Source organism: Gordonia sp. GN26 (assembly GCF_054823965.1).
On sequence record NZ_JSYC01000007.1, the window covers coordinates 113827 to 229169 of the forward strand.

General features: G+C 68.4%; 110 protein-coding genes and 2 pseudogenes (2 of these 112 only partly in view). 29 read left to right on the top strand and 83 right to left on the bottom strand.

All coding sequences use genetic code 11. The features are described 5' to 3' along the window. The 3 genes in view from truB to OK17_RS02020 are tightly spaced (at most 1 nt apart) and all read right to left on the bottom strand, a layout consistent with a single transcriptional unit that may run on beyond the window. A protein-coding gene (gene truB / locus OK17_RS02010) for a tRNA pseudouridine(55) synthase TruB (RefSeq protein WP_461416519.1) crosses the window boundary here: on the bottom strand, positions 1-668 show its 5' portion. The gene continues 253 nt to the left of window position 1, outside the view; the window shows 668 of its 921 coding nt (coding positions 1-668); the start codon lies at positions 666-668; its stop codon lies off the left edge, out of view. A gap of 1 nt (position 669) precedes the next feature. Further along, on the bottom strand, positions 670-1326 hold the full coding sequence (locus OK17_RS02015) for a 4'-phosphopantetheinyl transferase family protein (protein WP_005199041.1): 657 nt from the start codon (positions 1324-1326) through the stop codon (positions 670-672). Further along, positions 1323-2312 (bottom strand): metallophosphoesterase family protein, encoded by a 990-nt coding sequence (locus OK17_RS02020; protein ID WP_174718282.1) that lies wholly within the window; start codon positions 2310-2312, stop codon positions 1323-1325. Before OK17_RS02020 ends, OK17_RS02015 begins: the two co-directional genes overlap by 4 nt. A 144-nt stretch (positions 2313-2456) precedes the next feature. Between OK17_RS02020 and OK17_RS02025 the strand changes: the two genes are divergently transcribed. Then, complete coding sequence (locus OK17_RS02025) at positions 2457-3227, top strand: hypothetical protein (protein WP_461416520.1); 771 nt, start codon at positions 2457-2459, stop codon at positions 3225-3227. 6 nt (positions 3228-3233) lie between these two features. On the opposite strand, the gene OK17_RS02030 is transcribed toward OK17_RS02025, so the two are convergent. The 7 genes from OK17_RS02030 to rimP form a co-directional block, all read right to left on the bottom strand. After that, entirely contained in the window at positions 3234-4610 is a 1377-nt protein-coding gene (locus tag OK17_RS02030) for an MATE family efflux transporter (RefSeq protein WP_461416608.1), read from the bottom strand. Beyond that, positions 4607-5563, bottom strand: coding sequence for a DHH family phosphoesterase (locus OK17_RS02035; RefSeq protein WP_461416521.1), 957 nt, complete (start codon positions 5561-5563; stop codon positions 4607-4609). Before OK17_RS02035 ends, OK17_RS02030 begins: the two co-directional genes overlap by 4 nt. Further along, positions 5560-6009, bottom strand: coding sequence for a 30S ribosome-binding factor RbfA (gene rbfA, locus OK17_RS02040; protein ID WP_006866500.1), 450 nt, complete (start codon positions 6007-6009; stop codon positions 5560-5562). The genes OK17_RS02035 and rbfA overlap by 4 nt, the downstream gene beginning before the upstream one ends. Positions 6010-6104: 95 nt before the next feature. After that, on the bottom strand, positions 6105-8993 hold the full coding sequence (infB, locus tag OK17_RS02045; protein ID WP_461416522.1) for a translation initiation factor IF-2: 2889 nt from the start codon (positions 8991-8993) through the stop codon (positions 6105-6107). A 131-nt stretch (positions 8994-9124) separates the two neighbouring features. Continuing rightward, on the bottom strand, positions 9125-9430 hold the full coding sequence (locus OK17_RS02050; protein ID WP_307827302.1) for a YlxR family protein: 306 nt from the start codon (positions 9428-9430) through the stop codon (positions 9125-9127). Positions 9431-9482: 52 nt separating this feature from the next. Continuing rightward, on the bottom strand, positions 9483-10493 hold the full coding sequence (gene nusA / locus OK17_RS02055; protein WP_461416523.1) for a transcription termination factor NusA: 1011 nt from the start codon (positions 10491-10493) through the stop codon (positions 9483-9485). Positions 10494-10559: 66 nt separating this feature from the next. After that, on the bottom strand, positions 10560-11129 hold the full coding sequence (gene rimP / locus OK17_RS02060; RefSeq protein WP_461416524.1) for a ribosome maturation factor RimP: 570 nt from the start codon (positions 11127-11129) through the stop codon (positions 10560-10562). Positions 11130-11245: 116 nt separating this feature from the next. Between rimP and OK17_RS02065 the strand changes: the two genes are divergently transcribed. Beyond that, positions 11246-11749 carry a hypothetical protein gene (locus tag OK17_RS02065; protein ID WP_461416525.1) on the top strand — a complete coding sequence of 168 codons (504 nt, stop codon included), beginning with the start codon at positions 11246-11248 and terminating at the stop codon, positions 11747-11749. After that, entirely contained in the window at positions 11746-12210 is a 465-nt protein-coding gene (locus OK17_RS02070; protein ID WP_461416526.1) for a ferritin-like domain-containing protein, read from the top strand. Before OK17_RS02065 ends, OK17_RS02070 begins: the two co-directional genes overlap by 4 nt. Positions 12211-12231: 21 nt before the next feature. Here the strand turns inward: OK17_RS02070 and OK17_RS02075 are convergent, their stop codons facing one another. Then, the gene (locus tag OK17_RS02075) at positions 12232-13962 is read right to left on the bottom strand and encodes a proline--tRNA ligase (RefSeq protein WP_461416609.1); all 1731 of its coding nucleotides are present in this window, start codon (positions 13960-13962) and stop codon (positions 12232-12234) included. On the opposite strand from OK17_RS02075, the gene yaaA reads away from it, so the two are divergent. Next, positions 13961-14743: a peroxide stress protein YaaA gene (yaaA, locus tag OK17_RS02080; protein WP_461416527.1), complete on the top strand. Its 783-nt coding sequence runs from the start codon at positions 13961-13963 to the stop codon at positions 14741-14743. The genes OK17_RS02075 and yaaA overlap by 2 nt on opposite strands. Here yaaA and OK17_RS02085 read toward each other — a convergent pair whose 3' ends face one another. The 4 genes from OK17_RS02085 to OK17_RS02100 all read right to left on the bottom strand — a co-directional run bounded on the left by OK17_RS02085 (position 14744) and on the right by OK17_RS02100 (position 18837). Beyond that, positions 14744-16243, bottom strand: coding sequence for a DHA2 family efflux MFS transporter permease subunit (locus OK17_RS02085; RefSeq protein ID WP_461416528.1), 1500 nt, complete (start codon positions 16241-16243; stop codon positions 14744-14746). A 71-nt stretch (positions 16244-16314) separates the two neighbouring features. Then, positions 16315-17514: a uroporphyrinogen-III C-methyltransferase gene (gene cobA / locus OK17_RS02090; protein WP_461416529.1), complete on the bottom strand. Its 1200-nt coding sequence runs from the start codon at positions 17512-17514 to the stop codon at positions 16315-16317. 76 nt (positions 17515-17590) lie between these two features. Beyond that, on the bottom strand, positions 17591-17845 hold the full coding sequence (locus OK17_RS02095) for a hypothetical protein (RefSeq protein WP_461416530.1): 255 nt from the start codon (positions 17843-17845) through the stop codon (positions 17591-17593). Further along, positions 17842-18837 carry an acyl-ACP desaturase gene (locus tag OK17_RS02100; RefSeq protein ID WP_461416531.1) on the bottom strand — a complete coding sequence of 332 codons (996 nt, stop codon included), beginning with the start codon at positions 18835-18837 and terminating at the stop codon, positions 17842-17844. The genes OK17_RS02095 and OK17_RS02100 overlap by 4 nt, the downstream gene beginning before the upstream one ends. A gap of 208 nt (positions 18838-19045) precedes the next feature. On the opposite strand from OK17_RS02100, the gene OK17_RS02105 reads away from it, so the two are divergent. After that, positions 19046-19711 (top strand): response regulator, encoded by a 666-nt coding sequence (locus OK17_RS02105; RefSeq protein ID WP_461416532.1) that lies wholly within the window; start codon positions 19046-19048, stop codon positions 19709-19711. Here OK17_RS02105 and OK17_RS02110 read toward each other — a convergent pair. From OK17_RS02110 to mqo, 6 genes are read right to left on the bottom strand one after another with little or no spacing between them, the layout of a single operon-like run. Beyond that, positions 19708-21339, bottom strand: coding sequence for a GAF domain-containing sensor histidine kinase (locus tag OK17_RS02110; protein WP_461416610.1), 1632 nt, complete (start codon positions 21337-21339; stop codon positions 19708-19710). The genes OK17_RS02105 and OK17_RS02110 overlap by 4 nt on opposite strands. Then, positions 21336-22793: a cobyrinate a,c-diamide synthase gene (locus OK17_RS02115; RefSeq protein WP_461416533.1), complete on the bottom strand. Its 1458-nt coding sequence runs from the start codon at positions 22791-22793 to the stop codon at positions 21336-21338. Before OK17_RS02115 ends, OK17_RS02110 begins: the two co-directional genes overlap by 4 nt. Then, positions 22787-23404, bottom strand: a complete 618-nt coding sequence (gene cobO / locus OK17_RS02120) for a cob(I)yrinic acid a,c-diamide adenosyltransferase (RefSeq protein ID WP_461416534.1) — start codon at positions 23402-23404, stop codon at positions 22787-22789. The genes OK17_RS02115 and cobO overlap by 7 nt, the downstream gene beginning before the upstream one ends. Before the next feature lie 24 nt (positions 23405-23428). Beyond that, positions 23429-25333, bottom strand: a complete 1905-nt coding sequence (locus OK17_RS02125; protein WP_461416535.1) for a VWA domain-containing protein — start codon at positions 25331-25333, stop codon at positions 23429-23431. Next, a complete protein-coding gene (locus OK17_RS02130; RefSeq protein WP_461416536.1) occupies positions 25330-25827 on the bottom strand; it encodes a GNAT family N-acetyltransferase in 498 nt (165 codons plus the stop codon). Before OK17_RS02130 ends, OK17_RS02125 begins: the two co-directional genes overlap by 4 nt. Before the next feature lie 32 nt (positions 25828-25859). Further along, complete coding sequence (gene mqo, locus OK17_RS02135; protein WP_461416537.1) at positions 25860-27386, bottom strand: malate dehydrogenase (quinone); 1527 nt, start codon at positions 27384-27386, stop codon at positions 25860-25862. Positions 27387-27538: 152 nt separating this feature from the next. Between mqo and OK17_RS02140 the strand changes: the two genes are divergently transcribed. Together OK17_RS02140 and mtr are read left to right on the top strand one after the other, a co-directional pair. After that, a complete protein-coding gene (locus OK17_RS02140) occupies positions 27539-28600 on the top strand; it encodes an alpha/beta hydrolase (protein ID WP_461416538.1) in 1062 nt (353 codons plus the stop codon). After that, positions 28597-29994, top strand: coding sequence for a mycothione reductase (mtr, locus tag OK17_RS02145; protein ID WP_461416539.1), 1398 nt, complete (start codon positions 28597-28599; stop codon positions 29992-29994). The genes OK17_RS02140 and mtr overlap by 4 nt, the downstream gene beginning before the upstream one ends. Before the next feature lie 7 nt (positions 29995-30001). Here mtr and OK17_RS02150 read toward each other — a convergent pair whose 3' ends face one another. Together OK17_RS02150 and OK17_RS02155 are read right to left on the bottom strand one after the other, a co-directional pair. Then, positions 30002-30805, bottom strand: a complete 804-nt coding sequence (locus tag OK17_RS02150; RefSeq protein WP_461416611.1) for an alpha/beta fold hydrolase — start codon at positions 30803-30805, stop codon at positions 30002-30004. Positions 30806-30818: 13 nt separating this feature from the next. Beyond that, positions 30819-32399 carry a cobyric acid synthase gene (locus OK17_RS02155; protein ID WP_461416540.1) on the bottom strand — a complete coding sequence of 527 codons (1581 nt, stop codon included), beginning with the start codon at positions 32397-32399 and terminating at the stop codon, positions 30819-30821. Between the two features lie 141 nt (positions 32400-32540). Here OK17_RS02155 and OK17_RS02160 point away from each other — a divergent pair, with 141 nt between their 5' ends. Then, entirely contained in the window at positions 32541-34706 is a 2166-nt protein-coding gene (locus OK17_RS02160) for a protein kinase domain-containing protein (protein ID WP_461416541.1), read from the top strand. Positions 34707-34731: 25 nt separating this feature from the next. Here OK17_RS02160 and map read toward each other — a convergent pair whose 3' ends face one another. Further along, positions 34732-35595, bottom strand: coding sequence for a type I methionyl aminopeptidase (gene map / locus OK17_RS02165; RefSeq protein WP_461416542.1), 864 nt, complete (start codon positions 35593-35595; stop codon positions 34732-34734). 144 nt (positions 35596-35739) lie between these two features. Here map and OK17_RS02170 point away from each other — a divergent pair, with 144 nt between their 5' ends. Genes OK17_RS02170 through OK17_RS02180 form a run of 3 tightly spaced genes read left to right on the top strand, consistent with a single transcriptional unit; the run spans position 35740 to position 38644 of the window. Next, positions 35740-36747: a heme/hemin ABC transporter substrate-binding protein gene (locus tag OK17_RS02170; RefSeq protein ID WP_461416612.1), complete on the top strand. Its 1008-nt coding sequence runs from the start codon at positions 35740-35742 to the stop codon at positions 36745-36747. Continuing rightward, positions 36744-37853 carry a FecCD family ABC transporter permease gene (locus OK17_RS02175; protein ID WP_461416543.1) on the top strand — a complete coding sequence of 370 codons (1110 nt, stop codon included), beginning with the start codon at positions 36744-36746 and terminating at the stop codon, positions 37851-37853. Before OK17_RS02170 ends, OK17_RS02175 begins: the two co-directional genes overlap by 4 nt. Then, positions 37850-38644: a heme ABC transporter ATP-binding protein gene (locus OK17_RS02180; RefSeq protein ID WP_461416544.1), complete on the top strand. Its 795-nt coding sequence runs from the start codon at positions 37850-37852 to the stop codon at positions 38642-38644. Before OK17_RS02175 ends, OK17_RS02180 begins: the two co-directional genes overlap by 4 nt. 6 nt (positions 38645-38650) lie before the next feature. On the opposite strand, the gene OK17_RS02185 is transcribed toward OK17_RS02180, so the two are convergent. The 6 genes from OK17_RS02185 to puuE form a co-directional block, all read right to left on the bottom strand. Further along, the gene (locus tag OK17_RS02185) at positions 38651-40483 is read right to left on the bottom strand and encodes a penicillin-binding transpeptidase domain-containing protein (protein WP_461416545.1); all 1833 of its coding nucleotides are present in this window, start codon (positions 40481-40483) and stop codon (positions 38651-38653) included. 82 nt (positions 40484-40565) lie between these two features. Beyond that, on the bottom strand, positions 40566-41402 hold the full coding sequence (locus OK17_RS02190; protein ID WP_461416546.1) for a GNAT family N-acetyltransferase: 837 nt from the start codon (positions 41400-41402) through the stop codon (positions 40566-40568). Positions 41403-41464: 62 nt separating this feature from the next. Then, positions 41465-42652 carry a flavodoxin-dependent (E)-4-hydroxy-3-methylbut-2-enyl-diphosphate synthase gene (gene ispG / locus OK17_RS02195; protein ID WP_006866855.1) on the bottom strand — a complete coding sequence of 396 codons (1188 nt, stop codon included), beginning with the start codon at positions 42650-42652 and terminating at the stop codon, positions 41465-41467. Between the two features lie 66 nt (positions 42653-42718). Then, a complete protein-coding gene (locus tag OK17_RS02200) occupies positions 42719-43945 on the bottom strand; it encodes a M50 family metallopeptidase (protein WP_006866854.1) in 1227 nt (408 codons plus the stop codon). A 34-nt stretch (positions 43946-43979) separates the two neighbouring features. Further along, positions 43980-45152, bottom strand: a complete 1173-nt coding sequence (gene dxr, locus OK17_RS02205) for a 1-deoxy-D-xylulose-5-phosphate reductoisomerase (RefSeq protein WP_461416547.1) — start codon at positions 45150-45152, stop codon at positions 43980-43982. Positions 45153-45164: 12 nt separating this feature from the next. Beyond that, complete coding sequence (puuE, locus tag OK17_RS02210) at positions 45165-46151, bottom strand: allantoinase PuuE (RefSeq protein WP_461416548.1); 987 nt, start codon at positions 46149-46151, stop codon at positions 45165-45167. A gap of 114 nt (positions 46152-46265) precedes the next feature. On the opposite strand from puuE, the gene OK17_RS02215 reads away from it, so the two are divergent. Then, on the top strand, positions 46266-46547 hold the full coding sequence (locus OK17_RS02215; RefSeq protein WP_005199001.1) for a DUF2631 domain-containing protein: 282 nt from the start codon (positions 46266-46268) through the stop codon (positions 46545-46547). 86 nt (positions 46548-46633) lie between these two features. Here OK17_RS02215 and rlmN read toward each other — a convergent pair whose 3' ends face one another. Beyond that, positions 46634-47740: a dual-specificity RNA methyltransferase RlmN gene (gene rlmN, locus OK17_RS02220; protein ID WP_461416549.1), complete on the bottom strand. Its 1107-nt coding sequence runs from the start codon at positions 47738-47740 to the stop codon at positions 46634-46636. 30 nt (positions 47741-47770) lie between these two features. On the opposite strand from rlmN, the gene OK17_RS02225 reads away from it, so the two are divergent. After that, complete coding sequence (locus OK17_RS02225) at positions 47771-48229, top strand: LapA family protein (RefSeq protein ID WP_461416550.1); 459 nt, start codon at positions 47771-47773, stop codon at positions 48227-48229. Between the two features lie 9 nt (positions 48230-48238). Here the strand turns inward: OK17_RS02225 and OK17_RS02230 are convergent, their stop codons facing one another. The 5 genes from OK17_RS02230 to OK17_RS02250 form a co-directional block, all read right to left on the bottom strand. Next, the gene (locus OK17_RS02230; protein ID WP_006866849.1) at positions 48239-49105 is read right to left on the bottom strand and encodes a phosphatidate cytidylyltransferase; all 867 of its coding nucleotides are present in this window, start codon (positions 49103-49105) and stop codon (positions 48239-48241) included. Next, positions 49102-49659: a ribosome recycling factor gene (gene frr / locus OK17_RS02235; protein ID WP_232718991.1), complete on the bottom strand. Its 558-nt coding sequence runs from the start codon at positions 49657-49659 to the stop codon at positions 49102-49104. Before frr ends, OK17_RS02230 begins: the two co-directional genes overlap by 4 nt. A gap of 83 nt (positions 49660-49742) precedes the next feature. Next, the gene (pyrH, locus tag OK17_RS02240) at positions 49743-50498 is read right to left on the bottom strand and encodes a UMP kinase (RefSeq protein ID WP_232718993.1); all 756 of its coding nucleotides are present in this window, start codon (positions 50496-50498) and stop codon (positions 49743-49745) included. A 41-nt stretch (positions 50499-50539) separates the two neighbouring features. Then, complete coding sequence (locus OK17_RS02245) at positions 50540-51301, bottom strand: glycosyltransferase family protein (RefSeq protein ID WP_461416551.1); 762 nt, start codon at positions 51299-51301, stop codon at positions 50540-50542. After that, a complete protein-coding gene (locus OK17_RS02250) occupies positions 51298-52323 on the bottom strand; it encodes an alpha/beta hydrolase (protein WP_461416552.1) in 1026 nt (341 codons plus the stop codon). Before OK17_RS02250 ends, OK17_RS02245 begins: the two co-directional genes overlap by 4 nt. A 284-nt stretch (positions 52324-52607) precedes the next feature. Here OK17_RS02250 and OK17_RS02255 point away from each other — a divergent pair, with 284 nt between their 5' ends. Together OK17_RS02255 and OK17_RS02260 are read left to right on the top strand one after the other, a co-directional pair. Then, positions 52608-54029 carry a condensation domain-containing protein gene (locus tag OK17_RS02255; RefSeq protein ID WP_461416553.1) on the top strand — a complete coding sequence of 474 codons (1422 nt, stop codon included), beginning with the start codon at positions 52608-52610 and terminating at the stop codon, positions 54027-54029. Beyond that, a complete protein-coding gene (locus OK17_RS02260) occupies positions 54026-55753 on the top strand; it encodes an MFS transporter (protein ID WP_461416554.1) in 1728 nt (575 codons plus the stop codon). Before OK17_RS02255 ends, OK17_RS02260 begins: the two co-directional genes overlap by 4 nt. Here OK17_RS02260 and tsf read toward each other — a convergent pair. Then, positions 55725-56549, bottom strand: coding sequence for a translation elongation factor Ts (tsf, locus tag OK17_RS02265; protein WP_232719000.1), 825 nt, complete (start codon positions 56547-56549; stop codon positions 55725-55727). The genes OK17_RS02260 and tsf overlap by 29 nt on opposite strands. 55 nt (positions 56550-56604) lie before the next feature. Then, positions 56605-57426, bottom strand: coding sequence for a 30S ribosomal protein S2 (rpsB, locus tag OK17_RS02270; protein ID WP_005198990.1), 822 nt, complete (start codon positions 57424-57426; stop codon positions 56605-56607). A 250-nt stretch (positions 57427-57676) separates the two neighbouring features. On the opposite strand from rpsB, the gene OK17_RS02275 reads away from it, so the two are divergent. Beyond that, the gene (locus OK17_RS02275) at positions 57677-58222 is read left to right on the top strand and encodes a M23 family metallopeptidase (protein ID WP_406567069.1); all 546 of its coding nucleotides are present in this window, start codon (positions 57677-57679) and stop codon (positions 58220-58222) included. On the opposite strand, the gene OK17_RS02280 is transcribed toward OK17_RS02275, so the two are convergent. Continuing rightward, a complete protein-coding gene (locus OK17_RS02280) occupies positions 58223-59107 on the bottom strand; it encodes a tyrosine recombinase XerC (RefSeq protein ID WP_461416613.1) in 885 nt (294 codons plus the stop codon). Positions 59108-59186: 79 nt separating this feature from the next. Next, positions 59187-60053 carry a siderophore-interacting protein gene (locus OK17_RS02285; protein ID WP_461416555.1) on the bottom strand — a complete coding sequence of 289 codons (867 nt, stop codon included), beginning with the start codon at positions 60051-60053 and terminating at the stop codon, positions 59187-59189. 182 nt (positions 60054-60235) lie between these two features. Here OK17_RS02285 and OK17_RS02290 point away from each other — a divergent pair, with 182 nt between their 5' ends. Beyond that, the gene (locus tag OK17_RS02290; protein ID WP_232719003.1) at positions 60236-60829 is read left to right on the top strand and encodes a TetR/AcrR family transcriptional regulator; all 594 of its coding nucleotides are present in this window, start codon (positions 60236-60238) and stop codon (positions 60827-60829) included. Position 60830: 1 nt separating this feature from the next. On the opposite strand, the gene dprA is transcribed toward OK17_RS02290, so the two are convergent. Beyond that, positions 60831-61943, bottom strand: a complete 1113-nt coding sequence (gene dprA, locus OK17_RS02295; protein WP_232719161.1) for a DNA-processing protein DprA — start codon at positions 61941-61943, stop codon at positions 60831-60833. A 20-nt stretch (positions 61944-61963) separates the two neighbouring features. Next, on the bottom strand, positions 61964-63472 hold the full coding sequence (locus tag OK17_RS02300) for a YifB family Mg chelatase-like AAA ATPase (RefSeq protein ID WP_232719005.1): 1509 nt from the start codon (positions 63470-63472) through the stop codon (positions 61964-61966). A gap of 370 nt (positions 63473-63842) precedes the next feature. Here OK17_RS02300 and OK17_RS02305 point away from each other — a divergent pair, with 370 nt between their 5' ends. The 5 genes and pseudogenes from OK17_RS02305 (at position 63843) to OK17_RS02325 (ending at position 68798) form a co-directional block, all read left to right on the top strand. Then, a complete protein-coding gene (locus tag OK17_RS02305; RefSeq protein WP_461416556.1) occupies positions 63843-65453 on the top strand; it encodes an HNH endonuclease signature motif containing protein in 1611 nt (536 codons plus the stop codon). Positions 65454-65499: 46 nt separating this feature from the next. Continuing rightward, positions 65500-66309, top strand: a complete 810-nt coding sequence (locus tag OK17_RS02310; protein ID WP_232719007.1) for a hypothetical protein — start codon at positions 65500-65502, stop codon at positions 66307-66309. A gap of 240 nt (positions 66310-66549) precedes the next feature. Then, positions 66550-66729 (top strand): annotated as a pseudogene (locus tag OK17_RS02315) (HNH endonuclease); the annotation flags it as partial. Positions 66730-66758: 29 nt separating this feature from the next. Next, positions 66759-67397 (top strand): 5,6-dimethylbenzimidazole synthase, encoded by a 639-nt coding sequence (gene bluB, locus OK17_RS02320; protein ID WP_461416557.1) that lies wholly within the window; start codon positions 66759-66761, stop codon positions 67395-67397. A gap of 99 nt (positions 67398-67496) precedes the next feature. Next, a complete protein-coding gene (locus OK17_RS02325; protein WP_232719009.1) occupies positions 67497-68798 on the top strand; it encodes a DUF4185 domain-containing protein in 1302 nt (433 codons plus the stop codon). 19 nt (positions 68799-68817) lie between these two features. Here OK17_RS02325 and OK17_RS02330 read toward each other — a convergent pair whose 3' ends face one another. The 28 genes and pseudogenes from OK17_RS02330 to rsmD form a co-directional block, all read right to left on the bottom strand. Next, positions 68818-69210 carry a YraN family protein gene (locus OK17_RS02330; protein WP_232719011.1) on the bottom strand — a complete coding sequence of 131 codons (393 nt, stop codon included), beginning with the start codon at positions 69208-69210 and terminating at the stop codon, positions 68818-68820. Between the two features lie 130 nt (positions 69211-69340). Then, positions 69341-69652: a DUF2469 domain-containing protein gene (locus OK17_RS02335; protein WP_005198978.1), complete on the bottom strand. Its 312-nt coding sequence runs from the start codon at positions 69650-69652 to the stop codon at positions 69341-69343. Beyond that, on the bottom strand, positions 69649-70335 hold the full coding sequence (locus OK17_RS02340; RefSeq protein WP_006866820.1) for a ribonuclease HII: 687 nt from the start codon (positions 70333-70335) through the stop codon (positions 69649-69651). The genes OK17_RS02335 and OK17_RS02340 overlap by 4 nt, the downstream gene beginning before the upstream one ends. Positions 70336-70357: 22 nt before the next feature. Further along, positions 70358-71209 (bottom strand): signal peptidase I, encoded by an 852-nt coding sequence (lepB, locus tag OK17_RS02345; protein ID WP_232719014.1) that lies wholly within the window; start codon positions 71207-71209, stop codon positions 70358-70360. 18 nt (positions 71210-71227) lie between these two features. Beyond that, the gene (gene rplS / locus OK17_RS02350; protein WP_005198975.1) at positions 71228-71569 is read right to left on the bottom strand and encodes a 50S ribosomal protein L19; all 342 of its coding nucleotides are present in this window, start codon (positions 71567-71569) and stop codon (positions 71228-71230) included. A 162-nt stretch (positions 71570-71731) separates the two neighbouring features. After that, complete coding sequence (locus OK17_RS02355; RefSeq protein ID WP_461416558.1) at positions 71732-72724, bottom strand: hypothetical protein; 993 nt, start codon at positions 72722-72724, stop codon at positions 71732-71734. Next, on the bottom strand, positions 72721-73056 hold the full coding sequence (locus tag OK17_RS02360; protein WP_232719018.1) for a hypothetical protein: 336 nt from the start codon (positions 73054-73056) through the stop codon (positions 72721-72723). Before OK17_RS02360 ends, OK17_RS02355 begins: the two co-directional genes overlap by 4 nt. Beyond that, positions 73053-73421 (bottom strand): YbaB/EbfC family nucleoid-associated protein, encoded by a 369-nt coding sequence (locus OK17_RS02365; RefSeq protein ID WP_461416559.1) that lies wholly within the window; start codon positions 73419-73421, stop codon positions 73053-73055. The genes OK17_RS02360 and OK17_RS02365 overlap by 4 nt, the downstream gene beginning before the upstream one ends. 33 nt (positions 73422-73454) lie before the next feature. Continuing rightward, entirely contained in the window at positions 73455-74174 is a 720-nt protein-coding gene (trmD, locus tag OK17_RS02370; RefSeq protein WP_461416560.1) for a tRNA (guanosine(37)-N1)-methyltransferase TrmD, read from the bottom strand. Next, positions 74174-74707 (bottom strand): ribosome maturation factor RimM, encoded by a 534-nt coding sequence (gene rimM / locus OK17_RS02375; protein ID WP_232719025.1) that lies wholly within the window; start codon positions 74705-74707, stop codon positions 74174-74176. Before rimM ends, trmD begins: the two co-directional genes overlap by 1 nt. A gap of 26 nt (positions 74708-74733) precedes the next feature. Then, the gene (locus tag OK17_RS02380; RefSeq protein ID WP_004572301.1) at positions 74734-74976 is read right to left on the bottom strand and encodes an RNA-binding protein; all 243 of its coding nucleotides are present in this window, start codon (positions 74974-74976) and stop codon (positions 74734-74736) included. Further along, entirely contained in the window at positions 74973-75422 is a 450-nt protein-coding gene (rpsP, locus tag OK17_RS02385; RefSeq protein ID WP_232719027.1) for a 30S ribosomal protein S16, read from the bottom strand. Before rpsP ends, OK17_RS02380 begins: the two co-directional genes overlap by 4 nt. A gap of 425 nt (positions 75423-75847) precedes the next feature. Then, positions 75848-76957 carry an amidohydrolase family protein gene (locus OK17_RS02390; RefSeq protein WP_461416561.1) on the bottom strand — a complete coding sequence of 370 codons (1110 nt, stop codon included), beginning with the start codon at positions 76955-76957 and terminating at the stop codon, positions 75848-75850. A 2-nt stretch (positions 76958-76959) separates the two neighbouring features. Continuing rightward, positions 76960-78519 (bottom strand): signal recognition particle protein, encoded by a 1560-nt coding sequence (gene ffh / locus OK17_RS02395; protein ID WP_154881893.1) that lies wholly within the window; start codon positions 78517-78519, stop codon positions 76960-76962. A 37-nt stretch (positions 78520-78556) separates the two neighbouring features. Continuing rightward, a complete protein-coding gene (locus OK17_RS02400; protein WP_461416614.1) occupies positions 78557-81082 on the bottom strand; it encodes a [protein-PII] uridylyltransferase in 2526 nt (841 codons plus the stop codon). Between the two features lie 115 nt (positions 81083-81197). Continuing rightward, a complete protein-coding gene (locus tag OK17_RS02405) occupies positions 81198-81536 on the bottom strand; it encodes a P-II family nitrogen regulator (protein ID WP_005198965.1) in 339 nt (112 codons plus the stop codon). A 50-nt stretch (positions 81537-81586) separates the two neighbouring features. Beyond that, positions 81587-82921: an ammonium transporter gene (locus tag OK17_RS02410; RefSeq protein ID WP_232719031.1), complete on the bottom strand. Its 1335-nt coding sequence runs from the start codon at positions 82919-82921 to the stop codon at positions 81587-81589. 255 nt (positions 82922-83176) lie between these two features. After that, positions 83177-84754 carry a signal recognition particle-docking protein FtsY gene (gene ftsY, locus OK17_RS02415; RefSeq protein ID WP_461416562.1) on the bottom strand — a complete coding sequence of 526 codons (1578 nt, stop codon included), beginning with the start codon at positions 84752-84754 and terminating at the stop codon, positions 83177-83179. Next, positions 84751-88359, bottom strand: coding sequence for a chromosome segregation protein SMC (gene smc / locus OK17_RS02420; RefSeq protein ID WP_461416563.1), 3609 nt, complete (start codon positions 88357-88359; stop codon positions 84751-84753). Before smc ends, ftsY begins: the two co-directional genes overlap by 4 nt. A gap of 58 nt (positions 88360-88417) precedes the next feature. Further along, entirely contained in the window at positions 88418-88699 is a 282-nt protein-coding gene (locus OK17_RS02425) for an acylphosphatase (protein WP_461416564.1), read from the bottom strand. A 4-nt stretch (positions 88700-88703) separates the two neighbouring features. After that, the gene (locus OK17_RS02430; RefSeq protein WP_461416565.1) at positions 88704-89162 is read right to left on the bottom strand and encodes an OsmC family protein; all 459 of its coding nucleotides are present in this window, start codon (positions 89160-89162) and stop codon (positions 88704-88706) included. A 101-nt stretch (positions 89163-89263) separates the two neighbouring features. Next, a pseudogene (locus OK17_RS02435) lies at positions 89264-89971 on the bottom strand (HNH endonuclease); the annotation flags it as partial. Next, positions 89941-90825, bottom strand: a complete 885-nt coding sequence (gene mutM, locus OK17_RS02440) for a bifunctional DNA-formamidopyrimidine glycosylase/DNA-(apurinic or apyrimidinic site) lyase (RefSeq protein ID WP_232719037.1) — start codon at positions 90823-90825, stop codon at positions 89941-89943. The gene mutM and the pseudogene OK17_RS02435, both read right to left, overlap by 31 nt. A 29-nt stretch (positions 90826-90854) precedes the next feature. Continuing rightward, positions 90855-91583, bottom strand: coding sequence for a ribonuclease III (gene rnc / locus OK17_RS02445; protein ID WP_232719039.1), 729 nt, complete (start codon positions 91581-91583; stop codon positions 90855-90857). Then, a complete protein-coding gene (locus OK17_RS02450) occupies positions 91576-92268 on the bottom strand; it encodes a YceD family protein (RefSeq protein ID WP_232719041.1) in 693 nt (230 codons plus the stop codon). Before OK17_RS02450 ends, rnc begins: the two co-directional genes overlap by 8 nt. Before the next feature lie 42 nt (positions 92269-92310). Further along, on the bottom strand, positions 92311-93159 hold the full coding sequence (locus tag OK17_RS02455; protein ID WP_232719042.1) for a DivIVA domain-containing protein: 849 nt from the start codon (positions 93157-93159) through the stop codon (positions 92311-92313). 123 nt (positions 93160-93282) lie between these two features. Further along, positions 93283-93771 carry a pantetheine-phosphate adenylyltransferase gene (coaD, locus tag OK17_RS02460; RefSeq protein ID WP_232719044.1) on the bottom strand — a complete coding sequence of 163 codons (489 nt, stop codon included), beginning with the start codon at positions 93769-93771 and terminating at the stop codon, positions 93283-93285. A 51-nt stretch (positions 93772-93822) separates the two neighbouring features. Then, positions 93823-94383: a 16S rRNA (guanine(966)-N(2))-methyltransferase RsmD gene (gene rsmD, locus OK17_RS02465; protein ID WP_232719045.1), complete on the bottom strand. Its 561-nt coding sequence runs from the start codon at positions 94381-94383 to the stop codon at positions 93823-93825. 164 nt (positions 94384-94547) lie between these two features. Between rsmD and ectA the strand changes: the two genes are divergently transcribed. The 3 genes from ectA to OK17_RS02480 all read left to right on the top strand — a co-directional run bounded on the left by ectA (position 94548) and on the right by OK17_RS02480 (position 96970). After that, a complete protein-coding gene (gene ectA, locus OK17_RS02470; protein ID WP_461416566.1) occupies positions 94548-95075 on the top strand; it encodes a diaminobutyrate acetyltransferase in 528 nt (175 codons plus the stop codon). A gap of 186 nt (positions 95076-95261) precedes the next feature. Next, entirely contained in the window at positions 95262-96533 is a 1272-nt protein-coding gene (gene ectB / locus OK17_RS02475) for a diaminobutyrate--2-oxoglutarate transaminase (RefSeq protein ID WP_232719049.1), read from the top strand. Next, on the top strand, positions 96530-96970 hold the full coding sequence (locus tag OK17_RS02480; RefSeq protein ID WP_232719051.1) for an ectoine synthase: 441 nt from the start codon (positions 96530-96532) through the stop codon (positions 96968-96970). Before ectB ends, OK17_RS02480 begins: the two co-directional genes overlap by 4 nt. A 49-nt stretch (positions 96971-97019) precedes the next feature. On the opposite strand, the gene OK17_RS02485 is transcribed toward OK17_RS02480, so the two are convergent. Further along, positions 97020-97871, bottom strand: a complete 852-nt coding sequence (locus tag OK17_RS02485; protein ID WP_461416567.1) for an alpha/beta fold hydrolase — start codon at positions 97869-97871, stop codon at positions 97020-97022. Between the two features lie 120 nt (positions 97872-97991). On the opposite strand from OK17_RS02485, the gene OK17_RS02490 reads away from it, so the two are divergent. Beyond that, on the top strand, positions 97992-98579 hold the full coding sequence (locus OK17_RS02490; RefSeq protein WP_232719054.1) for a TetR/AcrR family transcriptional regulator: 588 nt from the start codon (positions 97992-97994) through the stop codon (positions 98577-98579). A 21-nt stretch (positions 98580-98600) separates the two neighbouring features. Next, positions 98601-99479 carry an NAD-dependent protein deacetylase gene (locus tag OK17_RS02495; RefSeq protein WP_461416568.1) on the top strand — a complete coding sequence of 293 codons (879 nt, stop codon included), beginning with the start codon at positions 98601-98603 and terminating at the stop codon, positions 99477-99479. A 17-nt stretch (positions 99480-99496) separates the two neighbouring features. On the opposite strand, the gene proB is transcribed toward OK17_RS02495, so the two are convergent. From proB to OK17_RS02550, 11 genes are all read right to left on the bottom strand, one after another. Beyond that, positions 99497-100642 (bottom strand): glutamate 5-kinase, encoded by a 1146-nt coding sequence (gene proB, locus OK17_RS02500; RefSeq protein ID WP_232719067.1) that lies wholly within the window; start codon positions 100640-100642, stop codon positions 99497-99499. Further along, the gene (obgE, locus tag OK17_RS02505) at positions 100639-102105 is read right to left on the bottom strand and encodes a GTPase ObgE (RefSeq protein ID WP_232719068.1); all 1467 of its coding nucleotides are present in this window, start codon (positions 102103-102105) and stop codon (positions 100639-100641) included. The genes proB and obgE overlap by 4 nt, the downstream gene beginning before the upstream one ends. 95 nt (positions 102106-102200) lie before the next feature. Continuing rightward, positions 102201-102464 (bottom strand): 50S ribosomal protein L27, encoded by a 264-nt coding sequence (gene rpmA, locus OK17_RS02510; protein ID WP_005198946.1) that lies wholly within the window; start codon positions 102462-102464, stop codon positions 102201-102203. 38 nt (positions 102465-102502) lie between these two features. Further along, complete coding sequence (gene rplU, locus OK17_RS02515; protein WP_005198945.1) at positions 102503-102814, bottom strand: 50S ribosomal protein L21; 312 nt, start codon at positions 102812-102814, stop codon at positions 102503-102505. A 281-nt stretch (positions 102815-103095) separates the two neighbouring features. Next, entirely contained in the window at positions 103096-106620 is a 3525-nt protein-coding gene (locus OK17_RS02520) for a translation initiation factor IF-2 N-terminal domain-containing protein (protein WP_461416569.1), read from the bottom strand. Positions 106621-107054: 434 nt separating this feature from the next. After that, the gene (gene ndk, locus OK17_RS02525) at positions 107055-107471 is read right to left on the bottom strand and encodes a nucleoside-diphosphate kinase (RefSeq protein ID WP_232719070.1); all 417 of its coding nucleotides are present in this window, start codon (positions 107469-107471) and stop codon (positions 107055-107057) included. A gap of 38 nt (positions 107472-107509) precedes the next feature. Then, entirely contained in the window at positions 107510-107986 is a 477-nt protein-coding gene (locus OK17_RS02530; RefSeq protein WP_232719072.1) for a hypothetical protein, read from the bottom strand. A gap of 206 nt (positions 107987-108192) precedes the next feature. Further along, a complete protein-coding gene (locus tag OK17_RS02535; protein WP_232719074.1) occupies positions 108193-108582 on the bottom strand; it encodes a DUF4233 domain-containing protein in 390 nt (129 codons plus the stop codon). Further along, positions 108579-110105: a bifunctional tetrahydrofolate synthase/dihydrofolate synthase gene (folC, locus tag OK17_RS02540; RefSeq protein WP_461416570.1), complete on the bottom strand. Its 1527-nt coding sequence runs from the start codon at positions 110103-110105 to the stop codon at positions 108579-108581. The genes OK17_RS02535 and folC overlap by 4 nt, the downstream gene beginning before the upstream one ends. Next, positions 110102-112774, bottom strand: coding sequence for a valine--tRNA ligase (locus OK17_RS02545; protein ID WP_232719084.1), 2673 nt, complete (start codon positions 112772-112774; stop codon positions 110102-110104). The genes folC and OK17_RS02545 overlap by 4 nt, the downstream gene beginning before the upstream one ends. Positions 112775-112825: 51 nt before the next feature. Beyond that, entirely contained in the window at positions 112826-113692 is an 867-nt protein-coding gene (locus OK17_RS02550) for an SDR family oxidoreductase (protein WP_308196023.1), read from the bottom strand. A gap of 53 nt (positions 113693-113745) precedes the next feature. Between OK17_RS02550 and OK17_RS02555 the strand changes: the two genes are divergently transcribed. Further along, on the top strand, positions 113746-114390 hold the full coding sequence (locus tag OK17_RS02555; RefSeq protein ID WP_461416571.1) for a TetR/AcrR family transcriptional regulator: 645 nt from the start codon (positions 113746-113748) through the stop codon (positions 114388-114390). 25 nt (positions 114391-114415) lie between these two features. Here the strand turns inward: OK17_RS02555 and mobA are convergent, their stop codons facing one another. After that, positions 114416-115063 carry a molybdenum cofactor guanylyltransferase gene (gene mobA, locus OK17_RS02560; protein WP_232719088.1) on the bottom strand — a complete coding sequence of 216 codons (648 nt, stop codon included), beginning with the start codon at positions 115061-115063 and terminating at the stop codon, positions 114416-114418. A 49-nt stretch (positions 115064-115112) separates the two neighbouring features. Here mobA and OK17_RS02565 point away from each other — a divergent pair, with 49 nt between their 5' ends. Then, positions 115113-115343, top strand: the beginning of a protein-coding gene (locus OK17_RS02565) for an FdhF/YdeP family oxidoreductase (RefSeq protein ID WP_461416572.1). It continues 2076 nt past the right edge of the window; the window shows 231 of its 2307 coding nt (coding positions 1-231); the start codon lies at positions 115113-115115; the stop codon falls past the right edge of the window.

The following is a 115343-nucleotide window of genomic DNA, read 5'->3' on the forward strand; positions in this document are numbered from 1 at the left end:
CGGGCGTGCTCGAGGGTGAACGGCCCGACCGCGGTGCGGCGAAGCGCGGTGAGGTGTCCCCCGACCCCGAGTGCGGCACCGAGGTCACGGGCCAGGGATCGAATGTAGGTGCCCGACGAACAGTCCACGGCGACATCGAGATCCACGACGCCGGGGGTGCCGTTGTCGGTGTCACCGTCGCGACGGGTGGCGAGCACGTCGAAGCGCGACACAGTGACCGGGCGGGCCTCGAGGTCGAAGTCGGCGCCGGTGCGGACCAGGGCATGTGCCCGCCGGCCGTCGACCTTGATCGCCGACACCCTCGCCGGGACCTGCTGGATGTCGCCGGTGAGATCGGCCACGCCCGAGGCGATCTCGTCGTCGGTGACACCGGAGGCGTCCGCGGTGGCGAGGATCTCCCCCTCGCGGTCGTCGGTGGTGGTCGAGGCGCCCAGGCGGATGGTTGCCGTGTAGGACTTGGTGGTCAGCGACAGCAGACCGAGAAGCTTTGTCGCCCTCTCGATCCCGACGACGAGAACGCCGGTGGCCATCGGGTCCAGGGTGCCGGCGTGGCCGACCCGGCGGGTGTCGAAGATCTTGCGGCACCGCGACACCACGTCGTGGCTGGTGATCCCGGCCTGCTTGTCGACGATGAGCAGGCCGGCCTTCTCGATGGTTGCGTCGGCCATGTCAGACCATCGCGATCGTCGTGGTGATGATGCCCCGTTCGACGAGCCAGCGGCCGTGGAACTCGAGCACCGGCGCACCGCCGTCGGAGGCGGCCGGATCGATCAGGATGCGCGAGATGAACGTCCCGGACGTCTCCGCGGTCTGCTCGAAGGTGATGAGGGCGTCCTCGAAACCCAACCATCGCTTGGTGATCGGGAACCACGCCTTATAGGTGGCCTCCTTGGCGCAGAACAGCAACCGGTCCCAGTGCAGTCCGGCCGGGCGGGTCGCGAGGACCTCGCGCTCGGCGGGCAGGCTGGTGTGCTCCAGCACACCGTCGGGCAGTGCGTCGTGCGGTTCGGCGTCCATGCCGAGCGACCGCACCCCCATCGCGTGCGCGACGATCGCGGCGCGGTAGCCGTCGCAGTGGGTGAGGCTGCCCACGATGCCCGCGGGCCAGATGGGGGCGCCCTTGTCGCCCTTGAGGATCGGCACCGGGTCGTAGCCCAGCTGCCCCAGTGCCTGCCGGGCACAGTGTCGGACGGTGGTGAACTCGCGGCGACGCTTCTCCACGGCCTTGCCGATGAGCGCCTGCTCGGCGGGCATCGCGATCAGGCCGGGCGGATCGTCGAACGCCTCCGCCGAGGCGACCCCGGATGGGAGGAGTTGTTCGATCACTGCTCGTCCTTTCGTGCTTGCCGTTCCGCCTGCCGCGTCCGGCGCTCCGCCTGCCTCTGTTCCACCCGTGCCCGGAATTCCGCGGCGCGTTCGGCGTAGTCGGGCGGCAGGTCGAACCGCACCCCGTGCTCGGGGAGATCTGTCTCCCCGAGGCCGTCACCGGGCACGATGTTGCGCATCAACGGGTTCGGCAGGCCGCGTCGCTTCCACTCGCGCGGGTAACCGACCGACACCTCCTCGAACCGGATGCCGTCGTACCAGGTGGTGCGCGGGATGTGCAGGTGCCCGTAGACACAGCACGCGGCGTTGAACTCGGTGTGCCAGTCGGCGGTCAGCTCGCTGCCGCACCACAGTGCGAACTCCGGGTAGATGAGGGCATCGCAGGGCTCGCGACGCAGCGGCCAGTGGTTGATGAGCACCGTCTTCTCCGACGGGTCGAGGGCCTGAAGCCGACGGCGGGTGATCTCGATGCGCGCCCGGCCCCAGGCATCCCGGGTCGGGAACGGCTCGGGCGAGAGCAGGAACTCGTCGGTCGCCACCACGTTGCGTTCCCGCGCCAGTGCCAGCGCGGTCAGCTTGTTGGCCGTGCCCTCCGGCCGGAACGTGTAGTCGTACAGCAGGAACATCGGGACCACGCGGACCGGATCGCCGCCGTCACCCGGATCGAACAGCGGGTAGATGTCCTCCGGGGTCACCACACCGATGTCGCGGCACGCCTGCACGAGATAGTCGTAGCGGGCCACCCCGAACACCTGCAGCGGGTCCTTGGCCGTGGTGTACAGCTCGTGATTGCCCGGGACCCAGATGACGGTGTGGAAGCGGGTCCGCAGCCGGCGCAGGGTGTCGACGATGTCGTCGGTGCGTTCGGCGACGTCACCGGCCACGATCAGCCAGTCGCCCGGCGACGTCGGCCGGATCTCGTCGATGATGTGCTCGTTGCCCCGATGGGCGACGTGCAGATCGCTGATCGCCCACAAAGTTGCCACGAGGATCCATCGTGCCAGAGGTCGTGAATCCACCGTGCCCGGGGCGGGTCGGCGTGGGACGATCGAGCGGTGTACGGCGCACCCGTCGCCCCGAGCGGATCACGTCTGCCGGGCAATCGCGGACCCTGGTGGGCCCAGGTCGTCGTGAGCTCCGCGATCCTACTCGCCTACCTCGTCGCGCAGGTGACGGCCTTCGCCGTCGGCGACACCACCGAGCGGTGGACGCAGTACGGCCTGAGCGGGGGCGTCCTGGTCGTGTTCGTGGTGATCACCGCGGCGTGGGCGCGGTCCGGGTGGCGGGTCACCGTGGCGGTGCTTCTCGGCCTGCTGTTCGTCGGGTTGGAGCGGCTCGCGCTGCTCCCCTTCTACCTCGATCTCTCGGTCACCCAGGACTGGTCGGCGGAGGTGTTCCGGCTCGCCTCGATGGCCGCCACCGCGACGCTGCTCACCGGCCAGGTCGTCGTGTGGTCGATCGCCCGGCGACAGACGGCCATGACCTGGGTGGGCCTGCTCCCGGCCGCCGGACTGGTCGCGCTGGGGACGTGGGCGACCTACTATCACCAGCCCGACTTCGGCGTCGACCTGACGGCCACCGAGGTCGCCCTGCCCCTGCATTACTGGATCGGCGTCATCGCATTCGAGACCGTGTTCGGCGTCGCGGCCGTCCTCGTCCTGTGGGCGTGCGACGCGATCGGCCTCGCGACCCGCCGATCGCGCGCGACCAGCACCCCGGCGGCCGGCCCGAACGTGGAGAGCTTCCGGACCACCCAGCTCTACCGGACGCAGGCGGGTCACCCGGATCTGCGGGAGACCGAGCGGTACCGGCCGCCGCCTCCCCCGCTCGCCCAGCCGCCGCGGCGCCCCGACGACCCTTCCTTCCGGACCACCCGGATCCGGCGGCCCCGCGACGACTGACGTGTGTCAGGCGGGTACGGCACCCGCCCGTCGCCAGCGGCCGGAGCGGATGCGCCACACGACGGTCGCGAGCCGCACCACCATGAAGACCACGAGTCCCGACCACACCCCGGCCAGTCCCCAGTCGAAGATCAGCGACAGCCAGATCAGCGGCAGGAACCCGACGAGCGCGCCGGTCAGGGTCGCGGTACGGAGGAACGCGGCGTCGCCGCTGCCGAGCAGGACGCCGTCGAGAGCGAAGACCACACCGGCGATCGGCAGCATGCCGACGAAGAACCACCACGGCACGCCGATCGCGTCGAGCACGGCGTCGTCGGAGGTGAAGATGCGCGGGATCAGCGTCGCGCCGGCGGCGAAGACCGCGGCCATCGCGGTCGCGGCGACCACCGACACCCCGGTCACGCGGCGGGCCACGGTGTCGGCGACCTTGACCCGACCACCGCCAAGTGCGGCGCCGACGAGCGCCTGCGCGGCGATCGCCACCGAGTCGAGGAACAGCGCCATGAACTCCCAGAGCTGCAGCACGAGCTGATGCGCCGCGACCTGCGCGACGCCGAACCGGGCGGCCACCGCGGCGGCCGAGACGAAACAGATCTGGAAAGACAGGCTGCGCACGATGAGATCGCGTGCCATCGCCAACTGGGCGACGATGATTCTCCGGTCGGGTCTGAACCCGTTCGACTCCGGTGAGGAGGCCGCCTCGCGGATCACCCGCACCGCGAACAGCACACCCGTGACGCCCTGGCCGATCACGTTGGCGACGGCGCTGCCCGGGAGGCCGAGGCGCGGGAACGGTCCGACCCCGTGCACGAGGCCGACGACGAGGACGGCCGCGAGCGACAACCCGATGACCACGTAGACGACGGGACGGCGCGTGTCCTGCACACCGCGCATCCAGCCGTTGCCGGCCATCGACAACAGGATCAGCGGTACCCCGAACATCGCGATGCGCATCCAGTGCGCGGCGTCGGCGGCCACCGCGGCAGATTCCGGTGACGCCGCCCCGACGAGCACCCGCATGACCATCGGTGCGAGCGGATAGGCGACCGCGACGATCGCCACGCCGACCGCGACCGCGATCCAGCTGGCCTGGACACCCTCGCGCACCGCGCCGGCCCGGTCACCCGCACCGAACCGGCGCGCCGAGCGGGCCGTCGTGCCGTACGACAGGAAGGTGAGCTGGGTGCTGACGATGGAGAGGACCAGCGTGCCGACGCCAAGTGCGGCGAGCTGCTCGCCGCCGAGACGGCCGACGACCGCGAGGTCGAGGAGCAGGTAGAGGGGTGGCGCGATGAGGACCGCGAGCGCCGAGACGGTCAGCGTCGCGATCCGTGCGACACCTGCCTCGTCAGATGTCGCGGCCTCTTCGCGGGTGTCGCTCAGAGCGACTCCAACAACCTCGCGACGACCTCGTCGGCGGTCCCGGTGTCGCTGTAGCCGGAGGCCTGACGATGCCCGCCGCCACCGTGTGCACGCGCGATGGGGACGAGGTCGACGATCTCCTTGGACCGCAGCGAGACCGTCCACATCCCGGGTGCGTTCTCCTTGAACACCGCGGCCACCTCGGCGTCGCGGGCTGTCCGGATGGTGTCGACGACGCTCTCGGACTCCTCCCAGCTCATGCCGGCGAGGGCCCTCTGGTCGACGATCGCGTAGACGAGTCCCTCGCCGTTGCACGCCGACGGGACGAGCTTCGCCGACGCGAGGACATCGGACATCATCGAGAACCACTCGAACGGGTGGGAGTCGAAGAGGATGCGACTCCACCGGCGTGCGTCGACGCCGGTCTCCAGCAGGCGCGCCGCGATCCGGAAGGACTGCGGTCGGGCCCAGCGGAACGAACCGGTGTCGGTGGTCAGTCCGGCGTAGATGCAGGTGGCGATGTCGGCGTCGAGTTCGACCCCGAGCTCGTCGAGTACATCGAGCACGAGGACCGACGTGCAGTCGGCGGCGGGATCGATCAGATCGAGGTCACCGAAACCGGGATTCGACGCGTGGTGGTCGATGGTGATCGACGTGTCGGCCGCGTTGAAGACCTTACCCAGCGAGTCGAGGCGTTCGAGGTTCGCCGCGTCGACCGACACCACCAGCGGGTGCCCGACCACCTGGTTCGGGGAACACAGGAGTTTGCTGCCGGGCAGGCCGCCGAGGGAGGCCGGTAGCTGTTCGGAACCGGGATAGGACACCTCGACGTCGACGCCGCGACGGTCGAGGGCCAGACCCAGCGCCAGACCGCTGCCGATGGTGTCCGCATCCGGCCGGATGTGACAGCAGATGGTCACCGCCGACGCGGACGCCAGCTCTGCGGCGATCGCCGCACACGCCGGAGCGTTCACTCGTCGTCGCCGGCGTCGTCTGCCGAGCGATAGGGATCGGCGTCACCGGCTGGTGATGCCTCGGCTGCGCGTCGCGCGACGAGTTCGTCGTTGGCGCGGGCGCGCGCGACGAGCTCCTCCATCTGGCGGGCCGCGTCGGGCACCGTGTCGAGCATGAAACGCAGGGTCGGGGTGAAGCGGACGCCGGTACCGGCGCCGACCTTGGACCGGAGCACGCCGGTCGCCTTCGCCAATCCTGCCGCCGCCGCCTCGTAATCGGGTTCGGCGTCGATGGATTCGCCCATCACCGTGTAGTAGACGGTCGCGTCGTGCAGATCGTTGGTCACGCGGGTGTCGGTGACCGTCACGTAGGCCAGGCGCGGATCCTTGATCTCGGTGGCGATCGCCGACGCGACGATCGTCGAGATCCGCTTGGCCAGACGTTGTGCCCGTGCTGGATCAGCCATCGGGAGTCCTTCCATGAGCGGTGCCGTGCGCGCCGGCCCGGTGTCGGGCCGACGCGCACGGGCGTGGGTCGAGAGAGCTCAGAAGCGCACGCGCATCAGTCGCGCGGCTTCTCCTGCAGCTCGTACGTCTCGATCACGTCGCCAACCTTGATGTCGGAGTACGTCAGCGTGAGACCACATTCGTAGCCTTCGCGAACCTCGGTGGCATCGTCCTTCTCGCGCTTGAGCGACGACACGGTGAGGTTCTCGGCGACCACGACGTTGTCGCGCAGCAGGCGGGCCTTGGCGTTGCGACGCATGATGCCCGACTGCACGAGACAACCGGCGATGTTGCCGACCTTCGACGACTTGAAGATGGCGCGGATCTCGGCGCGGCCGAGCTCCACCTCTTCGTAGATCGGCTTGAGCATGCCCTTGAGCGCGCTCTCGATCTCGTCGATGGCCTGGTAGATCACCGAGTAGTACCGGATGTCGACGCCCTCGCGGTTGGCCAGCTCGGTGGCCTTGCCCTCCGCGCGGACGTTGAAGCCGATGATGATCGCATCCGAGGCCGCCGCCAGGTTGACGTTGGTCTCGGTGACGCCACCGACACCGCGGTCGATGATCCGCAGCGACACCTCGTCGCCCATCTCGATGCCCAGCAGGGCCTCTTCGAGGGCCTCGACCGTACCGCTGTTGTCACCCTTGAGGATGAGGTTGAGCTGGCTGGTCTCCTTGAGAGCCGAATCCAGGTCTTCCAGGCTGATCCGCTTGCGGCTGCGCGCGGCCAGCGCATTGCGCTTACGCGCGTTGCGACGGTCGGCGATCTGCCGGGCGATGCGGTCCTCCTCGACCACGAGCAGGTTGTCGCCTGCACCGGGGACAGAGGTGAAACCGATGACCTGGACCGGACGCGAAGGCAGTGCCTCGGCCACGTCCTCGCCGTGCTCGTCGACCATGCGACGGACACGACCGTAGGCGTCACCGGCGACGATCGAGTCGCCGACGCGGAGCGTTCCGCGCTGGACCAGCACGGTCGCCACCGGGCCGCGGCCACGGTCGAGGTGCGCCTCGATGGCGACACCCTGGGCGTCCATGTCCGGGTTGGCACGCAGGTCGAGCGATGCGTCCGCGGTGAGCAGCACGGCCTCGAGCAGTGCGTCGATGTTCTCGCCCTGCTTGGCCGAGATGTCGACGAACATGGCGTCGCCGCCGTACTCCTCGGGGATCAGGCCGTACTCGGTCAGCTGTCCGCGGATCTTCTGCGGATCGGCGCCTTCCTTGTCGATCTTGTTCACCGCGACCACGATCGGCACGTCTGCTGCCTGCGCGTGGTTGACCGCCTCCACCGTCTGCGGCATGACGCCGTCGTCGGCCGCGACCACGAGGATCGCGATGTCGGTGGCCTTGGCACCACGTGCACGCATGGCGGTGAACGCCTCGTGACCCGGGGTGTCGATGAAGGTGATCAGGCGATCCTCACCGTTGAGGTGGGTGTTCACCTGGTAGGCACCGATGTGCTGCGTGATGCCGCCGGCCTCGCCCTCGCGGACGTTCGCCTTACGGATCGTGTCGAGCAGTCGGGTCTTACCGTGATCGACGTGGCCCATGACGGTGACCACCGGCGGACGCTGCGCGAGATCTTCCTCGCCGCCCTCGTCCTCGCCGTAGGTGAGGTCGAAGCTGTCGAGCAGCTCGCGGTCCTCGTCCTCCGGGCTGACGACCTGGACGCGGTAGTTCATCTCCGAGCCGAGCAGCTCGAGCGTCTCGTCGTTGACCGACTCGGTCGCCGTCACCATCTCGCCGAGGTTGAACAGCGCCTGGACCAGCGATGCCGGGTTGGCGTCGATCTTGTCGGCGAAGTCCGACAGCGAGGCACCACGGGCGAGACGGATGACCTCGCCGTTGCCGCGCGGAAGCCTGACGCCACCGACGGCCGGAGCCTGCATGTTCTCGTATTCGGCGCGTTTTGCGCGCTTCGACTTGCGGCCCCTGCGGGGAGCGCCACCGGGACGTCCGAACGCACCCGCGGCTCCACCGCGACCGCGTCCTCCGCCGCCACCGCCGCCGGGACGGCCGCGGAAGCCACCACCTGCGGGTGCACCGGGTGCACCGCCGCCGCCACCGGGGCCGCCGCGGTAACCACCGCCGCCTCCGCCGCGACCACCGCCGGCGCCGGCTCCGCCACGACCACCCGGACGGGCGTCAGGACGAGCCGCGCGCGAGGGCATCGCACCGGGGCTGGGACGAGGGGGCATGTTGCCCGGGTTGGGACGGGGACCGCCCTGACCGGGAGCCGGACGGCCGCCGCCGGGACGCGGACCACCCTGTCCGGCGGCACCGGGACGGCCACCGCCGGGACGCGGACCGCCCTGACCGGGGCCGCCGGGGCGAGCCGCCGGACGCGGCGCGGGAGCCGGAGCCGAGGAGTACGGGTTGTTGCCGACACGCGGGGCACGCGGGCCGGGCTTGGGACCGGGGCGAGGACCCGGGGCCTTGGTCGGCGGCGTGGGTGCTGCCGACGCGGCGGGTGCCTGAGGTGCGGCGGGTGCCGGCGCCTGAGGTGCCGGGGCCGCGGGCTTGGGTGCACCGGGGGTCGGGGCCGTGCTGGGACGCGCGGCCGCCGGTGCGGGGGTCTCGACCGGGGCGGGACCCGGCTTCGGGCCGCCCGGCTTGGGTGCGCCCGACTGGGGCGCGCTGGTCTGGGGTCCCGGGGCGGGATGCTCGGCCGGCGCTGCCGGGGCGGCACCGGGCTTCGGCGCACCGGACGGCTTCGGTCCGGGCTTGGCCGACTGGCGAGGACCGGGTGCCGACGACGATCCGCCGTCCTTGGCTCCCCCGTCCTTGCCGGGGAATGATTCACGCAGTCGACGGGCCACGGGGGCCTCTACCGTCGACGACGCCGATTTGACGAACTCGCCCTGTTCCTTCAGGCGCTCGAGCACCTGCTTGCTCGTAACACCGAGCTCCTTGGCCAGTTCGTGCACGCGGGCTTTGCCTGCCACTGCTCTCCTTTGCTGGAGGCCAAGCGGCTAACCCGCTACGGCCTCGATTTATGTCCGGTACATGCTCATCGTGGGGACTTCACGGTGTGCTCATGTCTTCTGCAACCTGTTCCGGCTCCGGGGAGCCATCTTTAGTGGGTGATCACGCCGAGCTGTTCGGCGAGATCGTCCGGGTCCGCGGTCAGACCGGGGGTCCGGAGTGCCGCGGCGAAGGCCCTGCGTCGCGTCGCGACGGAGATGCACTCCGCCCTCGCATGCAACCAAGCGCCACGTCCCGGCATGGTCTTCGCGGGATCGGCCACGAGCACTGGGATATCACCACGCTGTTGCGTGACGACACGAACCAACTCGGTGGCCTCTGCCCGTTGCCGGCAACCGATACACATCCTTACCGGCCTGTGATTGGTTGACGTGCGGGGGGCGGATCGCTGAACCATCGATCAGTCTAGCGCGACCGGGTGGGTTGCGAACAATCGGCTGTCACTCGTGTCACTCGGCTCCCCCCTCGACCGCGGGGGCTGCGTCGGAGCGGATGTCGATCCGCCAACCGGTCAGCCGGGCGGCCAGACGAGCGTTCTGCCCCTCCTTGCCGATGGCTAGGGAGAGCTGATAATCCGGTACCACGACCCGGGCCGCCTTCGCGGCCGCGTCGACCACGGTGACCGATACAACCTTCGCCGGGGACAGCGCATTCCCGACGAACACACCGGGATCGGAGTCGAAGTCGATGATGTCGATCTTCTCGCCCGCCAGTTCGCTCATGACGTTGCGCACACGCTGGCCCATCGGGCCGATGCAGGCGCCCTTGGCGTTGAGCCCGGCGACACCGGTGTGCACGGCGATCTTGGACCGGTGACCGGCCTCGCGGGCGACCGCGACGATCTCGACCGAGCCGTCCTCGATCTCGGGCACCTCGAGCGAGAACAGCTTGCGGACCAGGTTCGGGTGGGTACGCGACAGCGTGATCTGCGGTCCGCGGGGGCCGCGGCTGACGCCGACGACGTAGCACTTGATGCGGTCGCCGTGGGTGTAGACCTCGCCGGGTACCTGCTCGGCGGGCGGGATGACGCCCTCGGTGCTGTTGGCATCGCTGCCGATCTGCACCACGACCATGCCGCGGGCGTTGGCGCGGGAGTCCTGCTGCACCACGCCGCCTACGATCTCGCCTTCGTGCGCCACCAGGTCGCCGAAGTTCTTCTCGTTCTCGGCATCGCGGAGGCGCTGCAGGATGACCTGGCGCGCGGTGGTGGCCGCGATCCGGCCGAAGCCCTCGGGGGTGTCGTCCCACTCGTGGACGACGTCACCGTTCTGGTCGACTTCCTGCGCCATCACGCGAACTGCACCGGATTTGCGGTTGATGTCGACACGCGCATGCGGCGCGAAGCCGTCGGTGTGACGGTAGGCGGTCAGCAGGGCGGTCTCGATGGCGGTGATGACCGTCTCGATCGAGATGCCCTTGTCGGCCTCGATCATGCGCAGTGCGCCGATGTCGATGTTCATGGGGTCTGGCTCCTATTCACTTGTCGCCGCTGTTCACTTGTCACTGCTGTTCAGTTCTTCGGTTGTTCAGTTGTTCGGTTGCGTGCGGTCGCGCGTCCGGCGGCGCTCGATCTCGTCGGCGTCGAGGCCGCAGAGTTCGAGTTCGGCGACACTCGGCTGCGAGAAGTCGACCTGCACCACGGCTCTCGTCACGGCCTCGAGCGGGATGGTCTCCACCGCGATCCGTCCGCGGTGGTTCATCACGATCTCGACGTTCGTCTCGTCGAGCTTGCCGATGCGGCCGGCGAGGGTCCGCTCCTCGCTCCCCTCGTTCGGGGCGACGTCGATGGCGACGCGGCGTCCGGTGTTGCGACGCCAGTGCCGCGGGAGGGTCAGGGGACGATCGACGCCGGGCGAGGTCACCTCGAGGACATAGGGGTCCTCGTCGGCGAGTTCGGGAACCGCGTCGAGGACCTCGGAGATCCGGTTGGACAGATCGGCGAGGACGTCGAGATCGCTGCCGCCGTCGCGGTCGACGACGATCGTCAGTTCGTCCTGGCCGTCGCGTCGGTTGACGATGACGTCTTCGAGGTCGAAACCTTGCTCTACGACAAGCTTTTCGACGAGTTCACTCACCTGCGGCGGGCTGATCGGCATGCCACTCTCCTCGTCTTCAGTTGTCGGGCCGTGCAAGGTCTCGCACGAAGTTGCTCCGACACATCCTAGTGGATCCCGAGGCATGCCCCGACCACCTTCGTTCCGCGGCTGGCATCATGTGTCGCGTGACCACATTGGATCGGCGCACCGTGCTGCGCGGAGGACTCGTGGCAGGGGTCGCGGTGGCCGGCCTGGGCGCGGTCGGCGTGTCGGGCTGCAGCACCGGACCGTCGGAGGAGACCATCACCGCCGAACGGCTGATACCGCTCGTGCGCAGTGCCCTCGCCGACGAGAAGAGCGCCCGATCACTCGCCGGCGCCGAACCCCGATATGCCGCAGCCCTCGCCGTCGTCGCAGATCAGCGCGCCGAGCACGCCCGAGCGCTGCGTGAGGAGATCATCCGCCTGGACCAGGACGTCGCGGCCACCATCGACGAACCGGCCCCTTCGGCTGCACCGGCACCGGCCGGGCCGCCGACCCTGGTGGGCCTGCGCGCCGGACTCGAGCAGTCCTCCGGCGAGGCGCGTGATGTGGCGATCTCCCTGTCCGGATACCCGGCCGGCCTGGCCGGATCGGTCGCGGCCGCCGTGACCTCGATGCGAGAGGTGCAACTGGCATGACCAGCCCCGTCCCCTCCCCGGTGGCCGACACCGACGATCCGCTCGTCGTCGCCGCCGACGCCGAGAACGCCGCGATCTTCACCTACGGGGTGATCACCGCATTCGTCGCGGCCGCGCGCCGCCGCATGGTCGGCGACTACGCCGCCGAGCACCGCGCCCGCCGGGACGAGATCGACCGGGCCGTCACCGCCGCCGGCGGCACACCGCCGCTGGCCGCTGCCGGTTACACGCTCCCGGTGGAGGTCACCGACCCCGAAACCGCCGCCCGGGCAGCACTCGCCGCCGAGGTCGATTGCACCACCGCATACCGGGCGTTGCTCGAGCAGGCCGACGACGAGCCGGGGCGACGGATCGGCGTCGACGGCTTGACGGACTCCGCGGTCCGTGCCGCCACCTGGCGTGCACTGCTACAGGAAACCCCGGTCACGGTCGCGTTCCCGGGGTCTCCCGTCTCCGGCTGAGCCGGACCCGGATCGGCTCGATCAGCCGCGCACCGCGGCGACGATCGCGTCCACCGCGCCGTCGACCGCCACCTCGGCGGCCTCACCGGTGAACCGGTCGCGGATCTCGATGGTGCCGTTGGCGTAACCGCGTCCGACGACCACGACCGTCGGCATGCCGAGGAGCTCGGCATCCTTGAACTTGACGCCGGGCGAGGCCTTGCGGTCGTCGAGGAGCACCTCGAGTCCGGCGGCGTCGAGATCAGCGGCGAGCTGCTCGGCACCGGCGATCGCGGCCTCGTCCTTGTTGGCGATGACGAGGTGAACGGCGAAGGGCGCCACGGCCTTCGGCCAGCGCAGCCCCTTGTCGTCGTGCGACTGCTCGGCGATGACCGCCACCAGGCGCGACACACCGACACCGTAGGAGCCCTGGGTCAACCGCACCGGCTTGCCGTTCTCGCCGAGCACGTCGACCTCGAAGGCGTCGGTGTACTTCTGGCCGAGCTGGAAGATGTGGCCGATCTCGATACCCTTGGCGCTCACCAGCTTTCCCGCACCGTCCGGCGACGGGTCGCCGTCGCGGACCTCGGCGGCCTCGATCGTGCCGTCCGGGGTGAAGTCACGGCCGGCGACCAAACCGAACGTGTGGCGGCCGGGCTCGTCGGCGCCGGTGATCCACGACGTCCCGTCGACCACGCGGGGGTCGACGAGGTAGCGGACACCGTTGGCCTGCAAGGCCTTCGGACCGATGTACCCCTTCACCAGGAACGGGTTGGCGGTGAAGTCCTCGTCGCTGAGCAGCTCGACCTCGGCCGGCGAGACAGAGGCCTCGAGACGCTTGAAGTCCACCTCGCGGTCGCCGGGGACACCGACGCCGACGATCTCGGGATCGTCACCCGGTGCATGCAACTTCACCATGACGTTCTTGAGGGTGTCGGCGGCGGTGTACTCACCGTCGAGATTCGCATTGGCCCACTCGACCAGGCTCGCGATGGTCTCGGTGCCCGGGGTGTCGTGCACGACCGCCTCGGGCAGCCCCTCGATCGGCTTCGGGTCGGGCGCATGCGTGACGACCGCCTCGACGTTGGCCGCGTAACCCGACTCCAGGCATCGCACGAAGGTGTCCTCGCCGACCTCGGACTCGGCGAGAAACTCCTCGGAGGCGCTGCCGCCCATCGCGCCGGAGGTGGCGGAGACGATGACGTACTTGATCGCGAGGCGCTCGAAGATCTTCTGGTAGGCCTCGCGGTGCAGGTTGTAGGCCTTCTTGAGTCCGTCGTCGTCGAGGTCGAAGGAGTAGGCGTCCTTCATCACGAACTCGCGGCCGCGGAGGATACCGGCGCGCGGGCGCTCCTCGTCGCGGTACTTGGTCTGGATCTGGTACAGGATGACCGGCATGTCCTTGTAGGACGAGTACTCGCCCTTGACCAGGGTCGCGAAGAGCTCCTCGTGCGTGGGTCCGAGGAGCATGTCGGCACCCTTGCGGTCCTTGAGGCGGAACAGGGCGTCGCCGTACTCGGTCCAGCGGTTGGTGGCCTCGTACGGTTCGCGCGGCAGCAGCGCCGGCAGCAGGATCTCCTGGCCGCCGATCGCGTTCATCTCCTCGCGCACCACCTTCTCGATGGCCTTGAGCACGCGCAGACCCAGCGGGAGCCAGGAGTAGACGCCGGGCGCGACGCGGCGGACATAGCCCGCTCTCACCAGCAACTTGTGGCTGGGCACCTCGGCATCGGCCGGGTCGTCGCGCAGGGTCCGCAGGAACAGGGTCGACATGCGTGTGATCACGACAAACCAGCTTAGTTATGGTGTTCCGGTGCTCGTCATCCTCCCTCCCTCCGAGACCAAATCCGACGGTGGGCACGGGGCTCCCGTCGATCTCGACACCCTGTCGTTTCCCGAGCTGAACCCTGTCCGCAAACGCATCGGTGAGGCCATCGTCGACCTCGCCTGCGACCTCGACGCGAGCCGCAAGGCACTCGGCCTGGGCGCCACCCAGCTCTCCGAGGTGGACCGCAACGCCGACCTGTGGCTCTCCCCCACCCGGCCGGCCATCGAGCGATACACCGGCGTCCTCTACGACGCCCTCGACCACGCGTCGCTCACCAAGGCGGGCAAGACCAAGGCCGCCGAACGCCTGGCCATCGGCTCGGCCCTGTTCGGTGTGGTGCGTGCGGCCGACGCGATTCCCGCCTACCGGCTGTCGGGCGGTTCGAAGCTGCCCGGCATGCCGACGCTGGCGTCGATCTGGAAGCCGGAGCTGTCCCCCGCACTCGACGCGGTGGAGGACTTCGTCGTGGACCTGCGCTCGGGGGTGTACCAGCAGCTCGGCCCGGTCAAGGGTGCGGTCACCGCGACGGTGATGACCGAGCAGCCCGACGGCTCACGCAAGGTCGTGAGTCACTTCAACAAGCACTACAAGGGCCTGATGGCGCGCGAACTAATCCGCACCCGACGCAACGTACGCGACATCGACGGTCTGGCCGCGGTCCTGTCCGACGCCGGTCAGCGCGTCGAGATCGCCACACCCGACCAGATCGTCGTCATCACCGACTGATCACTCGACGCCCGCGTCGGCTGCTTCCTGGGCGGCCTGCCCCTCGGCGACCTGTTCCGGGGTGAAACGCATGAACAGCACGACGATCGCGGCGATGACCGCGATGCCGGCGCAGGACGCGAAGGCGAGGCCGTAGCCCTCCGCCTGGGCGGCCAGCTGAGCCGGGTTCATCGTCTCGACGGGTGCGGTGGTGCCACCCTTGGACAGCGCCCGCGACGTCACCATCGCACCGACGACGACGAGGCCGACCGCACCGCCGAGGTTCTGTGCGACCTGCGCGAGCGCGGTCAGCGGACCGATCTCGTTGGGGCCGACTCCGGCCACCACCGACAGGGTCAGCGGGATGACGGCCAGGCCCACACCGAAGCCGATCACGATGACCGGCAGGAAGATGCCCGGGAAGTAATCGGGGGCGTCCGTGGCGATCGACGAGGCGTAGAAGCAGCCGGCGAGGATGACCGCGCCGCCGACCAGGACCAGCCAGCGCGGCTGGATCATCAGCGCCAGCTTCGACGCGATCGCCGCGGCGATGCCGAGTCCGAAGGCGAAGGGCACGACGGCGAGACCGCTCTGGATCGGCGAGTACTTCAGAATTCCCTGCAGATACAGCGAGATGAAGACCGCCATGCACATCATGATCATGCTGGCGAACAGGATCGCCCCGAGCGCCGCGACGCGGGAGGTGTTGTCGAACAGCGAGAACGGCAGGATCGGGTTGGCGGCGCGGCGCTCGACCACCACGAAGGCGATGAGCGCCAGCACGCCGAGCACGAACGAGCCGATGACGACGGGCGAACCCCAGCCGTTGGGTCCCTCGTTGACACCGAGCACCAGCAAGGTGCAGCCGAGGGTGCCGAGCACCGCGCCGGGGACGTCGAGCGGCAGGCGCTCACCCTGCGATTCGCGCAGCGCGATGATCGCACCGACCACGACGACCAGGCCGATGGGCACGTTGATGAGGAACACGAGTCGCCACGACACCTCGGTCAGCACGCCGCCCAGGATCAACCCGGCGACCGAGCCGACGCCGGTCATCGCCGCATAGATGGCGAAGGCCTGGCTTCGGGGTTTGCCCGGCGCGAACGTGGTCGCGACCAGGGCCATCGCGGTCGGGGCGGCGATCGCGGCCGATGCACCCTGCAGTGCTCGTCCGACGATCAGGCTCCCCTCGTTCCACGCGAGACCGCACAGGAGTGAGGTCAGGGTGAAGGCCACGACACCGACGATGAACATCCGCTTGCGACCGAAGGTGTCGCCGAGGCGGCCACCGAGCAGCATCAGTCCGCCGAAGGCCAGGACGTAGCTGGAGATGACCCAGTTGGCGCTCGATTCGGAGAGGCTGAGGGCGTCGCGAATCCGTGGGAGGGCCAGCGCCGCGACGGTGCCGTCGAGCACCATGAGCAGCTGCATTCCGGACAGCACCAGGATCGGCAGTCCGAAGACCGGACGGAACTGGGAGGTGTCCACAGTTCCAGCGTGCACGGATCCGGGATTCGACATAAGGCACGACGGTACCGGCCGAGCGCGCCGATGTGCCAATCCCTGTTGGTTCGATGTCCCGATCGTGCGGTTCAGGCGCCTTCGGTGAACGCGGCCACCTGGCCGATGACGACGATGGCCGGCGGTCGCAGCCCCTCGGCCTCGGCGACCTCGGCGGCATGCGCGAGGTCGGTGCGCAGCAGTCGCTGCGTCGGCAGCGATCCGTTCTCGATCATGGCGACCGGGGTGTCGGCGGGCCGGCCGCCCTCGAGCAGGGCATCGGCGAAGACGTCGACGCGTTCGACGGCCATCATCAGCACGAGCGTGCCGCGCAGCTTGCCCATCGCCGACCAGTCGATCAGCGAGTCGGGGTGCCCGGGCGGGACGTGACCGGAGGCGATGACCACCTCGTGGGTGACGCCGCGGTGGGTCACCGGGATGCCGGCCGACGCGGGTGCGGCGATCGAGCTGCTGATACCGGGCACCACGGTGACCGGCACACCGGCGGCGACGCAGGCCTGCAGCTCCTCGAAGCCGCGACCGTAGACATAGGGGTCGCCGCCCTTGAGCCGGACGACGAACTTGCCCTCCTTGGCGCGCGCCACGAGGACGTCGTTGATGGCCTCCTGCTTCATCGCGCGGCCGTAGGGAACCTTGGCGGCGTCGATGATCTCGACCTGAGGGCCGAGCGATTCGAGCAGTTCGGCCGGCGCGAGACGGTCCGCGACGACGACGTCGGCCTCGGCGAGGAGTCGCTGGCCCCGCACGGTGATGAGGTCGGGATCGCCGGGGCCGCCGCCGACCAGCGCGACACCCGGGGCGTGCGGCTCGACGTCGTCGACGGTCAGCGAGCCCTCCGCCAGCGCGCGGCTGATGGCGGCGCGCAACGCGGCCGACAGCTTGTGGTCGCCACCGGCGAGGACTCCGAACTGGACGTCGCGGTGCCGGGCGGATGCCGGGGTGACCGCGGTTCCGTACTGTGCGTCGTCGGCGCGCACGCAGAAGGTGTGGCGGCGCTCGGCCTCGGCGACGACCGCCGCGTTGACCGCCGGGTCGTCGGTGCAGGCCATCACATACCAGGCACCTTCGAGGTCGCCGTCGGCGTACGCGCGGCGGGTCACGGTGATGCCCTGGAACGACTCGACGGCCGGCGTCGGATCGATGGCGATGACGTGTACGTCGGCTCCGGCCGCGATGAGGTTCGGCAGCCGACGCTGTGCGACGGAACCGCCGCCCACGACGACCACCCTGCGGCCCGCGAGGTCGAGGCCCACGAGGTAGTGACCAGACATGGGACGGAACACTACCGGGCGGCCGCCACGTCCCCGGCGGCCGCCGGTGTGATCTACAGCTGCCCTCCGGTGTGTTCTAGAGCGGCAGTTCCCCGGTACGGCGGATGTGGGCCCAGACGTCGGCGGCCGGCACGCCGAGACGGTGCGCGGCCGACTGCAGCAGCGCCCCGAGCAGCTTGGAACTGCAGTAGGCGGCGTCGAGCGCGTCGTCGGCGCCCATGCGGATCTCGTTCCACCACGCCGGGTTCCGGTCGGCGGCCGCCTCGGCCATCGAGATCGCCGTGTCGAAACCGCGATCGCAGTCCACCCGCGCCGGCTGTGTGACCGTCATGCGCGACCCCGGGCCCGCTCGCGCTGCAGGGCACGTTCGCGCGAGGCCTCGAACTTCTGGACCTTGACGTTCATGTCCTCGAGGAAGGCGGCGAGCTGTTCGCGGTAGTGCTCACCGAGCGGCCCGAAGTCCTCGCGCTCGAAGATGCGCCACTTGCGCAGCACCGGCATGACCACCTCCGACATGTGCTGCGGCAGGTCGTAGATGCCGCCCTTGGCGATGAGCACCGCGTTGCGCCGGAAGTTCGGCATGGTGGCGCCGGGCATCTGGAAGTTGGAGACGATTGCATAGATGGCGGCCATCGTCTGGTCGGGTACCAGGTCCAGGGCGCCGGCGACGATGTTGCGGTAGAAGAGCATGTGCAGGTTCTCGTCGGCCGCCACGCGCTGCAGCATGCGGTCGGCGATCGGGTCGCCGCAGGCCTTGCCGGTGTTGCGGTGCGAGACGCGGGTGGCGAGCTCCTGGAAGCTGACATAGGCGACCGCATAGAGCATGTCGAAGCTGTGGTCGCGCTGTCCGTCGTCCTCGGGCAGCGGGTTGAAGCCCGACGTCATGTGGGCCATGCGGATCTCTTCGAGCTCGACCGGGTCGACGCCGCGGGTGACGACCAGGTAGTCGCGCATCACCACCGAGTGGCGGTTCTCTTCGGCCGTCCAGCGGCCGACCCACCAGCCCCACGCGTCGTCGAGGCTGAAATTCTCGGCGATGACCCGGTGGTACGACGGCAGGTTGTCCTCGGTGAGCAGGTTGGTGATCATCGCCGCCTTGGCGGTCTCCGACAGCTGCGACTGTTCCGGGTCCCAGTCGACGCCGCCGAGCATCGCGAAGTTACGACCGGAGTCCCACGGCACGTAGTCGTGCGGATGCCAGTCCTTGGTCATCCGCATGTGACGCTCCACCTCGGTCTCGCACACGGGTAGCAGTTCGCGCAGCAGGTCCGATCCGGTCATCCCGCTGTTGGTCAGTTCCGGGGGTCCGATGAGGGTGGTCACGTGCTCTCCTGGTCCGAAGGTCGGGTGGGACAGGCGGATCGAGAATCCGTCGACAACCACTGTGCGCGCCGGGACGGGTGTTGCTCGTGGGGAGAAAGTCCCGCTTCGATGGGGGCAGACGTCGCGAATGTGGCCGGAACGCTGTCGCCGCCGACACAACGCCCCGTTGTGAGTTCTCGCAGTTGAGAAGGTCCGGTACGTTCAGACCATGGCTGACGATTCGACCCTCAAACCGGTTCGCGTCTACCTCGTCGACGACCACGAGCTCGTCCGACGCGGACTCCGCGACCTCCTCGGCACCGCAGACGACATCGAGGTCGTCGGCGAGGCGGCATCGGTCGGTGAGGCCCTCGTCGGCATCCTCGCGACCAAGCCCGATGTGGCCGTGCTCGACGTCCGGCTGCCCGACGGCAACGGTGTCGAACTCTGCCGCGACGTCCGTGCGGCCGAACCGGACGTGAAGTGCCTGATGCTGACGAGCTACGCCGACGACGACGCCCTGCTCGCCGCCGTGCTCGCCGGCGCGTCGGGCTTCGTGCTGAAGCAGATCCTCGGCCACAACCTGGTGGCCGCGGTCCGCACCGTCGGACAGGGCGGTTCGCTGCTCGACGACCGGTCGACCGCAGCCCTGCTGGCGAAGCTGCGCGACGGCAGGCAGGAGGAGAAGGACCCGCTCGCCGAGCTGACCCATCAGGAACGCGAGGTGTTCAACCTCATCGGCGAGGGCCTGACGAACCGGCAGATCGCCGAGCGGATGTTCTTGGCGGAGAAGACGATCAAGAACTACGTGTCCCGCATCCTCGGCAAGCTGGACATGCAGCGCCGCACCCAGGTCGCGGTGATGGCGACCAAACTGCGCGACGGTAGGAACTAACCGATCAGGGGTACCGACCAGGTCAGCGTGGTCCCGCCCTCCTCGCGGTTCCCGCGCGGGCGGGTCACGACGCTGAACGTCCCGTCGCATTCCTCGGCCCGGCGGGTCAGGTTCTCCAGCCCGCGATAGGTGACGTCGGTGCCGATACCGACCCCATCGTCGATGATCTCGACCGTCAGCACGTCGTCGGCACGGACCGCGACGGCGATGTGTTCTGCCTGCGCGTGCCGCAGCGCATTGCTCAGCCCCTCACGCAGCACCGCGTCGATGTGGGGCCCCAGCGTGTCCGGCACCACGGTGTCGACGGGGCCGTCGAACTGGACGCTCGGCGATATCGACGCGTGCCCGGACAGTTCGGAGACGATGTCGAGGACCCGCCGCCGCAGGGTCGCCCCGTCGGCGCCGGCGGTGACCGTCTGCAGGTCGAAGATCGACGTCCGGATCTGCGCGATCGTGCGATCGAGGTCGGTCATGATCTGTTCGAGTCGCTCGGTGGCGGCGGCGCGGTCGGTCGACCCGGCCAGCAGCGTCTGCACCGACATGCCCACCGCGAACAGGCGCTGGATCACGTGGTCGTGCAGGTCGCGCGCGATGCGGTGGCGGTCCTCGAGCACCTCGAGGTCGCGGGCGATCTGCTGCTGTTCGGCGTACACGACGGCCAGCGAGGCGATCTCGGCGACGCCGGCCAGACCGGCGATCTCCTCGGAGTCCCAGTACGGGCGATTGCGGTGGGTGATGAGCATCCAGCCGAAGGCACCCGAGGCCCGCTGCAGCGGTTGCACCGTCGTCCAACGCGCACCGCGGCGCACCAGTTCCGGCGCCATGGTGCCGGCGCGCAGGACGGTCAGCGCGTTCGCATGCGGCGCGGTGAAGCTGTCGATCTCGATCCGCTCCCCGGTGTGACCGCGCAACTCCACCTCGCCGTCGAGTTCGGTGAGGAGGAAGACGTCGACGGCACCCACCAGGTCGGCGACGTCGACACACATCCGGGACATGGTGTCCGACAGTGCGATACCGGCGAGCGGCTCCGATCCGCGCCGGGCCAGCACCTGCATCCACTGGTGCCGGGTGCGCGCCCGTTCGAAGAGTCCGGCGTTGTCGATGGCGATACCGGCGGCCACCGCGAGCACCGCCACGACTGTCTCGTCGACCTCGGAGAAGTCGTCGGCCGAGCGCTTCTCGGTCAGGTAGATACTGCCGAAAACCTCCCCGCGCACCAGGATCGGCGCACCGAGGAAGGTACGCATCGGCGGGTGGTTCGGCGGGAACCCGACCGAGGTCGGATGCGACCCGAGGTCGTGGATGCGGTGCAGTCGCGGGTCGTCGATCAGCAGACCCAGCACGCCGCGGCCGACCGGCAGGTGCCCCATCGTCGCCCGCTGCGCCTCGGTGATCCCGATGTGGACGAATTCGCTCAGACCGCCGTCGGGACCGCGCACGCCCAGCGCACCGTACTGCGCGTCCACCAGACCAGCGGCCACCTCGACGATGCGCTGCAGGGCACGGTCGAGTTCGACGCCCTGACCGACCACGAGGACGGCCTCGAGCAGCTGGCGCAGCAGCTCGGGGTCGTCCGCGCCATGGGTCGCCAGCGCGTCGAGGGTCTCGCGGAGTCGGCGTGCCGTCATGGGTGAGCCTGCGTCGAGGAGTTTGTCGGCATCGTCCACGACGAGGAGCCTACTCGGGACACGAAGCGGTACAGCGGCTCCGGGATGGCTGCCGGGTGCAGGTGCAGATACGACGCATGGACCGCGTCGGTGACGACGCCGTCGGTGGTGGGCCGGCCCTCGACGTCGCGCCAGGCCCACGCGGGCGCCGTCGCGCCGCCCACACTCACCGTGCTGCGGTGGAACTCGTGTCCGGTGACGCGCTCGCCGGCACGGAACAGCACCGAGTCTCCGACGGCCACCGCGTCGCGGTAGCCGAGAGTCAGCTTCGGTCCGAAGCTGCCGGTGATGCCGAGGACGCCGCTCATCGGGCGGTCGTCGAGGTGATCGGCCAGGTAGACCAGGCCCGCGCACTCGGCGTGGATCGGCCCGCCTGCCGCCGCGTGTGCACGCAGGTCGGCCCGCAGTTCGTGGTTGGCGCCGAGTTCCTCGGCGTGCTCCTCCGGGAAGCCGCCGCCGATGACGACGCCGGCGGTGTCCGGCGGGAGCCGGTCGCACAGCGGGTCGAACGCGACGACCTCGGCGCCCGCGGCCTCCAGCATCTCGGCGTGTTCGGCGTAGCCGAAGGTGAACGCCGCTCCCCCGGCGACGGCGACGACGGGCCGCGAAGCCGAGGCCGGTGTGCCGTCGAGGTAGGGAGCGAGGGCTTCGGCCGCCGACCAGGGCACGGCATCGGGGATCCGGCGCTGCCGGGCCGCGGCCACGATCGCCGGCAGGTCGAGTGCGTCGCGCAGGTGATCGGTCATCGACGCGACGGCGGCGACCGCGTCGGCGCTGCGCTCGGCAGCGGGGATGAGTCCGAGGTGTCGGGACGGCACGGTCAGCGACGGGTCGCGACGCAGCACGCCGAAGACCGGGACGCCGACCCGGGTACACGCCTGGCGAAGCACCATCTCGTGCCGCGGCGAGCCGACCCGGTTGAGGATGACGCCGGCGATGTGGACCGACGAGTCGTAGGACAGGAACCCGTGTAGCACCGCGGCGAGTGACTGACTGTGCCCACCTGCGTCGACGACCAGCACGACGGGCGCACCGAGTACCGCCGCGACATGTGCGGTCGAGCCGACACCCAGCGGGTCGGAGCCGCTGCCGAGCACGTCGCCGGTGATCCGGCCGTCGAACAGGCCCATCACGCCTTCGACGACAGCGATGTCGGCCCCTGCGGCGCCGTGGGCGAACAGCGGCGCGATCAGGTCCTCGCCCACCAGGTTGGGATCCAGGTTGCGGCCGGGACGCCCGGCGGCGACAGCGTGATAGCCGGGGTCGATGTAGTCCGGACCCACCTTGAACGGCGCCACCCGATGCCCGGCCGCGCGCAGCGCGCCGATCAGTCCGGTCGTCACCGTCGTCTTGCCGCTGCCCGACGACGGGGCCGCGATCACCACCGCCGGTGTCGTCCCGGGCACGGTCACCACTCGATGCCTTTCTGTCCCTTGCGGCCGACGTCCATCGGATGGGCGATCTTACGCATCTCGGTGACGAGATCCGCAGCGTCGACGAGCTTCTGCGGCGCGCGGCGACCGGTGATGACCACGTGCTGGCGTCCGGGGCGTCGGGCGAGCGTCTCGATGACCTCGTCGGTGTCGACCCAGCCCCAGTCGAGCGGATACGTGAACTCGTCGAGTACGTAGAAGTCGTGTTCGCCTGCGTCGAGCCGACGGGCGATCTCGGCCCAGCCGGCGCGTGCCGCGGCGGCGTGGTCATCAGCGTGGTCGGTGTTCGCCCGCAGCCACGACCACCCCTGGCCCATCTTGTGCCACTCCACCGGGCCGCCCGCACCGGTGTCGGTGTGGCACTGCCCGAGAGCGAGCAGCGCCGACTCCTCCCCGACCTTCCACTTGGCGCTCTTCACGAACTGGAAGACCGCGACTCGCATACCGGCGTTCCAGGCACGCATGGCCATGCCGAAGGCGGCGGTGGACTTCCCCTTGCCGTCACCGGTATGGACGGCCAGCACGGGCTGGTTCCGACGCTGGCGGGTGGTCAGGCCGTCATCGGGAACCGAAGCGGGAACCCCTTGGGGCACTGGATGTCTCCTTCGTAGCCGGAGTCAGGCCGCGCCGCGGGTCAGTGCGGTCGCGGACAGCTGGTCCATGGTCAGCAACTCGGCGCCGAGGTGTCCGGCGAGGTCGGCGGCGAGGCCGAGCCGGACCATCCCCTGCTCGCAGTCGACGACCACCGACTCGATGCCCCGGCGGCGGATCGCCGAGGCCGCGAGCCGCGCCCGTGCCGGGGCATCCCGGCCGGAGGTGGCGCGACCGTCGGTGAGGACCACGAGGAGCGGCCGGCGGTTCGGTTCGGTGCGGCGACAACGTTCGACGACGTCGCCGGCCAGGGCCAGCCCCTCGGCCAGTGGCGTCCGGCCGCCCGTGCGGATCTCGGCGAGGCGGCGCACCGCGATGTCCACCGACTTGGTGGGCGGTACGGCCAGCGTCGCGGTACCTCCGCGTGCGACGATCACGGCCACCCGGTCGCGACGCGTGTAGGAGTCCCGCAGCATCTCGACGCACAGTTCCGCCACCGCGGTCAGCCGGCGGCGGGCGGTCATCGATCCGCTCAGGTCCACCACGAACACGACGAGGTTCGATTCCTGCCCGATGCGCTCGGCGGAACGCAGGTCGGGTGCGGCGATCCGGACCGACGACTGCGGTGACCGACCTGCCGCGGCGAGGACGGTGGCAAACAGGTGCACCGGCCGGTCGTCGGTGAAGTCGACGGCGTGCGTCGTGTGTCCACGCCGGCTACGCGCCTTCGATCGGCGGCCCGGGTCGCCGTCTCCGACCCCGGTCACGCGAAGCGCACGCACCCGGCGCCCGGTCGGCGTCGGGGCGGCACCGAAGGCGGGTCCGGGGGCCGGCTGCGACCGGGCCTCCGAGTCCTCCTGCGTATCAACCTCTTTCGAGGGCCCGGAGGGGTCCGAGGACTCCCCCGGCTCCGGCGCGCCCCCACCCGGTCCGCCGTCCGGTGGTGTCGGGTCGTCGTCCGGCGCGTCGGGCGACTCGGGACCGGCGGCGTCCTGGCCGGCCGACATCGCGTCGTCGAGCTGATCGTCCGAGAGACCGGATTCGTCGAAGGGGTTGCGGCGCCTGCGGTGCGGCAGGGCGAGTTCGACGGCGGCCCGCACGTCCTCCTCGGTCACCGTCGTGGCCCCCCGCCAGGCCGCGTGTGCGGCGGCGGTGCGCGCGACGACGATGTCCCCGCGCAGTCCGTCGACGTCGAGGTGGGCGCAGATCCCGGCGATGCGGCGCAGCTCGCGCGTCGGGACCTCGACCCCGCCCACCGCGTCCCGGGCCGCGTGAATCCGCTGTGCCAGATCGTGTTCGGCTTCGGCGTACCCGGTCGCGAATCCATCCGGGTCGGCGTCGAAGGCCATCCGCCGCCGGACGACCTCGACACGTTCGTCGAGATCCTTGCCCGCGGCGACGTCGACCGCGAGCCCGAAGCGGTCGAGCAGCTGCGGGCGCAGCTCCCCCTCCTCCGGATTCATGGTGCCGACGAGCACGAAATCCGCTGCCTGCGTGTGGGATACGCCGTCACGCTCGATGGTGACGCGCCCGCTCGCGGCGGCATCGAGCAGGACGTCGACGAGATGGTCGGCGAGCAGGTTGACCTCGTCGATGTAGAGGACGCCCCGGTGGGCGCGGGCGAGGATTCCGGGGGTGAACTCCGCGCGGCCGTCGCGCAGCACGGAGGTGAGGTCGAGTGAGCCGATCACGCGGTCCTCGGTCGCGCCGATCGGCAGTTCGACGACGCGGCCGGACCGGTCGTCGCCGCCGATCAACGGGCCGAGCCCGCGCACGATGGTGGACTTGGCCGTCCCCTTCTCGCCGCGGATGAGGACGCCGCCGATGCTCGGCGAGATGGCGGACAGGACGAGCGCGAGCTTGAGCTGATCCTGTCCGACAACCGCACTGAAGGGGTAGCGGACCGGGCCCGGATCCGAGGGGTCGGTCATCGTGGGCCGGAACGGAGCATCGACACGTGCGGGATCCCGTCTTCGAGGTACTCGTCACCCTCGGCGACGAAACCGAACTTGCCGTACATCTCGGTGAGGTAGGCCTGCGCCTCGATCCGGCACGGACGGTCCCCGATCTCGTCGAGCGCGACCGTCAGGAGGCGGGCCACCAGCCCACGCCCACGATGAGCGCGTGCCGTGCAGGCACGGCCGATCCGGTACACGGTCCCACCGTCCGACCCCGGCGGCTCCTCGAGGAGTCGAAGGGTCGCCAGCACGGCGTCGTCGTCGGGTTCGCCGCTCTCGGTGATCCAGAACTGACGTGTCGTCGGCTCCAGGTCACGACCGTCGATCTCCGGGTACGGACAGGCCTGCTCCACGACGAACACGTCGACCCGGAGCCGCAGGATCCGGTACAGCGTGGCCGCGTCGATCTCGGCAGCCGTACTCCGGTGTACCTGCGGGCGCTGGTCTTGCTGCGGTTCAGGACTCATGTGTCGTGGTTAGCACAGATGACCGCCCGGGATCACCCCGCGGTGGCGGGGGCCAGCGAGCCGGACTCGACGGTGCTCGCGTCGCGACCGGTCAGCCGCAGGGACTTGTTGGTCCAGTCCCACACCTGTCGGTACAGGTCACGGTTGCCGTTGAGCTTCTGACCGAACGACGGGATGATCTCGGTGAGCTTCGACGACCAGCCGGCGTATTCGGTCGGGAAGCACTTCTCGAGCACCGAGAGCATCGCGGGGACGGCGGTCGACGCGCCCGGGGACGCACCGAGCAGGCCGGACATGGTGCCGTCCTCGGAGGTCACGACGGCCGTGCCGAACTCCAGCTTGCCGCCGACACCGGTCTTGCGGATGACCTGGACGCGCTGACCGGCGGTGATGAGCTCCCAGTCGGCGCCGAGTGCACGCGGCACGAACTCCGACAGCGTGTTGACGCGGTCAGCCTTGTTCGCGGCGAGCTCGCTGATGAGGTACTTGAGCAGGCCGAACTCCTGCGGCGCGATCGACACCATCGGCAGCAGGTTGCCGGGCTTGATCGAGGCGGGCAGGTCCGTGATCTTGCCCGACTTGAGGAACTTGGGCGACCAGCCGGCGTACGGGCCGAACAGCAGACCCGGCTTGTGGTTGATCACACGGGTATCGAGGTGCGGCACCGACATCGGCGGCGCACCCACGGCGGCCTGGCCGTAGACCTTGGCCTGGTGCTCACCGATGAGGTCGGGGTTGGTGCAGCGGAAGAACTCGCCCGAGACGGGGAAGCCGCCGAAGCCCTTGGCCTCTTTGATTCCCGACTTCTGCAGCAGGTGCAGCGCACCGCCGCCGGCACCGACGAAGACGAACTTCGCGTGGACCTTCAGGACGTCGCCGGTGCGGCCATTGCGGACCTTGACGATCCAGCTGCCGTCGGACTGCTTGGACAGGTTGGTCACCGAGTGACCGAAGTAGATGTCGGCGCCCTGCGCGACGTGGTTGAGCAGCTGCTGGGTCAGCGCACCGAAGTCGACGTCGGTGCCCTGGTCGAACCAGTTCAGCGCGACGGGGTCGGAGAAGTCGCGACCGGCCGACATCAGCGGGAGACGCTTGGTGAACTCGGCGGGGTCGTCGATGAACTCCATGCCCTCGAACAGGGTCTGGCCTGCGAGGTTGTCGTAGCGCTTGCGCAGGTACTTCACGCCGGCGTCACCGTGGGTGAAGGCGACGTGCGGGATCGGGTTGATGAACTCCGAGGGATCACCGAGGATGCCCTTGTCGACCGCGTGGGCCCAGAACTGGCGCGACACCTGGAACTGCTCGTTGATGTTGAGCGCCTTGGTGATGTCGACGTTGCCGTCGGCGGTCTGGGGCGTGTAGTTGAGCTCACACAGCGCCGAGTGTCCGGTGCCCGCGTTGTTCCACGGGTCGCTGCTCTCGGCCGCCGCGGCGTCGAGCCGTTCGAACAGGCTGATCGACCAATCAGGCTGCAGCTGACGGAGAAGAGCTCCCAGGGTGGCACTCATGATGCCTGCACCCACCAAAGCCACGTCGGTCTTGATCACCGTTTTCGACACCTGGACTCCACTTCGAGCTCATCAACGATCTTTTCATCGGCCATTGTCCAGCATGGCACGTTCTGTCACAGAATCGACCTGCTCAACTGTGGTATCCGTGACACTTCCGCTGTGCCCCCTGCCCGAGCGGAGGGGTCACTAAGCTGGCTGCTGTGAGCGTATCCGCAGGCACCGGCTGGCAACCCGACCGCTTCCTGGACCATTACCAACTCCGCACCATCCCGCTGGGCGACGATCCGGACGGGGAATCACCCGTCACCGCGACGCTGATCCGGCGCGCCGAGGCGGGCGCGCGCATCGCCGATCCCCGTCCCGTGGCCGGTGCGGTGCTCTATGTGCACGGCTTCACCGACTACTTCTTCCACGAGCCGCTCGCGGATTTCTTCACCGCCCGCGGTTACGCGTTCTACGCGATCGACCTGCGGAAATGCGGACGATCGCGGGAGAGCCACCACACCGCCCACTTCACCACCGACCTCGCCCGGTACGACGAGGAACTCGGCCTCGCGCTCGAGCTGATCGCCGAGGAGGTCGGTGCGGACACCCGCATGATCATCGCCGGGCACTCGACGGGCGGCCTGATCACCGCGCTGTGGCTCGACCGGCTGCGCGAGCAGGACCCGGCCCGGCACGGGCTCGTCGACGGCCTGCTGCTCAACTCCCCGTGGCTGGACCTCCAAGGTGACGCGGTGCTGCGGACGCTGCCGGTGACGATGCTGATCAAGGCGGTGGCCGCGGTGCAACCCGCCCGGGTGATCCCGCAGGAGCTCTCCTCGGCCTACGGCGAGAGCCTCCACGAGAGTGCGCACGGTGAGTGGAGCTACGACCTAGCCCTCAAACCGATGGGGGGCTTCCCGGTCACCTTCGGGTTCCTGAACGCCGTCCGCAACGGGCAGCGGCGGCTGCACCGCGGTATCGATGTCGGCACACCGGCACTCGTGTTGCGTTCGGACAAGACCCATTTCGCGAAGACCTACTCGTCGTCGACCGATCGCGCCGACGTCGTCCTCGACGTCCGTCAGATCGCCCGCTGGAGCGGCTGTCTCGGCGGGCGCGTGTCGACCGTCCCCATCCCCGATGCCCGCCACGACGTATTCCTGTCCGTGCCGCATGCGCGGGAGCATGCGTATCGCGAGGTCGACGACTGGCTCACCCACACCATCCGACCCGCGACCGAATCCTCGGAAACCAGCAGAAAAGAGAGCACCCTATGACCGCCACGCAGGTCGTCGACCTGGCCATCATCGGCTCCGGCAGCGGCAACTCCATCCCCGACGAGCGCTACGTCGAGAAGACGATCGCCATCTTCGAGGAAGGCGTGTATGGCGGCACCTGCCTCAACGTCGGCTGCATCCCGACCAAGATGTTCGTCTACGCGGCGGAGGTCGCCGAGATCGCCACGCAGGGGGCACGTCTCGGGGTGCACGCCAAGGTGGACTCGGTGGACTGGCCCGGCATCGTCGAGCGCGTGTTCGGGCGGATCGACCCGATCTCCGAGGGCGGCAAGGAATATCGCGTCGACCGGTGCGAGAACATAACCGTCTACAGCTCGCACGTCGAGTTCGACGGCCGGGACGACGACGGTCTCTACCGCCTCGTCACCGCCGACGGCGCAACGGTTCTCGCGCGCGAGGTCGTCTTGGCCGCCGGCTCCCGCGCGGTCATCCCGCCGGTCATCGCCGACTCCGGCGTGACGTACTACACCAACAACGACGTGATGCGTCTGCCGGAACTGCCCGAACGGCTCGTCATCGTCGGAAGCGGCTACATCGCAGCCGAATTCGCGCACGTCTTCGGCGCTCTCGGTTCACGCGTGTCGATCATCGCCCGCGGCCCCGCGTTGCTGCGCAAGCAGGATGCCGACATCTCCAACCGCTTCACCGAGGTGGCGAAGGAGAAGTGGGACGTCCACCTCGACACCGGCATCACCGGTGCGGAGGACCTGGCCGACGGCGGCGTCCGCCTGCGGTTCGACGACGGCACGCACCTCGAAGCCGATGTGCTGCTCGTCGCCACCGGCCGGAAACCCAACGGCGACCGCCTCAATCTCTCCTCGGTCGGCATCGAACTCGACGAGGAGGGCCGGGTGCGCTGCGACACCCGCGGCCGCACCGCCGCGCGCGGAGTGTGGACGCTCGGTGACGTCAGCTCGCCATACCAGCTCAAGCACGTCGCCAACCACGAGGAGCGGGTGGTGCAGGCCAACCTGCTCAAGGGTTGGGACGCACCCGATCTCGTGGAGTTCGACCACCGGTTCGTCCCGGCAGCCGTCTTCACGCACCCGCAGATCGCCTCGGTCGGGCTGACCGAGGACGAGGCCCGCGACGCCGGGTACGACATCACCGTCAAGGTCCAGGCCTACGGCGACGTCGCCTACGGCTGGGCGATGGAGGACGCCACCGGCTTCTGCAAGGTGATCGCCGAACGCGGCACCGGCAAGATCCTCGGCACGCACATCATCGGCCCGCAGGCCCCGACCGTGATCCAGCCGGTGATCCAGGCGATGTCCTTCGGGCAGACCGCGCTCGAGGTCGCCCGTGGCCAGTACTGGATCCACCCGGCGATGCCCGAGGTCCTCGAGAACGCGCTGCTCGGGCTGGAGATCTAGCGCAGATCTAGAAGATCGTCGACCGCAGGGCGATCTCGCTGGCCAGTTCGGCGGGAGCGTTCTGCGGGATCCAGTGGTCGACGCCCGCGAGTTCGCAGAACCGGAAGTCGGAGTAGGCGTATCGGCCGCTGCCCTCTGCCTGCTCACGACCGAGCGCGGCGTCGGAGTCACTCCAGACGAGGGTCGTGGGGATCTCCACCGGCGGGCACGCCATGGTGCCCTTGATGTCGCCGACGAAGTTGGCGCGGTACCAGTTCAGAGCGGCCCTGAGTGCGCCCGGTTCGCGCAGCGGGGCGAGTTCCTCGGCGGTGACCCCGGCCGCGCGCAGCTTCGCACCATCGTCGGCGAGAAGTGTCTCCTCGGCGCCGTCGGCGACGAAATCCAGGATGTAGGAGGACCGTTCGCGCTGATCACTCGCAGCGAGCGCATCCCGCATCGCCGACGGGTGGCCGGTGCTCGCGACCACCAGACCGGTGAACCGGTCGGGGTACTTGCCCGCCAGATGCCACGCGACGATGCCGCCCCAGTCGTGTCCGACCAGAATCGCGTACCCGATCTTCAGTTCGTCGAGCACGGCGATCACGTCCGACACCAGGCGGCTGAGGTGATAGTCCTCGACAGCCTCGGGTCGCGCGCCCGGGCTGTAGCCGCGCTGGTTCAGGACCAGCGTCCGCAGGCCCGATTCGTGGAGTCGCGGGAGCACCGCGTCGTAGCAGGAACCGTCCACCGGGAAGCCGTGAAGCAGCAGGACCCACGGGCCCCGATCCGGTCCCCCGATCCGGACGTCGAAGGTGAGGCCGTTGACTGTCACCGGACGCTGATCTTCAGTCATTGGGCCACGATAGCGTCTGCGCCGAACCGGCGTTGAGGTCCACGTGGTGGCGGATGACCGGCGCGGAGGCGGGCGGCCCGTTCTCGATGAGATGCATCACCGCGTCCATGTCGAGGTGCTCGCCGACCAGGTCTGCCATGGTGTCGACCTGACGCCGCCGGATCGCCTCCACCACGGTGTCGCCCGCGACCCGGAAGTCCCGCACACCGGCCTCGGCGGCCACCTCGGTGAGCAGACGACGCCGGAAGGCGTCGTTGGCCAGCAGTCCGTGCCAGTGCGTCCCACGGACCGCACCTCGCACCGCGCCTTCGGGTCCCGCGGCGTCGTCGACGATCCAGGCGTCCTCCCGCGACCCGACGACCCGCCCGTGGTGGATCTCGTAGCCGCTGATCACCTCTCCCCCGCGGCCGGTACCGCTGACCTGCCGCAACGTCTTCTCGGCGGCGAAGCAGATGTCGAGATCGAACACGCCGAGGCCGTCGACGCGGCCGCGGCCGGATTCGATCACGTCGTCGATGGTGCGAGCCATCATCTGGAAACCACCGCAGATGGCTACCACCGGGGCGCCCCGGGCCGCACGGGCGATGACCGCCTCGGCGAGCCCGCGGTCGCGCATCCAGGCGAGGTCGGAGACCGTGGCACGGGTTCCGGGGATGACCACCAGGTCGGCGGCGGCGGCGCTGCCCGGGTCGTCGACCCAGGTCACGTCGACCCCCGGTTCGCAGGCGAGCGCCTCGACGTCGGTGGAATTGGAGATGCGAGGCAACCGGATCGCGGCGACGCGGAGCCGCGCCCCCGGGCCGGCCGGGTCCGTCGGCGGCCCGACCCGCCGGCCCACAGGTGCGGCCAGGGAGTCCTCGGCGTCGAGCCAGAGATCGTCGCAGAACGGCAGGACGCCAAGGGTCGGGCGGCCGGTGATCGCCTCGACCTGTTCCAGCCCGGGTTCGAGGATGGTCGGGTCGCCCCGGAACTTGTTGACGACGTACCCCGCGATCAGCGCCTGGTCGGCGGGATCGAGGATCGCGGTGGTGCCGAACAGCGAGGCCAGCGAGCCACCGCGGTCGATGTCGGTGACCAGCAGAACCGGGAGTCGCGCGGCCTGCGCGAGCCCCATGTTGGCGATGTCGTTGCGACGAAGGTTGATCTCGGCGACCGAGCCCGCCCCCTCGCAGATCACGATGTCGAAGTCGCGGCGGAGCGCGGCGAGCTCCGCGGTGACGACTTCCCTCAGCCGGGACCGCCAGGCCAGGTAGTCCCGGGCGCCGACGTCGCCTGCCGGGCGGCCGCGCAGCACGACATGGGAGCGCCGGTCGCTGCCGGGTTTCAGCAGGACGGGGTTGAACCGCGTGGAGGGTTCGAGTCCGCAGGCGAAGGCCTGCAGGGCCTGGGCGCGGCCGATCTCCCCGCCGTCGAGGGTGACCACCGAGTTGTTGGACATGTTCTGCGCCTTGAACGGCGCGACCCGGAGGCCGTCGCGCGCGAGAGCACGGCACAGGCCTGCGACGACGAGGCTCTTGCCGGCGTCGCTACTGGTTCCGCCCACGAGTAACGCACCACCGAGATCGGCCACCACGACAGCGTAGTGGTGGGGTCGTTCACACGACGCACCACTTGCCTCGCGAATCGCTCCGGCTGGTTACAGTGACGACAACGCCTGCAAGGGCGTGGTCGGGAAGGCCTGTGCGAGCGGGTCGGGACAAGGGGGTCGTCGGGCGTGGAGACAGTGGAACCCGGATCGGTGTTCGCCGGGTATCGCGTGATCTCCCTGCTGGGGCGCGGCGGGATGGGCCAGGTCTGGCTCGTCGAACATCCGACGCTGGGCCGTCGTGAGGCACTGAAGATCATCTCGCCGAATCCGGCCGACCCGAGCTTCCACGAGCGGTTCCGCAACGAGGCCCGGACCGCGGCGGCCCTCGATCACCCGGGCATCGTCACCGTCTTCACCCACGGCGTGGAGAACGGCAGCCCGTGGTTCTCGATGACCTACCTCGACGGCAAGGACCTCACCGGTGCCGGCCCGATGCCCGTCGACGAGGTCGTCACCATCACCGCCCGCGTCGCCGACGCGCTCGACTACGCACATGGTCAGCGGGTCATCCACCGCGACGTCAAGCCGGCGAACATCGTCGTCGCCCGGGGGCCGGACGGCCGCATCACCCGCGTGACGGTTCTCGACTTCGGTATCGCCAGACTGGTCGACGGCACCAAGATGACCGCGACCAACCTGTTCGTCGGCACGCTGGCCTACGCCGCTCCCGAACTCCTCACCGGCGAGGCCGCGATACCAGCCTCGGATCAGTACGCCCTGGGCTGCACCGTCTTCCAGCTGCTCACCGGCCGTCAGCCGTTCCCGGGCAACACCCCGATGGCGCTCATCTCGGGACATGTGAACTCGCCCGTGCCCCGGCCGTCGGACCACGATCCGGCTCTGGCGCATCTCGATCCGGTCTTCGCCCGGGCACTGGCCAAGCAGCCCGGCGACCGGTTCGCATCGTGCACGGAGTTCGCGCGGGCACTCGAGCAGGCGGCGGCCGCGGGCCCGCGTCGCGCGGCGCGCACCACCCCGGCCCCGGCGTTCCCGCCCCGAATCCCGCAGCAGCCCCCTTTCCAGCCGCACACCCCGCCCACCCCGCATCAGCCGCTCGCCCCGGCCCCGGTCTTCGCCGGCGGCTTCCCCCCGCCGCCGCCGAAGAAGAAGCGGACCGGGCTCCTCTGGGGTGTGGGCGCAGGTGCCCTCGTCCTCGTCCTGGCGCTCGTGATCACCGCGATCGTCCTGGTCGGCTCCGACGACGCCCCGGCGACCACGGCCTCAGGGGCCTCGACCTCGACGAGCTCGTCGGCCGGATCGACCAGTGCCACACCGGGTTCGGGCGGCGACTTCGAGTCCATCGCCTCGAGCGGCGACAGCACCTGCGCGGTGCGCGGCGACGAGCTGTTCTGCTGGGGCGGCAACCAGTACGGCACCCTCGGCGACGGTTCGACGACGGACCGGCCGCGCCCGGAGAAGGTGTCCGGCCTCGACGACGTGTCCGCCGTCGACATGGGCGGCCTCGGCAGAACCTGCGCGATCGCCTCGGGTGACCTCTACTGCTGGGGCCAGGGCGCCGGACAGACCGGCCAGAACGTCACGCTGCCGAGCAAGGTGCCCGGCCTGACCGACGTGAGCGCGGTGGCCGTCGGCCTCACCACCTGTGCCGTCAGCTCCGGCGACCTCTACTGCTGGGGCAACAACCTGCACGGACAGACCGGTGCGGGCGCCGACCCCACGATCCCCACACCGACGCGGGTTCCCGGTCTGTCGAACGTCACGGCGGTCTCGACGTCCCACACGACGACCTGTGCCATCGCCTCGGGCTCCGCCTACTGCTGGGGCAACAACGCCGACGGTCAGGTCGGCGACGGCACCACCACCAACCGGTCCACCCCGACCGAAGTCGACCTGGACTCCCCCACCTCGATCAGCACGAGCCTCTACTCGACGTGCGCGGTCGCGAACGGTTCCGGCGGCGCCTCGGGGACCGTGTTCTGCTGGGGCGAGAACGGTTCCGGCCAGCTCGGCGACGGAACCGAGGTCAGCCGACAACGACCGACACCGATCGACGTCCGGGGCGCGACACAGGTCTCCACCACGGGTTACGCCGCTTGCGCCGCGGCGGGCGGTTCGGCCTACTGCTGGGGTTCACGGAGCGCGCTCCCCGACCATGCCCCGGACCGGATCAGCGGGCTGTCGGGCGTCACCGAGGTGACCACCGGTTCGGCCAACGTGTGCGCGGTCGCCGACGCGAAGATGTACTGCTGGGGACTGAACTCCAAGGGACAGCTCGGCAACGGCACCACGACGACGAGCAACGAGCCGCAGCCCGTGCGCTTCCCCGCCTGACCCGCCCAGTGGGCGTGGACGCCGGTCAGGCGTCCGGCAGGGTCAGGATCTCCGCGCCGTCCTCGGTGACCACGAGGGTGTGTTCGAACTGCGCGGTCCATTTTCGATCGGCGGTCACGACGGTCCAACCGTCGTCCCACATCTCCCAGGCGAGGGCACCGAGATTGATCATCGGCTCGATGGTGAACACCATCCCGGGTTCGAGGACGGTGTCGACGTTGGGTTCGTCATAGTGCAGCACGACGAGCCCGTTGTGGAAGGTCTCACCGATGCCGTGCCCGGTGAAGTCGCGGACGACGCTGTAACCGAAGCGGTTCGCATACGACTCGATGACGCGGCCCACGACGTTGAGTTCGCGTCCCGGCTTGACCGCCTTGATCGCCCGTTCGGTGGCGGTACGGGTGCGCTCGACGAGGTCGACGACCTCCTGCTCGACGTCACCGGCGAGGAAGGTCGCGTTGGTGTCGCCGTGGACGCCGTCGATGTAGGCGGTGACGTCGATGTTGACGATGTCGCCGTCGGCGATGACGGTCGAGTCCGGGATGCCGTGGCAGATCACCTCGTTGAGCGAGGTGCAGCAGGACTTCGGGAAGTCCTTGTAGCCCAGCGTCGACGGGTAGGCGCCGTGGTCGACCATGTACTCGTGGGCGATCCGATCGAGTTCATCGGTCGTCACGCCGGGTGCGACGGCCTTGCCGGCCTCGGCGAGCGCATTCGCGGCGATCTTGCCCGCGAGGCGCATCTTCTCGATGGTCTCCGGCGTCTGCACCCAGGGTTCGTGGCCCTCGTTGACGGTGGGTTTCCACGCGTACTCCGGCCGCTCGATGGAGTCGGGGACGGTTCGGATCGGCGTCGGGGTACCGGGGGTCAGGGCACTGCGAACTGGCATGCGAACCACTTTATCCATCCACCCGGGGTGGACCGGTGCGCGGACGGCTGTGGCGCGACAACTAAGCTCGCCCTAAGACTTCCACGCCACTGGGCGTCGGGACCGGATTCGAAGGTGGTGACGGTGGGCGCGTCGATCAGATCGGTGCGGGCCTTGCTGGTGGTGGTCCTGACCGTCGTGACCGCCTCGGCGTGCTTCGTCACCCCGATCGAGCAGGACCGGCACTCCCCCGGCGCGCATCTGCGCACCGGGCCGCAGACGGCCACCCTCGACGGGAACGACGTGACACCCGTCGCAGACGATCCGGGATCGGCGCTGCCGGTCACCGTCGACTCCATCCGCTACGGACCGGTGACCGTGACCGACACCAGCCGGATCATCGCGGTCGACGTCAGCGGCACCCTCGGCAGCATCGTCTTCGCACTCGGTCTGGGTTCACGGGCCGTCGGCCGCGACACCTCGACGGCCTTTCCGTCGGCGATCGGACTCCCGGTGGTGACGAACCGCGGGCACAGTCTCAACGCCGAATCCGTTCTGGCCCTTGCCCCGACGGTTCTGCTGGTCAGCGAGTCGACGGTACCGGTGACCGCGGTGGACCAGATCCGCGACTCCGGCGTCACCGTGGTGGTGTTCCCCGCCACCCGCGACCTCGCGTCCAACAACACGTTGATGCGGTCGGTCGCCAAGACCCTCGGCGTCCCCGAGGCGGGTGAGAAGCTCGTCGAACGCACCGATGCACAGATCGAGGCCGCCCGCGATCTCGTCCCCGACCCCTCCGGCGACCCGACGATGGCCTTCCTCTACATCCGCGGCCGCAACCTCCTGCTCCTCGCGGGCCCCGGTTCGGGCGCCGACGACCTGATCGCCGAACTCGGCGGCCGCGACGCCGGTGAGGCCGCGCAGCTCACCGGTGCGTTCACCGCCATCACCGCCGAGGCGATGATCACGGCCGACCCCGACGTCCTCATCGTCATGACCCAGGGTGCCGACACGGTCGGCGGACCCGACGGAGTTCTGACGCTCCCGGGCATCGCCGACACCGAGGCGGGCCGCAACCGCCGCGTCGTGCAGATGGACGAGAGCAAGATCCTGGCCTTCGGTCCCGACGTCGGACTCGTCCTCTCGGCGCTGGCGAAGGCGATCTACACATGAGCATCCGGACCGCCGAGACCAAGACCGAGACCACGGCACCCGTGACTGCCCGCTCGCACCGGGTGCGCAACACCGTCGTCGTCGCCGTGATGCTTCTCGCGACCGCGACGTTCGCGATCATCTCGGCCGGGATCGGCCAGGTGGAGATCCCGCCGCTGGAGGTGCTCGGCAGCATCGCGCACCATTTCCACCTCGAGATCGGACCGCTGCCCTCGCATCCCAACGGCGAAGGGGCCCTGTGGAATGTCCGGTTCCCGCGCATCGTGCTCGGACTGTTCGTCGGCGCCGCACTCGGCGCCGCGGGGTGCCTCCTGCAGGGCGTCCTCGCCAATCCGCTCGCCGAGCCGAGCATCATCGGGGTGTCCTCCGGGTCGGCCATCGGCGCCTGCCTGGTGATCGTCCTCGCGGGTGGTTCGGCGGGAGCCGGTGGGGCCGCCGGGAACTGGGCGCTGGCCGGAGCGGCCTTCCTCTTCGGCCTCGTCACCGCCGCCGCGGTCTACCTGCTCTCCCTGCGGGACGGATCGTCGTCGGCGATCATGCTGGTGCTGACCGGCATCGCGGTGAACGCCTTCGCCGCGGGCGTCATCGCCTTCCTGACCTTCGTCGCCTCCACCGCGGCCCGCGAGCAGATCGTCTTCTGGCAGCTCGGTTCGCTGGCCGGCCGCACCTGGAGCGAGATCTGGGTGGTGGCACCGCTCGTGGTCGTCGGCGTCGCGGCCTGCGTGCTCCTGGTCCACAAGCTCGACCTGCTCGCCCTCGGTGAGATCCAGGCGGCGTCGCTCGGTGTCAACGTCGAATCCGTTCGACGCCAGGCGATCGTGCTGACCGCGGTCCTCACCGCCGCTGCCGTGGCCTTCGCCGGGATCATCGCCTTCGTCGGTCTGGTGGTCCCGCACGTGATGCGGCTCATCGTCGGCCCCAAGCACTCGATCCTGCTGCCCACCAGCGTGATCGGCGGCGCGCTCGTCATCACCGGCGCCGACCTCGCGGCCCGTACGATGGTCGGCGACGCCGACCTCCCCCTCGGCATGTTCACCGCATTGATCGGCGGGCCGGTCTTCTTCATCCTGCTGCGTCGCAGCCGTCGCGCGGGGGCGGGTTGGTGACCGCCGCCGTGTCCGCGGGCACGCCGGGCATCGCCGCCGAGGACGTCCGGGTCGAACTCGGCGGCCGTGAGGTCGTCCGCGGCGTCTCCCTCGAGGTCCATCCCGGCGAACTGGTGGCGCTGGTCGGCCCGAACGGATGCGGCAAATCGACGCTGCTGTCGGTGCTCTCGGGCACGCGTGGCCCGAAGAGCGGCCGCGTGACCATCGACGGACGGGACGTCGCGACCACCCCGCTGCGCGAGCTCGCACGACACCGCAGCGTGGTCACCCAGCAGAACCGGGTGGACACCCCGTTCACCGTCGCCGAGGTCGTCGCCATGGGGCGCTACCCCTGGATGCGTACCCCCAGGGCAGCCGACTCCCCCGCGGTCATCGCCGACGCCGTCGATCTGTGCGAACTCGCCGACATCATCGACCGCCCCTTCGCCCAGTTGTCCGGCGGTCAACAGGCCCGGGTGTCACTGGCGCGGGCGCTGGCCCAGGACACCCCGGTGATGATGCTCGACGAGCCGACCGCCGCCCTCGACATCCACCACCAGGAGCAGGTCCTGGAGATTCTGCGCATCCACCGCGACGCCGGGAACGCCGTACTGCTGGTCGTGCACGACCTGACCCTCGCGGCGGCCTACGCCGACCGCATCGCGGTGATGAAACACGGTGAGCTGCTCGCCATCGGTTCGACCGACGAGGTGATGACGGCCGAACTGCTGAGCCGCACCTACGACCATCCGGTCGAGGTCATCGACCACGGCGGGCGCCGGGTGATCCTGCCCGAACGCTCGTCCCGTTGATCGAGCTCAGCGGACCGCGTACCCCGGGCCCAGCCCGTCGAAGAAGTCGCGGGTGACGGCGACCGCGTTGTTCGAGTCGCCGCCGCGGACGACGAGCGTGGCGAAGGCGATGTCGCCGCGGTAACCGGCGAACCAGGCGTGCGATCCGCCGGCGAACTCGGCCTCACCGGTCTTGCCGAACACCGCTCCGCGACCGTCGATGACCGACGCGGTACCGCTGGTGATCACGGCACGCATCATCGGCCGCAGTTGCTGGTAGACCTCCGGCGGCATCGTCGGGGTCGGCCCCTCGATCTCGGTCGGTTTGTCCAGGATCAGTTGCGGCACGGGAGCTTTGGAGCCGTTGGCGACGGTCGCGGCGACGAGCGCCAGGCCGAGGGGCGAGACGAGCACCTTGCCCTGTCCGAAACCGTCCTCACTGCGTGCGACCAGTTCGTTCTCGATCGGCACCGAGCCGGACACCGCGTCGAGGCCGGCGATCGAGTACCGCTGACCGATCCCCATCGCCGCGGCGGTGTGGGCGAGGTCCGAGGGCCCCATCTGGCTGGCGAGTTTGGCGAACGTGGTGTTGCAGGATGCGGCGAACGCCTGCAGCATCGACACCGTGCCGAGCGAGAAGCCGTTGTAGTTCGGGATCAGTCGCGGACCGATCTGGATTTCTCCCGGGCAGCCGACGGTGGTGTCGGGTCCGGCCATCTTGCGGTTGATGGCGGCTGCCGCCGTGACCATCTTGAACGTCGAGCCGGGCGGGTACAGGCCGGTCGTCGCGATCGGGCCCTGCCGGTCGGCGTTGGGGTTCTGCGCGACGGCGAGGATTCGGCCGGTGGACGGCTGCACGACGACCATCGCGACCTGGAACCTGTTGGCGGCGTTGACCGCTCGCTGAGCGGCGTTCTGCACGGTCCGCGACAGGCTGAGCGACACGGCGGGCGACGGGTCGGCGTCGTGGTCGGCGAGCACGTCGGCGTCGAGTCCGTTGGGGTTCACCGAGACCACCCGCCATCCGGCCCGTCCGGCGACCTCTCCGTCGACGACCTTCTTGACCTCGGTCAGCAGCGCCGGCGCGAACTTCGGATCCTTGGGGACCAACTCGGCTTGTTCGTTGGTGACGACGCCGGGGATCGCGAGCTGGTCGCGCAGCCGGTCGAACTGGGCGTGGGTGAGGCGGGCCAGCGGATACTGCTGACCGTTCGACGTGACCTGTTCGGTGATCAGCTGCTCGTCGAGGTCGCGATTGAAGGGACGCAGCACCGCGACCGCGCTCGTCACCGAGGATGCGACCGAGGCCCCCTGTTCGGTGGCCTTCTCCGGGTCGAAGTTCACGCCGACCACGGTGCCGTTGACCATGACCTCCGAACCGTCGGCCTCGTTCACCGTCGCCCGGGGCGCCTCGATGATCTGCAACGAGAGGCGTTGATCCGCGCCGAGTTTCGGATGGACCGCGGTCGACGCCCAGCGCACCGCCCAGCCGGCGTCGGATCGACCCAGGTGCAGCGTGGCGTCGTACGACCAGTCACGACCGCGCGGGAGCGCCCACGTGTAGTCGACCTCCACCTCGGCGGTGTCGCCGGTGACACGAACCCGACCGGCCTTGGCCTCGAGTTCCTCGGCGGCGAGTCCCGACCACGCCGACTCCATCGCCGAACGGGACGTCTGCGGCACATCGGTGAGGGCGGCCGCGGCGTCGAGTTCCTGCTGGGAGTACGCCTCGAGGAAGCGTTCCGCGGCGCGGCGCGGGCCGTCGTCCTCCGCGGACGAACAGGCGGCGGTCGCACTGATCACGACAGCACAGACCGCGACCATCACCGCCGGGGTCCATCGAGTTCGCATGCGCCACATCGCGGTCGAGTCTATGGCTGCGGGGCGCCGATACCGGGTAGGCACGCGGGAGGTCGCGGTGTGACCTGGGACCGGGTGCCTTTCAGTCGACGAGGACGGTCGCGAAGGTGCCGACCTCGGTGAACCCGATCCGGTCGTAGACCGCACGGGCGGTCTCGTTGAAGCTGTTGACGTACAGGCTCGGGAGTCGTCCGTGGGTCGCGATCGCCTCGGCGACCGCCGCGGTGCCACCCAGGCCCAGGCCCTCACCGCGCCGGTCCGGAGACACCCACACGCCCTGGATCTGACCTACCCGCCGCGACAGCGACCCGATCTCCGCCTTGAACACGACGTCGGGACCGTCGAAGCGCGCGAAGACTCGTTGCGCGGAGATCAGCGACGCCAGCCGCCTGCGGTAGGAACGTCCGCCGTCGCCCGCGGTCGGGTCGACGCCGACCTCGCCGATGAACATGTCGATCGCGGCCGGCATGTAGGCGTCGAGGTCGTCGAGGGTGACCTGCCGCACGGCCGGATCCGACGGGACTGCCGGGCACCCGGACAGGACGAGCAGCGGCTGGACCGGGCGCACCTCCCTCGCCGGACCCCACACGGGTTCGATCTGCTGCCACATCGGCAACACCAGGTCGGCGCGGCCGACGATCGACGAGCAGGCGCGGGGTGCGGCGACAGCACGGTCGGAGAAGTAGTCGAGGTCGTCGGCGGACCCGATCAGCGGGATCAGGTTGGCACCGGAGAAACACAGCGACGTCGACGGGTCCTGTGCGGTCCAGAGTTCACCGCCGAGCAGACGCGGATTGATGCCGTGGGTCTCGAACCTCGCCGCGACCATGCACATCGCCACCGGATCGGACATGAGCACGCGTTCGACGGCAGCCGCATCACGCGCGCCGAGCGGTTTGTCGCCCAGTAGCTTCAGCACCACCGCTCCTCACTTCCCCACGGGAACCCACGACAGCGCCCGATCGGCTCGAGTCGTGGAGCCTAGGAGACGGTGACCACGGGCGAACCGACGTGCGTGCCGTCTCCAGTTTCCCCTGATTCCTCGGCAATCCGCAGCGCTTCTTCGATCAATGTCTCCACGATCTGCGCTTCCGGCACGGTCTTGATGACCTCACCCTTGACGAAGATCTGTCCCTTGCCGTTTCCGGAGGCGACACCGAGGTCGGCCTCGCGGGCCTCACCCGGTCCGTTGACCACGCAACCCATGACGGCGACGCGCAGCGGGACCTCCATGCCCTCGAGGCCCGCGGTCACCTCGTCGGCCAGCTTGTAGACGTCGACCTGGGCGCGGCCACACGACGGGCACGACACGATCTCGAGCTTGCGGGGACGCAGGTTGAGCGACTGCAGGATCTGGTCGCCGACCTTGATCTCCTCGGCCGGCGGCGCCGACAGCGACACGCGGATGGTGTCGCCGATGCCCTCGCTCAGCAGTGCGCCGAACGCGACGGCCGACTTGATTGTGCCCTGGAATGCCGGACCGGCCTCGGTGACGCCGAGGTGCAGCGGGTAGTCGCACTGGGCGGCCAGCTGGCGGTAGGCCTCGACCATGATCACCGGGTCGTTGTGCTTGACCGAGATCTTGATGTCGCCGAAGCCGTGCTCCTCGAAGAGGCCCGCCTCCCAGAGCGCCGACTCGACGAGCGCCTCGGGCGTCGCCTTGCCGTACTTCTGCAGGATGCGCTTGTCGAGCGAGCCCGCGTTCACGCCGATGCGGATCGGGATGCCCGCGTCACCGGCGGCCTTGGCGACCTCTTTGACGCGGCCGTCGAATTCCTTGATGTTGCCCGGGTTCACGCGCACCGCGGCACACCCGGCGTCGATCGCGGCGAAGATGTACTTCGGCTGGAAGTGGATGTCGGCGATGACCGGGATCTTGGACTTCTTGGCGATGATCGGGAGCGCCTCGGCGTCCTCGGGTCGCGGGCACGCCACGCGCACGATGTCGCAGCCCGACGCGGTGAGCTCCGCGATCTGTTGCAGGGTCGCGTTGATGTCGTGGGTCTTGGTGGTCGTCATCGACTGCACCGAGATGGGGTGGTCGCTGCCGACGCCGACCGAGCCGACGAACAGCTGCCGGGTCTTGCGGCGCGGGGCCAGCACCGGCGGGGGTCCGGCCGGCATGCCGAGTCCGATCGGCACGGCGTTGGCAGGAGTCGGGGCGTTCATCTCATTCACCTCTGTGATTCGGGTGTGGGTCTTGTCGGGCGTCTTGGGGTGATTCGTTGTGGGAGGTCACCACGGATTGATCGGGTTGATGATGTCGGCAGTGAGGGTGAGCACCATGAAACCGGCCATCACCACCACCGCGGCGTAGGTGATCGGGAGCAGCTTGTAGTAGTCCACGGCGGCGCCGGGGGCCCGGCCGAACCAGCGGCGGACGGTGTCGCGGCCCTTCTCGTAGCCGACGATCGCCATGTGTCCGCCGTCGAGCGGCAGCAGCGGGACCAGGTTGAACAGGCCGAGGAAGAAGTTGATGCTGATCAGCAACATCCAGAACATGTCCCACAGGCCGCGTTCGACCGCCTGGCCGCCGAGCACCGACGCGCCGTAGACGCTGACCGGGGTGTCGAGCGCGCGCTCTCCGCCGGTCACCGCGGTCCACAGCGCACCGATCTTGGTGGGCAGCGACAGCAGCGCGTTCCAGGTCTCCTTGATCAGGTCGCCGGTGAAGACGAAGGCGCCCGGGATCACATCGAAGCCGCTGAAGTCCTTGATCGCCGGCGGGGCGTCGTAGGCGATGCCGACCATGTTGTACGACACCGACTCGGTGGTGCCGTCGGAGCGCTTGGCGGTGACGGTGACCGGCTCGGGGGTCATCGTCAGGTCGAGGCGTTCACCGGCGCGGTCGACGGTGAGGACGACCGGGCCCGTGGACTCGCGGATCACCGGGGTCAGGTCCGCGGCCTTGCCGACGGGCGTCCCGTTGATGGCCACGATCTCGTCGCCCGGGCGCAGGCCCGCGGCGGCCGCGGGTCCGCCGCCGGTGCAGGGCGAGTTGGTCTGTTCGCCGTCGGCGATGGTGATCGTCGACGACACGCACTGGGTTTCGGCCACCTTCGCCGGGGTCGGCGGCGGGCTGAGGTCGGGCAGTCCGAAGGTGAGGCCGACGATGATGATCAGCACGAAGCCGAGGATGAAGTTCTGCGCGGGACCGGCGAACAGCACGACGAGCCGTTTCCAGGCCTTCTGCTTGTACATCGCCCGGTCCTGCTCGTCGGCGGTGAGCTCCTCGTGCGGGGTCATGCCCGCGATGTCGCAGAAGCCGCCGAGCGGGATCGCCTTGAGTCCGTACTCGGTCTCGCCGCGGCGCGTCGACCAGATCGTCGGCCCGAAGCCGACGAAGTAGCGACGCACCTTCATGCCGGTTGCCTGTGCGGCCCACATGTGACCGCACTCGTGCCAGGCGACCGACAGCAACAGTGCCACCGCGAAGAGCGTGACACCGATCGCGAAACTCACGTACTCACTCCATCCAGATCACGATGCACACCGATCACGACGAGGCGACGACCAGCTGCGCGGCGCGCTCCCGGGCCCACCGATCGGCGGCGAAGACCTCCTCCACAGTACCTGGCTCGACACGCCACTGATCCGCCTCGCCGAGCACCTCGCCGATGATCTCGACGATCCGCGGAAAACGGATCGCACCTGCGAAGAAGCCGTCGGCGGCCGCCTCGTTGGCGGCGTTGTACACCGCGGTGAGACTCCCGCCACCCCGTCCCGCCGCCCGGGCGAGCTCGATCGCCGGGAAGACCTTGTCGTCGACGGGCTCGAACGTCCACGACGAGGCGGTGGAGAAGTCGCATGCGGTGGACGAGCCGGGGACGCGATCCGGCCAGCCCAGCGCCAGCGCGATGGGGAGTTTCATCGACGGCGGCGACGCCTTGGCGACGGTCGCGCCGTCGACGAAGGTCACCATCGAGTGCACGATCGACTGCGGATGGACGGTGACGTCGATGTGGTCGTAGTCGACGTCGAAGAGCAGATGCGCCTCGATGACCTCGAGGGCCTTGTTGACCAGGGTCGCCGAGTTGAGGGTGATCATGGGGCCCATCGACCAGGTGGGATGCTTGCCGGCTTGCTCGGGGGTGACGTCTTGCAGCTGTTCGGCCGACCAGCCGCGGAACGGCCCGCCCGACGCGGTGAGGACCAGTCGGTCGACCTCTGCGGAGGTTCCGGCGCGCAGGCACTGCGCGATCGCGGAATGCTCGGAGTCCACCGGGACGATCTGGCCGGGGGCCGCCGCGTCGAGCACCAGCGATCCGCCGGCGACGAGGGATTCCTTGTTCGCCAGCGCCAACCGCGCCCCGACATGCAGCGCCGCAAGGCTCGGGGCGAGCCCGATCGATCCGACGACCGCGTTGAGGACCACGTCGACACCGTTGTCGGCGGCGACCCCGTCGATCAGGTCGCACATGGCGTCGGCGCCACCGAGGATCGGTGTTCCGAGTCGTTCGGCGAGTGCGGCGGCACGCGCCTCGTCGGCGACGGCCAGCCGGGATGCCGGAACGCCGAAGGCGGCGGCCTGTTCGGCCAGCCGGTCGAGGTTCCCGCCGCCCGCACCGAGACCGGCGACTTCGAAGCGGTCGGGATGTTCGGCGATCACCTCGAGCGCCTGAACGCCGATGGAGCCGGTCGAACCGAGGATCAACACACGTGTGGGCACGGATCCATTGTGTCAGCCGGCCGGATGCACCTTCCGCCAGTGCTCCGCGATCTCGATACGGCGGGTGATCCACACGTCGTCGTGGGACTGGATGTGATCGAGGAACCGCTCGAGGGCCGCCAGCCGGGCCGGCCGTCCCACCAGCCGGCAGTGCAGTCCGACGGACAGCATCTTCGGCGCCCCCTCGACGCCCTCGCGGTAGAGCACGTCGAAGGCGTCGCGCAGGTGCGCGAAGAACTGCTCCCCCGACGGGAACCCGCCGGGAGACGAGAACTTCATGTCGTTGGTGTCGAGTGTGTAGGGCACCACGAGGTGGTCGACGACCTCGTCGCCGTGCGGGACCTTCACCCAGTACGGCAGGTCGTCGGCGTAACTGTCGGAGTCGTAGGTGAATCCGCCCTGTTCGACGACGAGGCGGCGGGTGTTGGGTGAGTCCCGACCGGTGTACCAGCCGCGCGGTCGTTCGCCGGTGATCTCGGTGAGCAGTTCGATGCCGGCCCGCATGTGCTCGCGTTCGACCTCCGGGTCGATCAGCTGGTAGTTGAGCCACCGGTACCCGTGGCAGGCGATCTCGTGACCGCGTTCGACGAAGGCCGCCGCCACCTCGGGGTTGCGGGCCATCGCCTGGGAGACCGCGAAGATCGTCAGAGGCAGTCCGCGGCGATCGAAGGCGCGCAGGACCCGCCACACCCCGGCCCGCGAGCCGTACTCGTACATGCTCTCCATGCTCATGTGCCGGTTCGGGAACGACTGTGCGCCGACCATCTCCGACAGGAAGGTCTCACTGCCGCGGTCGTTCTCGAGCACGTTGTTCTCGCCGCCCTCCTCGTAGTTGAGGACGAACTGGACGGCGATCTTGGCGTCACCGGGCCACTGCGGATTCGGCGGCGTGGCACCGTATCCGACCATGTCGCGGGGGTAGGCCTCGGCACGGTGGTCGGCCAGGGAACGGCCCGCACTCGGACCGGCGCGGAACTCGGACGAAGACATGTGCCGCATTCTGTCACCGAATCACCCACCGGGCTCGGTCGTCGAGATCACTGTGCCGCTATGCTGATCGAGAACTACTACCGTTCGTCAGACTTCTGACGACCCGCGCTGTGAGGAGTGGCTGTGGCAAGCACCGATGTGGAGCACACTGGCGGACACGCCGACGTCATCGACACCGGCTGGCGTCGTGAGCCCGCCGATGCACCGTCGGCTCGTTTCGGCTGGTTCGGATCGGCGACGAAGACCTTCTACGGTGCCGCCATCTTCTTCGCGGCCTTCCTGCTGCTCATGATGATCGGTAACCACACCGGTCACGTCGAAGATCTCTGGCTCATCGCCTTCGCGGTCGGCGTCCTGTACTTCGCGGTCCGCGGCTGGTGGATGAACCGCGGCAAGTGGTCCTGATCCACCACTGACCAGACATCCGAAGAACCCAGATATTCGAAAAACGCTGAACGGCTTGGCCGTTCAGCGTTTTCGTGTGTGCGCCTCTAGCGTTCTTCGGCGGCGAGCTGGCCGCAGGCCGCGGCGATCTCCTGGCCGCGGGTGTCGCGCACGGTGCAGGACACACCCTGCTCGCGGACGCGGCGCACGAACTCCCGTTCCACCGGCTTGGGACTGGCATCCCACTCCGAGCCGGGTGTCGGGTTGAGCGGGATGAGGTTGACGTGCACGAGGGACCCGAGGGCCCTGTGCAGCTTCTGACCCAGCATGTCGGCCCGCCAGGGCTGGTCGTTGACGTCGCGGATCAGGGCGTACTCGATGGAGACGCGGCGTCCGGTGGTGTCGGCGTAGTAGCGCGCGGCCTCGAGGACCTCGGCCACCGACCAGCGGTTGTTGACGGGCACGAGGGTGTCGCGCAGTTCGTCGTCAGGGGTGTGCAGGGACACCGCGAGCGTGACGGCGAGGCCCTCGTCGGCGAGGCGCCGGATCGCCGGGGCGAGACCGACGGTCGAGACGGTCACCGATCGCGCCGAGATCCCCAGGCCGTCGGGGGCCGGTGAGGTGATCTGACGGACGGCGCTGACGACGCGCTTGTAGTTGGCGAGCGGTTCTCCCATGCCCATGAACACGACGTTCGAGAGGCGTCCCGGCTCGCCGAGTTCACCGTCGCGCAGGGCGCGCGCAGCGGCCCGCACCTGATCGACGATCTCGGCGGTCGACAGGTTGCGGTCGAGGCCGCCCTGTCCGGTCGCGCAGAACGGGCAGGCCATGCCGCAGCCGGCCTGGCTGGAGATGCAGAGCGTGTTGCGCTCGGTGTAGCGCATGAGCACGCTCTCGAGGAGGGTGCCGTCGTGCAGGCGCCAGAGGGTCTTGCGAGTCGAGTCGTCGTCGCACGAGATGTGCCGGACCGGCGTGAGGAGTCGCGGGAAGAGCTTCTCGCGCACGGCGTCGCGGGAGGCCGCGGGCAGATCGGTCATCTCCTCGACGTCGCCGTTGAGGCGCGCGTAGTACTGACGGGCCAGCTGATTGGCCCGGAACTTCGGGAGACCCAATTCGGCCAGCGCCGCGACGCGGCCGGCGGCGTCGAGGTCGGCGAAGTGCGTCGGCGGCAGCCCGCGTTTGGGCGCGTCGAACACCAGCGGTAATGAGGTCATTGGGCCATTGTCGCATGTCATGATGAACCCATGACCACACCCGATCGCCGACGAACCGGGAATCCGGTCCCCCAGTGGGGTTCGCAGGGCGAGCCCCACCCTGCTCACGACACCGTGCCCGTCCCCGAGCCCGTCCCCGAGCCCGTCCCCGGGTCCACACCTGTGACCCCGGTGCCCGCCGGCGACGATCACGACGCCGTGCTGGCCGAGCGCGACCGTCTGCGCCAGACCGTCGCCGACGTCGAACACACCCGCACACGCGCGACCTGGTTCGGCGTCGTCATCGGCGCGATCATCCTGGTCCTGCTGCTGGTGTTCATCGTGCAGAACCTGGAGAGTCAGCGGATCGAACTGATCTTCTGGGAGGTCAACCTCCCGCTCGGAGTCAGCCTGCTGATCGCCGCGATCGCGGGTGCGCTGATCGTCGCCCTCGTCGGCGGCCTGCGCATGTTGCAGCTACGTCGGGCCCTGAAGAAAGCCGCTGGGTAGGTCGGTCTCCTACAGGAGAGCCGTCAGCACCGCCCACACCACGAACGCGGAGGGCAGGAGGCTGTCGAGGCGATCCATGATGCCGCCGTGGCCCGGCAGCAGTGTGCCCATGTCCTTGATGCCGAGATCGCGCTTGACCTGCGACTCCACCAGGTCGCCGAGTGTTGCGCACACCACCAGCACCGGCCCGAGGATCAGACCGATCCACCAGTGGCTGCCGATCAGGAACGTGATGCAGCAGACCGCACCGATCGTGCCGACGAGCAGCGAGCCGACGAGGCCTTCCCACGACTTCTTGGGGCTGATCGCCGGCGCCATCGGGTGCTTGCCGAACAGCACCCCGGCGGCGTAGCCACCGACGTCGGAGCAGACCACGACCACCATCAGGGTCGCGACGCGGGCCGCACCGTCCTCCTGCGTGACCAGGTGGACACCGAAGGATGCCAGCAACGGCAGCCAGGCCAGCACGAACACCGTGAGGGCTAGGTCTTTGAGATAGTTCTCCGGCGCGTTGGAGATGCCCTGGGCGAGCAACTTCCAGACCATCGACACCAGGACGGTCGCGACGAACGCGACCAGTACGCCCGTGGGCCCGTACGGCCAGCTGACCCAGATGATGGCCTGTCCGCCGATGAGCAGCGGCCAGAACGCGACGTTGTGGCCCGCGGTCTGCAGCCGCTTGGTGACCTCCCAGGTCGCGATCGCGAAGGCGACGGCGACGAGGACGTACCAGAGCATCGGCGCGAACAGCAGGATCAGGATGATGCTGACGCCGAGCGTGCCTCCGACCGCGATGGCGGCCGGGAGGTCACGACCTGCCCGCGACTTCTTCTCCGGGCCGGTCTTGTTCTCGGGGTCGGATGCCTTCTCGCTCACACCTCGAGCAATTCGTCTTCTTTGTGCTTCACCAGTTCGTCGACCTGATGCACATAGGTGGCCGTGGTCTTGTCGAGTTCCTTCTCGGCCCGGGTGACCTCGTCCTCGCCCGCCTCGCCGTCCTTCTGGATGCGCTTGAGCTCGTCGGCGGCCTTGCGGCGCACGTTGCGGATGGCGACCTTCGCGTCCTCACCCTTGCCCTTGGCCTGCTTCACCAGTTCGCGACGACGCTCCTCGGTGAGCTGCGGGATGGCGATGCGGATGATCGTGCCGTCGTTGGTCGGGTTCACGCCGAGGTCGGAGTTGCGGATCGCGGTCTCGATGTCACGGAGCGTCGACGCCTCGTACGGCTTGATGACGACCAGGCGCGGCTCGGGCGTGTTGATCGACGCGACCTGCGTCACCGGGGTCATCGCACCGTAGTACTCGATGTTGATCTTGTTGAACATGGCCGGGTTCGCACGTCCGGTGCGGATGGAGCCCATGTCCTCCTTGGCGACGTTGACCGCCTTCTCCATCTTCTCCTCGGCGTCGAGCAACGCGTCGTCGATCATCTTCGTCCTTGTTCCGTTCGGTAGGGCCTGTGCAGGCCTTGTTCTCGTGCGGGGCCGTGTTGTCGTGCGGTTCGCCGGGGGTACTAGGTGCTCACCAGCGTGCCGATCCGGTCACCGGCCACCGCCCTGGCGATGTTGCCCTGTTGGAGCAAATTGAACACCAAGATCGGCATCTTGTTGTCCATACACAGACTGAAGGCGGTCGCGTCGGCGACCTTGAGCTCCTTGTCGAGGACCTCGCGGTGGGTGATCTCGGTGAACAGCTTGGCGTTCGGATCGGTGCGCGGATCGGCGTCATAGACACCGTCCACGGCCTTGGCCATGAGGACCACCTCGGCCTTGATCTCCAGCGCACGCTGGGCCGCGGTGGTGTCGGTGGAGAAGTACGGCATGCCCATGCCGGCGCCGAAGATCACCACGCGCCCCTTCTCGAGGTGACGCTGGGCGCGCAGCGGCAGGTACGGCTCGGCGACCTGGCCCATGGTGATGGCGGTCTGCACGCGGGTGCTGATGCCGCGCTTCTCCAGGAAGTCTTGCAGGGCAAGGCAATTCATCACGGTACCGAGCATGCCCATGTAGTCCGAGCGGCTGCGGTCGAGGCCACGCTGCTGCAGTTCGGCACCGCGGAAGAAGTTGCCTCCACCGATGACGACGGCCACCTGCACCCCGGAGTTGACGACGTCGGCGATCTGATCGGCCACGGTCGCCACGACGTCCGGGTCCAGACCGACCTCTCCCCCGCCGAACATCTCACCGCCCAGCTTCAACAGGACTCGTTTGAATCCGGCACGCTCGGCTTTCTTGAGATCGGATGGGGTGGGATCGGGCGCTTCGCTCATTCGCTTCCTCACTCGTCGGTTCGGTGAACTATGTTACGTCCTCACCGAATGCGACTCGCGACACGCGTACTCCTGGCCCGGGGCGCCACCGGAAACGTCTGCACACATCGGTAGCCGTCGTCTTCGGGCAGAAACTGGGTCAGCGGAGCCTGCGAGTCCTCGATCCCGAGCCGTTCGAGCAGGGTGACGACGATCTGGCGCGCCACCGGGCCGAGTTCCGCCAGCGGTCGACTCCGCAGTTCCCGGATCCCCAGATCGGCCTGGCCGACGGCATCGATCCCGTGCTCCGCGACGGTGTCGAGGAGGATGCCGATGTCGACGCCGTGGCCGGGTGCGAACGGGATCGACCTCAGCAGGTCCCGGGTTCCGGCGAGGTCTCCGCCGATCGGCGCGATGATCGCCCCGAGTTCGGGACACAACGACGCGATGAGGGGGCGCACCAGCAACTCGGTGACACGACCACCGCCGGTCGGGTCCCGGTGGTATCCCTTGACCAATTGCATGCCCGGCGAGGTGAGGAGTGGGCCGAGCAGTCGGGAGACGTCGGCCGGGTCGGGTTCCACCACGTCGCCGTCGAGGAAGACGACGAGATCGCCGGCGGTGGTCCCGAGCGCCCGCCACAGCACGTCTCCCCGTTCCGCCCGCGGTCCCGGATCGGCGATGACGATCTCGTCCACGAGCGCCCCGACGAGCGGGGCGACCGAGTCGACGACGGCGGCCACGGCCACCTCCCCGTCGAACGCCGGGACCACCACCGAGACGGTGCGGCCGTCCTTGCACCCGACGAGTTCGCCGGGGGTCACCCGGCCAGCGCCGCGCGGAACTGGGGCCAGGCGCGGTGCAGTTCGTCCTGCCAGTACGGCCACGAGTGGGTGCCGCCCTCGTACAGGTGGAAGGTCGCCGGCACCCCGACCTCGCGCATCCGGCGCTGCAGATTACGGGTGCACTCGGCCGTCGCGGTCTCGATCACCGCGCCCACGGCGAGCTGGTCGAAGAGTTTGGAACCGTTGCCGTCGATGCCCGGCCCGTCGATCGTGTCGTAGCGCCCCGGCGCACCGGAACCGTTGGACACATAGATCGACTTCCCACGGAACGACTCCGCGTGGACGAAGGGATCGTTGGCGCGCCAGGCCGGACTCGTCGGCGGCCCCCACATGTTGAGGGTGTTGCCGTGGCCGCGACCCTCGACGACCATGCGCACCACGGCCTGACCCAGCGGGTCACTCGTCTGCGCACATCCGCTGAAAGAACCGAGCGCCTCGTACAGCTCGGGCGCGTGCAGCGAGAGCTGGAACACCGACGTACCGGCCATCGAGATCCCGGCGACCGCATTACGGCCGTTGGCGTCGAGACGACGGTCGATCACGTCGGGGAGTTCCTCGGTGAGGAACGTGGCCCATTTTTGCACCCCGAGCACCGGATCCGGACGCTGCCAATCGGTGAAGTAGCTCGCGGCGCCACCCATGGGGACGACCACGTTGACGTGCTGATCGGCGAAGTACGTGCGGATGTCGGTGCGGTCGAACCAACTGCTACCGCCGTCACCGCCGGCGGCGCCGTTGAGCAGGTACAGCGTGGGAGCGGGCCGATCCCCTTTTGCGGGAAGCACTTTCACGGTCATCGTCTTGCGCATGGCGCTCGACCGGACAGTCAGGTCGATCTCGCCCGCACGCTGCACGCGTTCGGCGACGATCGACGCCGGATTCGGTTCCGCCGCAGCAGAACCCGGCAACCCGATCACCATCGCCAGCACCGACAGCGCGACGAGGCCCACCGCTCCGATGACACGGCGACCGTTCACCCCGGCGACATCCTGTTCGTTCATCCACTCCGCTTTCCTGCAGCACGACCGCTGATGCGAGCCACGTCACATCGATGCGGAGGCAGTCTGCCGGACAAATCGAGCGGTGTCCAATGCGGTCAAATGTCCAGGAATTCAGACTTTTTCACACAAATCAGACACTTTCGCCGGAAAACTGTTCTGGTGAACCGAATCTCGGGTACCGTCCCTGCGATCGTCGAAACTTGTCAGTCAGCCGAATGACAACACTCGTAATCAAATTGCATCGCCCGCAAGTAAATCCCCTTCAGCAAAGAGGTGGTCACACCATGATTAAGTTCGGACTGATCGAGGAGTGGGATCCGCGCCCCGGTCACCTGACGAGTTGGGTGGCCTCACTCGCCTCGGTCACCACGGCGGGCCTGGCGCCCGTCCACCCCGTCCCCGCCTCGCACCAGCAGGAGGAATACCTGAAGGTTGCGTGGCGCAACGAATCTGCCGGTTTCCGGTTCGCCCGGTTGTGCCTCATGGCGTTCGATGTCAACGCCCCGCTGGACGTCGATGCGATGACCACGGCGGTCAATCAGTTCGTCCGGCGCCACGACAGCTTCCGTTCGTGGTTCTCCATGGAGGACGACGGTTCGGTGCTTCGCCACCTCGTGCCGACCGAAGACATCGAGATGGTGCCGGTCGATCACGGAGACCTCGACGCCGAGCGGCTTTGCACGCTCGTACAGGAAGAGACGTCGGGTCCGTTCAATTGGGACTGCTTCACCTTCGGTGCGATCGAATGGGAGGGCGGTTTCACGATCTACGCGGCCGTCGACCACCTCAACACCGACGGCATCTCGCAGGCGTCGACCTGCCTGGAGCTCATGACGCTCTACATGAACGCCGCATTCGACGCGGGCGCCGAATTGCCGCCCGTCGGAAGCTATATCGACTACTGCGCCCGGGAACGCGCCATCTCGCGGCAGCTCACCCGGCACTCACCCCACGTCGAACGGTGGATCGACCTGGTCCGGGCCAACGAGGGCCGGCTGCCGAGTTTCCCGCTCCCCCTCGGCACCGACTCCGAGGGGTACACGCGGAGTGCGCTCATGAACGCGACGGTGTTCGACGAAGCCGCCGCCCAGCGCTTCGAGGACGTCTGTCGTGACCTGGGTTCCAACGTCATCGCCGGGATCATGGCCGTCGCCGCGCTGGTCCACGCCGAATTCACCGGCAAGAGCGACTATTTCGGCATGACGCCGAAGAGCACGCGGTCCGGTGCCGAGGAGATGAACTCGGTGGGCTGGTTCACCAGCCTCATCCCGGTTCCGCTGACGGTCGACGACACGACGTCGTTCCGCAGCCTCGCACCGCAGGCGGCGCAGAGCTACGCCGCCGGGAAAGAGCTGACCGACATCTCGTTCCACCGGGTACTGCAGCTCGCCGAACCCGAGGACGGCCTCGACGTCAAACCGGGCTGGTCGGTGCCGATGGTCTCCTACGTCGACGTGCGCAAACTGCCGGGCGTGGAGATCTTCGAGGCCGGGAACGGTTGTCTCTTCGGCAACCGCGGGAGCAGCGAGGAGGTCTACATGTGGGTGAACCGATTCCCCACCACCACCTCGATCACGTTCCTCTACCCGAACACCGCCATCGCGCAGGAATCGGTGCAGCGCTACGTCGAACGCTTCGTCGACGTCATCAGCGCGGTGGCCGACCAGGGTGACTACTTACCGTCGTTGCCCGCACTCACATCGTGACGGCGGGCCCGGCGTGGCTGGCCCTCGCCGGGTGCCTGCTGGGCGTGTTCATGCAGATGCTGGACACGACCATCGTCAACATCGCGCTGCCCGATCTCACCGTCGACCTCGGGGCATCGACCTCACAGCAGCTCCTGGTGCTGACGGTGTACACACTGTCGTTCGCGTGCACCCTGCTCACCGCGGCCACCCTCGGCGGCCGGTACGGGCGTCGCCGTCTGTTCGTGATCGCGATGGTCGCTTTCACCCTCACCTCGATGTTGTGCGGTCTCGCAACAGATCCCGTGATGCTCATCGTCTTCCGGGGTGCACAGGGTGTCAGTGCCGCCTTGATGTCGGCTCAGACGCTGGCCCTCATCGCCGCCCTGTTCACCAGGGAGCGCCACGGGCTGGTCTTCGGCATCTACGGCGCGGTGGCGGGACTGGCCGCGATCCTCGGTCCCGTCGTCGGCGGGCTGCTGGTGCATGCCGACATCGCCGGATGGGGTTGGCGCACCATCTTCTTCGTCAACCTCCCGCTCGGCGTGCTCGCGTGCGTACTGGCGTGGCGTCGACTCCCGGCCGCGCTCGATCCTGATCCCGACCGGCCGGACATCCTCGGCATGGTGCTCTCGGCCTCCGCACTGTTCCTGCTGCTGTACCCGTTGGCGGTGGGCCGGGAACAGCAGTGGCCGGCCCCGCTGTGGATCATGCTCGGCGCCGCCGGCATCCTGTCGGTCGTCTTCGTCTGGCACCAGAAACGCCTTGCCGCGCAGGGCGGTACACCGCTGCTGCGCATGACGCTCTTCTCCTCGCGCCGGTTCGCGGCCGGACTCGCCATGTCGCTGTTGTTCTTCAGCCTGTTCGCGGGATTCTTCTTCACCGTGTCGATCTCGGCGCAGTTCGGCCTCGGGTACTCGGCACTGGACACCGGGCTCCTCGCGTTGCCGTTCGCCGGCGGTGCCGCCGTCGGGTCGGTCGCGTCACCGTGGGCGGTCGCCCGCATCGGGGCGCCCCGGGTTCTGCTCGGCGGTGTGGTCACCGTCGGGGTGGCGTTCGCGTGGATCGCGCTGACGCTCGACCCGGCATCGGAAATCCTTCCGGTGAGCGCGATCCTGGTTCCCCTGGTCCTCGGCGGGGTGGGTACCGGACTGTTCGTCGCGCCCCTGCAGGCGGTCATCCTCTCCGACACCTCGCCGGATACGGTCGGGTCGGCCAGCGGCACCATCCCCACCGTGCAGCAGATCGGGGCGTCGATCGGCCTGGCGCTGGTGACCATGTTCTTCTTCGGTCAGGTGGCCGGACAGACCGGCACCAGCGTGCCCGCAGTGCGGGCCGAACTCACCGTCGCACTGGAGGATTCGCCGGTGGACCCGATGTTCCGGCCGACCGTCGCCGACCGGTTCGCCTGGTGCGCGTCGGAACAGCTCACCTCACCGCATCCGGAACGACCGGCCCCCGGGTGCGTCGGCACCCCGACGAACAGCGCGGCCGCGGCGATCGCCACCGAGGCGCAGCCCTACACGCAGGAGGCGGCGCAGTCCGTCACCGCCCGCACCTTCCTGGGTGCGTTCCGCACGACGCTGTGGGTGCTCGCCGCACTCGCCATCGGCGTCGGTGGCATCACTTTCATGTTGCGCCGCAACGACAACCGCCCCGCCTCCACGATGGGAGACGGGGCGGTCGAGTCGTCGTCCGGGGAGACCCCGGAAGCGATCAGGCCTGTCCGACCTCGAAGCGGGTGAAGCCCTTGACGGTCACACCGGCCTCGTCGAGCAGAGCCTTGACGGTCTTCTTCGAATCCTGGACCGACGGCTGGTCGAGCAGCACGACGTCCTTGTAGAAGCCGTTGACGCGACCCTCCACGATCTTGGGCAGAGCCTGCTCCGGCTTGCCCTCCTCCTTGGCGGTCTGCTCGGCGATACGACGCTCGTTCTCGACGACGTCCGCGGGGACCTCTTCGCGAGTGGCGTACTTGGCCTTGAGAGCTGCGACCTGCATGGCGGCGCCGCGAGCGGCCTCCTCGGCACCCTCGCCCTCACCGGCGTAGGACACCAGCACGCCGACGGCGGGCGGGAGGTCCGAAGCACGCTTGTGCAGGTACACGGCGACCGGGCCGTCGTAGAAGACGACGCGACGGAGCTCGAGCTTCTCGCCGATCTTGGCCGAGAGCGCGGCGATGGCCTCGTCGACCGTGCCGCTGCCGAGAGCAGCCTTCTTCAGCTCCTCGACATCGTTGGTCTTGGCCTCGGCGGCCGCGGTGACGATGTCATCGGCGAGCTTCTGGAACTCGTCGTTCTTGGCGACGAAGTCGGTCTCGGAGTTGATCTCGATCAGGGCGCCGCCCTTGGCGGCGACCAGGCCCTCGGCGGTGGAGCGCTCAGCGCGCTTGCCCACGTCCTTGGCGCCCTTGATGCGCAGCTCCTCGACGGCCTTGTCGAAATCACCGTCGTTGTTGGCCAGCGCGTTCTTGCAGTCCAGCATTCCAGAACCGGTGAGTTCGCGAAGTCGCTTCACATCGGCTGCGGTGTAGTTCGCCATCGTTGGCGAGCCTCCTTCGAAAGAGTGTGGTGGGACCGAATTGCTGCGGCAGGTGTTACTGGGCAGCCGGTGCGTCGGTGGCTGCTTCGCCACCGGCCGGAGCCGCGGCCTGGGTCAGCAGTTCCTGCTCCCACTCGGCGAGCGGCTCACCTGCGGCTGCTTCCGGCTTGGCGTCGCCACCGGCAGCGCCGGCGCGGGCCTGCAGGCCCTCGGCGACGGCCGAGGCCACGACGCGGGTCAGCAGAGCAGCCGAACGGATGGCGTCGTCGTTACCCGGGATCGGGTAGTCGACGAGGTCGGGGTCGCAGTTGGTGTCCAGGATCGCGATGACCGGGATGTTCAGCTTGCGTGCCTCACCGACGGCGATGTGCTCCTTGTTGGTGTCGACGACCCACACGGCCGAGGGGACCTTGGCCATGTCGCGGATACCGCCGAGCGTGCGCTCGAGCTTGTTCTTCTCGCGGGTCAGCATCAAGATCTCCTTCTTGGTGCGACCCTCGAAGCCACCGGTCTGCTCCATGGTCTCCAGCTCCTTCATGCGCTGGAGACGCTTGTGCACGGTGTTGAAGTTGGTGAGCATGCCGCCGAGCCAACGCTGGTTGACATAAGGCATACCGACGCGGGTGGCCTCAGCGGCGATGGACTCCTGAGCCTGCTTCTTGGTGCCGACGAACAGGATGGTGCCGCCGTGGGCGACGGTCTCCTTGACGAACTCGTAGGCCTTGTCGATGTAGGTCAGCGTCTGCTGCAGATCGATGATGTAGATGCCGTTGCGGTCGGTGAAGATGAATCGCTTCATCTTCGGGTTCCAACGGCGGGTCTGGTGCCCGAAGTGTGCGCCGCTGTCAAGCAGCTGCTTCATGGTCACGACAGCCATGAGATTTCCTTTTGTCGCAGTTGTCTGTCGGCACCGGGTTGGTGTCCGACCCTGGCGCCTGCCGGCGGAATGTCACCCGATTCCGGTGGATGACCGGGTTCGGGACTGCACATTCGGCGTGTTGTCGCAGGCGCGCGAAGTCACCCCATCAACAACCGATGAGGTGCGGACGAGAGTTTACGCGCGTCGACCAGCGAAAACCAAAACGCTCCGGCCCCCTGCCCCGGCGATGGATCCGGATCGCGCTCCGGTGCGTCCAACAGGAGTGCACACCTCGTGTTCCCGCACCGCGTTGGCGGCGTCCTTGTTCCTGGTCATCCTGTGCTCGACACCGTCCCAGGGTAATGCCGCGCCGCATCCCTATTCCGCCCCGCTGTCACCCCGCCCCACCGTCGTGACCGGCTTCGATGCGCCGGAGAAACGGTGGCAACCGGGTCATCGCGGCGTCGACCTCGCGGCCGTGCCCGGTGTCGTGGTCTCCGCGGCCGGTGCGGGCCGGGTGCGGTTCGCGGGTCGGGTGGCTGGTCGTCCGGTCGTCTCGGTGCAACACCCGGACGGACTGATCACGACCTACGAGCCCGTCGAGGCGACCGTCGACGAGGGCGCCCATGTGTACCGCGGCGAGCCGATCGGCACGCTCGTCGCCGGGCATCGGCATCCGGGATGTCCGACCCCCGCGTGTCTGCACTGGGGCGCTCGGCGCGGGGCGGGACGCGAGGCCGAGTACCTGAATCCCCTGGGTCTGCTCGGGGCCGTGCGGGTCCGGCTCAAGCCGCTCGGCCCGGAGCCGCCGTGATCACGCTCGAGGGTGCGCCTGACGGTGCACCGCGCGGAGGCGTTCGACGCTCACATGGGTGTAGATCTGCGTCGTCGCCAGCGAGGAGTGCCCGAGTAGTTCCTGTACGACGCGTAGGTCGGCGCCACCTTCGAGGAGGTGTGTCGCGGCGCTGTGGCGGAGTCCGTGCGGTCCCATCGCCGGGCCACCGGCTGCCCGGACCGCCTCCGACACCACCGACCGTGCCATCCGCTGGTCGAGCCTTCCACCGCGCGCGCCGAGGAGCAGCGCCCCTCCGGACGCCTCGGTGGCCAGCGCCGGACGCCCGCGTCGCAGCCAGTTGTCGATGGCCTCGGCCGCGGGTTCGCCGTAGGGCACGGACCGTTCCTTGTCGCCCTTGCCGATCACGCGCAGGATTCGACGCCCTGTGTCGACGTCGTCGATGTCGAGCCCACACAATTCGCCGACGCGAATCCCGCTGGCGTACAACAATTCCAGGATCAACCGGTCCCGGATTGCGATCGGGTCGTCGGGCTCGCGCTCCTGCGCGGTCGCTCCGATCGCGGCGTCGGCCTGTCCGGGTGCGAGGACTGCCGGCAGTGTGCGATGGGCTTTCGGCGCCTTGAGTCGCTGCGACGGGTCGGCGGCCATGATGCCCTCGCGAACCGCCCACGCGCAGAAGGTCTTCGCCGCGGAGACCTGACGCGCGATCGTCGTGCGGGCGGCACCGCGTTGCGTCAGCTCGGCCAGCCAGGCCCGCAGGAGAGCGAGGTCGATGTCCGCCGCAGCCACTCCCCGAGCACCCGCGAACGACAGCAGCGCCCGCGCACCACCGACGTAGGCGCGGATGGTGTGTTCACTGCGACCCTTCTCCAGGCGCAGGTGATCGGCGAAGTCGTCGAGCATGCCCGCCAGCACATCGCGCGGCGGGAGCAGGCGCAACCCCACACGCGGTGCCGTGGCCGGATCGATGCCGACCGCGTGCCTATCGGCCGGCCGGTGCGGCTTCCTCGGCGGCGCGCAGCTCGGCCTTCCAGGTCCGGAAGCCTTCTTCGGTACGGCCGCGGCGCCAATATCCGGAGATCGACGCGTTGGCCGAACTGACCTTGCGTTCCTTGCGGATGTAGCTGCGCAGGTTGTGCATGACGGCCTGTGCCTCACCGTGGATGAAGACATGCGGTTCGCCGTCGAGCCATTCCGTGTTGCGGACGGCCGCGATGAGGGGTGCGTTGTCGCCGGCGACCGAGTCGTCGACCTCGCCGGCCGGTCCGCCGCGGTGGACCCAGACGATCTCCGCACCTGCGGGTGCGATGAGGTCGAGCTCGTCCTCGGGTCCGGCGACCTCGATGAACACCTTGGCGATCGCATCGGCGGGAAGCGACTCGAGGGCGGCGGCCACGGCGGGCAGCCCGGCCTCGTCGGCGGCGAGGAGGTGCCACGGGGCATCCGACTTCGGCCGGTATCCACTGCCCGGACCGATGAACCGCACGGTCTCCCCCGGTTCCACCGATGCGGCCCACGGTCCGGCGATGCCCTCGTCGCCGTGGACGACGAAATCGACGAGGATCTCGCGGGCCTGCGGGTCGACGCGGCGGACGGTGTAGGTGCGCAGGACCGGTTGCTGCTCGGGCGGCATCGTCGACCGGACCTCGGCGAGGTCGAAAGGTTCCGGGTAGGTCACGCCCTCCGGGGCGAAGATGAATTTCACGTACATGTCGGTGTCGGCGTCACCGGATGCACCGACCGCCACCTGGAAGTCGTCGAACCCGTCGCCGCCGAGGTAGAGACGGACGAAGTGCGGGCTGATCTGCTCACGACGGAGCACCGTCATCGTGTTCACGCGCTTGGCCATGGAACCTCCTTGTCGCGTTCACCTTACGCCAATTACTTAGGCGAACCTAAGACGCGGTGCCGGTTTGTCCGAGGATGCCGCCGGAGGGTCCTTGTAAGGTTTTCTCACGATCAAGCGATGTGATCCGAGAGTTCGCAATTCTTCAGATCAGACGTCGCGAGACCCCGACCAGAGGCGATTCCATGCCGGAGCAACCAGTGGAACCCCGATCCGTAGTGGACAACGCTCCCGTCCGCAGCTCGCGTCTGGGCGCCGACGACTGGCTCGACGCCGCTGTGGAGGTCCTGCTCGAGGACGGCATCGAGGGTCTGAAGATCTCCCGACTCAGCGCCCGCCTCGGGGTCACCAAGGGCAGTTTCTACTGGCATTTCACCGACATCGCGACGATGAAGTCCGAGCTCGCCGACCACTGTCGCAAGGGTCAGGCCGCCGCCGTGGCCCGGATGGCGGACCTCGAGGCACTCCCGCCGATCGAGCGCATCGAGGGCATGGCACAGCTCGTGTCGGATCCGCGCAGGTGGCGGATGGAAGCCGCGATGCGACGGTGGGCCGAGACCGACGGGACGATCGCCGACTCGATCTCCGAACTCGACGGCCAGATCTTCCAGATGTCCCATCAGGCGATGCGCGAACTCGGCTTCGACGAGGCCGAGGCCCATGCCCGCGCGACCACGCTGCTCTACGCGGGGATCGGCTTCGTCCACGCGCACGGACGGCTCGGCGAGGCGACGGCCGACGACCTGCGCATCTTCCTCGACATCCTGACGCGGAAGTGAATCATCCGGTGGCCAGTCTCCACTGACCGCCGACGTTTTCCACGAGCCCCTCGATGTCCAACCGTGCCAACGCCGCCCGCACGGCCGGCACCTCGAGTCCTGCCGCGAAGGCGATCTCCTGGATCCCCACGCCACCCCTGGCCGGGATCGCGTCGTGCACGCGCAGCTGCTCGGCGCTGAGGCCATCGGTTCTCTTCCCCCTCCCCCGGCCGATGTCTCCCCCGCCGTCGGGCCGGACGAGGTTCACCGCCGACGCGACATCGGAGACCAGCACCGCCAGCCCGTCGGCGATCATCCGATGGCATCCGACGGAGGTCGCCGACGTCACCGGTCCCGGCACCGCACCGAGTGGCCGACCGAGTTTCCGGGCCCAGGCTGCGGTGTTCGCCGCGCCCGAACGTCTGCCGGCCTCCACGACCACGGTCGCCCCCGACAGTGACGCGACCAGCCGATTGCGGGTGAGGAAGCGATGTTTGGCGGCCGTCGTTCCCGGCGGGTACTCGCTGATGATCGCGCCGGTCCGGGCGATCTCCGCCAGCAGCGCGGAATGCGCTGCCGGATAGTCGCGGTCGATGCCGCAGGCCAACACGGCCGCGGTAACCCCGCCGGCCGCGACAACGGCGCGGTGCGCCGCCCCGTCGATCCCGAAGGCGCCACCGGAGATCACCGCGAAGCCCTCACCCGAAAGCCCCGAGGCCAGCATCTGCGTGACGTGCCCGCCGTACGACGACGCCGCGCGGGACCCGATGAGGGCGACCGAGGCCGCGGCCAGATCGTCGAGCCGGGCGGGACCACGCACCCAGAGGGCCAGTGGCTCGCCGCCGCGTGCGGCGGTGTCGGCCTGACCGAGGGCGAGGAGCGACCAGGCCGGCCACTCGGGATCGGATCGGGTGACCAGCCGTGCACCGATCGCGGCGGCGGTGTCAAGGTCGGTCGTTGCGCAGTCTGACTCGTATCGAGCTGCAGTCGCGGCCAGCACAGGTTCGTGACCGTCCGGCACACGGCGTTCACGGATCGCCGATGCCGCGTCGACCGGACCGACCTGGTCCACCAGGGCGATCACCTCCGCACACGGCGGCTCGGCCACGCGCGCCAGGTACGCCCACGCCGTCATCTCCGCCGGATACTTCCCGCTCACCACGTTGCTCCTCGGTCTCGGTACAGAAGTGCCTGTGCGACATCGTCTTCGACGGGCCGGTCGGTGCCGCGTAGATCGCTGAGGGTCCAGGCGAGCCGCAGCGCACGGTCGGCACCGCGGGCAGTCACGCGCCCGTCCCGGAGGAACAGTTCGATGGGTCGCAGGACGTCGGGCGGCAGCCGGAACTTCTGACGTAGCGCGGCTCCCGGAACCTCGGCGTTGGTCCGCCAGCCGAATTCGGACCATCGCTCGACCGCGGCCGCCCGCGCCGCGGTGACCCGTGCACGGACCTCGGCACTCGATTCCCCCGTCCCGCTCATCAGCGCGGCGTTGCCCGGCGGGTCCATGCGGACACGGATGTCGACCCGGTCCAGCAGTGGCCCCGACAACTTGCCGAGGTACCGACGTCGCACGACAGCGGTGCACACGCAGTCGACGTCGTGTGCGGGTGCGCATGGGCACGGGTTCGCCGCGAGGATGAGCTGGAACCGCGCCGGGTACGTCGCGACGCCATCCCGCCGCGGCACCCGCACCTCGCCGTCTTCGAGCGGTTCCCGCAGGGATTCCAGCACTTTCGCGCTCATCTCGGCGCATTCGTCGAGGAACAGGACACCGCGGTGCGCCTTGGAGACCGCGCCCGGCCGGGCGAAGCCGGTACCACCGCCGAGCAGCGCTGTCGTCGACGAACTGTGGTGCGGTGCGACGAACGGCGGCTCGGTGATCAGCGGGCGTCCCGGTGACAGCTCCCCCACGAGCGAGTGGATCGCCGTCACCTCGAGGGAGTCCTCGACACCCAGTGGCGGCAGGATGCCTGGTAGGCGTCGCGCGAGCATCGTCTTCCCGATACCCGGTGACCCGGTCATGAGAACGTGATGTGCTCCGGCCGCGGCGATCTCGAGTGCGTGCCTGGCCTCGTGCTGCCCCACGACGTCGGCCATGTCCGGAATCGGTGGCGGCTTCGTGGTCGTCGTCCGGTGGAAGTTGTCGAGTACGCGATCGCCCTCCAGCCAGGCGACCACGTCTTCGAGGTTCGTCGCACCACCGACGTCCATGCCCTCGACCAGGGTCGCCTCGGTCACCGTCTCGATCGGGACCACCGCACGCCGATAACCCGCCTGCCGCGCGGCGATCACCGCCGGCAGCACTCCCCGGACCGGCCGGACGGTGCCGTCGAGGCCGAGTTCGCCGAGGAAGATCGTCGACGTCAGCTTCTCCGACGACACCTGTTCGGTCGCAGCCAGAATCGCGACCGCCATGGCCAGGTCGAAACCCGAACCGACCTTCGGCATGTCCGCCGGCGAGAGCGCCACCGTCACCTTCAGGTCGGGGAACTTGAACCCCGAGTTCTTGACCGCCGCCCGCACCCGGTCGCGCGCCTCGCGCACCGACGGATCGGGGTTACCGGTCACCGCGAAGCCGGGCAGCCCTGATCCGACGCTCGCCTGAACGTCGACAACTCGTGCGGCAAAGGCATTGAGCCCCACCGACTGTGTTTGCCCCAACATGGAGCACAGTCTGTCGAAAGATCACGCCGGCGAACCGGCCCGCAGTCTCCCGACGAGCGATCTGTGGATCACCTCTCCGATATCCACATCACCGGCTTGATCGGCAGTCCTGCACACCTTCGGTGTCGAAGGACTTCTCCGAAACGAAGTCGCGGCCAACCTTCTTGCGGCGCATCTGTGTAGCGAGATGATGCCTGTGGATGACGGTCCGGGTTTGTCGGTGGTCGGGTCTACATTGGTTGTCAGTAGGTGAGCCGATCGATCGGGTCGGCGCCGCAACACTTCTGGGGGCAGGGTGTCGGGGAATCGGATCGATCTACCGGGCGGGTCTCTCGCCGGGATCGATCCTGCCCACCCTTATGAAGCCGACATGTACTCCCTCATGGACGAACTCAAGGCGTCTCAGCGTCGCGAATCCCACGAACACTGGGCCCGATACAAGACGGTGCACGCGATCGCCGAACGCTGCATGAGCACCCGCAACACCTTCGACGGCGGGATCGTTGTCACCGGTGAGGCCGAGTGCGTCCAGCGGGTGTCGCGCCAATTGTCTTTGACACGACGCCAAGCCGAGATCCTCATCGGCGAAACCATCACCCTGCACGAGAACCTCCCCGAGGTACTGGACACCCTGCGCGACGGGATCACCACCCGTTGGCAGCTGCAGGTGATCGTGTCCCGCACGGCGCTCGTCCCGCCGGACTCATCGATCACTCCCACCCTCGACGCCGAGATCGCCGCCACCCTCCGCAACAAGAAGGGCTCTTGGACGCGAGCCCGGCTGCGCGACATGGTCGACCGCCTGGTGTTCCGTCACGACCCAGACCTGGTCCGCGAACGCCGGAGAGAAGCGCTCGACAACCGCGGGATGTATACCCACACCCTCGACGACGGCACCGCCGAGATCACCGGGGTGATGGCCGCGGAGAACGTGCGTATCGCCGCCAAGGCCGTTCGCGTGCTGGCGGATTCAGTGTGCAAGCACGACGGTCGCACCGTCGGACAACGCAACTCCGACGCCATGTTCGCCCTCCTGACCGGCACTCTGTTCGAATGCTGCTGCGATCGTGACAACTGCACGGCCGAGGTTCCCGAACCCGGAGCGGCGGTCGCATCGGTGCGCAGCGAGATCGTCATCCACGTCGTCACCGATGCCGCGACACTGGCCGGCGCACCCGGGATCGGCTGGATCGACGGGCACGGCGTCATCTCCGACGAGCACGTCCGCGACCTCGCCCACCGACCCGACGCCACCATCAAACCCATGACTCCGGTCCGCACAGCACCCACACGAGTTGGGGCCGAAACACCCTCGCCGGCAGGCGAGCACGACGAGCGTGACGCACAGGACCGCGAAGCCAGACGCCCGCAACCCGCAGCCGCACCGATCGCTGAGCCGACCGCGCCGAACGTTACCGAAGCAACGTCATCGGATGTGGTGGTCGTCTATCCCGGTTCCCAGCCGTCCGACCCGTACCGCCCGACCACCGCCTGTGCCGACTTCGTCCGCATCCGCGACGGCTACTGCACCGAACCAGGGTGCGAGCAGTCCTCTTTCACTTGCGACCTCGACCACGTCACCGAGTTCGACCGTCAACGCCCGACCCGCGGTGGACTCACCTCCAGTGAGAACCTCAACGCCAAATGCCGCTTAGGGCATCTGCACAAGACCTTCGGCGACTGGATCGACGTCCAGTACCGCGACGACGACGGCCGCCTGGTCACCGAGTACGTCACCCCAGAGGGCTACCGCATCCGCGGTGACGCCGAAACCCTCGAAGATCTGTTCCCCAACCTGCGCCGTATCCGCTTCGAGCAACCTGCCCAAGCCCCACCCACACCGCGGGTGATCTCGGGCGACGACCCTCGCCCCACACGAAACCGGCTGGCAGACAAACACGCCAGACGGCGAGCCGAACGCGCCCGCAACCGGCGAGAACGCGAACGCCTGGAAGTCGAGGACGGCCCGGCACCGTTCTGACCGATCCATGCGCACACCCGACCGGTCGGAGTGCTACAACGATCCGGTGACTGAACCTGAAGAAGACTTCACCGTGCCGCAGGCGGCGCTCATCGTGTCAGTAGGTGGCGTCGTCCTGGGGACCATTCCATTCGTTCTGATCTGGGGCTTTCTCCACGGATGGGGTCAAGGTCAGTGGGGTCCGGTTGCCGCCTGGCTTTCAGGCTTACTCACCGTCTTCGCGGTTGTAGTCGCGCTTTACCAGACACTCTTAGCGCGGCAAGAGGCCGAAGCAACAAGAGCGAACGCAGCCGAAGAGATGCGACTTGTCGAAGAGCGACATACTCGACAGCTCGCCCAGGCCGAAGCGTCCATGGATGCTTCTCGTACGTTCCATATCGAACAGTTGGCAGTGACGCAACACAACCGTGAGGTCGATGCCGTTAAGTCGATCGCCAAGAACATCACGAAGGCGAATGCGCAGACGAGTATTTATACGTTCGATTACCTCGACGAGCTGGCTGAGAACAATGGAGAGCTTGCGGACTCCGGCCTCGTCCGGCTCACGAACTTCTTGACTCAGTTCGAGTATTACCGAACCGTTGCGACCGTTGCGATGGCCGACATCCGCGACAAAGAGATCGCACGCGAAGCACTCAGATCCCTCAGTGCAGCTGTCGCCGCGGCGACAGCTGTACGAGCTGCGGTAGAAGCAGGCACGGACCCGAAGAATTTCTTAGGTATCGAGAAAACCGCTGAGAAGGCTCGCAACACGAATAACGAGTTTCAGATGTTCGCGCTTCGCAAGCTCTCGCCCAATGGTCCTCCTCTGAAGGAGACCCAGGGACCCCGTACCGCCGCTGTAGACGAAAGCTAGCTAAGACTCGTATGAGTAGTGCGTCGATCAGCTGCAGAATTCCTCGTCAAAGACGTCGGCATGTCGGCAAACGACCCGCCGGCACCGCCGATGCTCCCGTCCTGCACCTCGCTCGTGCCAGCGGAATTGTCGATTAGCTCCGACCCTCGACGCCGAGATCGCGCTGCTACTCTCCGGGTCCGGGGAAGGCCCTTGGACACGAACACGGCGACGCGGCGCCGATCGCGTGATGTTCCGCCCCGACCCCGCTTCGAACAAGCCGCCCAAGCCCCACCCGCACCGCGGGTGATCTCGGGCGACGACCCTCGCCCCACACGAAACCGGCTGGCAGACAAACACGCCAGACGGCGAGCCGAACGCGCACGAAACAAGCGGGAACGCGAGCGTCTGCAGGTAGAGGACGGACCCGCGCCGATCTGATCGATCGCCGTCGCTAAGCTCGACAACCGATGAGTGACGGAATTTTCGACGACGCGTTCGTCGACGACCTGAACCGACTCTTCCGTTGGCGACGGGATGTCCGTCGGTTCAGTCGCGAACCGCTCCAGCCGCATCTTCTCCCCGAGCTCATCGCGGCCGCGGAGCTCTCGCCGTCCGTCGGAAACAGTCAGCCCTGGCGGTGGGTCGAGGTGCAGACCAAGGCGGCACGAGAGGCTGTGCGGGACAGTTTCGTCCGCTGCAACGCCGAAGCGCTCGACGGTTACACCGGCGAACGCGCACAACTGTATTCGTCACTCAAGCTCGCCGGCCTCGACGACGCACCGGTCCACCTCGCCGTGTTCTGCGAACCCGATGCCGAACAAGGCCACGGCCTGGGTCGCCAAACCGTGCCGGAGACACTCGAGTACTCGGTCGTCACGGCCATCACCACCCTGTGGCTGGCCGCCCGGGCCCGCGGCGTCGGGATCGGTTGGGTGTCCATTCTCGAACCGAACGAGGTGGCCGCCGCACTCGCGGTCCCACCCACCTGGAAACTCGTGGCCTACCTCTGCGTCGGTTATCCCGAACGCGAGAACGACGTACCCGAACTCGAACGTGTCGGCTGGCAGTCACGCACCGAGTCGGAAAAACGCCACCTTATCCGCTGACACCGGATCGTGACCGATCTCGGGGCCTTCCGTGACACAACTCTAGTAACAATAGTCACGTCCATAACTTCAGTAACACCTGTCACACGGAGGTCTTGAGTGCCCAGCCGTTTCACCAAAGGTGTCCGACTGGCGCTGGCGGGAGCCTTCGCAATCGGTACCTCCGCGATCGTCCTGACCGCCGGTACCGGCATCGCAGAAGCCGCGCCGTGCGGTAACTCCGGCGCCGGTTCGAGTCTTCTCGGCACCGGTTCGTCGGGTAGCTCCAATGCCCCCGCAGCCGGACCCCAGGGCCCGTTGCCCGTCTACAACGGGAACATCTCCAAGGTTCTCAGCTGGGTCACGGGTCCGCGCAGCAACAACGACACCTTCGATCGCTTCGGCATCAGCGGCACCGACCTCGGGATCGCCTGGGACAACGGCCGCGGGCAGACGTTGATGGCGTTCGGCGACACCTTTGGCAACTGCGATGTCGCCGGCCAGGAATGGCGGCACAACGTCCTGCTGCGGACGAACGACGACGACTTCAGCGACGGGAAGATCACCATCCCGAACGGTGTCGCCGGCGACCAGAACTCGGGAACCGTGATCAGGGGCCGGGCGAACTACGCCGAGGAACTCATTCCGTCGCTGGGCATCTCGAACATCGAGGTCACCACGATCCCCACCGCGGCGATCTCGCTCCCGCACGGCACCGGGTTCCGGCAGTACATCAACTACATGTCGGTGCGGTCCTGGGGTTCGGCCGGCAACTGGATCACCAACTACTCGGGTATCGCCTACTCCGACAACAACGGTCAGACGTGGGAGAGCGACCCCGACACCATCCTCATCAACGCTCCGATCGACCTCGAGCTCCCCGGCAACCTGCGCGCGATCGACGTCAACAACGGCAAGTTCCAGCAGAACGCATACATGCGTGGGCGCCCGGGTACCGACGAAGAGGACTACATCTACCAGTTCGGTACGCCCAACGGCCGTTTCGGCGCTGCATTCCTGGCGCGGTTCAAGCCGGAGGACATCCTCGACCTCGGTAAGTACCAGTACTGGTCCGGCGAGCGCATCGGATGGGTCGACAGCATCAGCGACATCCACGACACCGAAGGCGTCGTCGCCCGACAACCGGTCAGTGAACTGTCCGTCGCCTGGAGTCCGTACCTGAACAAATACATCATGCTCGACGGCGACAACGGCATCCGGCTCCGCACCGCAGACCATCCGGAAGGCCCGTGGAGCTCGCCGCGCAACATCGTGTCCCCCGGCAACCCGGTGGTCTACGGACCGATGATGCTGCCGAGCTCGCCGGCACTGACGGGCACCGGAAAAGAGCTGTACTTCAACGCTTCACGCTGGAGCGACTACAACGTGATGCTGATTCGCTCGGACCTCGGCAAGCTGTAGTCCCGGGCTCGAAGACCACTCACTCGTGGACTCCGCGGTGGTGCCTCACGTGCGCCGCCGCGGGGTCTTCCGGGGTGAACCCGTCCAATTGCACGCTGATGACGTCGAACCGGATCTGGCGCCAGCGGCGTTCCTGGGCCGCGAGCCACGTACGGGCCAGTCGGCGCATCCGGGCGAGCTTGTCCGGGGTCACGGCCATCACCGCGTCGTCGAAGGTGCGGCTGGCCCGAGTCTTCACCTCGACGACCACCAGCGTGGGCCCGGCGGGGCCACGGGGGTCGACGGCGATCAGGTCGAGCTCGCCATATCGGTTGCGCCAGTTGCGTTCCAGCACAACCCACCCCAGTGAACCGACGAAGTCGGCGGCGATGTCCTCCCCCAGCTTGCCCACGTGCGCACGACGGTTGCTCATGCTCTGAAGGGTCCCCGAACACGACTCGGCCGCGGCGCGAGTACACCCGCCGCGGCCGAATCTGTGGAGAACTACCGACTCACCAACATCGCGTCGTCGACGCCTCGGGGTACGTTCACCCCATGAGAGTTCAGGGCTCGTCGGGAAGCCGCAGTTCCGGCTTCTCGAGCTCCTCGATGTTGACGTCCTTGAACGTGATGACGCGAACCTGCTTGACGAAGCGCGCCGGCCGGTACATGTCCCAGACCCAGGCGTCGCTCATCCGGAGTTCGAAATACACCTCGCCGTCGGTGTTGCGGGGAATCATCTCGACCGCGTTGGCAAGGTAGAAGCGCCGCTCGGTCTCCACCACGTAGGTGAACTGGCCGACAATGTCCTTGTACTCGCGGTACAGAGAGAGTTCCATCTCGGTTTCGTACTTTTCGAGATCCTCAGCACTCATCCTGTAAGCCTATCCCTGTTGTCGTTTGCGCTGGAGACCACTCGTGCCGCGACGTTCCGGTACGACATGCGGTGTTGTGGTGACGGTCCCGCCGCATCGATGCGGGACATGTGAAGAGCTGTGCTGTATCCCTTGTGGATCGCGAAATCGTACCCGGGCAGGTCGGCGTCCATCGCGACCATGATCCGATCCCGCGTCACTTTCGCGATGATGCTCGCGGCCGCGATGCAGGCCGCGGCCCCGTCTCCGCCGATCACCGGCAGCGACGGCGCGGTCAGGCCGGGAACCACGAACCCGTCGGACAGCACGTATCCGGGGGTCACGTCGAGTGCCGCGACCGCCCGGCGCATGCCCTCGATGTTCGCAACGTGGATGCCGATCCGGTCGATCTCCGCCGCGTCGATGATCACCGCGCTCCATGCGTGTGCGTACCGGGTCACCGATCGGTACAGCGTCTCGCGGGTCTTCTCGGTGAGCCGCTTGGAGTCGTCGAGGTCGGCGAGCGAGGCCAGCTGCGTCGGTTTCAGCACGCACGCCGCGACCACCAGCGGCCCGGCGCACGCACCGCGACCGGCCTCGTCGACCCCGGCGACAGGGCCGAGGCCCTGCCGGTAGAGCGCGAATTCGAAGGTCCGCAGTCCGGCTGCACGGCGGACGGGCGAACGCGGTGGCCAGCGGCTCATGGTGTGCGCAATCCCCACATGGTCATTGCTGGGGATTGATCGAACCGACACCACCGATCCGCGAGAAGGGATAGATGATGGTTCGGACCTTGCCGCGGATGTCGCTCACCGGAACGGTGCCCTGGTACTGATCGTCGACGTGGTAGCGCGAGTCCTGCGAGTTGAGGCGGTTGTCGCCCATCACCCACACGTTGCCCTCCGGGACCTTGATCGGACCGAAGTCCGGACCCAGACACGGCGGCAGCTTGTCGCTGACACCGGAGTCGGGTCCGTAGGCCGCGAGGGTCTCGCGCTGCAACTCCATGTTGATGTACGGCTCGCGCAGCGGCTTGCCGTCGACCTTTACGCCGACACCCTCGTCGTTGCGGCACTCGATGGTCTGTCCGCCGGTCGCGATCACACGCTTGACGAGATTGTTCTCGTCGGGCGGGGCGAAACCGAACCACGACAGCGCATCCTGCGCCTTGTGCATGACCGGGTTCGTCGAGCGCGGCGACACCCAGGCGCCGTTCCACGACTCCGACGGACCCTTGAAGACCACGACGTCACCGGGCTCCGGATCACCGAAGCGGTAGACCATCTTGTCGATCACGATGCGATCGTTGGTGCACCCGTCACAACCGATCAGAGTCGACTCCATCGACTCCGACGGGATGACGTACTGCCGGCCGATGAAGGTCTGCAGTACCCAGGTGAGGAGCAGGACGCACCCCACGATGATCACGACCTCGCGTAAGAGCGAGCCGGAGCCCGACTTGCTCTTGCCGTCCGCGGTCTCGTCCGGATCGGACTTCAACCGCCAAGGACGCTTCTCACCGTCGTTGCCGTCGGTGTCAAGGTCGCGATCGTCGCTGGGTCGCTGTGTGTCGGCCACCTCGTCAGGGTAGACGCGTCAGCGCTTTTCCTTGATCTTTGCGGCCTTGCCACGCAGATCGCGCAGGTAGTAGAGCTTGGCGCGACGGACGTCACCGCGGGTGAGGACGTCGATCTTGGCGATGTTCGGGCTGTGCACCGGGAAGGTGCGCTCAACGCCGACGCCGAAGGACACCTTGCGGACGGTGAAGGTCTCGCGGACGCCGCCACCCTGGCGACGGATCACGACACCCTTGAACACCTGGACGCGTTCCTTGCTGCCCTCGATGACCTTGACGTGGACGTCGAGGGTGTCGCCGGGGCCGAACTCCGGGACATCGTCGCGTAGGGACTGCTTGTCGAGGAAGTCGAGCGTGTTCATTGATTGGGTCCTATTCTGGCGTGAACGTTGAGCAGAGGAACCTGGCGGGCCATACGGCTTCGAACCGGTTCATACTCCGAGTCGTCGGTGCCCGTCACACGGGACAGGCAACCCGACTATTGTGCCAGAGACACCCCGGTCCGACGAAATCCCCGGTCAGCGCTACGAACCGGGGGCCATCGCGACGACGTCGGCGGCTTGCAGTGCCGCCACCGTCGCCGAGTCCATCGGCGTGGCGGCGGCGATCGCCGTGGGGGTGATCCCTGAACTCGTCATGTGTTCGACGATCGCGAGTTCGGGTGCCCGCCCGTTCGCCGTCAGCGCCTCGTCGTCGGCGAGTTCGATCCCCGCGCGCTGGTACGGCTGCGGATCGTTGGTCCCGACGACGACCACGCGACGCCCGCGGGCCCCGACGCCGACGCCGACGGCGGTGCGGAACCAGCCCGCGATGGTCGCCGGCACCGTCGACTGCACGGTGTCGGCGCGACGCCTCAGCCAGGTCAGGTCTCCCCCGGCGGTGTCCCGGTCGGTGCGCGAGGCAGCGCCCACGGCGGCACCGAACCCGGCGGCGGCCGCTCCGGCAGCGCCCATCGCACCCATCGGTGCGAACGGCATCATCCCGCTGGTCGCCGCGGGCGGGGTCCCGCCGGCGGATTGCCCGGCATCCTCCGACCGTTGCGTGTAGTCGTCACCGGCAGCCGTCAGGGCCAGACGACCGGCGCTCGCCGCACTCACCCGCCACGAGTCGTCACCGACCTCGGCGAAGACCTCTGCACGTTGCCGGTCACGGTCGGCGACGAGGGCGATCGTCGTCATCTGTTGCTCGGTCTCCACGACGACATCGGCGTAGGTGTCCAACGACGTCGCCATCGCGCGGAGCCGGTCGGCGACGTGCGGCAGTGACTGCGTCCCGGCGCCGGTGACCCGGCCGAGCCCGTCGACCAGAGCGTCGGCGAACTCCCCCTCGACGCCCGCGCCGCCGGCGGCCGGTGACGAGTACGCGGCAGTCGCAGACACGACCACGTCGGTGACCCGCTCCACGGATTCGGCGAGGGCTCGTGTGCGTCGTGCGGCCTCACGGAGCGACGTCGGGTCCGCACCCGGCCACACGCCGGGTGCGAGTTCGTCCGCGATGTGTCGGGGCGCCGAGTTCACCGAGGGTCACCGGGGTCGAAGGCGGCTGCGGTGTCGGCGTCGGCGGCGGCGAGGGACTCGACGCCGGAGGTGAGCGCCCGCCGGTGCTCGGCGAGACGCGCGACCGCGGCGCAGAGCAGTTCACTCGATTCGGCGCTCGCGGGGCCGAAACCCCGCCGGAAGGCCATCGCGCCCTCCCCGACCCCGACCGCGGTGTCGATGTCGGCGAGCAGTTCGACGAGCTCGGAATGCACGGCGCCCAGCCGCGACTCGGCATTGGCCAGCCGGGCGGACAGATCCGCCGCGGTACCCACGTCCGCGGCGATCCGGTTCCGGCGGCCTCCGGCTGTCATCCGGGGGTCCGGGCGGTGTCGAGACGGGCAGGGTCGAGACGCGCGGGGTCGAGACGCGCGTCGGCGTAGTCCACCCCGGAACCCGTTGCGGCAGCGAGAAGTTCGACGCGCCGCGAAGCCAACGCATGGTCCGCTTCGGCGATCAGGGTGGTGAGGAGTTCGGAGAGCTGGTCGGCACGGTACCGACGCAAGGCGGTGGGATCGATCGAGATGTCGACGGCGAGACCGCGCGCGTTGACGGTGACGGCGACGAGCCGATCCCGGCTGATCGCCCGGGAGGTCAGCTCCGACAACGCGGCACGGGTCTGCGCGAGTTCGGCACGCTGACGGTCGAGTTCCTCGACCATGGCCTCATAGCCCTGCATAACACCCCCCGTGTGCTCGAGTTGTGCCGAATCCTAGCGGGGATCCGACTCCGGGTCATCGTGGGGATTCACAGGCTCGGCGAGGAGATCCGGCCGGCGGGCGCGGGTCCGTTCGAGGGCCTGCTCATGTCGCCACCGCGCGACCTTCGCATGATCGCCGCTGAGGAGTACCGGCGGGACGTCGAGACCTCGCCAGCTCACCGGACGCGTGTAACTCGGCCCTTCGAGGAGCCCGTCGGAGAACGAATCCTCTTGGTGCGAGCGAGGATTCCCGAGAACACCGTCCATCAGTCGGACGGTTGCCTCGATCATCGCCATGACCGCGACCTCGCCGCCGATGAGGACGAAGTCACCGAGGGACACCTCTTCGACGCGCACCCGACGGGCCGCGTCGTCGAAGACACGCTGGTCGATGCCCTCATAGCGGCCGCAGGCGAAGACGAGATGTTTCTCGGTGCTCCACCGCTGGGCGGTCGCCTGCGTGAACGGCACACCGGCCGGGGTCGGGACCACGAGAAGCGCGTCGTCGGGGCACACGTCGTCGAGACACGGCCCCCACACCTCGGGCTTCATGACCATGCCGGGCCCGCCACCGTACGGCGAGTCGTCGACGCTGCGGTGCACATCGTGCGTCCAGTTCCGCAGGTCGTGGACGTCGACGCTGATGCGGCCGGCGTCGATCGCCTTGCCCAGCAACGCAACCCGGAGCGGGTCGAGATATTCGGGGAAGATCGAAACGATGTCGAGGCGCATCACTTCGCGCCGTCGGCCGAGTCCGGGTCGAGGAGACCCTCGGGCGGGTCGATGACGATGAGTTCGCGGGTCACCGTCGGCACGATCTCCCGCACGAACGGGATGAGGACCTCACGCTTGTCGGGGGTGCGCACCGACAGCAGTTCGCCGCCGGGCATGTGCAGCACCGATTCGACGACACCCACCTCGGTGCCGTCGGCGAGCTGGACCGGGACACCTTCGAGTTCGTGGTCGTAGAACTCGTCCGGGTCGTCGGACGGCTCGACCTCCGAGGAGTCGATGAGGAACAGGGTGCCGCGCAGCGCGTCGGCGGCATCGCGACTGGCGATGCCCTCGAGAGACACCAACAGCCGCCCGGAATGTTCCCGGGCGGCTGTCACGGTGAATCCACGTTCTCCGCCACCGCGCGGCAGTCGGCCGCGCAGCACCGAGCCGCGAGCGAAACGCAGTTCGGGCTCGTCGGTACGGACGTCGACGACGAGTTCGCCACGAATGCCGTGCGACTTCACGACGCGTCCGACGACGAGATCCACGATGCGTGCGTCCTGCGAGTCGGCTGTCAGCGGTCGGTGTCGACGATGTCGACGCGCATGCCGCGTCCGCCGATACCGGAGACGAGGGTGCGCAGGGCGGTGGCCGTACGACCGTTGCGGCCGATGACCTTACCCAGATCGTCGGGGTTCACGTGGACCTCGACCAGGCGTCCACGACGACCGGTGACGAGGTCGACCCGGACGTCGTCCGGGTTCGAGACGATTCCGCGGACGAGATGCTCGACCGCGTCGGCGACGACAGCGCTCACGCGTCACCCTCGGCGGCGGGGGCCTCGGCGGCAGCTTCTGCCGGGGCCTCGTCCTTCTTGGCGGCCTTCTTCTTCGGGGTGGTGGCCGCGGCGACCGGCTCGTTCTCGGCGGCGGCGAGCGCAGCGTTGAACAGGTCGAGCTTGGACGGCTTCGCCTCGGCGGTCTTCAGGGTGCCCTCGGCGCCCGGCAGGCCCTTGAACTTCTGCCAATCACCGGTGACCTTGAGGATCGCGGCAACGGGCTCGGTCGGCTGTGCGCCGACACCCAGCCAGTACTGGGCGCGCTCGGAGTCGACCTCGATCAGCGAGGGCTCTTCCTTCGGGTGGTACTTGCCGATGGTCTCGATCACCCGGCCGTTGCGGCGGGTCCGAGCGTCGGCGACGACGATGCGGTACTGCGGGTTGCGGATCTTGCCGAGCCGTGTGAGCTTGATCTTGACAGCCATGTCTTCTTCTACTTTCGTGTGGTCACTGCGCAATTCTGCGATCCACCCGGAATGGTGGACCCGGTTTTGCGTCTGTTTCGGTGTGACCGTCGGGCGGCCGTGACCGTATCCGACGAACCGTCGAGCCATTCTGCCAGACCAGAGGCCCCGGAAAGAAATCCGGGCTGACCGTCCGGAAAAGAAGCCGGCATGTGGTTGTCCACCCCGCGAGAACAACCACATGCCGTACGTCGCAAACGCCACTTGCCTACCGATGAATCGGCCCCCAGGCTTGCGCGACCCCCACCGAAACCCCGTTTCCACCCCCGGTTTCGGCGGGGTCTGCACTGTGCTGTTCGGTTCGTCCCCTTACGAACCTGTGCAACGCGGTTGCTACCTTACGCGGCAGTAGGTAAGCGCAACCAGCGGCCCGCTTGTGGTGTTGCTCACAAAATGTTTTGGCCCGAGGACACCACTGCGAGCGGATGACGCAGGACGCCCAGGTCATCGCAGGGGTTCTCGCCGTAGACCACGAAGTCGGCGCGGTCGCCGTCGGCGAGAAGGTCGGCGCCGAGCCACTGCCGAGGTTGCACGGAGGCTGCAGCGATCGCCCCGGCGTTGCCCAGACCGACCTGCGAGAGGGCCTCGATCTCGTCGACGATGCGTCCGTGCTCGACGAATCCGCCGGCGTCGGTACCGGCGAAGATCGCCACGCCGGCCTCGCGGGCGGATTCGAAGACCTTCGGTGCGTCGGCGTGCAACTTGCGCATGTGGGCGGCATAGGTCGGGAACCGCTCGGCGCCGTCGGCGATGCCCGGGAAGTTCTCCACCTGGATCATGGTGGGCACCAGGGCGATCGAGCGGTCGACGAGCTGATCGATCAGATCGGCGGTGAGCCCGGTGCCGTGTTCGATGCAGTCGACCCCGGCCCCGATGAGGTCGACGAGGGCGTCGGTGCCGAAGACGTGGGCGGTGATCCTTGCGCCGTGTTCGTGTGCGACGGCAACCGCGGCCTCGATCTGGTCTCGTGTCCACAGGGGCGCGAGGTCGCCGACCTCGCGATCGATCCAGTCCCCCACGATCTTCACCCAGCCGTCGCCGGCCTGCGCCTGGCGCGCCACCTCGGCGGCCAGCTCGTCGGGGTCGTCGAGGTCGACGCCGTAGTCGCGCAGATAGCGCTTCGGCCGGGCGATGTGCTTGCCGGAACGGATGAACCGCGGACACGCCGGGTCGTCGTCGAGCGGGTGGGTGTCGAGCGGCGACCCGACCTCGCGGATCAGCAGCGTCCCCGCGCGGGCGTCGGCGTACGCGTAACCCCGCGCCTGCTCGATGTCGACGCCGAGCCCGGGGGCGATGCCCACGTGGTTGTGGGCGTCGACGAGCCCCGGCAGAATCCAGCCGGCGTCGACGGCGGTCTCGGCGTCTGCGACGGGTGTGTGGCTGATGGTCCCACCGGTCACCCAGAACTCGACCGGTTGGCCGGTGAGCGGATCGGTGCCCCGGTAGTGACGGGCGGTGACATCCGGTGCTGGGCCATCCATTGCCGGGCCGCCCATCGCTACTTCTTCTTCTTGGGTTGGAACTGTGAGACGTCGATCCCCTCGAGACCCGGCGGCAGCTGGTCGAGTCCGGCGGGCATGTTGGACAGATCCGGGAAGCCGGCGGGCATGCCACCCGGCATCCCCGGGAAACCACCGCGCACCTTCGGCGGCGTGGGACCGCGTCCCTTGCCCTTCTTCCCCTTCTTGCCCTTGCGGTTGGACTTCCGGTTCATCCCGCCCATGCCCATGCGGCCCGACATCTGGGCCATCATCTTGCGGGCCTCGAAGAAACGGTCGACGAGCTGGTTGACCTCGCTGACGGTCACACCGGAGCCGTTGGCGATACGCAGGCGGCGGGAGGCGTTGATGATCTTCGGGTTGTCCCGCTCGGCGGGAGTCATGCCACGGATGATGGCCTGGACCCGGTCGAGCTGCTTGTCGTCGACCTGTGACAGCGCGTCCTTCATCTGGCCGGCGCCGGGCAGCATGCCCAGGATGTTGCCGATGGGGCCCATCTTGCGGATCATCAGCATCTGCTCGAGGAAGTCCTCGAGGGTCAGCTCGCCCTGCGTGATCTTGGCCGCGGCGGCCTCGGCCTGCTCGGCGTCCCAGTGCTGCTCGGCCTGTTCGATGAGACTGAGCACGTCGCCCATGCCGAGGATGCGGCTGGCCATGCGGTCGGGGTGGAAGACGTCGAAGTCCTCGAGCTTCTCACCGGAGGACGCGAACATGATCGGCTGACCGGTGACCTCACGCACCGACAGCGCGGCACCACCGCGGGCGTCGCCGTCGAGCTTGGTCAGCACGACGCCGGTGAAGCCAACGCCGTCGGCGAAGGCCTCGGCGGTGGAGACCGCGTCCTGACCGATCATCGCGTCGACGACGAACAGCACCTCGTCGGGCGTGGTCGCGTCGCGGATGTCGGAGGCCTGCTTCATCAGCTCGGAGTCGATACCCAGGCGGCCGGCGGTGTCGATGACGACGACGTCGTAGTGCTTGGTCTTCGCTTCCTCGACACCGGCGCGGGCGACCGAGACCGGGTCGCCGGAGGTGACGCCGAGTGCTCCCTCCCCACCGACGCTGGTGCCCGGGTGCGGCGCGAAGACCGGCACTCCGGCCCGCTCGCCGACGATCTGCAGCTGCGAGACCGCGCCCGGACGCTGGAGGTCACAGGCCACCAGCAGCGGTGTGTGTCCCTGCTGCTTGAGCCAGTTGCCCAGCTTGCCGGCGAGTGTCGTCTTACCGGCACCCTGCAGACCGGCCAGCATGATGACCGTCGGCGGGTTCTTCGCGAACCGCACCCGGCGGGTCTCGCCGCCGAGGATGCCGATGAGTTCCTCGTTGACGATCTTGACGACCGTCTGGGCCGGGTTCAGCGCCGCGGAGACCTCCGCACCCTTCGCCCGTTCCTTGATCCGCGCGATGAAGGCGCGCACCACCGGCAGCGAGACGTCGGCCTCGAGCAGGGCGAGCCGGATCTCGCGGCAGGTGCGGTCGATGTCGGCATCGGAGAGCCGCCCCTTGCCGCGGAGGTCCTTCAGGGCACCGGTCAACCGGTCGGAGAGGGAATCGAACATGGGTCCATCCTTCCATGTGGTTCCCCGGTCATTCCATTTAGGAGATCGGCACTCCGGACCGTCCCGTCCCGCCGGGCGTCTGCGGCCCGTCCTCCTCGTCGCGCTTGGGCTGCGGCGGCGGGCACACCGCGATGATCGCGTCGGTGAGCGCCGCACGCATCTGCTCGGTGTCCTCTGCCAGTCGCAGGCTGAAGATGTCGACGACGGTCGCACCCAGGGTCGAGACCTTCGCCCACCGGATGTCGGCGCCGTTCCTCTCCAGGACCGAACTCACCCGGCTCAACAGCCCGATCCGGTCGTCGGACCGGACCTCGAGCAGCACCGCACCCTCGGCGGCGTCGGGCTCCGGGGCGTCGAGCCAGGTGACCCGCGGCGGCGCGACCGCGAACAGCGCGGGCACGGCGTTCTTCGGGTGACCGGCGCCGTCGACGTCGGGATCGGTGCTGCCTGCACTCGCCCCGAGGCTCACCATCGTCCCGGGCAGGGTGCTGACCGAGGCGATCGTGGGTATCGGTGAATCCCGCTCGCGCGCGTCGAGGCGCGCGAGGACGTCGATCTTGCCGTTCACCGAGGCGATGAGTTGCTGGCGGAGCAGACCCGCGTCGGGCGGACTGCCGAACATCGGCACGACGATGAAGGAGTTGATCGCCTTGCCGTCGTGGCTCTGGGCGCAGGCCTTGTGCGAGCGCAGACCGCCGAGCGCGAGCACCCCGGCCATCTTCGACAGCAGCCCGGGCTGATCCGGCGCCACCATCGTGACGTCGTAGGTGTGCTGACCGTCGGCGCGCACGAGCCGAACCGCGAAGTCCCCCTCGGCGGCGATCGCCAGCTGCTCGGGGGTCAACGGCTCGGGCACGGCCGGTGGGATGCCGTCGATGTGGCGCATGGACCGCCGGACGAGCTCGCCGATGAGTGACGCCTTCCACTCCCCCCACACGCCGGGTCCGGTCGCCCGCGAATCCGCTTCGGCCAGTGCCGCAAGGAGTTCCAGCAGCACCCGGTTGTGACCCAGTGTGGTCGCGACGAATTCGGCGGTGGCCGGGTCGTCGAGGTCGCGTCGCGTCGCGACCTGCGGCAGCAGGAGGTGATGCCGCACCATGTCGGACAGGATCGTCACGTCCTGCGGCCACAGACCGAACCGGTTGCCGATCTGGACCGCGAGTTCGGCGCCGACGATGCTGTGGTCGGCACCGCGCCCCTTGCCGAGGTCGTGGATGAGCGCTCCGAGGACGAGGAGATCGGGCCGCGAGACCCGCGTCGTCATCGAAGACGCATAGGCCGCGGTCTCCACGAGGTGACGATCGACGGTCCAGGTGTGGATCGCATCGCGCGGCGGGAGGTCGCGCACCGCACCCCATTCCGGGAGCAGCCGACCCCAGAGCCCGGTGCGGTCGAGCGCCTCGATGGGGTCGACCATGTGGTGGCCCGAGCTGAGCAGGACCAGCAGGTCGCTGCGCGCCTCGGCCGGCCACGGCTCCCGCAGCTCCGGTGCGTAGTCGGCCAGTCGGCTCAGGGTCGATGCGCTGATCGGCAGGCCCGTCCGCGCCGAGGCGGCGGCCACGCGGAGGATGAGTCCGGGGTCCTTGCTCGGAATCGCGTTGCGCGCCAACACGATCTCACCGCTGTGCTCGACCACGCCCTCGTCGAGCGGACGACGCAGCGGGGAACGACGCAGCTTGGCCAGCCCACGCCGTGGGAGGGCGTTGCCCGCCGTCCGCAGACCGACGTCGATGGAATAGCTGATGGTTCGGGCGGAGTCACTGATGACGCGCGCCAGGTCGAACCGGTCCCCGATCCGCAGTGCGGCGCCGATCTCGTCGGCGTCCTGCGCGCGTACCTGCTCGCGCGGCCGGCCGGCCGTGCGGTGCAGCTCGGTCCGGATGTCGAGCAGTCGCTGGTAGGCGACCTGTGGTCCGGCACCGGGCGAATCCGGTCGGAGGCTGGCCATCCCGTCGGTCAGCTGGGCGATCGCCAGGGCGCCGAGGAGTTGTACGTCCCGTAGCCCTCCCCGACCGTTCTTCAGATCGGGTTCGGCGCGGTGCGCGATGTCACCGGCGCGACGCCAGCGGTCCTGCGCGTGGGCGACGACCTCGGGGAAACGATTACGGATGTCGTTGCGCCACTGCTGGCGTACGCCACCGATCAACAGGCTCGACAGGTCCTCGTCGCCGGCGATGTGGCGGGCCTCGAGAAGGCCCAGGGCTGCGGTCACGTCCTCGCCGGCGACCTGCAGTGCCTGCGGTACCGTCCGGACGCTGTGATCGAGCGGGATGTTGGCGTCCCACAACGGATACCAGAGTCCGTCGGCGACCTCGGACACCCGCTCGACGGGCATGTCGTCGTGCAGCAGGATCAGGTCGAGGTCGGAGTACGGCAGCAGTTCGCCGCGTCCCAGACCGCCGACCGCGACGATCGCGAATCCGCTGTGGGGCTTGATGCCGAGTTCGGCGCCCTTGCTGGTCAGCCAGAACTCGTGCAGGTCGACGAGCACCTGGCGGAGCGCCGGTGCGTCGAGTTTCCCGTTCCGGCTCGACTCGGTGAGCTGCCGGCGGGTCTTGGCCAGGTCGGTGGCGGCTACGGGAGGCTCCTCGGTCTCGGGGGTTGAACGGTGCGGCCCCGCGCCCGACTCATTGTCGAACGCGGGGCCGCGCTGGGGTTCAGAAAGGGCACGAGCTCACTTACAGAGCGTCGCCGCCGCGCTCGCCGGTGCGGACCCGCACCACCGACTCGACCGGCGAAACCCACACCTTGCCGTCACCGATCTTGCCGGTACGCGCGGCCTCGACGATCACATCGACGACCTTGTCCACGGCCGAGTCGTCCACGACGACCTCGACACGGACCTTGGGCACGAAGTCGACCGAGTACTCGGCGCCGCGGTAGACCTCGGTGTGGCCCTTCTGGCGTCCGTAGCCCTGGACCTCGCTGACGGTCATGCCCAGGATTCCCGCCTGCTCCAGGCCGGCCTTGACGTCCTCGAGCGTGAACGGCTTGACGATTGCAGTGATCAGCTTCATTTGTTATCCCTCTCCACGGGTGTCAGCGTAGTAGCGATTTGGCTCGAGCGTCATGCCAGCTCGTAGGCAGTCTCAGCGTGTTCTGCCTCGTCGATGCCGCTCTTCTCGTCCTCATCGCTGACGCGCCAGCCGAGCGGCTTGAGGGCGAAGGCGATGATCGCGGTCAGGACACCGGTGAACACGAGGGCGAACAGCGCGATCACGACCTGCACGACCAGCTGCTTGTAGTCGCCACCCCAGAAGAGGCCGACGTCCTTGGCCAGGAAGCCGATTCCGACGGTGCCCCAGAGGCCGGCGACCAGGTGGACGCCGACGACGTCGAGCGAGTCGTCGTAGCCGAACTTGTTCTTCATGCCGATGGCGAGGGCAGCCAGGGCACCGGCGATGACACCCAGGATCAGCGAGCCGACGGGGGTCAGCGCACCACAGGCCGGGGTGATCGCGACCAGGCCGGCCACGATGCCCGACGCGGCGCCGACGCTGGTGGCGTGCTTGTCGCGGACGAGCTCGACTGCGAGCCAGCCGATCATCGCGGCAGCGGTGGCAGCGGTGGTGTTGACCCAGACCAGACCGGTCACGGCGTCGGCCGCGAGCTCGGAACCGGCGTTGAAGCCGAACCAGCCGAACCACAGGAGTGCGGCGCCGAGCATGACGAACGGGATGTTGTGCGGACGGTAGGCGGTGCGGCCGAATCCGGCGCGGGCGCCGACGACCAGGGCCAGGACCAGTGCTGCCATACCTGCGTTGATGTGGACCACGGTGCCGCCGGCGAAGTCGATCGGTGCGACGTTGGCCTCACCGTCGGTGCTGCCGAACATCCACGACGCGAAGCCGTTCTCGGCACCCGACATGATGCCGCCACCCCAGACCATGTGGGAGAGCGGGAAGTACACGACGGTCGCCCAGATGACTGTGAAGACCGTCCAGGTGGCGAACTTGACGCGCTCGGCGAGCGCGCCCGAGATGAGGGCCACGGTGATCACCGCGAACGTGAGCTGGAAGCCCATGAACACGAAGGACGGGATCGTCATACCGCCGGTCACGACCAGTTCGGTGTCGTCCGGGCCGGGGATCACGTCGGCCAGCTGGCCGGACCCGAAGAGCGCGAACGGGTTCGAGAACAGACCGGCGATGTCGTCATCCCCGGTGATGCCGTTGCCGAAAGCCATCGAGAAGCCCCAGAGGACGTACACGACGCTGACGGTGGCCAGCGAGATGAAGGACATCATCATCATGTTGAGCACGGACTTGCCTCGAGCGAGTCCGCCATAGAAGAACGCGAGTCCGGGTGTCATCAACAGCACCAACGCGGCGCTCGTGACGATCCACGCGGTGTCGCCGGTGTCGAATGCGCCGAACGCTTCTTCTGGCAGCGCCAAAACCACTGTAGAAACCTCCTCAGGATGCGCCGACGGCTCGGCGCCTCCAAAGAGACTGTCGGCACTCGGTTTCAGCAGTGGTGCCTTCACGTTTCGGGCACGTAACCCGATGAACGATTTATATTTCGCTCAGGTAAATCGCGAGGACGCTTCTGAGGGCCGTCTCAGTTTCGTCGGAGCACTTCTAGCCCGAGGTTGCCGATCGCGAATCGATTTCACACCAGTGCGGGCGACCATCGGCGGGTTCTCACAGCAGGGGTCTCACAGCAGTGCGTCGACGAAGGCCTCCGGCTCGAAGGGGGCCAGATCGTCCGCGCCCTCCCCCAGACCGACCAGTTTCACCGGCACGCCGAGCTCCTTCTGGACGTGGAAGACGATGCCACCCTTGGCCGTGCCGTCGAGCTTGGTCAGCACCACCCCGGTGATGTCGACGACCTCGGCGAACACGCGCGCCTGCATCAGGCCGTTCTGGCCGACGGTGGCGTCGAGCACGAGCAACACCTCGTCGACGGGCGCCTTCTTCTCAACCACGCGCTTGACCTTGCCCAGCTCGTCCATCAGACCGGTCTTGGTGTGCAGGCGGCCGGCGGTGTCGATCATGACGACGTCGACGCCCGTGGCGATACCGCGGTCGACCGCGTCGAACGCCACCGCGGCCGGATCGGCCTGCTCCTTGCCGCGCACGATCTCCGCACCGACCCGCTCACCCCAGGTCTGCAGCTGGTCGGCGGCGGCCGCACGGAAGGTGTCGGCGGCACCCAGCAGCACGCGACGCCCGTCGGCCACCAGGACGCGGGCCAGCTTGCCCGTCGTCGTGGTCTTGCCGGTGCCGTTGACCCCGACCACGAGCACGACGGCCGGACGGCCCGCATGCGGCAGCGCACGGATCGACCGGTCGAGGGTCGGATCGAGCTGCTCGACGAGCACGCGCTTCAGCAGTGCCCGAGCCTCCCCCGCGTTCTTCACCGGGTTGGCGGCCAGTTCGGTACGGAGGTTCTCGACGACGGTCATCGTGGTTGCCGTCCCGAGGTCGGCCATCAGCAGGGTGTCCTCGATCTCCTCCCAGCTGTCCTCGTCGAGGTCGCCGGCACCGAGCAGGCCGAGCACGCTCTTGCCGATCGCCCCCTGCGACCGCGACAGCCGTCCGCGCAGCTTGCCCAGCCGCCCGGCAGTCGGCGCGATCTCCTCGCGCGGCGGTACCGCCACCGCGCCCGATGCATCGTCGGGGGCCGCGGTCTCGGGGGTCGCGGTCTCGGGGGCGTCGACAACCGGCTCTTCGACGACCGGCGGCTCGATGACCGGCTCCTCGACGACCGGGGCCTCGGCCGCCTCCGGCGCCACCGTTTCCGGCTCTGCGACCTTCGCCTCCGGCTCTGCGACCTTTGCCTCCGGCTCGGTCGTCTCGGGCTCGGTGGTCTCGGGTTCTGCCTCGGCCGGCTCGATCACGTCCGGTAGGGACACCTCGGTGATCCCGCGGCGGTGGGAGTCGCGCGGCACCGCGGCGTCGTCGCCGACCGTGGGCTGGCCGTCGACGTCGGTGCGCTCCTCGACCGGCTGGACCGGCGGCTCGGGCTCGGGCTGCGGCTTGCGCGGCGGTTCCGGCTTGCGGGCCGGCGGTTCGGCGAGGGCTGTGTCACCGCGACTGAAACTGAAGCCCGACCCCGCCTGGTAGCCCCCGGACCGGTCGACCTGACGCGTGGTGCCGTCGACGATCTCCGGCTGCGTCTTGGTATCGGACAGCGAGATGCGACGACGACGCGCCAGCACCAGTCCGAGCGCGATCAGCGCGGCGATGACGACCACCGCGATGACGATCCCGATGATGATTCCGGTGTTCACTGGCTGGTGTCCTCCTGTTGAGCCACGGGCATGTTGACGCCGCGCATGCGTTGCGAGATGACGGTCGTGATGCCGTCCCCGCGCATGCTGACGCCGTAGAGGGCGTCGGCGATCTGCATCGTGGGCTTCTGATGTGTGATGACGATCAGCTGCGACTTCTCCCGCAACTGCTCGAACAGCTTGATGAGCCGGCGCAGGTTGGTGTCGTCGAGCGCCGCCTCGACCTCGTCCATGACGTAGAACGGCGACGGGCGGGCGCGGAAGATCGCCACGAGCATCGCGACCGCGGTCAGGGACTTCTCCCCGCCCGACAGCAGCGACAGCCTCTTCACCTTCTTACCCGGTGGCCGGGCCTCCACCTCGATGCCGGTGGTCAGCATGTCGTTCGGCTCGGTCAGCACGAGCCGTCCCTCGCCGCCGGGGAACAGCGTCTCGAAGACCTGACCGAACTCGCGCTCGACGTCGGAGTAGGCCTCGGTGAACACCTGCAGGATGCGGGCGTCCACCTCCTCGACCACGTCGAGCAGGTCCTTGCGGGCGCCCTTGACGTCCTCGAGCTGTGAGGACAGGAAGTTGTAGCGCTCTTCCAGGGCAGCGAACTCCTCGAGCGCGAGGGGGTTGACCTTGCCGAGGGTGTTGAGGTCCTTCTGCGCCTTCTTCGCGCGCGCCTCTTGCGTGGCGCGGTCATACGGCATGGGCGCCGGTGCCACCACCTGTTCGCCGCGCGCCTTGGCCTCCTCGTACTCCTGCATCTCCAGGGCCGAGGGCGGCATCGGGACATCGGGACCGTATTCGGCGATCAGGTCGTCGGGCGACATCGCGAACGTATCGAGGATCTGCTCCTCGAGCTGCTCGATCCGCAGCGCCACCTGCGCACGCGCGACCTCGTCGCGATGCACGGTGTCGCGCAACGAGTTCAGCGTGGTTGTCAGCTCGCCGGCCCGTACGCGCAGTTCATCGAGGGTCGCCGACCGCGCGATCCGGATCTCCTCGAGTTCGTCGCGACCTGTCTGCGCCGATGCGACGGCGGATGCGAGTCGTTCGGCGACCTGGGCACCGGCCCGTTCGACCGCCGCCGCGACACCCGCGGCCTGCCGGCGGATCTCGTCCTGACGACGCGCCCGTTCCCGGGCCTCGCGCTCACGCTGGGCGGCGCGCCGCAGGGAGTCGGCCTTGCCGCGCACCGAGGCGAGGCGTTCCTCGGCGGTCCGTAGCGCCAGACGAGCCTCCATCTCGGTGCCGCGCGCGATCCCGACCGCCGCCGCGGCCGTGGACCGTTCCGAGTCGTCGGCCGCCATCTCCGGTCCCGAATCCGATTCGTCACGGGCGAGCCGTAGGCGCTCCTCGAGTTCGTGGAGGGACTCCAGGGTCTCTGCGCGGTTCTTCTCCAACAGGTTGCGCTGACGCGTGAAGCGATCCGCCTCCGCACGGGCGGTGCGGATCTCGTGACCTAGTCGGGCCATCTGCTCGTAGGCGGCGCCGACGCTGGAATCCGATTCGTGCAGCGCGGCGAGCGCCTCCTCTGCTGCTTCCCGCCGCTCGCGCTGCTCGGTGAGGGCACCGTCGAGTGCGGCTTCCAGTTCTTCGACGCGGCGCCGGGTGGCGGCGAGTTCCTCGGTCGCGGCGTCGATGGCCGACTGCACCTCGAGCGTCGACGGTCGGCGCGACGAACCGCCCTCGATCGACGCGGGTCCGATCCGGTCGCCGGCATGCGTGACCACCCGCACGCCGAGGCGGCGGGCGATCTCGAGTCCCTGGGCGGGGTCGTCGACGACAACGGTGTCGGCGAGGACGGTGTCGATCGCGTTGCGGATCTCCGGCCCGCAGGTCACCGCGGAAGCAGCCCAGCGAGCGCCGTCGGGAAGGGCGACGTCGCGTTGCCGTACGGGCTCGGTGAGGCCGCCGCAGATCAGCGCGGCCCGTCCCCCGTCGCCGGATTTGAGGGCTTCGAGGGCTCGGACGGCCGCCATGCCGTCGACGGTGACGATGCCGTCGACCGCGGGGCCGAGGGCACCGGCGATGGCGGTCTCGAAGCCGGGCTCGACGGTGAGCAGCTCCGACATCGGCCCGAGCAGGCCGTCGGGCGCGTGGTCGAGCAGCCAGGCGCCGCCGTCGTTGCGTTCCAGACCCATGGCGAGGGCCTCGACGCGTGCCGACAGCGAGGCGATGGACTGCTCGGCTTCGCGGTGCTCGGCCTGCAGGGTCGCGACACGTTCGTTGGACAAGTTCAGAGCGGCGACGCACCGCTCGTGGTGTTCGTCGAGGGCCTGCTCGGAGGCCTCCAGCTGCGCGAGTTCACCGGCTGCCGAATCCTGTTGCGATGCAGCATTTTCCGCGCGCTCGGTGGCGTGTGCGATGGCGGCCGTCAGACGGTCGGCCTCGGCGTCGGTCGACTCCGACCGCGTCCGCAGGTTGTCGACCTGACCCTCGAGACGGGCCAGCCCCTCTCGACGGTCGGCGATGGCCTGGACGGCGGCCAGATGTGCGGCTTCCGCCGCCTCGGCGATCGACTCGCGTTCCCGGAGCACCTCGCGGGCCGTCTCGAGCTGTTCGGCGGCGATCTCGACGCCCTCGGTGAGCTCGGCCTCGAGTTCGGCGGCTTCGAGGGCCTGTTCCTCGAGTTCCTCGGGATCGGGGCCGGTGGCCTCGGCGGTGGCCTCGCTCAGGTAGCGGCTGCGTTCGGCGGCGACCCGACGGGTCGCGTCGACGCGTTCGGCGAGCGCCGACAGCCGGAACCACGCGCGGCTCGCGGCCGCGGCGGCCGGGGTGACCTCGGCGAGATGCTGTTCGTGTTGGGTGACCTGCGCGTTGGCCTCGTCGAGTTGCTCGGCCACCTCGTCCTGGCGGCGCCGGACCTCGTCCTCGACGGCGGCGTGCTCGGCCATCTCGGCTCGGCGGATCACCAGGTCGTCGGCGGCGAGGCGCAGCCGGGCGTCGCGGAGATCGGCCTGCACGGTCTGTGCCCGGCGGGCGACCTCGGCCTGCCGGCCGAGCGGCTTGAGCTGGCGTCGAAGCTCGGCCGTGAGGTCGGTCAGCCGCGCCAGGTTGGCCTGCATCGCGTCGAGCTTGCGGACCGCCTTTTCCTTGCGTTTGCGGTGCTTGAGGACGCCTGCGGCCTCCTCGATGAACGCACGACGGTCCTCGGGACGCGACTCGAGGATCGCCGACAGACGACCCTGGCCGACGATGACGTGCATCTCGCGGCCGATACCGGAGTCGGAGAGCAGTTCCTGCACGTCCATGAGGCGGCAGGTGTTGCCGTTGATCTCGTACTCGCCGGCGCCGTCGCGGAACATGCGGCGGGTGATCGAGACCTCGGAGTACTCGATCGGGAGGGCGCCGTCGGCGTTGTCGATGGTGAGCGTGACCTCCGCACGTCCCAGCGGCGGACGTCCGGAGGTGCCGGCGAAGATCACGTCCTGCATCTTCCCGCCACGCAGCGCCTTGGCGCCCTGTTCGCCCATGACCCAGGTCAGGGCGTCGACGACGTTGGACTTACCCGAGCCGTTGGGACCGACGACGCACGTGATACCCGGCTCGAAGCGCAGGGTCGTCGCCGAGGCGAACGACTTGAAGCCCTTCAGGGTCAGGCTTTTGAGGTGCACGACGGTACAGACTACTCACCATCGCGACGTGTTTCGGGGAGCGCTCACCGTTCAGCGCTCACCTCTCGACGAAGCCGGTCAGGTCTCCGCGCGCCGCCTCGAGGCTGTCGACGACCAGATCCACCCGGCCCGGGGTCTCACCGGACCGCAGCGCGTCGAGCAGTGCCAGCACTTTGTCGCGGGGTCCCTCGGCCACCACGTGCACCCGTCCGTCGGCCTGATTGGACGCGTAACCGACCAGACCGAGCTCCAGCGCCCGCGACCGCGTCCACCATCGGAAGCCCACGCCCTGGACGTGTCCGTGCACGAATGCGGACAGCCGGACCGTGTCGGTGGTCATCGTGTCAGTCCGTCTCGATCTTCAGGTCGACCTCGGCGCCGGCCTTGATGGTGCGGCCGACGGTGCACACCGCGTCGATGGCCCGCTCGACGACGACGAGCAGGCGCTGCGCGGCGTCGGGGTCGAGTTCGGAGAGATCGACCTCGAGGATCTCCTCGATCCGCGGGTACACCTCGTTCTCACGGTCGGCGTCACCGCTGACGCGGATGGTGGCGTCGTAGTCATCACCGAGGCGGCGCGACAGCGGTCGGTCCGACGACATGCCGGTGCAGGCCGCGAGCGCGATCTTGAGCAGTTCGCCCGGGGTGAAGACCCCGTCGACGTCCTGCGAACCGATTTTCACCTCGGCACCCCGTGAACTGCGCCCCGTGTAGAGCCGGGTCCCGGTGCGCTCGACCCAGAGGTCGGTGTGCGCGGGCTCCGCGGTCGCGGCCGGGGCGGCGGTGTTCTGTTCGATCGTCATGCTGGGATGAGTCCTCTCAGGCGGCGGGGCGGCGCTGGCACCGCTGACCATAGTAAGAGCCGTGGATCGAAATGAATTCCCGAGCCGGTCGCCACGGGCCGTCAGGCCGCTGCCGACTCCGTGCTTGCGTTGCGTTCCTTCCATTCCCACACCGCGTAGATCACCTCGGTCGCATATCCGAGGTCGAGCTTGCCGCCACCCGCCGGCACCGTCGCCTCCGCCGCGATCCGCCTGTCCGGCTGCCACAGTCCTGGCGCGCGTGTCGATGGGCTCACCTCGATCACCGAACCACTTGGTATGTGGAACGAAAACCGTTGCGAGCCATGGCCAGTGATACTGAATTCACCCCGATGCAACCCACGGTGACAGCTTCCGCACAACGCCAACTTTCCCGGTGCGCCGGAAACCCTGCTGGACAACGCCTTCCGATCCGCAGCACCGCAGTGCGCCTCCTCCAACCCGGCCTCCGACAGTGCCGGCCCATCATCGAGGTGAGCAGGTTCCTCACCTTCAACGGTATGGATCAAGATCTCGGCTCCCGGTGCGAGATCAGGCATCGCAATCCCGTCGTGCACCATGTCGGTCATCGCCACCACCGCCGGCGCCAGATTCGACGGCACATTCCGCCACAGGTCCCGACGATTCGCCGGCTTCACCTCGGAATCCCGTTCACCATCACGGTTTCCGACTCTCGCAGCTCCGCCCGGACCGCACCGGCAAGAAAGCCGGGCACCGTCGAGCGGAGACAGCGTCAGCGACACAGACAAGGAGCCATCCGCTACCGAGCGGCGTCGCTCCCGCGTCTCGGCGGTCTCTGACACTTCGGGCAGAAATAAGAGCTGCGGTTCATGAAAGATTCCCGGCGCATGATGGCCCCGCAGCGGCGGCACGGCTGTCCTTCGCGCCCATAGGCATTCAAAGACCGTTCGAAGTACCCCGACTGGCCGTTGACGTTCACGTACAGCGCGTCGAACGAGGTGCCGCCGACCTCGACCGCCTCGGTCATCACCGCGGTGGCGGCGTCGATCAGTTCGAGCAGCTTCTTGCGCGAGATCGTCTCGGCGATGCGTCTACCGTGCAGCCGGGCGCGCCACAGCGCCTCGTCGGCGTAGATGTTGCCGACGCCGGAGATGACGGTCTGGTCGAGCAGGACCCGTTTGATCTCGGAGTGTTTGGCGCGCATACGCGATACGACGGCCGCAGCGTCGAAGGCCGGGTCGAAGGGGTCGGGGGCGATGTGTGCCACCGACACCGGGATGTCGGCGGCGTCATCGGAGACCGCATAGTCGTCGAGATGCCAGCCACCGAAGGTGCGCTGATCGACGAAACGCAGTTCGTTGTCGTCGTCGAGGATTGCGCGGATCCGGAGGTGGGTGTGATCGGGCGCCCCGTCGCGGGCGATGAGCATCTGACCACTCATACCGAGATGGACGACAAGAGCGGCACGGTCGGTGTCGTCGGCGACGTCGATCCACATGTACTTGCCGCGACGACGCACCCCGGTGACGTGTTTGCCCGCCAGGCGACCGATCAGATCGGGTTCGCCGCCGACGTGGCGACGGGCGGCACGGGGATGGAGGACCTCGACCGCGGTCACCGTCCGCCCGGTCAGATGCTTCTCGAGGCCCATGCGGACGGTCTCGACCTCGGGGAGTTCAGGCATGCCCGGTCGAGTTCACGACGAGGCCGACGTCACGACGACGCCTCCGCGCGCTCGGTGAGCGCTTTCCACGCGTGGGCCGCTGCCTGCTGCTCGGCCTCTTTCTTGGTGCGTCCGACGCCCTCACCGAGGTTCTCCCCCGCGATCATCGCGATCGCGGTGAATTCCTTGTTGTGGTCCGGTCCGGTGGACGAGATCTGGTACTGCGGTGGGCCGTAGCCGCGTTCGGAGCTCAGCTCCTGCAGCGAGGTCTTCCAGTCCAGACCGGCACCGAGCTGTCCGGCCTTCTCGATGCGTTCGTCGAAGAGACGCAGGATGATCCGCTGCGAGGTCTCCAGTCCGTGGCTGAGAAACACGGCGCCGAACAGGGACTCGAGCCCGTCGGCGAGGATGGAGTCCTTGTCGCGCCCGCCGGTCATCTCCTCGCCGCGACCGAGATACAGGTACTTGCCCAGACCGCCCTCGTCGCCGAGGCCGCGGGCAACGTCGGCGAGTGCGTGCATGTTCACCACGCTTGCGCGGATCTTCGCGAGTTCACCTTCGGGACGGTCGGGGAAGTGCAGGTACAGGCGTTCGGTGATCACCACGCCCAGTACGGAGTCGCCGAGGAATTCGAGGCGCTCGTTGGTCGGCAGACCGCCGTGTTCGTAGGCATACGAGCGGTGCGTGAGCGCCAGCGTCAGAAGGTCTTCGGGGATGTCGGTGTCGAGGGCGGCGAGCAGCGCGGCACGACGGCCGTCATCGCGGATGGTCTCAGTCACGACGTTCCTGCGTGCCGGGGTTCTGGTCGGCGCCGGACTTCTTCTCGGAGTCGGACTTCTCGTCCTCCGCGAGCTCCGAGAACTTGTTCGCGAGACCGGCCCATCGGGGATCGATCAGCTCGTGCGCATGACCGGGTTCGGCGACCGCGAGCCGGATGCCGCACACCTGGCACAACCCCTCGCAATCCTCCGAACACAGCGGCGACATCGGCAGTTCCAGCGCCACCGCGTCGATGATCGCCTGTTCGAGATCGATGCGGTCGTCGACGATCCGGTGCACGTCGTCTTCCTCGGTGGTCTGATGGGTCACGCTGTCCGGGTACGCGAACAGCTCGGTGAGGAACACCGTCACCGTGCCGTCGATCGGCTCGAGGCAGCGCGAGCACTGACCGACGGTCTCGCCGCACGCGGTGCCGGTCACCAGGATTCCCTCGCTCACCGACTCGAGCCGGAGGTCGAGGTCGACGTCCGAGCCGGCCGGGATACCGATCATCTCGACCCCGAGCTTGTCCGGGGTGGTCACCGTCCGGTGCACCTCGGACATGGTTCCCGGACGACGACCCAGCGACCGGACGTCGAGGACGAATGGATCGCGCCGCGGCGCGGAATCGGGTCCGTGCGACGGCTCTGATGTCACAGCATGATCAGACACAAACTGCACCATACGCTCGCGATCACGAATCATCGACCGCCGCCACGCCATCTGCCGGGTCGGCCGTCCGGTGCGTCACACCGCCAGCGGCGAACCCTGGTCACGGTCGTAGGAATTCCGGGGCGAGGTCTCACGCGAACGCGAGTTGTCGCCACGGGAGTCGCGTGCCTGTTCGTCGACGCTGCGCGGGTATTCGACGTAGTCGTGCATGCCGGCGCCGGTGCGCAGCTGATGGCGTCCGCGGTTCACCGAACGCAGTGTGCCGGTGAGGATCTCCTCGAACTGGGCCAGCTTCTCGTCGACGTACACGTCGCAGTCGCCACGCAGGCGATCGGCTTCGGCGTGCGCCGCGTCGATGATGCGCTCGGCCTCGGATTTGGCCGCGCCGACGACCTCGGTCTCGGAGACCAGGCGCTGCTGTTCGGCGATGCCGTCGGCCACCGACTTGTCATACGTGTTGTTCGCCGCATCGATGGTGCGCTGCGCCTCGGCGCGTGCACGACCGGTGACGGCCTCGAACTCGCGGGCGGCACTGGTCTGCAGTCGGCGGGCCTCCTCGGAGGCGTCCTCGACAAGCGAGTTCGAGTGCGAGCTCGCCTCGTCGACCATGCGGTCGGCCTGCGCCTTGGCCTCGGACAGGATGCGGTCGGCCTCGGCGCGGGCGTGTGCGAGCACGGCCTCGGATTCGGAGTCGGCCTTGGCGACCGTCGTCTCCGCATGCTCACGCGCGTCACCGATCAGGGTGTCGCGCTGATCGAGGACGTCCTGGGCGTCGTCGAGCTCGCCCGGGATGGAGTCCTTGATGTCGTCGAGGAGTTCGAGCACGTCACCGCGCGGCACGACGCAGCCCGCGGTCATCGGCACACTCCGCGCCTCCTCGACAATCGCGACGAGCTCGTCGAGAGCCTCAAATACCCGGTACACAGCCACCCCAATCCGGCGCTTGCCTGTTTGCAACAGTTGGTGAATCTGTGACTATTGTGCCGAATGTTGCGGCTGTGACTGGTGAAGCGCGTGGGGTGTGTCGCGGTTTTCGCAGGTGATCTTCTAGACGGACCGCTCGCCGGTGAGTTTCGCGGTCAGGTTCTTGTGGATGTGCGACGACAAGAACGGTGTGACGTCACCGCCGAGCTTGGCCACCTCCTTGACGAGCGAGCTCGACACATGCGCGAACCGGGGGTCGGTGAGGAGGAAGACGGTCTCCACATCCGCGAGGGCGCGGTTCATCTGGGCCATCGGGACCTCGTAGTCGAAGTCGACCGCCGAACGCAGCCCTTTGACGATCGTGTGGATCGACTCCTGCTTCAGATAGTCGACGAGAAGCCCTTCCCAGCGATCGACCCGCACACCGGGCAGATCGGCGCAGTCCTCCTCGATGAGCGCGATGCGCTCGTCGACACTGAACATCCCGCGCTTGTTGGGGTTGACCACCACGGTGATGACCACCTCGTCGAAACACGCCGCGGCGCGTTCGACCACATAGCGGTGACCGAGGGTGAAGGGATCGAAGGAACCGGGACACACTGCCGTCGTCATGGCCCGAACTTACCGTCAGGTCCCCGACACCCGGCTCCGACACCTCACGTGTCAGGCGCCGGTGAACTCCCCTACCTCCACGCGCGTGTCGCCGTAGTTCTTGTTCACGACGACCTCGAAGCCGTCGGGCCAGATGTCACCGGTCGAGCGGGCGGATCGTTCCACCACCACCAGTGCATCCTCGGAGAGTCGCGTCTCGGCCAGCTTGATCAGATCCTCGGACAGCGCCGCCGCGTCGACCGCGTACGGAGGGTCGGAGAAGACGAGGTCGTACGTCCGCTCCGGCGGCGAGGACAGGTAGGCAGACACCGATCTTGTCAGTACGGTGGTCGACGAGGCGATCCCACAGGCCTTCACGTTGGCACCGATCACACCGGCGGCCTTCCGAGCCGCGTCGACGAAGGTGGCGCCGGCGGCGCCACGAGAGACGGCTTCGATGCCGAGGGCCCCTGAACCGGCATACAGATCCAGCACCCAGAGCCCGTCGAGATCGAATCGGGCATCGAGCATGTTGAAGACCGACTCCCGCACACGGTCGGATGTGGGACGAGTTCCCTCGTCCGGAACGCGGAGCCGTCTCCCCCGCAGTTCACCCGCGATGATCCTCGTCATGGGGCCATTCTGCTCTTCCGCGAACCCCCGAATACACGTGCGGGTGACACGGTTGTGACCCACTTCACATTGCATGCCTGAGCAGGTAGAAGGTAGGGGTTCGATGGGGCAATTTCTGCTGGTGGGTGACTTCCCGGATACCCGTTGTTAACGTCGAGAGCGTTATGAGCCCTTCACAAACAAGAACGGCCCCAACAACTGTCCTCACCGTCGACTATCGGATGCCGACTGTCGCCGACGGTACTCGCCTCTGGGAAATCGCCTCGGATTCAAAGGTTCTCGACGTCAACTCGTCGTACTCCTATGTGCTGTGGTGCCACGACTTCGCCGAGACCTCGATCGTCGCCGAAATAGACGGCCGTCCAGTCGGTTTCGTCACCGGATACCGTCGCCAGAGCGACCCCTCCACCCTCATGGTGTGGCAGGTCGCCGTCGACGACTCGATGCGTGGGCACGGCGTCGCCGGGTCCATGCTGCACCACCTGTTCGATCGTGTGAACCGCCACGGAATGGTGGCGATGCACACCACGATCAGTCCCGACAACATCCCGTCGCAGCGACTGTTCGAGTCGGTGGCAAAGGCTCGCGGACTCCGTTTCGAGCGCCGTGATCTGTTCGCCGCCAACACTTTTCCGGACTCGCACGAGCCCGAGGACCTCTACATGCTGGAACCGGAGATCCCCGAGCCCTGAGCTCGCGCGTGATCCCGCAGCACCGGAGATCGTGAGCCGTGTCTCTACTGACCGAGTCCGGAATGCACAGTGCCCCAACGTCGTTGGCACTGACAGATAGCAACGTCGCTCTGCGACGCCAATTTTAGAGTTCATATCGCCATCGGGCACCGAACTCACGATGTCACACAAGAAGGAAGCACCGATATGCAACTTCTCGACAAGACTTTTGACGATTCCGTCTTCACCACCCACGAATCCGAGGTGCGCAGCTACTGTCGCAACTGGCCGGCGGTCTTCACCACCGCCAAGGGTTCCCACATCACCGACCAGAACGGTCGGGAGTACCTGGACTTCTTCGCCGGCGCCGGTTCGCTGAACTACGGCCACAACAACGACGTGCTGAAGAAGGCCCTGATCGAGTACATCGAGGCCGACGGCATCACCCACGGCCTGGACATGGCCACCGTCGCCAAGGGGAACTTCATCGAGAAGTTCAACGAGCACATCCTCGAGCCGCGCGGACTCGACTACAAGATCCAGTTCCCCGGTCCGACGGGCACCAACGCCGTCGAGGCGGCACTCAAGTTGGCCCGCAAGGTGACCGGTCGCGAGTCGATCATCAGCTTCACCAACGCCTTCCACGGCATGACGCTGGGTTCGCTGTCGGTGACCGGTAACTCGATGAAGCGCGCCGGTGCCGGTATCCCCCTCGTTCACGCGACCCCGATGCCGTTCGACAACTACTTCGGCGGCGTCGTGGAGGACTTCGCCTGGTTCGAGCGTGTTCTCGACGACTCGGGCAGCGGCCTCAACCGCCCCGCCGCGGTGATCGTCGAGACCGTGCAGGGTGAGGGCGGCGTCAACGTCGCACGCGCCGAGTGGCTCCGCGCACTGGCGGACCTGTGCCAGCGTCGCGAGATCCTGCTGATCGTCGACGACGTCCAGATGGGCTGCGGCCGCACCGGCGAGTTCTTCTCGTTCGAGGAAGCCGGCATCAAGCCCGACATCGTCACCCTGTCCAAGTCGATCAGCGGCTATGGTCTGCCTTTCGCATTGACCCTGTTCAAGCCGGAGCTCGACGTCTGGACCCCCGGCGAACACAACGGAACCTTCCGCGGCAACAACCCCGCCTTCGTCACCGCCGCCAAGGCCATCGAGACCTACTGGTCCGACGACACCCTGAGCCGTGAGATCCACGCGAAGGGCGAGCGCATCAACGAGGTCTTCACCGACCTCTGCAACCGATACGAAGGCATCTCGACCCGCGGTCGCGGCATGGTTCGCGGCCTGGTGTTCGACGACCACACGGCAGCCGGGAAGGTCTGTGCGCAGGCCTTCGGTGCCGGGTTGCTCGCCGAGACGTCGGGTCCCTCCGATGAGGTCGTCAAGCTGCTTCCGCCGCTGACCATCTCGCGCGAGGACCTCGACCGCGGCCTGTCCATCCTTTCCGACGCAGTCAAGGAGGTGATCGGATGATCGTCCGAACCACCGAAGAAATCACCGGTACCGAGCGCGACGTCGCCGACGGCCACTGGCGCTCCAAGCGCATCGTCCTCGGCGGTGACGGCGTGGGGTTCTCGTTCCACGAGACCACCATCGACGCCGGCAGCGTGAACGAGTTCCACTACGCCAACCACATCGAGGCCGTCTGGCTCGTCGAGGGCACCGGCACCCTGCTCAACCGGGAGACCGGTGAGACCCATCCGCTGGCCCCCGGCACGATGTACCTGCTCAACGGCCACGAGCGCCACACGGTCACCGCCGACACGCAGATGCGCATGTTGTGCGTGTTCAATCCCCCGGTGGTCGGCACCGAGGTGCACGACGAGAACGGCGTGTACCCGCTGGTCGCCGTGCCGCAGCCGGCCGGCAAGCATGCCGAGGATGCCATAGAGGAGACCGCGGCCTCCTGATCGGCCCCCTGAGAAGACCCACCAGGATCGCCACTTCCGGTGGCAATCGCTAGCTATCAGCGGTTGTCGTCGGGAGTGGCGATTCTTCTGCCTTCTGCGCCCAGAAGTCCAGCACCGCGTCAACGGTCTGGCCCGGCTGCTCGAGAGCCGGGATCACCCGGGCCTCCCGGATGGTGACCTCGCGGGCATCGAGCATGTTGTCCGCGACCTCGCGGGCCTCCTCGGGTGTCCACTCGCCGCGGTCGTCGGTCGTCACGAACAGCACCGGGCAGGTGATCCGCGCAGCCGCCCACGTGAGGTCCGTACGGTTCAGGATGGCTGTGCGGATGGCCGGGATCATCGACCGCCCGGAATTCCGGAGTCCGCGCCGCAACACCGCGATCGCCTCCGGATCGTCGCTGCGTGTCCGGTCGGTGAACAGCGTGGTCGAGATCGCCGACCACACCGGGCCTCGCGCACCGATGACGCGGTACATCGGCAACAGGAGTCCGATCCGGCGCCGCAGTGCCCGGTCGATCGGACGGGTCGGCGCACTCATCGCGACCAGTGTGTTGATCCGCTCCGGCTCGACGGCGGCCAGATGCATGCCGACGTGACCGCCCCACGCGTTGCCCACCCAGTCGACGGCCTCGGCACCGCACACATCCCCCACCGTCGCGATGATCTCCCGCGCGGCATCCGCACACGCCTCGATGTCGGCGGCGGCGGCTGACTTCTCGCTCGCACCGCACCACGGGGCGTCGACGATGAACAGCCGTCGTCGGGCCGCGAGCCCGGGAACGATCCGATCCCAGCTTCCGGAATCGACGAACATGCTGTGCCACAGGACCGCCGGCGGTCCCTCGCCGACGTCGCGAACGCGTATGCGCCCCAAACGCGTCGGTACATCGAATCCGGTCATGGCCGCTCCCGCCCGTGGTGGTCACCCGGAGCGGGTCACCCGTAATTGGCATTACACCGTGTATTTCGAATTATGTCTAGAATGATCCCCGTGGTCAGGTCCTACTCGTCGGATTTACGAATGACACGCGCCCGCGAGAATCGCACCCTGGTCATCGACAGGGCCACCACCATGTTCTGCCAGGAAGGTTGGGTGACGACGACGATGGCCGCCGTCGCGGCCCGCGCCGGGCTGACACGGCCCACCGTCTACCGGCAGTTCGCCGACAAACTCGACCTGCTCGACGCGTGCATCGTCTCGGCACTGCGCCGCGACGAGACCGTTCCGGTCCGCGAGACCGCCGAATACCAGGCGATGGGACACGGCGATCGGGCCACACGCATCCGGGCCGCCGCGAGCTGGCTCAGTGCCGCGCACCTCCGGTCGGCCGCCATCCAGCACGTTCTCGACCAGGCCGCGGTCACCGACGACGACGCGGCGATCCTGCGGGACCAGCGTGAACAGACCCGCTGGGCCGAGGTGCGCTGGGCGCTCACGCTGATCCTCGGAGAAGAGCCGGCCGACGAGCACGTGGACTCGATGTGGATGCTCGCCTCGCGCACCGTCTGGCTCCGCCTCGTCGGCGATCGGGGGTGGACCCCCGACCGGTGGGAACGATGGTTTGTCGCGCAGACCACCGCGGCGCTGGACCAGGTCGACGCGGTCTGAGTCGCGCCTATCCTGGGCAGGGTGCGCACTCGTCTTCAGCTCGGCCACGCCCCGGCCGAACACACGCCGCTCGACGACGACGTCGCCGAGCGTATCGAGCTCGCGTCGGACATCCTGGCCGGACGTCGGGTCGTGGTCCTGACCGGCGCGGGCATCTCCACCGACTCCGGCATCCCCGACTATCGCAGCCCGGGGTCGCCGCCGCGCACGCCGATGACCCTCGAGATGTTCCTGTCCTCCCCCGAGTTCCGCCGGCACTACTGGGCGCGTAATCACCTCGGCTGGCGCCATATGGACGCCGCCCTCCCCAACCCCGCGCATCTCGCTCTGACCGACCTGCAGGCTCAGGGTCGGGTGTCGACGGTGATCACGCAGAACGTCGACATGCTGCACACCAAGGCCGGGACGAGAGGCGTCCTGGAGCTACACGGCTGCTACGGCCGTGTGCGCTGCCTGACGTGTGACTGGCGGATCTCTCGACACCGTCTCGCACAGCTGCTCGAGGAAATCAACGCCGGCTTCGCCGAACGCGTCGCCGGGCGTGGCGCCATCGAAGTGGCACCCGACGCCGACGCGACGCTCTCCGACACCTCGGAGTTCCGGATGATCGACTGCCCGCACTGCGGCGGCATCCTCAAACCCGACATCGTCTACTTCGGCGAGACGGTTCCGAAACCTCTTGTCGAGCAATCATTCTCGGCGGTCGACGGGGCGGATGCCCTACTCGTGGTCGGATCGTCGCTGACGGTCATGTCCGGCCTGCGGTTCGCGCGACGGGCCCATCGGGCCGGCAAACCGTTGATCATCGTCAACCGCGGACACACCCGCGCCGACGAGCTGGCGTCCCTCAAGATCGACCATCGGGCCGGGGTGGTGCTGCCGGCACTCGCGGCCGGTTGATCCTCGGGAAGCAGCGCTCAGCGCGAGACGACGACCAGATCGTCGGCGTGCACGACGGGCCGCTGCAGTTCGGCCGGGAGTTCCTCGGTGTGGCGACCGATCATCGAGGTGACGTCGTCGAAGTCGTAGGAGGCGACCCCGCGCGCCTTCACGACGCCCCGCTGGTCGACGAGTTCGACCACATCGCCGTCGAAGAACCGGCCCTCGACGCCGACCACGCCGGCAGCGAGAAGCGAACGGCGCCTGCGGGATACAGCCGCCACCGCACCGTCGTCGAGGACGATCTTGCCCCGCGCGTCGGCGGCATGACGCACCCAGAAGCGACGAGCCGACAACCGCTCCTCGCGGGCGGCGAACACCGTGCCCACCGAGGCGTCGGCCAGGGCTTGCGCGGCGGACGATGCGGCGGCGAGCAGAACCGGGACACCGGCGTCGGCGGACAGGCGGGCCGCGGCGAGTTTCGAGGCCATCCCACCGGTGCCGAGCGCTCCCCCGGACCCGGCGATGACGCCGTCGAGGTCCTCGGGGCCGTTCACCTCGGGGATCAGACGGGCACGCCGACCGTCCACGCCCACCTTGCGGGGGTCGCCGTCGTACAGGCCGTCGACGTCGGAGAGGAGCACGAGAGCGTCGGCGCCGCTGAGATGGGCGACGAGTGCGGCGAGCCGGTCGTTGTCGCCGAACCGGATCTCGTTGGTCGCGACCGTGTCGTTCTCGTTGACAACGGCGACCGCACCGAGCGATCGCAGACGATCAAGGGTGCGTTGGGCGTTGGCGTGATGCGAGCGGTTCGAGATGTCGTCGGCGGTCAACAGGACCTGCCCGACGGTGCGGCCGTAGCGGGCGAAGGACGTCCCCCAGGCGTGCGCCAGGGCGAGTTGTCCGACGCTGGCCGCGGCCTGTTTGGTGGCGAGATCCTTCGGACGCTTCTTGAGACCGAGCGGGGCGATACCCGCGCCGATCGCACCCGAGGACACGACGATGACGTCGGACCCGGCGCGCATCCGCGCCTCGAGCGCGTCCGCCAGGGCGTCGAGCCGGTCCCGGTCGAGCCCCTCGGCCAGGTCGGTCAGCGCCGACGAGCCGATCTTCACCACAATGCTGCGCGCGTGCGCGATCTGCTCCCGCACGCCCCGCACCTCGATGCCGGCCTCCGCGGTCACGACTTGTCCTGCTCTCCGTCCTCGACGGGCAGTCCGCGCCGCAGCCGGCGGGCCTGCTTGCGTTCGTGGGCGCCCACGCGGTCGTTGCGGTCGAGTCGGATGTCGGTGCCGCGTCCGGTGACCGGGACCTCGTCGCCCATGGGCGTGCTCGGCTCCCAGTCGAAGGTGACCGCACCGATGGTGACCGGGGCGCCGGGCTCGGCACCCATCTTCACCAGTTCGTCTTCGACGCCGAGGCGGTTGAGGCGGTCGGCCAGGTAGCCAACGGCCTCGTCGTTGTCGAACTGCGTCTGGGCGATCCAGCGCTCCGGGCGCGTGCCGTAGACGATGAAGCCGCCCTCGATCTCGGGGTCGCGGACGATGGTGAAACCGGTGTCGTCGACGGCCTTCGGCCGGATGATCGCCCGGCGAGGCGTCTTCTCCGGCTGCGCCTCCCGGTATTCGCGCACCATCTTCGCCAGCGCGAAGGTCAGTTCGCGCAGACCCTCATGGGCCACCGCCGAGATCCGGAACACCGGCCAACCGCGTTCGGCCAGTTCGGGTTCCACGAGATCGGCGAGTTCGGCGGCGTCGGGGACGTCCACCTTGTTGAGGATGACCACACGCGGCCGCTCGGCCAGGTCACCGAGGCCGTGGTCGGCGTCGAGAGCCGGCTTGTACGCAGCCAGTTCGGCTTCGAGGGCGTCGATGTCGGACACCGGGTCGCGGCCGGGCTCGAGGGTCGCGCAGTCGACGACGTGCGCGAGAACGGCGCACCTCTCGAGGTGCCGCAAGAACTCCAGTCCGAGACCACGACCGGTCGAGGCGCCCGGGATCAGACCCGGCACATCGGCGATGGTGAACACGTCACCGGCGGTCTGCACCACACCGAGGTTCGGCACGAGAGTGGTGAACGGGTAGTCGGCGATCTTCGGCTTGGCCGCCGACAGCACCGACACGAGCGACGACTTGCCCGCCGACGGGAAACCGACGAGGCCGACGTCGGCCACCGACTTCAGCTCGAGGACGAGGGAACGCTGCTGGCCCTCCTCACCCAGGAGCGCGAAACCGGGGGCCTTGCGGGCCTTCGACGCGAGCGAGGCGTTGCCGAGGCCACCGCGGCCGCCCTGAGCGGCTTCGAAGGTCGTACCGGTGCCGACGAGGTCGGCGAGGATGGTGCCGTTTTCGTCGAGGACGACGGTGCCGTCGGGCACCTTGAGGACGAGATCCTCGCCCATGGCACCGTCGCGGTTGTCGCCGGCGCCGGGCTTGCCGTTGCCGGCCTTCGCATGCGGACGGAAGTGGAAATCGAGCAGAGTGTGCACCTGCGGGTCGACGACGAGCGTCACCGACCCGCCGTTGCCGCCGTTGCCGCCGTCCGGGCCGCCGAGAGGCTTGAACTTCTCCCGGTGAACCGACGCGCAGCCGTGGCCACCGTTGCCCGCCGCGACGTGAATGGTCACGCGGTCGACGAACCGTGACATCGAATCCTTCTTCCGTCAAAAAAGAACAGGGCGGGCCGGGTACGTGATGACCCTGCCCGCCCTGCGAAAAGGCTTGTCGTGCCGGAGTGCTCGGGTCAGACCTGAGCGGTTTCCGGGACGATGTTGACCGTCTTGCGGCCACGCTTGCTGCCGAACTCCACCGCGCCCGCGGCGAGCGCGAACAGGGTGTCGTCGCCACCGCGGCCGACGTTCACGCCGGGGTGGAACTTGGTGCCGCGCTGACGAACGAGGATCTCTCCTGCGCTCACCTGCTGGCCACCGAAGCGCTTCACGCCGAGTCGCTGGGCATTGGAATCGCGACCGTTGCGGGAGCTGGATGCGCCCTTCTTATGTGCCATGTGTCAGTCCTCCTGAGGTCTTCGCGAAGCTTGTCGAACTACTTGATGCCGGTGACCTTCAGGACCGTCAGCTTCTGACGGTGACCCTGGCGCTTGTGGTAGCCGGTCTTGTTCTTGAACTTGTGAATGCGGATCTTGGGGCCCTTGACGTGCTCCACGACCTCGCCGGTGACCGAGATCTTGGCCAGCTTGTCGGCGTCGGTGGTCAGGGTCGAGCCGTCGACGACCAACGCGACCGGCAGGCTCACCGTGGAGCCGACCTTCTCGTCGATCTTCTCGACCTTGACAGTGTCGCCCTCAGCGACCTTGTACTGCTTGCCGCCGGTCTTGACGATCGCGTACGTTGCCATCGAAGTTCTTCCTCTTAATCGTCTGGTCGGGCCCTTCGTCAGCGCCGAGGCGCATTCGAAGGCGTTCGTGTAGTGCGTGCCGGTGCGGGCCGCAGTCCACCCAGTCAGATGACCGGGAGTGTCTGCGATTCACACCAGAGGGCCTGCCACGGGATTTGTGCCGGTTCCGATGCACGTGGCACGCAGAACAGCGCAGACCCTCCGCGGGAGGCGACTTTCCAAGGTTACGGGAACGGCGGTGGCCGGGTCAAACTCGCCCCGCCGGTCCCTCACCTCGGACCTCAGCTGTCGGCCGGCGGCGGTCCGGCAGGCCTGCCCGCCGTCCGCTTCCGCGGGCGTCGGCGCACCGCGACCACCGGCTCTCCGGTGGAGACGGGACCGAAGGTCGTCTTCGGCGCCTCCGTAGCCGCGTCGACGGCCGTCATCACCACGTTCTCCGGTGCGGTCGTCGTCTGCGCCGGACGCCGGACCACCCGGCGGCGACGTTTCGCGGCAGGTGCCTGGCCATCGGTCGACGCCGTCGGCTCCTGGGTCTCGGCCGGCTCCTGGGCCTGCTCCGGCGCTTCCGCCTTCGCGGGATCTTCCATCTTCGCGGGCTTCTCGGCCTTCGTGACCGGTTCCGGCGTCTCCGCCTTCTCCGTCTCCGCCTTTTCCGACTCCGCCTTCTCTGATCCCGCCGTCACCGGGGTCTCGGCGGCATTCGCGACGGCCTGCTCGACCTCGACGTGCTCACCCTCGTGGTGCTCGCCCTCGTGGTGCTCGCCCTCGGGATGCTCCCCCTCGGGATGCTCCCCCTCAGGATGTTCACCGTCGTGGTGATGTGCGGCCATCGCCCGGAACAGCGGGTGCTCGGCAGCGGGCTTGTGCGGCGGGGCCGGCGGCGCGGCCTTGGGGGCCGCCGCCTCGGCGGGGGCCTCGGACTTCTTCTTGCCGCGGCGCGAACGCTTGGAGCCCGCGCCGTCCGACTTCGCCGAATCGTCGCCGCCGCGCACTTCGACCGGGTTGGCGTGCACGATCAGGCCGCGACCGCCGCACGAGGTGCAGGGGGTGGAGAACGCTTCGAGCAGACCGGTTCCGAGACGCTTACGGGTCATCTGGACCAGTCCGAGCGAGGTGACCTCCGACACCTGGTGACGGGTGCGGTCGCGGGCCAGCGCCTCGGTCAGGCGACGCAGCACCAGGTCACGGTTCGACTCGAGGACCATGTCGATGAAGTCGACGATGATCATGCCGCCGATGTCGCGCAGACGCATCTGCCGCACGATCTCCTCGGCCGCCTCGAGGTTGTTCCGGGTGACCGTCTCCTCGAGGTTTCCGCCCGAACCGGTGAACTTGCCGGTGTTGACGTCGACGACCGTCATCGCCTCGGTGTGTTCGATGATCAGCGTGCCACCCGAGGGCAGCCACACCTTGCGGTCGAGCGCCTTCGCCAACTGCTCGTCGATGCGGTGGACCACGAACGAGTCCGGGGCATCCGCGTGCGGCTTGCTGAACTTCTCCACCCGCTCCATGAGATCGGGGGCAACGGAACTGACGTAGCCCTCCACGAGGTTCCACGCCTTGTCGCCCTCGACGACGAGCTTCTTGAAGTCCTCGTTGAAGAGATCGCGGACCACGCGGACCAGCAGGTCGGGCTCCTCGTAGAGCGCCTTCGGCGCGCCGGAGCCGGACTTCTTGGCGCTCTCGACCGACTCCTCGATCGACTTCCACTTCGCCTCGAGGCGGGCGATGTCGGCGCCGAGTTCCTCGGCACTGACGCCTTCGGAAGCGGTGCGGATGATCACGCCGGCGTCCTCGGGGACCAGCTTCGACAGGATCTGCTTGAGGCGCTTGCGCTCGACGTCGGGCAGCTTGCGGCTGATACCGGTCGACGACCCGCCGGGCACATAGACGAGGTACCGGCCGGCCAGCGAGATCTGAGTGGTCAGGCGGGCACCCTTGTGTCCCACCGGATCCTTGCTGACCTGCACGAGCACATGGTCGCCGGGCTTGAGTGCCTGCTCGATCTTGCGGGAACCGCCGTCGAGTCCGGCGGCGTCCCAGTTGACCTCGCCGGCGTACAGCACGCCGTTGCGCCCGCGGCCGATGTCGACGAACGCCGCCTCCATGCCGGGCAGCACGTTCTGCACGCGACCGAGGTAGATGTTGCCGACCATCGACGACGACGTCGCCGTGGTGACGAAGTGTTCGACGAGGACACCGTCCTCGAGAACCGCGACCTGGGTGTAGTCCTCCACCGCGGCATGGTCGTGGCCGTCGCCGTCGGAGATGCTGGTGTTGGCACTGCGCTCGCGCACCACCATCACGCGGTCCACCGCCTCGCGACGGGCCAGGAACTCCGACTCGGTCAGGATCGGCGGACGCCGGCGACCGGCGTCACGGCCGTCGCGACGGCGCTGGCGCTTGGCCTCGAGGCGCGTCGAACCGGAGATACCCTGCACCTCGTCGCGCGCCCGCTTGCTGCGGGGTTCACGCTCGTGGACGACGGTGTTCGGCGGATCATCCGGCGAACCCTCGTCGGAGTCTCCCCCGCCCTTGCGACGGCGACGACGCCGGCGGCGGCGGGTCGAGGACCCCTCACCCGAATCGTCCCCGGAGTCATCGCCGTCGTTGTCGTCCGAGTCGTCGTCGGAATCGCCGTCCTTCGACTCGCCCTTCGACTCGCCCTTCGTCGAATCGTCGGTAGCGGAGTCCTTGCCGGCGGCCTCCTCGGAGGTATCCGACCCCGACCGGCGGCGGCGCCGACGGCGAGAGGTCGACTCATCCGACTTCGACTCATCCGACTTGGACTCGTCGGACTTCGATTCGTCTGACTTGGCTTCGTCCGGTGTGGATTCGTCAGCAGTCTCGTCGGTGGCCGCCTCGTCGGCGGAGTCGGTCGAGGAGTCACCGACGGAGGACTTGCCCTCGGAGTTGTCGCCGTTCTCGTCGGAATCGTCGTCGTCCGACGCATCGCCCGACTCGCCGTCACCGCCCTGGTCGCCGCGCCCGCGGCCGCGGCCACGACGTCCGCGACGCCGACGACGGCTCCGACCCGAACCGGAGTCGTCGTTGTCGGAGTTATCGGAATTGTCCGCGTTGTCCGCGGTCTCGTCAGAGTCATCCGAGTCCGCGGTCTCCGTCTCGGGAGCCTTCGTCTCAGGAGCCTTCGATTCAGGGGCCTTCGTTTCGGGCGTTTTCGTCTCCGGAGCCTTGGCTTCCCGAGTCGTCGCGCCGGAGTCGTCGGCCTTCGCCGGCTTCTCGGCCTGATCGGTCTTCTGGGCCTGCTCGGGCTTATCGGCCTGCTTGGCCGGGCGTGCGGTCTTCGGCTTCTCGGCCGGGGCCTGCGGCTGCAGGAACAACGGCTGGGTGCCGTAGGACGCGTCGGATTCGGCGGTGGGCGCCGCTACCGGCTCGTCGTACCGCGTCGACGCGGCCGAGAACAGACTCGGCGGCTCATCGGCCTTCGGCGTCTCCGCCTTCGGTGCCTCCGCCTCCGCGGCAGGCTCCTCGACAGCCGGCTCCACGACGGTCGGCTCAGCAGCGGCAGGCTCGTCGGCGGCTTCCTCCGAGGCGGCCGGGGTCACGCCCGGCTCATCGGCCTCGACGTTCGCCCGCACCCGTTCGGCCACGGCCTGCGCCACCTCACGGTCGACGCTCGACTGGGGGCTACGCGTCTGCACTCCGAGAGTGGCCAGGTGCGCGAGCACCTGCCGACTTGTCAGGCCCAGAAAGCGGGCCAGTGCGTGCACACGAAGTTTGCTGGGAAATTCTTCCACCGGTTCTGGCGCTGCGTTCGCGTCAGCCGGTGACCCGTTGTCGGTCACTCAGTCTCCTCGAACCCCCGGGCGCGTCGGGCTGACGCGGCCACGCGAGGGTCTGCTCTGTGTCCCGGTCCACGTATGGCCGGTGTTGTGTGGTCTGCGCGTCATCACGCTGAGCCGTGTCGGTTCAGCAGAGAACGCTCTTGCTGTGTCGATGACCGCATCCCGGGCGCCTTCCACGACACCGGGCACAGGGCGAAGCCTGAGTGTTCGGCTGCTGGCAGCAGCACGAACCTCGGCGGGGTCAGCTGTGGTTGTGGGCGTCGCGGTGCGAGGTTGCCGCACCGCGACGCGCCGAACCAAGGCGCGTCATCCGGCCATCGTCGACAAAGTGTGTCGGCGATAACCCTGCAAGTATCCCACACGGGGGTCGGATGACCGCAAAGTATGCGCGTTTGACACGCGCGTCGAACCGAGTCGGACCGAGGTGACCCCGGTCAGCCTGCGAGTTCGGGGAACCAGATGCTGATCTCACGCTCGGCCGATTCCGGCGAGTCCGAGCCGTGGACCAGGTTGTACTGCGTGTTCAGGGCGAAATCGCCGCGGATGGTGCCGGGCACCGCCTTCTCCACGGGATCGGTGCCGCCGGCGATCTGACGGAAGGCCGCGATGGCGCGCGGACCCTCCAGGACGGCGGCGACCAGTGGGCCGGAGGTGATGAACTCCAGCAGCGAGCCGAAGAAGGGCTTGTCCGCGTGTTCGGCGTAGTGGCCGCGGGCCACCTCGTCGCTTGCGGTCTTGAGTTCGAGAGCGACGAGGGTGAGGCCCTTGCGCTCGATACGGCTGATGATGTCGCCGACGAGCGAGCGTTCGACGCCGTCCGGCTTGATGAGTACGAGAGTGCGTTCAGTCACGACTCACACCTTATCGACCGGCCGGCGGATTCCGACGGTCAGGAGCAGTACTCACCGGCCACGGGGAAGAACCCGTAGTTGAACAGGCTGCCGGAGCGCGCCTGCGGGTCGACGACGATCTGGAGACATCCCCCGGGCGAGGCGAGCGCGCCGGCGAGAGCGAGGTCGAATTGTTGCGCCAGAGCGAGATTCGCCGGACGGTACTGGGCGGGCACCGGCATGGTCGCGATGGCCTCGGGTGCCTTCATCCCGGCTGCGCGCTTGGTGATGTCGTGGGTCGCGACGTAGCTGAACTCGCCCTGCGAGACGGGGACGGGCGCTCCTGCCTCGGGCACCGCGAACGCCTCGAGCGCCGGGGGCGTCTGCTCGGGAGCGGGTTCCGCCGAGGCGACGGCGGGGGCGCTCAGAGCGAACGCGGCCGCCCCGAACAGCGCCGTTCCGGCCATACGGCCGAGGCGGGCGGAGGTGCGGGGGCGATCGATACCGGCGGGGGTCCGGGAAAACAGGAACTGCACGTACGTCCTCACGTTGGGTGTCGCTGCGATTGCGAGTCGCGATGAAAAGAAAGCCACGCGGGAACCAGTCCGCTCCCCCACGGCTTGCGCCATTGTTGCAGCAACTCCCACAGTCCGCCGGGGTTCGCCGATAACGGTCCGGCCACAGGTCTTGCGATCACCAAACCACTGCCGGGACAGCGTTGACCACCCAGGTGAGAGGCGTGTCAGTCGATCGGTTCCTGCCCGGGGAGCATGCCCAGTTCGACGCGCTTCTCCACATCCCGCTTGATGTAGACGATGTAGAGCCACACCGACCCGAAGACCACACCGACCGCAGCGATCGACCAGTGGAAGACGCCACCGACGATCACCGCCACCTGGAGTGCGAGGTCGAGCTTGAGTGCGTACGGGCGGCCCTGCATCCCGGCGGCCACGATCATCGCCAGTACGAGCAGGGCCAGGTATCCGCCGGACAACCAGGTCAGGCCGCCGCCGAGTCGCCAGACGATCGGGAACGCCAGGATGACGACGATGACCTCGAGGATCATCGTCCCCGCCATCACCCCGCGCAGGCCCTTCCACGGGTCGTTGGCGGGTGGGGTGTACCGGGTCATGACGGTTCCTTACCGAACAGGGTGCGTGCGGCACCGGCGGTCACGACCGAGCCGGTGATCACGACGCCCGCACCCGAGACTCGTTGGCCCTCGGCTTCCTCCGCGAGGGCGATGGCTTCTTCCACGGCGTCGGGCAGGAAGGGCTGCACGACAACCCGTTCCTCGCCGAACACCTCGGTCGCGTACTCCGCGAGCGTCTCGGCGTCGAGCGCACGTGGTGAGCCGTTGTTGGTGACGACGACGGCGTCGAGCACCGGCTCGAGCGCCTCGAGCAGTCCCCTCGCGTCCTTGTCACCGAGTACACCGATGACGCCGATGAGGCGCCGGAAGTCGAACTCCTCGGCCAGCGCCTGGGCCAGCGCGTTCGCGCCGTGCGGATTGTGCGCGGCGTCGGCGAACACCGTCGGTGCGCTGCGGAGCCGTTCGAGCCGGCCGGGATTGCCGACCGTGGCGAACCCCCTCCGGATCGCGTCGATGTCGAGCTGACGGTCCGGGCCGGCACCGAAGAAGGCCTCGACCGCGGCGAGTGCCAGGGACGCGTTGGCGGCCTGATGAGCACCGTGCAGCGGCAGGAACACCTCGTCGTAGACGCCGCCGAGCCCCTGGATGGTGAGCATCTGACCGCCGACGGCGGTGGCCGAGCCGAGGACCGCGAACTCCGAACCCTGACGGGCCACGACGGTCCCCGCATCGACCGCTGCACGCAGCAGCACGTCCATGACCTCGGGGTTCTGCTCGGCGATGATCGTGACCGGATCGACGGCGCCGAGGGTGGCGGGCTCACCGGCCTTGATGATCCCGGCCTTCTCCCCCGCGATGGCCGACAGCGTGTCGCCGAGATAGTCGGCGTGGTCCATGGCGATGGGCGTGATGACCGAGACGATGCCGTCGATGACGTTGGTGGCGTCCCAGCGCCCACCCATGCCGGTCTCGACCACGGCCACGTCGACCGGCGCCTCGGCGAAGACCGCGTAGGCCATCGCGGTCAGCACCTCGAACTTGCTCATCCGCGGCCCACCGGCCGCGGTCGAGCTGTCGTCGACCATCGTGATGTACGGCTCGAGCTCGCGGTAGGTGTCGATGTAGGTTCGCGCACGAATCGGCTTGCCGTCCACCGAGATCCGCTCGGTGACCCGCTGGAGGTGCGGGCTCGTGATGCGCCCGGTCCGCCGATGCAGCGCGGTCATCAGCGCATCGATCATCCGCGTCACCGACGTCTTGCCGTTGGTGCCCGCGATGTGGATCGCCGGATAACTGTGCTGCGGTGAGCCGAGCAGGTCCATCAACGCCGCGATACGCGTCAGCGACGGCTCGATCCTGGTCTCGGGCCAGCGGGTGTCGAGTTCGGTCTCGACCTCGGCGAGTTCGGCGAGATCGTCGGCGCTGTCGTGGACGGTCAGCGGCGGACGGTCGTGCTCGGCGTCCGCCGCCCGTTCCTCAGCGTCGAGCAGTTCCGACAGTCCCAACGGATCCTCGCCGACGACGGCGGGATCCTCCTCGGGGAAGCCGGTCTCGTCGCTCACGCGCCGCCGGCCAGACTCGCCAGCTTCGCATTCAGGCGCTCGACCTCTTCGGTCGCGATCCGCTGGCGGTTCCGGATCTTGCTGACCACCTGGTCGGGGGCCTTGGACAGGAACTGCTCGTTGCCGAGCTTGGCCGAGGTGGTCGCCAGCTCCTTCTCGGCGACCGCGAGGTCCTTGGTGAGGCGCTTCCGCTCGGCCTCGACGTCCACCGTCCCCGATGTGTCGATCGCGACGGTGACGGTCCCGACGGACAGCCGGACCTCGATGGTCGCGGTCGCGGTGAAGCCGGGTCCGGCGGGATCGAGACGCGCCAACGACTGCACATAGGGCAGCAGCGGCTCGATGCCCGACTCACCCAGTCCGTCGAACTGTGCGGCCACCCGCTGACCGGGACGCAGTCCCTGGTCGCTACGGAAGCGACGCACCTCGGTGATGAGGCGCTGCAGGTCGGCGATACGGGCCGCCGAATCGGACGACCAGTCCTGCCCCGACGGGGTCGGCCACTCCGCGATGACCAGCGACTCGCCCCCGGTGAGCGTCTTCCACAGCACCTCGGTGACGAACGGCATCACCGGCGACAGCGCGCGCAGCAGCGGCTCGAGGACCGCACCGAGCACGATGGAGGTTGTCTCCAAACGCTTCTCGTCGTTCTCGGCGAACTGGACCTTGGCGAGCTCGAGGTACCAGTCGCAGACCTCGTCCCAGGCGAAGTGGTAGAGCGACTCACAGGCCTTGGAGAACTCGTAGGACTCGAATCCGGCGTCGACCTCGGCGAGCACCTCGTCGAGACGCCGGAGAATCCAGCGGTCGGCGTCGGTCAGGGCGTCCGCCGCCGGCAGCTCGGCGACCTTGGCGCCGTTCATCAGCGCGAACTTGGTCGCGTTGTACAGCTTGGTCGCGAAGTTGCGCGACGACTGGGCGTGGTCCTCGCCCACGGAGATGTCGGCGCCCGGGTTGGCGCCGCGGGCCAGCGTGAAGCGCAGCGCGTCGGCGCCGAAGCGCTCCACCCAGTCGAGCGGGTCGATGCCGTTGCCCTTCGACTTCGACATCTTGCGGCCGTGCTCGTCACGGACCAGGCCATGTAGGAACAGGTTGTGGAACGGGACCTCGTTGCCCGGACCCAGATCCTTGCCGACATAGGTGCCGAACATCATCATCCGCGCCACCCAGAAGAACAGGATGTCGTAACCGGTGACGAGAACCGAAGTGGGATAGAACTTCTCGAGGTCGACGGTCTTCTCCGGCCAGCCCATGGTGGAGAACGGCCACAGACCCGAGGAGAACCAGGTGTCGAGGACGTCGGTCTCCTGGACGTAACCCTCCGGCGCCTCCTCGTCGGGTCCGACGCAGACGACCTCGCCGTCCGGGCCGTACCAGATCGGGATGCGGTGACCCCACCACAACTGACGCGAGATGCACCAGTCGTGCATGTCGTCGACCCAGCCGAACCAGCGCGGCTCCATCGACTTCGGATGGATCACGGTCGACCCGTCGCGGACGGCGTCGCCGGCGGCCTGGGCCAGCGACGAGACGTCGACCCACCACTGCATCGACAGTCGCGGTTCGATCGGCTCACCGGTGCGCTCCGAATGCCCGACGCTGTGCAGGTACGGACGCACCTCCTTGACGATGCGCCCCTGCTCGGCGAGGGCCTCACGCACCTTGACGCGCGCCTCGAAACGGTCCATGCCGTCGAATTGCGTTCCGGTGTCGGCGATCCGAGCAGACTCGTCCATGATCGTCGGCATCGGTAGGTTGTGCCGCTGCCCCAGTGCGAAGTCGTTGGGATCGTGGGCCGGGGTGATCTTGACCGCGCCGCTGCCGAATTCGGGGTCGACGTAGTCGTCGGCGACGATCGGGATGTTCCGATCGAGGAACGGGTGCGGCAGTTCGGTGCCGATCAGGTGCTTGTACCGCTCGTCGTCGGGGTGCACGGCGATCGCGGTGTCGCCGAGCATCGTCTCCAGACGCGTCGTGGCGACGACGATGTGGGGTTCGGAGTCGTCGAGCGAGCCGTAACGGAAGCTGACGAGTTCGCCCTCGACGTCGGCGTAGCTGACCTCGATGTCGCTGACCGCGGTCTTGAGCACCGGCGACCAGTTGACCAGGCGCTCGGCCTGGTAGATCAGCCCGTCGTCGAACATCTTCTTGAAGACGGTGTGCACCGCGCGCGACAGACCCTCGTCCATCGTGAAGCGTTCGCGCGACCAGTCGACACTGTCGCCGAGACGACGCATCTGTTCGCCGATGTTGCCACCGATCTCGGCCTTCTCCGCCCAGACGCGCTCGATGAAGGCCTCGCGACCGAGGTCGTCGCGGGTCTTCCCCTCGGTGGCCAGCTTGCGCTCGACCATCGTCTGCATGGCGATCGCAGCGTGGTCCATGCCGGGCAGCCACAGCACCTCGTAGCCTTGCATCCGGCGGCGACGCGACAACGCGTCCATCAGCACGTGCTCGTAGGCGTGACCCATGTGCAACGACCCGTTGACGTTGGGCGGCGGGATCACGATCGAGAACGGGGGCTTGTCACTCGTCGCGTCGGCGGTGAAGTAGCCGGCATCGACCCAGCCCTGGTAGAGCGTCGCCTCGTGCTGGGCGGGGTCCCAGGATTTCGGCAACTCGTTCTCGGGCAGCGCGGATGTCGGGTCGAGTGATGTCACGGCCGCCATTCTATGTTTCCGCCGGGTGTGACCTCGCCCCGGTCCTCACTCGTGCACGGTTCACGCACTCTCGGCCGCAAGTGCCGGACCGAGGAGGAGTCCGCCGTCGATCACGTACTCCGCCCCGGTGACGAACGACGCCTCCGCCGACGCGAGGAACAGCAGGAGCCGGGTCACGTCGGTCGGCTCACCGAGCCGCGGAACGGCGTACGGCTCGGGCGAGTAGAAATCGGCGATCGCCGCCGTGGCGCCGACCGCGGGTTCGCTGATGAACGGGGTTGCGATCACCCCGGGGTGGATGGTGTTGACGCGGATGTGGTCGCGACCCAGTTCGAGAGCTGCGGTCCGCGTCAGACCTCGTACGGCCCACTTGCTGGCGACATAGGGCGCGTAGAACGCGGTGCCACCCATACCCATCGTCGACGCGACGTTGACGATGGCACCGCCTCCCGCGCGTCGCAACGCGGGTGCGACCGTCTTGACACCGAGGAACGTCCCGGTGAGGTTGGTGCGCAGGATCCGCGACCAGGTGACCTCGTCCGTGTCCTCGATCAACGCCGGCGGATTCTGTACACCTGCGTTGTTCACGAGCACGTTCACGGCCCCGAAGGCGTCCTCGGCGGTGGCGACCGCCGACGACCACGAGTTCTCGTCTGTGACGTCGAGGCGGACGAAGCGAGCGCGGGACCCGAGCTCGTCGGCGATGGCGGTACCGCGCCCGGCGTCGGTGCCCCCGATGATGACGTTCGCCCCCTCCGCGTGGAAGGCGCGGACGTGGCTCGATCCCTGCCCACCGGTCCCCCCGGTCACGAGCACGGTCTGGTCGTCGAAGCGGTGCATGAGGTGGTCCTCCGGTGGCGAGATGGGCGACCGGGAGCATCGGGTGATGGTCGGGGTCCGTGGTGAGCCGATCGACTCACCACTCACGCTAGGCCCCTTCGCATGGTGAGTCAAGCCACTCACCTCGTATGCTCTTGGCCATGGGCAGAGCCGTGTCGACCTACCACCAGCGCATCGCACAGGAAAAGCGCTCGGTGATCCTGGAGGCCGCGACGGCCCTTTTCCTGGAGCTCGGCTACGACCGGACCTCGCTCGCGCGGATCGCCGAACACTCAGGCGTGTCGCGGGCGACCCTGTTCAAGAAATTCCCCAGCAAGGCAGCTCTTTTCGACGCCATGGTCACCGAGTCGTGGTCGGTCGACGACGAGGAGACCGCTCCCCCGGCAGGCGACGTCGCCCACGGGTTGGGCGTCCTCGGTCACCGCTACGCCGCACTGCTGTGCCGTCCCCGGATGACGGACCTGTTCCGGATCGTCATCGCCGAACTGCCCCGGTTCCCCGAACTGGCCGACGCGCAGTTCGCACGCGGGAAGATGCCCTACTTCGAATCCGTGCGCACCTACCTCGTGGCCGAGCACGAGGCGGGCACGGTGCAGATAGACGACGTGGAGCTGGCGGCCACCCAGTTCCTGGGGATGATCTCCAACTACGTCTTCTGGCCGACACTCCTGGTGCCGGGCTGGGAGGTCGGAGCCGAACGCGTCGCAGAAGTGGTCGACGAGGCCGTCCGCACCGCCGTCGCCCGGTATTCGACGGCCGGGTCGCCGACGCCCACCGGCGACTGACCTCGTCGATCAGCCCCGCCTCCGATCAGCCCGCCGTCACCCGCAACCGGTGCAGGTCCTCGGGCGCATTCACGTTCACGAGCCACTCGGGGTCGGACACGCCCACGCGGTGGGTGTTGAGTGCCTCGATCGCGCCGAGCATCCGACGCTCGCCGCCGGCCACCAGATCGGCGATCACCGGACCGGCGTCGGTCCGGTAGATCCCGGCCATCGGGTGGTCGCGCTGCGCGTCACGGGCGATCACCGCCTGGGCGGAGCCGGTGAGTCCCAGTCGCAGTTCGTCGATGAGTTCGGGCGCGATGAGCGGCATGTCGGTGGCGCACACGAAAGCGAGGTCGGCGCCGTCGGCCGCGGCCTTGGCCAGTCCCGCGACCAGCCCGCCCAGCGGGCCGGCCCCCTCCTGTTCGTCGGTCACCCAGTGCACCTTGGACCGGTCGATGCCGGGCGCCGCGCGGTGCCGGATGTCGTCGATGCCACGGAAGGCCGCCGACGTCTCACCGGCCACGACGAGCACCGGATCGCACCGTTGCGCGACGACCCGGACGACGCGGGCGAGCATCGGCTCCCCGTCCCAGTCCAGTGCCGCCTTGTCGCTTCCCATGCGCCGCGACCGTCCGCCGGCCAGCACGATCGCCGCGAGTTTCGAACCGTCTGATCCCGTGTCTTGAGTCACGAGACCCAGTGTGCGTGATCCAGGGCGGCGGCGAGGCAAGATGGACATCATGAGCCGTACCCCCGAGGGCGCCCCCCGCGTCGACGAGCCCACCGATGTCCATCGCAAGCATGTGAAGACCTGGGCCGCCGGTGTCCCCGCGGTGGCCGTGGCGCTCAAGCGCGGGCTCGAACAGATGGGCCCGGTACGCACCGCGCAGACGCTCCTCAAACTCAACCAGCGCGACGGCTTCGACTGCCCCGGCTGCGCCTGGCCGGAGACCCCCGGACACCGTAAGCAC

What these genes read in the sequence shown, in the direction of transcription:
- rbfA (WP_006866500.1), bottom strand. Translation starts at nt 6,009, where the DNA reads ATGGCTGATCCAGCACGGGCACAACGTCTGGCCAAGCGGATCTCGACG.
- OK17_RS02050 (WP_307827302.1), bottom strand. Translation starts at nt 9,430, where the DNA reads ATGGTTCAGCGATCCGCCCCCCGCACGTCAACCAATCACAGGCCGGTA.
- nusA (WP_461416523.1), bottom strand. Translation starts at nt 10,493, where the DNA reads ATGAACATCGACATCGGCGCACTGCGCATGATCGAGGCCGACAAGGGC.
- rimP (WP_461416524.1), bottom strand. Translation starts at nt 11,129, where the DNA reads ATGCCGATCAGCCCGCCGCAGGTGAGTGAACTCGTCGAAAAGCTTGTC.
- OK17_RS02065 (WP_461416525.1), top strand. Translation starts at nt 11,246, where the DNA reads ATGTGTCGCGTGACCACATTGGATCGGCGCACCGTGCTGCGCGGAGGA.
- OK17_RS02070 (WP_461416526.1), top strand. Translation starts at nt 11,746, where the DNA reads ATGACCAGCCCCGTCCCCTCCCCGGTGGCCGACACCGACGATCCGCTC.
- yaaA (WP_461416527.1), top strand. Translation starts at nt 13,961, where the DNA reads ATGCGTGTGATCACGACAAACCAGCTTAGTTATGGTGTTCCGGTGCTC.
- OK17_RS02075 (WP_461416609.1), bottom strand. Translation starts at nt 13,962, where the DNA reads ATGTCGACCCTGTTCCTGCGGACCCTGCGCGACGACCCGGCCGATGCC.
- OK17_RS02085 (WP_461416528.1), bottom strand. Translation starts at nt 16,243, where the DNA reads ATGTCGAATCCCGGATCCGTGCACGCTGGAACTGTGGACACCTCCCAG.
- cobA (WP_461416529.1), bottom strand. Translation starts at nt 17,514, where the DNA reads ATGTCTGGTCACTACCTCGTGGGCCTCGACCTCGCGGGCCGCAGGGTG.
- OK17_RS02095 (WP_461416530.1), bottom strand. Translation starts at nt 17,845, where the DNA reads ATGACGGTCACACAGCCGGCGCGGGTGGACTGCGATCGCGGTTTCGAC.
- OK17_RS02105 (WP_461416532.1), top strand. Translation starts at nt 19,046, where the DNA reads ATGGCTGACGATTCGACCCTCAAACCGGTTCGCGTCTACCTCGTCGAC.
- OK17_RS02110 (WP_461416610.1), bottom strand. Translation starts at nt 21,339, where the DNA reads ATGACGGCACGCCGACTCCGCGAGACCCTCGACGCGCTGGCGACCCAT.
- OK17_RS02125 (WP_461416535.1), bottom strand. Translation starts at nt 25,333, where the DNA reads ATGACCGACCCCTCGGATCCGGGCCCGGTCCGCTACCCCTTCAGTGCG.
- OK17_RS02130 (WP_461416536.1), bottom strand. Translation starts at nt 25,827, where the DNA reads ATGAGTCCTGAACCGCAGCAAGACCAGCGCCCGCAGGTACACCGGAGT.
- mtr (WP_461416539.1), top strand. Translation starts at nt 28,597, where the DNA reads ATGACCGCCACGCAGGTCGTCGACCTGGCCATCATCGGCTCCGGCAGC.
- map (WP_461416542.1), bottom strand. Translation starts at nt 35,595, where the DNA reads ATGCCAGTTCGCAGTGCCCTGACCCCCGGTACCCCGACGCCGATCCGA.
- OK17_RS02175 (WP_461416543.1), top strand. Translation starts at nt 36,744, where the DNA reads ATGAGCATCCGGACCGCCGAGACCAAGACCGAGACCACGGCACCCGTG.
- OK17_RS02185 (WP_461416545.1), bottom strand. Translation starts at nt 40,483, where the DNA reads ATGTGGCGCATGCGAACTCGATGGACCCCGGCGGTGATGGTCGCGGTC.
- ispG (WP_006866855.1), bottom strand. Translation starts at nt 42,652, where the DNA reads ATGAACGCCCCGACTCCTGCCAACGCCGTGCCGATCGGACTCGGCATG.
- puuE (WP_461416548.1), bottom strand. Translation starts at nt 46,151, where the DNA reads ATGCGGCACATGTCTTCGTCCGAGTTCCGCGCCGGTCCGAGTGCGGGC.
- rlmN (WP_461416549.1), bottom strand. Translation starts at nt 47,740, where the DNA reads ATGACCTCATTACCGCTGGTGTTCGACGCGCCCAAACGCGGGCTGCCG.
- OK17_RS02225 (WP_461416550.1), top strand. Translation starts at nt 47,771, where the DNA reads ATGACCACACCCGATCGCCGACGAACCGGGAATCCGGTCCCCCAGTGG.
- frr (WP_232718991.1), bottom strand. Translation starts at nt 49,659, where the DNA reads ATGATCGACGACGCGTTGCTCGACGCCGAGGAGAAGATGGAGAAGGCG.
- pyrH (WP_232718993.1), bottom strand. Translation starts at nt 50,498, where the DNA reads ATGAGCGAAGCGCCCGATCCCACCCCATCCGATCTCAAGAAAGCCGAG.
- OK17_RS02250 (WP_461416552.1), bottom strand. Translation starts at nt 52,323, where the DNA reads ATGAACGAACAGGATGTCGCCGGGGTGAACGGTCGCCGTGTCATCGGA.
- OK17_RS02255 (WP_461416553.1), top strand. Translation starts at nt 52,608, where the DNA reads ATGATTAAGTTCGGACTGATCGAGGAGTGGGATCCGCGCCCCGGTCAC.
- tsf (WP_232719000.1), bottom strand. Translation starts at nt 56,549, where the DNA reads ATGGCGAACTACACCGCAGCCGATGTGAAGCGACTTCGCGAACTCACC.
- rpsB (WP_005198990.1), bottom strand. Translation starts at nt 57,426, where the DNA reads ATGGCTGTCGTGACCATGAAGCAGCTGCTTGACAGCGGCGCACACTTC.
- OK17_RS02280 (WP_461416613.1), bottom strand. Translation starts at nt 59,107, where the DNA reads ATGCTCGACGACTTCGCCGATCACCTGCGCCTGGAGAAGGGTCGCAGT.
- OK17_RS02285 (WP_461416555.1), bottom strand. Translation starts at nt 60,053, where the DNA reads ATGGCCAAGCGCGTGAACACGATGACGGTGCTCCGTCGTGAGCAGATC.
- OK17_RS02290 (WP_232719003.1), top strand. Translation starts at nt 60,236, where the DNA reads ATGCCGGAGCAACCAGTGGAACCCCGATCCGTAGTGGACAACGCTCCC.
- dprA (WP_232719161.1), bottom strand. Translation starts at nt 61,943, where the DNA reads ATGACGGCGTGGGCGTACCTGGCGCGCGTGGCCGAGCCGCCGTGTGCG.
- OK17_RS02300 (WP_232719005.1), bottom strand. Translation starts at nt 63,472, where the DNA reads ATGTTGGGGCAAACACAGTCGGTGGGGCTCAATGCCTTTGCCGCACGA.
- OK17_RS02305 (WP_461416556.1), top strand. Translation starts at nt 63,843, where the DNA reads ATGTACTCCCTCATGGACGAACTCAAGGCGTCTCAGCGTCGCGAATCC.
- bluB (WP_461416557.1), top strand. Translation starts at nt 66,759, where the DNA reads ATGAGTGACGGAATTTTCGACGACGCGTTCGTCGACGACCTGAACCGA.
- OK17_RS02330 (WP_232719011.1), bottom strand. Translation starts at nt 69,210, where the DNA reads ATGAGCAACCGTCGTGCGCACGTGGGCAAGCTGGGGGAGGACATCGCC.
- OK17_RS02335 (WP_005198978.1), bottom strand. Translation starts at nt 69,652, where the DNA reads ATGAGTGCTGAGGATCTCGAAAAGTACGAAACCGAGATGGAACTCTCT.
- OK17_RS02340 (WP_006866820.1), bottom strand. Translation starts at nt 70,335, where the DNA reads ATGAGCCGCTGGCCACCGCGTTCGCCCGTCCGCCGTGCAGCCGGACTG.
- rplS (WP_005198975.1), bottom strand. Translation starts at nt 71,569, where the DNA reads ATGAACACGCTCGACTTCCTCGACAAGCAGTCCCTACGCGACGATGTC.
- OK17_RS02360 (WP_232719018.1), bottom strand. Translation starts at nt 73,056, where the DNA reads ATGACAGCCGGAGGCCGCCGGAACCGGATCGCCGCGGACGTGGGTACC.
- OK17_RS02365 (WP_461416559.1), bottom strand. Translation starts at nt 73,421, where the DNA reads ATGCAGGGCTATGAGGCCATGGTCGAGGAACTCGACCGTCAGCGTGCC.
- trmD (WP_461416560.1), bottom strand. Translation starts at nt 74,174, where the DNA reads ATGCGCCTCGACATCGTTTCGATCTTCCCCGAATATCTCGACCCGCTC.
- rpsP (WP_232719027.1), bottom strand. Translation starts at nt 75,422, where the DNA reads ATGGCTGTCAAGATCAAGCTCACACGGCTCGGCAAGATCCGCAACCCG.
- OK17_RS02390 (WP_461416561.1), bottom strand. Translation starts at nt 76,957, where the DNA reads ATGGGCGGCCCGGCAATGGATGGCCCAGCACCGGATGTCACCGCCCGT.
- ffh (WP_154881893.1), bottom strand. Translation starts at nt 78,519, where the DNA reads ATGTTCGATTCCCTCTCCGACCGGTTGACCGGTGCCCTGAAGGACCTC.
- OK17_RS02405 (WP_005198965.1), bottom strand. Translation starts at nt 81,536, where the DNA reads ATGAAGCTGATCACTGCAATCGTCAAGCCGTTCACGCTCGAGGACGTC.
- OK17_RS02425 (WP_461416564.1), bottom strand. Translation starts at nt 88,699, where the DNA reads ATGACCACCGACACGGTCCGGCTGTCCGCATTCGTGCACGGACACGTC.
- OK17_RS02430 (WP_461416565.1), bottom strand. Translation starts at nt 89,162, where the DNA reads ATGACGATCGAACAGAACACCGCCGCCCCGGCCGCGACCGCGGAGCCC.
- mutM (WP_232719037.1), bottom strand. Translation starts at nt 90,825, where the DNA reads ATGCCTGAACTCCCCGAGGTCGAGACCGTCCGCATGGGCCTCGAGAAG.
- OK17_RS02450 (WP_232719041.1), bottom strand. Translation starts at nt 92,268, where the DNA reads ATGATTCGTGATCGCGAGCGTATGGTGCAGTTTGTGTCTGATCATGCT.
- coaD (WP_232719044.1), bottom strand. Translation starts at nt 93,771, where the DNA reads ATGACGACGGCAGTGTGTCCCGGTTCCTTCGATCCCTTCACCCTCGGT.
- rsmD (WP_232719045.1), bottom strand. Translation starts at nt 94,383, where the DNA reads ATGACGAGGATCATCGCGGGTGAACTGCGGGGGAGACGGCTCCGCGTT.
- ectA (WP_461416566.1), top strand. Translation starts at nt 94,548, where the DNA reads ATGAGCCCTTCACAAACAAGAACGGCCCCAACAACTGTCCTCACCGTC.
- ectB (WP_232719049.1), top strand. Translation starts at nt 95,262, where the DNA reads ATGCAACTTCTCGACAAGACTTTTGACGATTCCGTCTTCACCACCCAC.
- OK17_RS02480 (WP_232719051.1), top strand. Translation starts at nt 96,530, where the DNA reads ATGATCGTCCGAACCACCGAAGAAATCACCGGTACCGAGCGCGACGTC.
- OK17_RS02485 (WP_461416567.1), bottom strand. Translation starts at nt 97,871, where the DNA reads ATGACCGGATTCGATGTACCGACGCGTTTGGGGCGCATACGCGTTCGC.
- OK17_RS02490 (WP_232719054.1), top strand. Translation starts at nt 97,992, where the DNA reads ATGACACGCGCCCGCGAGAATCGCACCCTGGTCATCGACAGGGCCACC.
- obgE (WP_232719068.1), bottom strand. Translation starts at nt 102,105, where the DNA reads ATGTCACGGTTCGTCGACCGCGTGACCATTCACGTCGCGGCGGGCAAC.
- rpmA (WP_005198946.1), bottom strand. Translation starts at nt 102,464, where the DNA reads ATGGCACATAAGAAGGGCGCATCCAGCTCCCGCAACGGTCGCGATTCC.
- rplU (WP_005198945.1), bottom strand. Translation starts at nt 102,814, where the DNA reads ATGGCAACGTACGCGATCGTCAAGACCGGCGGCAAGCAGTACAAGGTC.
- OK17_RS02535 (WP_232719074.1), bottom strand. Translation starts at nt 108,582, where the DNA reads ATGACCCGGTACACCCCACCCGCCAACGACCCGTGGAAGGGCCTGCGC.
- OK17_RS02545 (WP_232719084.1), bottom strand. Translation starts at nt 112,774, where the DNA reads ATGGCGGCCGTGACATCACTCGACCCGACATCCGCGCTGCCCGAGAAC.
- OK17_RS02555 (WP_461416571.1), top strand. Translation starts at nt 113,746, where the DNA reads ATGGGCAGAGCCGTGTCGACCTACCACCAGCGCATCGCACAGGAAAAG.